This is a genomic window from Lacticaseibacillus thailandensis DSM 22698 = JCM 13996 (genome assembly GCF_001312865.1).
In the GTDB taxonomy this organism is placed as follows: domain Bacteria; phylum Bacillota; class Bacilli; order Lactobacillales; family Lactobacillaceae; genus Lacticaseibacillus; species Lacticaseibacillus thailandensis.
On the sequence record NZ_BBER01000001.1, the window covers coordinates 229745 to 345087 of the forward strand.

Genomic DNA, 115343 nt, shown 5'->3' on the forward strand with positions numbered 1-115343 from the left:
TTACATAAATCTTTGAACGGAATCGGTTAGGTGCGCTGGTGCACAGAGACCCCGCGTTGCTGGAAAGCGGGGAACCACCATTTAGCCTCACATCCGCGAGTGGGACGTTGAAGTCTGTTAGTAGGCGTCCTCGGTTGGGCCCGTTAGCGCCGTGGTTGTTTGTGCAACCAGTTGAGGTAATACTGGTGACGGTGTTACGTACATGAGGTGGAACCGCGAAATTAAATTCGCCCTCTGATGCTACGGCCGTCAGGGGGCTTTTTTTGTGCTCGTGGGTCTAATCATCGCAACTGGGTGGGCGGCAACCACATGAGGTTAGTCGTGTGAGCGGCTAACGTATCAGAGGTGGAACCGCGCGTGGCGCCCTCTGTGACTACCATGGTAGTCACGGAGGGCGCCTTTTAAATTGAAGGGGGAAATGATTATGGAATACATTATTGGAATTATGCCGGCCCTGTTAAAGGGTACCTGGACCACGTTATGGGTCTTTGTTATTACGTTGATTTGTGCTTTACCCTTAGGCTTGGTATTGTCACCAGGGCTCGGGTCACGGTCCAAGAACCCCCTGGCCGTGGTACTACGCTGGGTGCTGAGCGCGTACACCTGGATTTTCCGGGGGACGCCGTTACTGCTCCAAATGATCTTTATCTTTTATGGTTTGCCGACGATTCACATCGTGTTCGACCGTAACTCTGCGGTCCTGGTCACGTTCATCCTGAACTACGCTGCATACTTCGCTGAAATCTTCCGTGGTGGTTACCAAGCCATCGACAAGGGGCAGTTTGAAGCTGCCACGGTGCTGAAGATGTCCCGGTGGCAAACTTTCCGCTACGTCATCATGGGCCAGATCACCAAGATTGTGTTACCAAGTATTGGTAATGAAACCATTAACCTGATCAAGGATAGTTCGTTGGTGTACGTCATCGGGATTGGCGATCTGCTCCGCGCGGGGAACATTGCCGCTAGCCGTGACGTCACGTTGGTACCGTACCTGTTAGTCGGGCTGATTTACCTGGTACTAACGTTTATCTTGACCATCGCCCAGAAGCGGGTTGAGAAGCGCTTTGCCTTTTACCGTTAGGAGGAATGAACATGCTAGAATTAAGTGGAATTATTAAAAAAATTTGGTAGTCGGACCATCCTGAACGGTCTCAACCTGCAGGTGCCTGATAGCCAGACGTTGGCCATCGTGGGTCCTTCCGGGGTTGGTAAAACGACGTTGCTACGCATCATTGCCGGGCTCGAAACGGCGGATGCTGGGACCATCACTTGGGATGGGCAACCAACTACACCCGAACAGTTGCGTGAACAGGGCATCCTTGGGTGGTGTTCCAGGGCTTTGAATTATTTCCACAGTACACCGTGCGGCGCAATATCACGCTTGCCCCCACATTGACCGGGATTGACAAAGCCGCAGCGGACCAGCGGGCGGATAAGCTGATGCAGCAACTGGAACTGACGGAGCAAGCGGACGCTTATCCGTACACGTTGTCTGGTGGACAAAAGCAGCGGGTCGCGATTGCGCGCGCTTTGGCTTTGGATCCCCAGGTACTCCTCTATGATGAACCTACAAGTGCGTTGGACCCCGCGCTACGCGACAACGTGGCGGGTCTGGTCAACCAGCTCAAGGAGGGCGGCATGACCCAGGTCGTGGTGACTCACGACATGGAGTTTGCCCGGAGTGTGGCGGATAACGTCTTTACGATGCCGACGGGAACGGAGGCGTAAATGATGCGCAAATTTTGGAAGGTAGTAATTGCGGGCTTGTTGGCGCTAGTCGCAGTCACCAACTTATCAGCCTGTGCGCGCACGACGGCTAAGAATTCCTGGCCGCGTATTGAAAAAAACTAAGAAGGTCGTTATTGGCTTGGATGATACCTTCGTCCCCATGGGGTTCCGTGAAAAGAATGGTTCCCTGGAGGGCTTCGATATCGATTTAGCGCGAGCCGTCTTCAAGCGCTACGGCATTAAGGCGGACTTCCAGACCATCGACTGGTCCATGAAGGAAACCGAGTTGCGTAACCAAACCATCGACCTGATTTGGAACGGGTACACCGTGACGCCACAACGGAAAAAAACAGGTATTGATGTCGCATTCCTACTTGAAGAACTACCAAGTGTTGGTCACCAAGCGGAGCGATAACATTAAGTCCTTTGCCGACATGGCGGGGAAGACGGTTGGTGCCCAGACGGACTCTAGCGGGGCCGCTGATATTGACGCTGAACCGAAGAAGCTTAAGGATATCGTCAAGGGAAAGCAGCCCGTACTGTATGACACTTACGACAAGGCCTTCATCGATTTGAACGCGGGCCGGATTCAGGGCATCGCGATTGATGGGGTGTACGCCCGGTACTACGTCGCCCACCAACCAAATCCCAAGAAGTACCGCATCGTGAATGGTACGTTCCCCGCCGAGCAGTTCGCCGTGGGGATGCGTAAAGGTGACACGGAACTGGACGCAAAAATTAACGCTGGTTTGAAGGCTTTAAAGAAGAACGGCACGATTGCTAAACTACAACGCAAGTGGTTTGGTACGGCAACCAATTAACGTGTTGGGTAATCACTTACGCCTAATGTCGACTGATGTTGACGTTAGGGCGTAAGTGCGTAATCTATGGGTGTAAGTGTGTCATTAAAGTCATGATTTAAAAACCTTCACAAAGGGGTGCCGTGAGGCTGAGAGATACCCTTCGAACCTGTTTCGTTAGTACGAGCGTAGGGATTGTGAATTGGGGCAAAATTGCCTCCTTTGTGGTGGGTCGGTGTCGCTAGACGTTACGCAAAGGAGGCTTTTGTATGGCAAGGGAACGGGTACGAATTATGGTAGAAGTCGCCGTCATGGCGGCGGTTGCGACCGCGTTGCACGTGATCCCCCACACGACGGGGGTGTCAGCAATTGAGTTGGAGTGGGGAATGATTCCCATTGTGGTGCTCGCGCTACGGCGGGGGATGGGCCCAGCAATGATGGGCGGCCTTATCTGGGGCGTGCTGGACATGATTCTGTTTGGCTTGGCCTCAGGGAGCGTGCTGAACCCCATCCAGGGTGTCGTGGAATACCCGATTGCATTCACGTGCGCGGGGTTAGCGGGCGTGGCATACCGTGCGTTTCAGCAGGGTGGGCCTGGGCGCCGCCGTCTCGCGTTGGTGGCGGCGGTGTGTGTTGGTACCTGCGCCAAGTATTTTTGGCACTTCATTGCCGGCTGGATTTTCTGGGGCAGTTACGCGCCGCACGGACAGGCGGCGTGGTTGTACTCGCTAGTTATTAATGGTGGTTCGGCCGTTGTCACGATGGTGGCTACGTTGATTGCCGTCATTCTGGTGGACCGTTTGGCACCGCAATTGTTACGGAAACCGTAAATTTTCAGGGAACGAAAAAAAAGCGCGTGCCGCGACGGCACACGCTTTTTAAGTCGATAATTGTTTATTGGAATGCGGACACGGCGGTAAAGACCACACCGAGAACCGTGATGAGAATCATGACCCAAACAAAAACCTGGGTGACGTGTTGAAAAGTGGATTTATGTTCCTTTTCGGCCTTGACCTTGCTGACGTTAACCTTGCTCATACGTACACCTCCGTGACGATTACGTTCTTCCTGTCAGCATTGTACATTGTTTTGCCGGCTTGAGCAAATGGACGGTGAATTAAGTGCGAAGTTGGCGGTGGCGGGGTCGCACAAACCAGGTCAGTAACCACAAGGTCACGATTCTTCCGCCTACCCGAGTCACTCCACGTATACAACCAAAGCGCCACCACAGCACAGAAAAATTTTGGTACAATCTGTTGTAGAGGTGAATTACATGCATACAGTCGGTCTCGTTCTGCCCCTCGTTTGGTTAGTGGTGACGCTAGCACTGTGGGTTTTAGCACATCATCGTCGTGGCCTGCAGCCACTACTGCTCCTGATTCCGGTCGTCAACGCCGTGGGGATCATCTTGTTAACCTGGTCACATCCTGATTATCTGTTCGTGTGCGCCTTTGCCGCCTGCATTGTGGCACTCGTGTGGGTAGGGGTGACCGTGTACCGCGAATATGACCTCTTGTTCAAGCGCTACTTTGTGCAATTAGCTGGTATTTTGGGTGTCCTCTCGACCGTTTGGTGGGTGGGCGCCATCATTTGGACCGCATAATAACACGAACAGAGGTTCGATTTTGGGCTACTGCCCCACATAAATGTCAAAAATAGGGGTACAGTCCCCACCACGTCCCACCAGTCCGTTAAGGCCCAGAAGCCAGTGCTTCTGGGCCCTTTGTTTGGCCAAAATTCAGTCTATTTGACAAAAAAAGTTAAATGTGGGGAGAAAATAACACAATTTGTGGTGGGTTGTGGGGGATTGTGGTAACATTGGAAGCATGAAGGGAGGTGTCGTCTATGTTCATGGGTGAATTTCGTCACAACTTGGATGCGAAGGGTCGTTTGATTATCCCAGCGAAGTTTCGTGAACAGTTGGGTGCGGACTTTATTCTCACCCGGGGCATGGACGGCTGTCTCTTCGGTTATCCCCAGTCAGAATGGGCGAAGTTGCAGGAAAAATTACAAACTTTGCCGTTGACCCAAAAGAACGCCCGGACGTTTATCCGGCTCCTGTACTCCGCTGCCACGGAGTGTGAACTGGACAAGCAAGGCCGCATCAACGTGCCCAAGCCATTGATGGCCCACGCCGGCTTGGCCAAAGCCTGCGTGCTGGTGGGGGTAGCCAACCGTATTGAAATTTGGAGTGCGGAACGTTGGGAGCAATTTGCCACGGACGCTGAATCAGACTTTGACGATATTTCGGAAAACTTAATGGACTTCGGGTTATAGCGATGACATATACACATGAAACAGTTTTATTACATGCGGGGGTCCAAGCCCTTGCCGTTAAACCCGATGGTACCTACGTTGATGCCACTTTGGGACGCGCCGGGCACACGCAGTTGATCCTTAGTCACCTGCAGGGTGGGCAGCTTTACTCCTTTGATCAGGACGCTGAGGCCATTGAGGCGGTGCGGCAACAATTACAACCGTTCCCTGCCAACTTACACCTACTACATACGAACTTTCGTCACTTACAGTCGGCGTTAGCAGCTGAGGGTGTGCAGGGGTTCGACGGTATCATCTACGACCTGGGGGTCTCCAGTCCCCAGTTTGATGAGTCAACGCGGGGGTTTTCCTACCGGTTTGACGCGCCGTTGGACATGCGGATGGATCAGTCACAGGCACTGACCGCACGGACCATCGTCAATGAATGGTCATTTGGTGAGCTGGTGCGGATCTTTACCCGTTACGGTGAGGAGCGGTTTGCCAAGCAGATTGCCCGGCAGATTGAACAAGCGCGGGCCAAGCAGCCCATCGAAACCACGTTTGAACTTGTGGACCTCATCAAAGCCGGCATTCCGGCGGCGGCGCGTCGCACGGGCGGGCATCCCGCCAAAAAGGTGTTTCAGGCCATTCGTATCGCGGTTAATGACGAGCTGGGCGCCCTGGAAGAGTCATTGAGCCAAGCCATTGCCACGGTTAATCCAGGTGGGCGCATTGCGGTCATTACGTTCCAGTCCCTGGAAGACCGGCTGGTGAAGACCATGTTTCGGGAACAGACGCAGTTGGCTGATGTGCCACGCGGCCTGCCGGTGATTCCTGAGAGTGCGCAACCCAACTTTCGCCTCGTTGCACGTAAACCGATTTTACCAAGTGATGAAGAAATTAAGCACAACCACCGCGCACACAGCGCCAAACTCCGGGTGCTTGAACGGTTAAAATAGGGGGTAATCATTATGGATAGTACAGCAAGAAATTTTGACGCCACCGCGCCACAGCTCCAGCCAAAACCGCGGCCGCGAGTTCAACCCCAACCGGTTGCCCGTCCGCAGCGGGTACCGTTCAGCATGGTGGAGCGGGCTTTGACCGCTTGCATTGCGGTAGCGGCAGTGGGCTTCGCATTACTTATACTCAGCACCCAATTTAGCGTCGCGGCAACAACGCGTACATATCAGAATTTGCAAAATAAAATTGCGAGTGCCACCGACCGGGTCACCAACTACCAGCAATCGGTGGGTGAACTCACGGCGTCGGGTCGCTTAGCCGCCTTTGCCCAGCAGCACGGGCTGACGGTTAACGACAGTAACATCAAACAGGTTACCAAATGAATAAACAAACAAAACAACGGTTTTCAAAATCGCGCCTCCGGAGGAACCGCCAAGTCTTTGGGTTCTTGATTATGGTGGTTACTCTGGTGTTCTTCTGCGTTTTTGTTTATCGTTTTTGTGTTATTTCCGGGGGCTATGTCGACGCACATAACCTTCGGAAGAGTCGACTAACGCAAGAAACCCGGACCTCCGTGCTGCAGGCCCAACGCGGGAGCATCGTCGACGCTAACGGCAACACCATTGCTACCGCTAGCAAAACTTATTCTATCTACGCTGTCCTGCAGCCCCTATATTCGGGTGACAAGGAAAAACTGGTCAAGGATAAAGAGAAGACGGCCACAATGCTGGCCAAGTACCTACCCATGGCGAAAGACAAGATTTTGGTTTACCTTAATCCCACTAGTAGTAAGACTAAGCAGGTGGAATTTGGTTCGGCGGGTAGTGGCTTGTCACTGGCCATTAAGCAACAGATCAGCCGGTTGAAGCTACCCGGAATTCACTTTACCAGTGAATCATCCCGGCTCTATGAGGATAACGTCTTTGCTTCCCATATTATTGGGCAGACGACCGTAGAGGGTAGCGGGACGAGTGCCAAAATTGTCGGTACGATGGGTTTGGAAAAGTACTTTAACAAACTGCTGGCTGGTAAGAACGGTCACACCTCCAGTCAGGTGGATAATTACGGGTACCAACTGAGTACCAGCAAAGCCAAGACTGTACCGCCAAGAATGGTGGGACCGTCTATACGACGTTGAACAGTAACCTCCAGAATTACCTGGAATCCTTAATGTCAAAGGTCCAGTCGGAATACAAACCGACGGAAATGACTGCCACGTTAATGAACGCCAAAACGGGCGCCATTATTGCGGCTAGTCAGCGGCCAACATTCTCGTTACAGACAGGGGATGGGGTAAGCGACATGTGGCGGAACGCCTGGTGCAGGACGCATACGAACCGGGCTCCGTGATGAAAATCATGACCCTATCAGCCGCCATCAATTCCGGTCATTACAACCCGAACGAGTACTACCAATCTGGGAGCATTAAGGTGGGTGGTACTACGCTGTACGACTGGAATCGTAATGGCTGGGGCACCATTCCTCTGTCACAGGCTTTTACCCGTAGTAGCAACGTGGGTATGGTGAAACTAGAACAGGAAATGGGCGGCGCGACCTGGCATCACTACCTCAAGAAATTTGGTTTTGGCCAGAAGACCGGGGTGACCCTGCCAGACGAAAGTTCCGGGACGTTATCCTTTAGCAACGCCACGACACAAGCTACGACGGCTTACGGTCAGGGAATCGACGTCACGGTGATGCAAATGCTACAAGCAATGTCAGCCGTCGCTAACAACGGGGTGATGTTGCGACCACGAATCATTAGTAAGACAGTTAGTGCTAACGGCACGGTGACTAAGTATGGCAAGCAAACTGAGGGCCGCATTATCAAGACCAGTACGGCGAAGGCCGTGCGCAAAGCCATGGTGAAAGTCGTGCAGTCTAGTATTGGGACCGGGAGCGCCTACAAAATGAACGGTGTTGACGTTGGGGTCAAAACCGGGACGGCACAAATTGCCGGTAGCAATGGTTATTTGACCGGCGCTTCCAACTACATCTTTAGCGTGGCGGGGATGGTCCCATCCAAGAATCCCAAGTACCTACTGTACATCACCTTGAAACAGCCGCAGAACTACACCAAGGCCCCTGAGGAAATGATGGCGGAGATTTTTAAGCCGTTGATTACGCGGGCCTTAGCATTGGATGCGGCCAGTGATGACGCGGCTAATGCGACGACGGACAGCACGACCACTAAGATGGTGAGTGTCACCAACAAGAGCACCACGACCGCGCAAAGTACGTTGAGTAACGCCGGCTACCACGTGGCCACAGTGGGGACTGGGAACAAAGTTGTGCAACAATTGCCAGTTGCGGGGCAGACCACACTCAACGGTAGCCGTGTAATTTTACTGACGAATGGTGCTATGACCATGCCCGATGTCAGTGGTTGGTCGAAATCGGATGTGTTAAAATTGGCCCAGATTACCGGAAAGAAATTTAAGTTGAAGGGTTCCGGTTACGCTAGCGCACAAAGCATCAATGCGGGCGCGTTAATCCCTGATACTGGCGGTACGATTACGTTTACCGCACAATAGAAAACGAGGTTTACCATGCAACTTGCACAGATGTTAATTCCTGCGGTGTCGGCTTTCGCCATCACCGTGATCCTCCTGCCGCTATTCATTGGCTTTATGCGGATGAAACACGAAGGACAGACCATTCGCGATGAGGGGCCAAAGTGGCACGCCAAGAAGAATGGTACGCCCACGATGGGTGGGGTAGTCTTCATTCTGGCCATCGTGGTTTCAGCCATATGGGTAGGTGCCTGGACGCGCCAATTGACCCTCAGCGTGTGGGTGGCGCTATTCATCCTGGTACTGTACGGCGTGCTCGGGTTCGTGGATGACTTCGTGAAGGTCGTCAACCACCGTAACTTAGGGTTGCGCGCATGGCAGAAACTTTTGGGCCAACTGATCGGTGCCGCCGTGTTTCTCATTGTCTTTTTGCACGCTGGTTTCACACCCGTGATTACGGTGCCGTTTGTAGGTCCCGTCAACAGTGTGTTGCTATACACCTGTTTGCGGCGTTCTGGATGGTCGGCTTTAGCAACGCCGTCAACCTGACGGATGGTCTGGACGGTCTGGTGGCCGGCCAGGGGACGGTGGCCTTTGGTACCTACGCCATTATTGCGGCGCATGACCACCGCGTCGACGTGTTGATTATCTGTTTGGTCACGGTGGGGGCGCTGTTGGGCTTCCTGCTGTACAACCACAAACCCGCGAAGATCTTCATGGGTGACGTGGGAAGTCTGGCGCTTGGTGGCATGCTGGCCGTGGTGGCGCTGATGTTACACCGCGAATGGTCGTTGCTGCTGATCGGGATCATCTTTGTTTGTGAAACCGTCAGCGTCATCTTACAGGTGCTGTCCTTTAAGTTAACGGGTAAGCGTATCTTCAAGATGTCGCCGATCCACCACCATTTTGAAATGAGTGGGTGGAGCGAATGGCGCATTGACATTACGTTTTGGATTGTCGGCATCATTGCCAGCTGCCTGTACCTAGGTTGGCATTATAATTTTCAATTAAGCCACACAAAATCATACTCCGCCGCAGTGACGGGGTCTACATAATAGAAGGAAGTTAAGGGCACAATGAAGCAAATTACGGACTATCAAAATAAGAAGGTCATCGTTCTTGGTTTGGGTAAAAGTGGGGTCAACGCCGCCCGGTTATTAAACAAATTGGGCGCGTTGGTCACGGTCAATGACGCGCAGGACTTTGACAATAATCCTGACGCCCAGGAGTTACTAGCAGAGGGTGTGCGGGTTATCACCGGTGGGCACCCAGTATCGCTACTGGATGAAGACTTTAGTTTGATGGTCAAGAACCCTGGCATTCCGTACAGCAACGTAATGGTCAAGCGGGCTCAAGAGTTAAAACTGCCCATCATTACGGAACCAGAATTGGCCTACCAGGTCTCTGAAGGTGAATGGGTCGGTATTACCGGGACCAACGGGAAAACGACGACCACCACGTTGATCGGGTTAATGCTCAACGAGGGTGGGGTCGAAGCCCATGTGGGCGGTAACATTGGGATCCCCCTGTCGCAGGTTGCCCAGGAGGCTGGGCCCGGGAGTAAGATCGTGGCCGAATTGTCTAGTTTCCAGTTGCTGGGCATTGACCACTTGCGCCCACATGTTGCGGTGTTAAACAACATTTATGAAGCCCACCTGGATTACCATGGTAGTCGGGCCAACTACATCGCCGCCAAAATGCGCATTACGATGAATCAGACCCCGGATGACTACTTTGTCGTGAACTGGGATAAGCAAGAATGGCGTGATCTTGCGCAAAATGTCCGTGCACAGGTCGTTCCCTTCTCCCGGACGGGTGTGGCCGGTGCCCGGGCCGTGGTCGATGGGGATGGTTGGCTGTGCTTTGACGGTGAACGCGTCGTCAAGGCGGACACCATCAAGATTCCTGGCGCCCACAATGTGGAGAACGCCCTGGCCGCCATGAGTGTAGCCAAACTGTACGGCGTTGATAACCAGGCGATTGCCCACGTTCTGGCGACGTTTGGTGGGGTCAAGCACCGGATCCAGTTCGTAAAGGAATTGCACGGACGCCGAATTTACAACGACAGCAAGGCTACTAACGTTGAGGCGGCCAGTGTGGCAATCGTGGCTTTCAAGGCACCGGAAGTGCTAATTGCTGGCGGCCTGGACCGGCACCTGTCAATGGATGCATTAATTCCGTTGTTACAAAAGCACGTGCACGCTTTGGTGACCTATGGGGAAACGGCGCCTTTGATGGTGGCAGTAGCCCAAAAGGCGGGTGTGCCGGACATTAAGCGGGTGGACAACCTGGACGAGGCCGTTCCGGCTGCGTACGCGTTGAGCAACCCTGGTGACGTGCTCTTGCTGTCACCAGCAGCAGCCAGTTGGGATCAATTCCACACCTTTGAGGAACGCGGCGACCGCTTTATCGCCGACGTTGATCAGTTAGGCTAAGCACGTACGCGTAATCATTAAGGAGACAAACTTATGCGGATCATTGTTTCAGGAGGAGGCACGGGTGGTCACATCTACCCGGCGCTAGCCTTGATCGACCGGTTAAAGGAACGCGACTTACTTGACGACGTACTCTACGTTGCACGCACCGCGGGCTGGAGAATCGGATCGTGCCAGATCACGGAATCGCCTTTGAAACCATTGAAATTGAGGGCTTTCGGCGCAAGCTCAATTGGGCCGGCTTAAAGTACAATGCGCACACGATTCAGTTGTTCCTCAAGAGTGTGGGCGCGGCCAAAAAGATTTTGCGGCGGTTTAAGCCCGACGTGGTTGTTGGTACTGGCGGTTACGTGTCCGCCGCGACGCTTTACGCGGCGGCGCGCCTGCACATCCCAACCGTTATTCATGAATCCAATTCCGTGGCCGGGGTAACCAATAAGTTCTTGGGTCACTTTGTCGACAAGATTGCCATTAGTTTTCCCGAAGTGGCACGTGATTTTCCACGGGCCAAGGTGGTGATCACCGGGAATCCCCGTGCACAGCAGGTAGCGGGACTGTCTCCCAACGACCGGTTGACCGACTTTGGGTTGGACCCGAAGAAACGGACCGTGCTCATTTTTGGTGGTTCGCGGGGGGCACCGATGTTAAACAAAGCCGTGCTGGCGGCGTTGCCGATCTTTGCCCGGAGTGACTACCAAGTACTGTTTGCTACCGGGCGTACGCACTTCAAACGGGTGCGTGAAGACGCAGGGGACGTGGCCCGCAATATCAGCATCGTGCCGTACATCGACCGTATGGAACGGGTGTTGCCTGACGTGCAGCTCTTGGTTAGTCGCAGTGGTGCGACGACCTTAGCCGAAACCACGGCGCTGGGATTGCCATCGATTTTAATTCCTAGTCCCAACGTGACGCACAACCACCAGTTTCACAACGCGCAAGCATTGGCGGATGCGGGTGCGGCGGTCGTAATCACGGAGCCAGAGTTGGCGCAGGAGTTCACGCACACCATTGACGAGTTAATGGGTGATACTGCGCGGCTTGCCGCCATGGCTAAGGCCGCTCGTGGTCAGGGTGTGCCGGACGCCACGGACCGGTTGATCAAAGTCATGCAAGACGTAATGAGGGGGTAGGTGCGCGATGGCGCGTAACGACGATTCTCACGTACCCGGGACGGGTAATTATAAAAATCCAACACCGCATCCGGGCCCACGTGGCGTCGCCGCCCCGTTACCGCATCTGGAAGGGGTGCGTCGCCACGCTTACGGCGGAACCTGGCGATTTTGTTACCACCACTGATCTTACTGACCCTGGTGACAGGTTACTTGGCGTTGCCGTTTTCCAAAGTAGCAAAGGTGCGGGTTCGTGGTAATCACGCGGTGGCCGCAGTTGTCGTGCAACGGGCTAGTGGGTTGACCGCTAGTAGCCTGATGCCTGCAGTCTGGTTGAACGGGCAACGCGTGAGTCACCTGGTGACTCGGCACGTGACCCGGGTGGCCACAGCCAAGACCCGGGTGACCGGAGCGCGTACGGTGACAATCACCGTGACTGAGCACGCGACGGTCGGGTACGTGCAACGGGGTAACCGCTACCACGCACTGCTGGATGACGGTACGATTTTGGCTCAGGGCCTGTCAGCGCCCAAGAACGGGACCCTGATTTTTAAGGGGTTTGGTTCCGGCCTGCAACGGGTCGTTCGGGTGGTGGCCAAGTTTCCAGCCAACATTCGACGGGATATTTCCGAAATTCAGTCAACCCGTGGTGGGGGGAACCCGTACCAAATCACCATGACCATGAACGACGGCAATACCATCGTGGCTGATAGTCGCACGGTGGGTAAAAAAAATAAAGTATTATCCCACCATTATTAAGCAGGTTAATAAAACGGGGACGGTCGATTTAGAGGTTGGTGCATTCTTCACTCCTAAGGCCACCAAATAGCGTTTAAATGCGTCAATATGGGCTTTAACTGGTGCGCATGGGGGAAACAGTGTGGTACACTCAAAGAAGTAATAACAACTATTAAATTGACGATTACGAATAACGAAAAATCTAAAGGAGGGTCCAGATTAATGGCTAATCAAGACATTTATGTCGGCCTGGATATCGGGACCACCTCAATTAAGGTCATTGCTGCCGAAGTTAATTCTGGACAGATGAGTGTGATTGGCATGGGGAATCAACACTCGAGCGGCTTGTCCCGTGGGGTGATTGTGGATATTGACCAGGCGGCCACGGCCATTAAAGCTGCCGTGCAGCAGGCCGCAGATAAGGCCAGCATCACCATTAACCAGGTGGTTGTGGGGGTACCGGCTAGCCTGTTACAGATTGAGCGGGTCACCGGGATGATTGCGGTTGGTGAAACCAGCAAGGAAATTAACGATGCGGATGTGCGCAACGTGGCCGCTACGGCCATGATGCGTAATCTGCCGCCAGAGCGTGAGGTCATTGCGGTTATTCCTAGTCAGTTCACCGTTGATGGCTTTGATGGTATCCAGGATCCCCGTGGCATGATTGGCGTCCGGGTCGAAATGCAGGGCCTGTTGCTGACCGTACCGAAGACCGTGGTGCACAATATCAAGCGGGCGGTTGCTAAAGCGGGGTTGGCTATTCAACAACTCGTGGTCAACCCGTTGGCGTTGGGCGAGTACATACTTTCTGATGGTGAGCAGGATTTTGGGACCGTGATCGTCGACCTCGGTGGGGGACAAACTACTGCCGCCGTAATTCACGACCACAAGCTAAAGTTCACGTACGCTGACCGTGAGGGTGGCGAAAACATCACGAAGGATATTTCCATCGTGCTTAACACTGATTACACGTCAGCCGAGAAGCTGAAGCGTGACTTTGGTAATGCGGATTCCCTCAGCACGAGTGAGGATGAGACTTTCCCCGTTACGGTAGTGGGCAAACCGAACCCGGCCATGATTTCCGAGAAGTACTTATCAGAAATCATTGAAGCGCGGGTCACGCAAATCTTTAACCGGGTCCATGAGGCGTTGGAAGATGCGCACGCCTTGGACTTGCCAGGGGGAATTGTTATCACCGGTGGGACCGCGGCGCTGCCGGGCATCACGCGTTGGCCAAGGATGTGTTCCAGTGTGAAGTTAAGTTGTACATGCCGTCAGAAGTGGGGTTACGGCACCCGTCCTTTAGTCAGGCGTTAGCCCTGATCAAGGCGGCGGCTGCCATGACAGACATCGACAAATTGGCTAACAGCGCGGTTAGCCAAGCCGATGCCTCTGCCGGTCAGGCGCAGCAAAGTCCCACTGAGCAGCCCCGGTTAGTGCGTCAACCGGCTGCGGGGCAAACGCAGCAGGAACAAACGTCACCGGATGTAGCTGACCAGCAAGAGGAGCAACCAAAGAAGAAGACGGGTAAAAAGATTCGTCACTTCTTTAGCTCGTTCTTTGAATAATCGTAAATATCACCCCTAGTAGGAGGAACGAAGATGGAATTCGCAGCAGATGAACAAATGAGTGCGAACGGCGCCGTGATCAAGGTCATTGGTGTCGGTGGGGCCGGTGGTAACGCCGTGAACCGCATGATTAGTGAGGATGTTAAGGGTGTGCAGTTTATCGCTGCCAACACCGATTTGCAGGCCTTAGGCGCGTCAAACGCTGATACTAAGATTCAATTAGGACCAAAACTGACCCGTGGTTTGGGTGCCGGTGCGGCGCCAGAGATCGGGCAGAAGGCCGCTGAGGAAAGTGAAGAGGCCATTGCCGAAGCGCTGCAGGGTGCCGACATGATTTTTATCACCTGTGGTATGGGTGGTGGTTCCGGTACCGGTGCTGCTCCCGTTGTGGCTAAAATTGCGCAGGAACAAGGGGCATTGACGGTTGGTGTGGTCACTAAACCGTTCACCTTTGAGGGACCCAAGCGTGCCAACAACGCTAAGGATGGCATTAAGGAGCTGAAGCAGCACGTGGACACGTTGGTTATTATTGCCAATGACCGCCTGCTGGAAATCGTTGACAAGAAGACGCCGATGCTGGAAGCCTTCCAAACGGCTGATAACGTGCTGCGTCAGGGCGTGCAGGGTATTTCTGACCTGATTACGAGTCCTGGTTACGTTAACTTGGACTTTGCCGACGTGAAGACCGTGATGGCTAAGCAGGGTAGCGCCTTAATGGGTGTTGGCTCTGCGACCGGCGAGAACCGGACCGAGGAGCCACCAAGAAGGCCATTTCCTCACCACTACTGGAAGTCGGTATCGATGGTGCCAAGCAGGTGCTACTGAACATCACTGGTGGCCCGGACTTGTCTCTGTTTGAAGCCCAAGCCGCTTCTGAAATTGTGACCCAGGCCGCGACCAGCGACGTTAACATCATCTTTGGGACTTCCATTAACGAAGACCTGGGCGACGAAGTGGTCGTCACGGTGATTGCCACGGGTCTGGATGATTTGGACAACGGCAGCACGCCGCGGCGCGGTTCGGTTCGCCAGAGTATCAACCAGGCGGCCAAGAACGACCAGGCGGGCGACGCCAACCAGAGTAAGACCGACGATCCGTTTGGTGACTGGGACCTGCGGCGGGAGCCACGGAGTGCAGCCGCCGATGACCAGCAGGCCAGCTTTGATAACGTACAGAAGAAGGAGTTCGACGTGTTCGAATCCCAACCACACGTGCAGGACAGTGACGATAGTGATGACCAACCACCGTTCTTTAAGCGGCGGCGGATGGATAACTAGTAAGCCACATAAGTGAGGGGTTGACTGATTATGGCAATGGATAAACTTGGGAGTATGTTTGGCAAGTTTTTCGAGATGGACGACGATGCTGATGAGCAAGATTACGCCGATGACGAAATGATGCAGAGTGCGGTGGGGAATAACGCACGCCCGGATGCACCACAGGCCCGTCAGGCTACGCCAGCGGCAAATCATCCCAACACGGCGCGCACGAATAACGTGCTGCCAATCAGTGGCGCGCAAAAGGGCAACTCCAAAATTGAGTTGTACGAACCCCGCGTTTATTCTGACGCAAAGGAAGTTGGGCGCAACCTGCTTGGTGACTCGGCCGTATTGGTCAACTTTTCACGGATGGAGCCGGCGGATGCAAAGCGAATCGTAGATTTTCTCACGGGCCTCGTTTTTGCCATTAACGGTGAGATTAAGCGGGTTGGCAACATGATTTTCTTGGTGACGCCGGCCAACTTTGAAGTGAGTGGCAACCTCGCCGAGAAGATTCATGACGATTTGGACCTGGAATAGACATAGGTGAACACTGATGACGACTGGTATTTATCAACACTTTCGTCCGGAAGAGCGCATCCTGGTTGACCAGCTCCGTGATGCTATCGCGACGGCGCAAGTTGAGTACCGGCCTGTTGTGACCCCCTTTGCGAATCCGCGTACGCGTGCCATTGCGCGTATGTTATTGGGTGACGACGATAGTATGGGGATGTGGTCAGATGGTGCGTTCGATGACGCTGAATGGCAGCGCATCGTTTTTGCGCCGGACTATTTCACCCCCCAACCGGAAGACTTTCAGGTACAACTGCTGGACATCAAGTACCCGACCAAGTTTGCGGAGTTGCACCACAGCACGATTCTGGGCACTTTAGTGCACCAAGGAATTGAGCGCGACGTGTTCGGCGACATTGAAACCGATGGCACGCGTTGGCAGTTTGCGGTTGACGCCAGTATGACCAACTTTTTCGTAGATAATATCGACCATATTGGGCGGGTCGCGGTGCGGCTGTTTCCGGTAACCCGGGATGAGCGGGTCCACGGCTTGAGCGATTGGGAGGAAGAGGTGGCCCTGCTACCCGGGTTGCGGCTCGACGCGTTGGTCAGCCACGTCTACCATGTGTCGCGGCAACGCGCCAAGGAGTTGGTTGAGCATGGCGAGGTGACGTTAAACTGGCAAGCAACGTCGCGTCCGGACGCGGAAATTGCGCCCAACGATATGGTGTCTGTGCGTGGCTTTGGCCGAATCGCGGTTGATGCTGTTACCGGGCAGACCGCCAAGGGTAAACTGCGCTTGGTCACTCGAGTGATTCGTAAACAGCGGGGGCACTAATACGGGTGCCCGCTGATAAGTAGGAGGAATGAGTATGTTAAGCCCAGTTGATATTCATGATAAACAGTTTAACGTTAAAATGCGTGGGTACGATCAGGACGAGGTCAACGATTTTTTTGGATCAGATCATCCAGGATTTTAGCGACCTCATCAAGCGGAACGAATCGCTCAGTGCAGACTTGAAACAAGCCCAAGCGGAGATCGACGAGTTCCAGGGCATGAAGGAAGCACTGAACAAGTCGTTGATCTTGGCCCAGGATGCCGCGGATAACGTCAAGCAGAACGCACAGTCTGATGCCGATGCCATTATTGCGCGGGCACAGAAGAATGCTGACCAGTTGGCCAACGACGCCAAGGCGCACCACGACCAGGTCGTGGGACGAGCTGCCGATGATGCCCGGCGTTACCAGATCGAGGCTGATGATGCCAAGCGTAACGTTCAGGAATTCCGCCAGCACATGAAGATGTTGTTGGAAGCCGAGCTGGAGGCCATTAGTGGTGCTGAATGGAACCGGACGATTGGAGCCAAGATCGACCAGCCCGTTCCGAGCCACACGGAAGGACCCCTTGACAACGAGGGTAAGGCTTCGGTAGAATCATCGTCGAGCGCGTCGGATGATGGTGTGACCGAAATCGTCTTTCCCGATGAACCAATTAAGTAAGTTTAACCATTGACGGACACACGTCGGTGGGATGGTGCCCTGCAGCGACCCGGTATGCTGGTGTGAGACTGGGAGTCGTGCCACCCACAGATATCACGTCCTGAGGTCCTGCCGAGCCAACGGTAGGCGGGGAGTTGCACGATATCGCAACGGTGAGGGTGGTCACTTGGTTTGTACCGGGTGGCGACCGAACTTAGGTGGTACCACGAATATCTCGTCCTAACAGGGACGAGATTTTTTTTATGTAATTAAGGGGGCAGAACATGAAAGTCAAAGATACTTTGAATCTCGGTAAGACCGCGTTCCCAATGCGGGGTAACTTACCCAAGCGTGAACCAGAATTCCAGAAGGATTGGGAAGAAAACCATGTGTACGAGCAGCGCCAAAAGCTGAACCAGGGCCGGCCAGCGTTTGTGCTTCACGATGGGCCTCCCTTTGCCAACGGTGACATCCACATGGGTCACGCGTTGAATAAAATCAGTAAGGATATCATTGTGCGTTACCACTCCATGGCGGGTTACTACTCACCATACGTGCCTGGCTGGGATACGCACGGGTTGCCCATCGAGCAGCAGTTAGCCAAGCAGGGTATCAAGCGCAAGGAAATGAAAATGGCCGATTACCGTGAACTGTGCCGTCAGTTCGCCATGAAGGAAATCGACCGGCAGCGGACCGAGTTTAAGCGTCTCGGGGTATCAGGCGACTGGGACCACCCGTACATCACGCTGCTACCGGAATTTGAAGCAGCAGAAGTACGCGTCTTTGGTAAGATGGCCGAAAAGGGCTACATTTATCACGGTTTGAAGCCTGTGTACTGGTCATGGTCGTCAGAATCAACGTTGGCCGAAGCTGAAGTTGAGTACAAGGACGTGAAGTCCCCGTCCATTTACGTGGCCTTTCAGGTCAAAGATGGCAAGGGCATTCTCGACACCGATACCTACCTGATTATTTGGACCACGACGCCGTGGACCATTCCGTCTAACCGTGGGATCACCGTGAACCCGAAGTTTGAGTACGTGCAGGTAGCTGTTGATGGCAAGAAGTACGTGGTGGCGGCGGAACGCCTCCACGAAGTTGCCGCAGACCTCGGTTGGAGTGATCCGCAGGTACTCAAAACCTTTAAGGGTATCGACATGGACAAGATGGTGGCGCGCCACCCGCTATACGATCGAGACAGTTTGGTGATGAACGCCAACCACGTTACGCTCGATGCGGGTACTGGTTTGGTCCACACCGCTCCGGGTCATGGTGAAGATGACTACAACGTGGGTGTACGTTACGGCCTCCCAGTTGAATCTGTGGTCGACGCCAAGGGGTACATGAACGAGAACGCACCGGGCTTTGAAGGTGTCTTCTATGACGACGCCAACAAGATGGTGACGCAGCAATTAACTGATAAGGGTGCGTTGTTGAAGCTTGACTTCTTCACCCACAGTTACCCACACGACTGGCGGACCAAGAAGCCAGTCATTTACCGGGCTACGACGCAGTGGTTTGCCTCCGTGGCATCCTTCCGGGACGAGATTTTGGGCCAAATCGACAAGGTCAACTTCACGCCAAGTTGGGGCAAGACCCGCTTGTACAACATGATTCGTGACCGTGGTGACTGGGTCATCTCCCGTCAGCGGGCTTGGGGTGTACCGTTGCCAATTTTCTATGCTGAAGACGGCACGCCGATTCTGGAAAAGGAGACCATCGACACGTGGCTGACCTGTTTGGTCGGTACGGTTCGAACGTTTGGTTTGAGCGCGATGCCAAAGACCTGTTACCAGAGGGCTACACGCACCCAGGTAGTCCAAACGGCAAGTTCACTAAGGAAACCGACATCATAGACGTCTGGTTTGACTCCGGTTCGTCATGGGCAGGGTGCCTGCAGGGTCGCGATGACCTGACTTACCCATCCAGTCTGTACCTGGAAGGCTCCGACCAGTATCGTGGCTGGTTCAACAGTAGTTTGATCACCAGTGTGGCTGTTAATGGGGTGGCCCCTTACAAGAACGTGCTGTCACAAGGCTTCACCCTTGATAGTAAGGGCCAAAAGATGAGTAAGTCCCTTGGCAACGTTATCGCACCTGAAAAGGTCGAGAAGCAGTATGGGGCCGAAATTGTCCGTTTATGGGTTGCTAGTGTTGATTCCAGTTCTGACGTGCGCGTCTCCATGGACAACTTTGCCCAAACCAGTGAAGCGTACCGGAAGATTCGTAACACGATGCGCTTCATGCTCGCCAATACTACGGACTTCGATGCTGCTAAGGACACCGTTGCTTGGGACGACCTGAGTGACGTGGACCACTACATGTTGGTTCGGTTGAACCAGGTGATTCGTGAGGCCCATGCCGATTACTTGAAGTATGACTTCAGCAGTGTGGAAAAGGTTATTTCCGCCTATCTGGTCAACGACCTGTCCGCGTTCTACCTCGACTTTGCTAAGGACGTCGTTTACATCGAAGCCGCTGACAGCTTGCAGCGGCGGCAGATGCAGACGGTGATGTACCAAGCACTGGTTGCACTGACGCAGATGTTGACGCCAATTTTGCCACACACAATGGAAGAAATTTGGCCGTTCTTGAACCGCAAAGAGGACTACGCCTTCCTGTCCGATATGCCACAAGCCAAGACGATTGATGGTGAAAAGGACATTCTCCAGCGGTGGCACGCATTCATGGAGTTCCGGAGTGAGGTTGCTAAGGCTTTGGAAGAAGCCCGTGACGCTAAACTCATCGGGAAGTCCATGGAAGCCAAGGTAACGGTTTACCCAACCCAGGAACTGGCGGACTTGCTCGGTAGTTTGGGTGACAGTAACGTGATGCAGATGCTGATTGTATCTGGGTTCAAGCAGGCCGCTGTGGGTACGGCTGCACCAGCTGACGCCTTGGACTTCAAGGATGGCGCGGTGTTGGTTGAACACGCGGACGGGGACGTTTGTGAACGTTGCCGGATGACCCGGACCGATGTGGGCACTGACGATGCTTTCCCCACCCTGTGTGCACGTTGTGCCGCCATTGTGCGGGCTAACTACCCAGAAGCAGTGACTGAAGGTTTGGAATCCAAGCAAGCTAAGTAAGCGTAATTGGAGGGCTGTCCTTTAAGGCGCCCGTATATACAAGTATGGACCAGCAACGATTCCCCCTGGGGATCGCCGCTGGTCCATACTTGTATCCGGGATTAACCCATTGGGGCCACAGCTTAAGTAAGTAGGGTTAAGGAGGTTAACCGCAATGCAAATGATTATCGCGCCTGCCAAGCGGATGCGGACCGACACGGATAACTTTGACGTGACCGGGTGGCCGGAGTACCTAGGGTCAGCGGACCAACTACTGGCGCAGTTGCGCACGCTCGATACCACCGCACTACAGCAATTGTGGCATACCAGTGACCAGTTGACCCAAAGTAGCCGTAGTTGGCTGAACCAAATGGACCTACGACAGCAGGTCACGCCCGCCGTCATGGCTTTTGTCGGCTTGCAGTACCAAAGCCTTGCGGCGGACTTGTTGACGGACGAGGCGTTAGCGTACTTGCGCGACCACCTGCGTATATTGTCCGGCTTGTACGGGATACTGCGGCCCTTTGACGGCATCGTTCCGTACCGGCTGGATATGGGCAGCAGGCTGGCGGTTGGTACGGCCCGTAATTTGTATGCTTTTTGGGGCCGGCGGGTTTACGCAGCGTTGGACTGGTCGGCACCGGTAATCAACTTGGCGTCTATGGAGTACGCCCGCGTCATTACGCCGTACCTCACGGGTGATGATTGCTTTGTGGATGTAGTCTTTGGCCGCCTGGTTGACGGCCACATCAAAACGCGCGCCACCTATGCAAAGATGGCGCGCGGGGCACTAGTGCGATTTGCAGCTTCGCACGCCGTGGACGACGTGGCGGGTCTGACTGATTTCGATGATCCCCATTACCGGTTTGCGCCGGCTCAGTCGAGTAGTCAGCGGTTGGTGTTTCTACGGCGTGACTAGTTAACTTTGAGGTTCCAAGTACAGCTGACGTAGGTCCGCCTGATTCTTTGACGATAGACGCAGCTCCTGACGGGCGTAATCGGACCAGGTACCGAACTCGCTGGTAACGAATTTCTGGACGGTATCAAAGTTATCACCGCCCGCCGCCGCTGCGTTCATTGTGTTGACCAGGGCGGACGCGCCGTGTTGGAGTTTGGCGTTGACAGCAGCACTCGACATGCCTTCGGGGTTGGCCAGTACTAGGTTGGTCAGCTGGTAATCCGCACGCATGACTGGGTGGGTACGCCCAGCAGGCCCTCAATCATCATGGCACCGACGCCAGTGCGATCCTTACCGGCTGCACAGTGGAAGACCAGTGCGTGTCCCGGAGTGGTGTTGGCCAACAGGAGGTCAAACAACTGGCGGTAGGCGTGCAGCGCGTGCCGGTCGACCAGCATTTCAATGTAGGCATCACCCAGGTCCCAGCTTTGTGGCCGTGGGGGCTGCCGGTGCTTCAGCTTATCCCAAAAGCTTTGTTCACCGGACAGCGGGTAGACTGACAGGTGTTGGTAGTTAGTGCCGGCCAGCAATTTGTCGGGGGACATCGAGACTTCTGTATCGCTACGCAGGTCAACTACGGTGGTCACCCCATAATCAGCCAGTTGTTGTTCGCCCACACCGTCTAGGTAACTGAGGGTGCCGGAACGTAATACTTTGTGCCAGGCGACGGTTCGCCCGCCAGTCGTGGGATAGCCACCCAGTTCGCGCAGGTTAATTGCGTTGGGGATGGTCAACACGCGTTCATGCGGCATGCGTGCCGCCTCCTTTCATAAATACTTGCGACCAAAGACGCCCATTCCCATTGTTTAGGGTGGGCGTCTTAGCATGCATGGGAATTTACATGTGCATGCCCATCTTCTTGTAGGACTCCATTCCGCCGAGCCACAGGTCCTTCATGGCGACCCCACGTTCCTTGGCAAAGGCTTGCATGAGCGTGTGGTGGTCCATCAGGTGGTACTGGACGTCTGGATGGGCCGGGTCGACCACTTTGATCTGGGCCATCATCCCGCCGTCCTCATGCTCAATGATGTGGCAGTGATACATAAAGACGCCCGGAACGTTGAACAGGACCTTGATGCGGACGTGTTCGTGAGGGTTGATGCTGACCGTGTCCTTCAGCCCGGTTTCGTTCGGGTAGGGCGCGTGGCCGTTCCGCGAGATGACCTGGAAGGCAGTCCCGTGCATGTGGTACGGGTGGATCATGCCACCCACCATATCGTTGGTACTGGTGATGTCCCAGATTTGGCACTTACCCATGGGCATTTCGTAGTCGATGCGTTGCATGTCAAACTTTTTGCCGTCGATCATGACCTCTTCGTCCATGCCGGACAGCACCACGTTTTTCACGGGTAGGTCTGGATCAACGTGGTATTCCGGTACGTCGAACAAGTGTGCCGGAATAGTGCTGTGGTCTGGGGCAAAGTCGCGGATGCGAAACTGCACGATCGGAACGTCATCGGAGTATAGGGTGACCCGGTCACCAGGGTGGTACTGACCAAAGTCGACCACAATTTCTTGACGTTCGGCACACGTGATCATGAGGTGGGTAAACGTGACCGGTTCTGGTAACAGGCTGTTGTCCCCAGCAATTTGGGTAAACGGTAGGTCGCCACTAAAGTGCAGGCGCCATTCCCGCCGGTTGGAGCCGTTCAGGATGCGTAACCGCACCTTCTGCGTGGTGACGTCAAAGTACGGGTTAATGGTGCCATTGATCATGGCAGTTGGTCCCTGAACGCCATCCGGGTCGTAGTCGGCCCGGTAATCCCACTGGTTATCCTCGTGGAAGCGCCGGTCCTGCAGAATTAACGGAATGTCGTCGACCCCATAGTTCCGCGGCAATGGGAGGCGACTTTCGTGGTCATCCTGAACGATGGCCATTGCGGCTAAACCATGCCACACTTGTTCAGCCGTCGACGGACACGGGTGCGCGTGCAGCCAGTCGGTTGAGGCCGGTTGGTGGATGGTGAAGGTCACGTCGCGTGCTTCACCAGGGTACACGGGCGCGTGGCAGCCACCATCTTCGATGGGTCCGGGAATATCGAGGCCGTGCCAGTGGAAGGTGGTGACTTCGGGCAGGTGGTTGACTAAGTGTAGGTGTACCGTCTCACCATCATGGTAGACGAAGGTTTGCCCTAGTAACGGCGCGTTATACCCCCAGGTTTTGGTCTTGGCACCGGGCAGCAGCTGCACCTCACCGGTTTGGGCGGTGATGGTGTAGTATACGTCCTGCCCCTCGACGCGATCCGGGGTGGCAATAGCGGGAATGGCCAACGGTTGCGGGGATGTGGTCGGCGCTTCGAGGGGAATGTAGCCGCCGTCGTGCGTATTATAGGCAGCTTCATCAAACAAATAATCGGTAATTACTGGTTGTGACATGGTGTTAACCTCCCTTTACTTGCACCCTGATGATAACATATTTCCAATATCCCTTCATTGGATTTAATGCCCGCGTACCGGCATTGTATGCGCTTGTGCGGCGCACCAATAATTTGTTGACCACGTCCCGGACTAACACGGTAGTGGCGGTCTCCAGTGGCCTGCTAGTTGCGGGACAGCACGGCGGGGCTTGCGTTGCGGACCCCCTTTGGCAAACAGCGGCGGAACGTGTATAATTAATACAAGTTATAGGAACAGGAGGCACAGTGATGGAGCCACAAACACGTAAAGAAGTGCGCGAAGCACGTGAACGTGCAACGGCGACTGCCCGTGAGCGTGACCGCAAGCGGATAGCCGTGGAACGTGACTACGCGCGCGAACAGGCAGTGAGTCGGACCGCGGCTAAGAGTCAGCAACGCATCGACCAGGAAGCGTACCACAAGGTGTCGGTTCTGAAAGCCAAATTGAATTGGGCAATCGGGACGGTCGTGGTGATGTTGATCATTGTCGCCTTAGTCCTGTTTCTAGTGTAAGCAGACGTACGCGTGGGTCGTGATCTACGCATGAGGAGGAACTCAGCATGAAAATTGGCGTTATCTGTGCCATGGAAGAAGAAATTCGTGAACTTTTGGCCGTTTTGGAGGATCAGGAAGAAGCCGTGGTTGCCAGTCAGCATTATTACCACGGCCACATTCACGGCCAAGAAGTGACCTTGGTGGAATCGGGCATTGGTAAGGTGCAAGCCGGCATGGTGGCGGCCATCTTGTTGGACCACTACCAACCGGACGTCCTGATCAACACGGGTAGTGCCGGTGGTATTGGTACGGGGCTCAAAGTTGGTGATGTGGTGGTCAGCACCGGGGTGGCGTACCACGACGTCGACTCCACCGCCTTTGGTTACAAGCCGGGACAATTACCGCAGCAACCGCAAATTTTCACGGCGGATGCCGACTTTGTGGCGAAAATCACGGCGGCGGCTCAGGCGACGAACCTGACCACGCACACGGGTTTAATCGTGTCCGGGGACCAGTTTATTAGTAGTACGCCGGCCATTAAACGCATTAAGGGTATTTTTCCGCAGGCGCTTGCTAGCGAAATGGAAGGGGCAGCCGTTGGCCAGGTTGCAACCCAGTTTCACACGCCATTCGTCGTGATTCGGGCGATGAGTGATGTGGGTGATGAAAACGCTAGCGTCAGTTTTGACGAGTTCATTATTGACGCGGGCAAGCGGAGTGCCGCGATGTTGCTGGCGTTCCTTGCTGCTTTATAGGCGGATATGTGCGAGTATGCTTGGCCACGAACCCATTGCGGGTTGGTGGCCTTTATTAGCAATTGACGGTAAAGGAGATTTTCATGAAGCACGTATATTTAGATAATGCGGCCACGACGCCAATGCATCCAGATGTCGTCGCGGCCATGACTGAGCAAATGAACGCGGACTTTGGTAATGCCAGTTCTACCCACTACTTTGGGCGGCAGGCGCATGCGGCGTTGGACCACGCCCGGCAAACGCTAGCAACAGCGCTGCACACCACCACGGATAACATCGTTTTTACAGGTGGAGCGACGGAGAGCAACAATACCGCCATTATCCGTACTGCCTACGCGCGGCGTGAGCAGGGAATGCACATCATTACCAGTGCCATTGAACACTTGTCGGTGTTGAACCCCTTGCGGCGGTTGGAACAGGAAGGGTTTCGGGTCACTTACTTACCAGTAGATGCCAACGGTGAAATTAGCATGAGCGACTTTGATGCCGCCCTCGACGATGAAACCACGCTGGTGACCCTAATGTGGGGGAACAATGAGGTTGGTAGCCGGATGCCGATCGACAAAGTGGGGGCGCGACTGCGCAGCCACCAAGCATGGTTCCACGTGGACGCTACCCAGGCGTTTGGGCTAGCGGATATTAACCCGCAGGCGCTGGGCATCAACATGTTGTCGGCGTCGGCACACAAACTGAACGGGCCTAAAGGTGTGGGTGTGCTGTACCGCGATGATACAGTCCACTTTACCCCGTTTTTGCTGGGTGGTGAACAAGAGACCAAACGGCGGGCTGGAACGGAGAATGTGCCGGGCATCGTGGGGTTCGGTGCGGCGGTGGCCCGGTTAGATAATGCGGCCAAAGCCGCACTTACCACACGCTATGAGGGTTTTACCAAGCAGATTACAACGGCACTTACGGATGAGGACGTAGAGTTCCACGTGAACGGCAACCTCACGCACGACCGGCTACCACACGTTCTCAACCTGTGGTTCCCAGGGGTCTCGACCTACGCGTTACAGACAAACCTGGACCTGGCCGGCTTTGCGGTTTCTGGTGGTTCGGCCTGCACGGCCGGCAGTTTGGAGCCCTCGCACGTACTGACCGCCATGTTTGGCGCCGATTCCCCACGCATTGCGGAATCGATTCGCATTTCTTTTGGTACGGTCACTACCAGTGAGGATATTGCTGCGTTTAGTGCCGCGCTCATCAAGGCTGTGAACCGGCTACGGGCGCGCGCGGCCACCAAGTAAGCGGGCAGTTGCGGAGCAGTGGGAACGCTTGCACCATAACGGATGTGGTAAAATAAGGGTAACAATAACGAATGGAGTGGTGGATATGGCTTTGGCAACGACGGCACAGGTAGTAGGGGATAAGCGGAAGTTCCGGCTGAGTCCGAACGTGAAGCGCTACACCCTGATGGATACTGGTTTCAAGAAGACCAACAAGGGCGGCTTTGAACTGGAGCGGTCGTTGGACCTCAACAGCCCGTTCACCAGTAATACCAAGCTCAAAGTGTTGGTCAATGCTGACCTGGATCAATTATCGATGTCGGTGACCACGGCCAACGGGTTGCGGGCGGTCGACATCTTTAAGTCGGATAAAACGGCAGGAAATGTCGAGCAGTTTAACTACGTGATCAATGACTTGGTGCAGCGGCAGGTACTGGAGCCAGTCACTGACTAATTCATGGTATAGCAAAGGGCCACATGAATAGTGCGGCCCTTTTTGTATAATAATGTGCACTGGTCAGATTAGAATGCCAGACCCACGAGGTAGTGCAACGTGATGGTAATCAAGCCAATGATAATATTACGAATAATGGCACGTCGGGCAAAACCATGCCCAAGTTGTGCTGACAGGTAGCCAGTGATAGCTACCGCAACTACGGTAGCGGCAATGGTAGCTGGCCACTGCCATTGTCCTCGGACCGTGGTCAACGCTAATAAAGGCAAGATTCCCCCCAAAGTGGCAGAAATCATGGAAGCAAAAGCAGCGGCCCAGGGGTTCATGAGCCTCGTTGCATCGAGGTGGTACTTTGCCGTGACAATAGTTGGTAACGGGTCACTAGCCATCAATTCATCAGCAATGGCCGCTGCCGTGGTGGCGGTGACCCCACGGGAAGTATAACTAGTAATGATGACTTGCCGGGCCGTGTTGGGATCCTGCTCGAGCGCAATGGACTCCCTGTCTACGGCTGCGGCCTCGGTGTCCCGCTGAGCGCTCACGCTGGCATATTCACCACCCGCCATGGAAAAGGCTACAGCAATCAGATCGGCAACTGCCGCGATAAAGAGGGCAAAGGCGTTGTTGGTAGCCGCACCCACCGAAAAAAAGCACTCCCACAACGGTTAGGATACCGTCATTGGCTCCTAACACACCTGCGCGGAGGGTGTTGGCCCTGGTGGCAAGAGAGGCATCTTTGTTAACTTGAATTGCTTTCATTATCGGCATCCCCTTAACGCGCAAATATGTGGCCCACTAACGTCGTGATGACCATCGTAACTAGACCTGCCACCACGTTGCGGACGGTGGCTCTCAGGATGTTTGCGTTACCTAGCCTAGCAGCAGTAGCTCCGGTAATCATAAGCGCCGCGACAACGGCGCCAACCGTTGCGGGGATGCGCCAGGTACTGTTGACCAAAGAAATCGTCAGTAGGGGTAGAAGTGATCCCAGTGGAAATGAAATGAACGAAGCCACAGCGGCTCCCATGGCGCTGGTTTGCTCGTGGGGGTCAATGTCATATCGCTCCCGGACCGCCGTGACCACGGGCGCACTCGTAAACATTTCACGGGCGGCCTGAGCTGCCAATTGGCGGCTCAGGCCGCTGGCGGCATACTTATGGGTCACAAAGTCGATTTCTGCCTGTGGGTCAAGTTTAAGCCGGAGTTTCTCGTCCGCCGTTGCCCGTTCTTCAGCGTCGCGCTGAGCGTGCACGCTGACGTACTCACCCATGGCCATCGAAATAGTGCCCGCCAGCATGCCGGCAAACCCGGCCAGGAGAATGTCATGTGTGTCGACGTTGGCGGCCGAGACACCGAGCACAATGGCGGCGACGGATAGAATGCCATCGTTGGCACCCATCACGCCAGCACGAATGAGGTTGATTTGTGCATTCAGACTCAGATTACGTACCCGAATGGTATTTTGTTTCATAATAATCAAATCCCTTCTTGCGGTTATTTCAGAGTGCGGGCACAGGTAAGTTGTTCGCATTCTAATAGTAATGGCTGCAATACGAGATACATACGTGGGTCATAATCCCCAGTTTGGTGACGATGGGTGCATCGCCACCAAGCTACTAATGATGACTCGAAAATATCGTCGTACCGCAGTTACGGCCAGCTATGTACCTAAGTGGTGGTCACTTTCTTTCCGTTATTTGATTGTTAGCGTTAATAACTGTAGGTACACCTAAAAATATGCCACTAACGGCGCAATTTGGCAACTAACGTTAGGTGTCGGGCAAAAAAAACGGTCGCGTCGATAACCAACGTGACCGTTACTATATCAATGCAAAGCTTACACCTGATTATGGTGCACAAAATACACTTTGCATTACGCTTTTTTTCATGTCCTGTTAGCTAGCCACCTTAGTTCGCAAGGTGGCGGTAGCAACATGGGGTGCCCGAATCAACTCGACATCTTCTGGTTGACGGTGCGTCAGCTGGCTGAGGACATACTCAATTTCGGCGTTCTGGATGTTGCGCCGTTCGTTGCGAAGCACCACTTCTTGGTGGTGGGGAGACTCAGTGAAAATCACCGTTGTCTGGCCCAGAGAGTAAACCTGAACGAGCTGAGCGTTGGTGTGCGCCAGTTGTTGTTGCACGAGGTTCGGGAAACTATTGGTAATGTCGACAAGCCGCATGACAATCAACCCTTTCTTTGTCTGGTTACCCTTATTATACAATGATTGGGAGCCGGATGAAAGCGGGTGCAGAAAACGGCCCAAGGTGTTAAAGTTTGGCCGTCCATCCCGGTTATTGTGCGTGCGGTGATTGGTCCCCACATGTGAGCGGTCACAGAACGACTACCGCAAGATGTCAACCTTCAGGTCGTTTCCGATGCCAAACAGCCAACCCATCAACGCAAAAACCACCCTGACGTTGGGGTCAGGTGGTACGTACAAACAGTATTCAGTTCAACCTTACTTTTTCTGCGCGGCATCAGCTGTGGCCGGGGCGGCAGCATGGTGATCTCACCATCGCTGATCCGGGCCTCAAGCTGTTGACTGGTGGGGTGATCCAAGAAGTAATCGGCAACGCGGTCCTCAATCTGCTCCTGAATGACCCGCCGAAGCGGCCGTGCACCCATGGCCGGATTGAAGCCCAGCTCAACCAACTTCTCCTTAACCGGCGTGGTGACGTGGATGTTCAGCCCTGCGTAGCCACGTTGGCGTTGGTATCGGCGATCATCAAGTCGACAATCTTCAGGAGGTCATCTTTCGACAGGGACTTGAACTCAACGATATCGTCAAAGCGGTTGAGGAATTCAGGCTTGAAGTAGTTGCCCAACTGGTTCATTACACTGTGTTCCTTACCAGCAGCTGCGGCCGCAAAGCCAACATTTGCCTCGGCATCCGTGGCGCCGGCATTACTAGTCATGATGATAATCGTGTCCTTGAAGGAAACGGTCCGGCCCTGACTATCAGTCAGGCGGCCATCATCCAGGATCTGCAGGAACATGTTCATGACGTCCGGGTGGGCCTTCTCGATTTCGTCTAGCAAAATCAAGCTGTACGGATGACGACGCACCTTTTCCGTCAACTGACCAGCCTCTTCATAGCCAACATACCCAGGAGGGGACCCGATCAGCTTTGACACACTGTGCTTCTCCATGTATTCCGACATGTCAAAGCGGACCATTGCGTCCTCGCTACCGAACAACTCGTTTGCAAGCTGCTTAGCCAGTTCAGTCTTCCCGACACCGGTAGGACCAACAAAGAGGAAGCTACCAATTGGCCGACCCGTCTTATTAAAGCCGATCCGGTTACGCCGAATAGCCCGCGCAACTTTGTCCACGGCCTGATTCTGACCAATAATTTTGGCCTCCAGGTGTGGTGCCAAGTCCTTTAACTGTTCTTGCTCTTGCTGCTTGAGTTCACCGACGGGGATGTTCGTCTTTTCTTCGACAATTTGTTCCATATCCTTCTCGGTGATCTGCGGCACATCTTCGTCAGCACTAGACTGCTGGTCGGACTTCATTTTGTTCAACTTGTTGACCTGGTCGCGGTAGAAGGCCGCTTTTTCATAATCTTCGGCCTTCAGGGCGTCCTGCTTTTGGGATTCAGCATCGCTAATCTTCTTATCAATAGCGGCAGGGTCGATTGGTGTGATGGTCAGGTTCTTACGGCTACCTGATTCATCCAGCAGATCGATGGCCTTGTCGGGCAGGAACCGGTCCTGAATGTAACGGGCTGACAACTGTGCAGCGGCCTCAATGGCCTTGTCCGTGTACTTGACGTGGTGGTAGCTCTCGTACCGTCCTTGAATGCCCTTCAAAATGGCAATCGTTTCGTCAACGGACGGTTCGTCGACCGTGACCGGCTGTAGCCGACGGGCAAGGGCAGAGTCTTTTTCGATGGTCCGGTACTCACTGTTCGTGGTAGCACCAACTAGTTGGATCTCACCACGGGCCAAAGCCGGCTTCAAGACGTTACCCGCGTCCATACCGCCTTCAGCGTTGCCGGCACCTACAATCTCGTGAATTTCGTCAATAAACAGGATAATTTGTGGATTCTGCTTCATTTCGGTGAGCAGCTGTTGCATCCGCTGTTCGAATTGGCCACGCATGCTTGTACCCTGAACCAGGGATACGACGTCAAGCTGAATCACCTGACGGTCTTGCAGTTTCTGGGGTACATCACCATTAGCAATCTTCAACGCCAGACCTTCAACCACGGCAGTTTTGCCGACCCCAGCTTCACCAATGAGTACGGGGTTGTTCTTGGTTCGACGGTTAAGAATTTCAATCACCCGGGCGATTTCCTTGTCCCGACCAATCACGGGATCAATTTCACCGTTCTTGGCCTGGGCAGTGAGGTTCACGCCGTATTGACCAAGGAGTGAGTTGCCGTTGTTCTGACCGCCACGGGGATTCCGTGGACCTTGTCCGCCAGCCTGATTCTGCGGACCTTGACTGTCGGAAGCACGCTGCTGATTTTCGTTCATAGCACGAAAGATACTTTCGAGGCTGTTAAAACCGAACGGATCACCAGTGGAGTTGGTAGCTTCTGCTTGTGCCTTTAATTCTTGGTAGCAGTTCTGGCAGAGGTTGATCTCACGCTTGGTGCCGTTCACGTTGGTATAAAGGTGAATTGTAGCAGGGTTCTGCTGACAGTTTTCACACAACATGCACAACACGTCCTTTCTTCGGGTTCTTGATCAACGTCAGGTACGTTTGACCTTTATTGACCTTGATGCTAGTGTACAACCAATACTTACTGAATGCAAGCACTCTCGAGGTGAGAGTGCTAAAAAGTGTTGCTCACCACTTTTTTTCTGACCAACTATTCCTATTATATAACGCGAGTCCGGCGTGACAACGATGAGTGCAAACTTTTACTGGTGGGAGCCACGGCGCACGATTTAGGGGTGAAGCACAGCGCCTGGAACCCGAGTGAACATTGTCCCTGAGGTAGGGCGCTAGGGTGGATTCAGCGAAAAACTTATAATTTGGTGCTGGTTAATTGTGGTGTAACCGATTTCGTGATAAAATTGGAAGTACCTGTTGAAAGGAGTATCCATGTAATGGCAGATGATTATGTAGCACTGATGGATCAATTACGGGACGGGAGCCTCGCGGAACTACGAATCAAGCCCGAGCAATTCATGGCATTTCGTACCGCTTGGAACAATTACCCGCAACGTAAACAAATTGTTGGTTCAGCTGAACGTGGTGGCGACATTGTCTACCATGCCGAAAGCGACAAGTAGTAACCGCATCCATTAAAAGTGTTGTGCAGCGTCCGCAAAAATGGTAACCTTTACAGGAATTAACTTTTACTAGCAAAAGGAGAGATTTTTCATGGAAACACGTGATTATAACATTATTGCTGACAGCGGGATTCATGCACGTCCTGCTACCCTGTTGGTTCAGTCCGCAAGTAAGTTCCAGTCGGACGTTAACTTGGCCTACAACGGTAAGTCCGTTAACTTGAAGTCCATCATGGGTGTCATGAGTTTGGGTGTCGGCAAGGGTGCTGACGTTACCATTACCGCAGAAGGTGCCGACGAAGCCGACGCTATTGCTGCGATCGACGAAACCATGAAGAAGGAAGGCCTCGCTTAACATGACCAAAGAACTCAAGGGTATTGCAGCTTCCGACGGTATTGCCGTTGCGAAGGCCTACCTGCTCGTAGAACCTGATCTTTCCTTCGATCAGAAAACCATTACGGACACAGATGCCGAAGTTGCGCGGCTTAAGGACGCCACTAAGGCTTCTCACGACGATTTACAGCTGATTCGTGATAAGGCAAAGGAATCGCTCGGTGAGGAAGAGGCTCAGGTTTTCGATGCTCACATGATGATTCTGGACGACCCTGAGTTCACCGGTGCCATCGAAAGCAAGATTACTGATGAAAAGGTCAACGCTGAACAGGCGTTGGATGACGTCTCCAAGATGTTCATTGCTACCTTTGAAGGCATGACTGACAACCCATACATGCAGGAACGTGCTGCCGACGTGAAGGATGTTTCCAAGCGTCTGATGAGCACCTGTTGGGTGTTGAGTTGCCTAACCCAGCCTTGATCGACGAAGAAGTTGTTATTGTGGCGCACGACTTGACGCCTAGTGACACCGCTCAGTTGAACAAGAAGTTCGTTAAGGGCTTTGTGACTGATATTGGTGGGCGTACCGCTCACTCGGCTATCATGGCGCGGTCGCTGGAAATTCCGGCCGTTGTGGGGACGGATTCCGTGACTAAGAGCGTCAAGGCTGGCGAGACCATCGCGGTTGATGGGTTAAACGGTGACGTCGTGGTTGATCCATCCGCAGAACAGCAGGCCGACTTTGAGAAGCAGGCTAAGCAGTATGCTGCCGACCGTGCAGAATGGGCTAAGCTCAAGACGGCCAAGACCGTTACGGCTGATGGTAAGCACTTCGAATTGGCCGCCAACATTGGTACCCCCAAGGACCTTGAAGGTGTACACGCCAACGGTGCCGAAGCGGTCGGCCTGTACCGGACTGAGTTCCTGTACATGGATTCTTCCGAATTGCCAAGCGAAGACGACCAGTTTGAAGCTTACAAGGAAGTGCTCGAATCCATGAGCCCGAAGCCAGTCGTTGTTCGGACGATGGACATTGGTGGTGACAAGCACTTGCCATACATGCCACTGCCAGAAGAAATGAACCCATTCTTGGGTTACCGTGCGATTCGGATTAGCTTGGACCGTCAGGAAATCTTCCGGACACAGTTGCGGGCATTGCTGCGGGCTTCTGCCTTCGGTAAGCTACGCATCATGTTCCCAATGATTGCGACGATTCAGGAGTTCGAGGCCGCCAAGAAGATCTTCTTGGAAGAAAAGGCTAACCTGGAAAAGGCGGGCACGAAGATTGCTGATGATATCCAGTTGGGTATCATGATAGAAATCCCTGCTGCTGCCGTTCTGGCGGATCAGTTCGCTAAGCACGTGGACTTCTTCTCTATTGGTACGAACGACTTGATTCAGTACTCAATGGCTGCCGACCGTGGTAACGAACACGTTTCCTACCTGTACCAGCCATACAACCCATCCATTCTGCGCTTGGTTAAGCACGTTATTGACTCTGCGCACAAAGAAGGCAAGTGGACTGGCATGTGTGGTGAAGCTGCAGGGGATCCAGTGATGGTGCCATTGCTGCTCGGCATGGGTCTGGACGAGTACTCAATGAGTGCTACTAGCATTCTGAAGGTACGTAGCCTGATGAAGCGGCTCTCAACCGAAGACATGAAGAAGTTGGCTGAGACTGCTATGAACGAAAATATTACCAATGATCAGAACAAGGAATTGGTTGAGAAGTTTGTTAACTAATTCGTTACGTCAACTGATTGTAGTTGCTCGCGGAGACGCGGGCAACTTTTTTTTATGTTTGGCTTAGAGTAACGAGCTGATGTATGCGTCAATCGGTGCACTTGCCCGTGCGGGTACATCAACCACCACGACCACGAGCGCATAATTGGTGTGATAGTAGCGATGGTAGGGATTGCAAAAGGCCAATGTTTACCGTACTCTTACAAGGTAGGCAGTACACTAACCAATTATTACTGCACAGTATACGTTTTGGTTGGGAGGAAAAGTTATGAGCCATATTGCAATCATCATTGCCGGTGGTTCTGGCCGGCGGATGGGTCAGGATATTCCTAAGCAGTTTATTAACGTTTATGATAAGCCGGTTTTGGTGTATACCCTCGAAAGCTTTCAAAATCATCCCGAAGTTGACGCGATTGAGTTGGTTTGTCGCGATGGGTGGCAGAATGTGGCCCTCGCCTACGCCAAGCAGTTTAACATCACGAAGTTGCAATGGGTAGTTACTGGTGGTGGGACTGGCCAGGAATCGATTCGTAATGGTGTTTATAACCTTGAGGGTAAATGTGACGACAACGATACCATCATTATTCATGATGGTATCCGTCCCTTGGTGGATGGTGCGGTTCTTAGCGATGTCATTGTTAAGTGTGGCATTCATGGTAATGCTGTTACTTCGTTACCTTATAATGAACAAATTTTTGTTGTTGATCCTAACGACGCGACTAGTACTACACAATACATTCCGCGCGAAACGTTGCGCCGCGTGTCCACCCCACAAGCGTACCGGTTCGGTAAGTTGGATTGGGCCTACCACAAGGCTTCAAGGAAGAGATTGGCATTTATGGGTCCTCCTATACCAACACCATGATGGTCGAGTTGGGTGAACGGCTTTACTTTGCGGCTGGTTCCGATAAGAACATTAAACTGACCACTAAGGATGACCTCGAGATGTTTAAGGCTTACCTGAAAGCCGATAAGGATAACTGGTTGAAGTAGGTGATTACATGACAACCGATATTCATTTGAATGCGCTCTACCGCGCAGACGTGGAGTATGTGGCTTCTTTGGCTTTGCCGTGGGACCAGATGAGTAACGTCGCAGTTTTGATTACGGGGGCCTCAGGCATGCTGGGTAGTTTTATGGTTGACGTGCTCATGCACCGCAATTTAACCGCAGGGATGCAGTGCAAAGTTTATGCTCTAGGACGTAACTTGGCTCGTGCCCAAAAACGTTTTGGGGCGTACTGGAATTCAGCAGATTTTGAGTTTATTGCGCATGACATTAACACGCCCCTCACGCAACCCTTGGCCAACTTAGGGTACATTTTCCATCTGGCCAGTAATACGCATCCGGTTGCTTACGCGACGGATCCTATTGGGACGATTACCACGAACATCATTGGCACGCACAACCTACTGGAGTTAGCAGCCAGTCAGCATATTCAGCGATTTGTTTTTGCTTCGTCAAATGAAGTTTATGGCGAAAATCGGGGTGACGTGGAAAAGTTTGATGAGGAGTATTGCGGTTACATTGACCCGAACACGTTGCGGGCGGGGTACCCTGAAAGCAAACGGTGTGGGGAAGCCTTGTGCCAGGCGTACCTGTCCCAAAAGGGTGTGGATGTTGTGATTCCACGGTTGACCCGTTCATACGGCCCCACCGTTAAGCCAGAAGACAGCAAGGCCATTTCCCAGTTCATTAATAATGCGCTGAGGGGTGAGGACATTGTCCTGAAAAGTGCCGGACACCAGCAATATTCCTTTACCTACGTTGCGGATGCAATTGCTGGTCTCTTGACCGTGGCCCTCAAAGGTACCAGTGGGAACGCTTATAATATCGCGGACAGTCGGTCAGATATCTCGTTGCGTGAGTTGGCCACAATCATTGCACATGCGGTGGGCCGGACCGTTACTTATGATCTGCCCAACGCCACGGAGCAAAAGGGGTTCAGTAAGGCCACGAAGGCGTTGTTGGACTCAACCAAACTACAGGGCTTGGGTTGGACCGCCAAGTATGATATTGCGGCCGGGATTCATCGGACCCTGAGCATCATGCAGGGGTAACGGGGGGCAAGTTGAATTATTTATCGCGTGATAAAGCCTGCCCACTGGTAGTGTTGTTTTCACGGGATGACGTCAGTTGATGTATATCTAAGCACGACTAAAGGAAATGGTTCCCAAAATGTGGGGACCTTTTTTTTAATACATTGTGTTTACAAATGTAAATCTTAAGCGTACAATTACATTTGTAAACGAACGGAGGTAGCGACATGCACGACTTAACTTTTAACGTAAGCCCGGCTGAATGGTCGGTATTACGGATAATCTGGACCCTCGGCGGGGCGGATACGGGGACCATCGTGGACGCTTTGGTGGAAAAGCGCGGCTGGGCCCCAGCAACCATCAAGACTTTGTTGGGCCGGCTGGTCAAAAAGGGTGCTTTGACCACCACCAAAGACGGCCGGCAGTTTCACTACACGGCCACAATTGGTGAGCAGGAATCGATGGAACACGTGCTGCGCGGCCAGATGGCGGCGATGTGTGCCATGAAGGTTGGGGGCGCGTTAGCCCAGACCTTGGCCGATGTACCCCTGAGCAAAGCTGATATTCAACAGCTGATTACGGTTTTGCAGGGGAAGGCTGCTACCGCTCCGGACACGGTAGCGTGTGATTGCTTGCCCGCCAGCATGCGGGACGGTGCTCAACAACACCAGTGCTAACAACCGATGAAGATTGGGGAATAGACATGAAAAGAATGAACGCGCACGATAATGAAATGAAAATGGATGACACAGACATGGCGGCAATGGCTGATGGTAACATGTCAGGGATGGACATGCACAGTATGAGCGGCATGGACATGGACGAGATGGATATGGACGGAATGCCCGGGATGGATGATCCCGGCATGAAGTACATGGGTAACCTGAAGCAGAAGTTTTGGGTGAGCCTCGGGTTGATGCTCATCGTCGTGGCCCTGGCGCCCTTGATGGGTTTGAGTGTCAACATTGGTGGTTTACACTTACCGATTACCTTTCCTGGTAGTCAGTGGGTATTACTGATCGCGGCCACGGCACTGTTTCTCTATGGGGGCTTGCCGTTTATCCGTGGGGGTATTGCGGAAATTCGGGCCCACCAACCCGGAATGATGGCGTTGATTGGACTCGGCATCACGGTGGCGTACGTGTACTCCGTGTACGCTTTTGTGGCGAATAACCTGTTGACCGGGCACGCACACCTGATGAACTTTTTCTGGGAACTCTCGACCTTAATCGTCATCATGTTGCTAGGACACTGGGTTGAAATGAATGCCGTCATGAAGGCCGGCGACGCGACGGCTAGTTTGGGTCAGATGCTGCCGGACACAGTGCACATGGTGCATGACGGCCAGGTGATGGACATGCCGTTGGCGGACGTGCAAGTGGGTAGCCAGCTGCGGGTGTTAGCGGGTGAGTCCATCCCCGCTGACGGGCAGATCGATGATGGTTCAACCAGTATTAACGAGGCTTTGGTTTCCGGTGAGTCCGCCCCCGTTAGCAAGACGGTCGGCGACCAAGTGACCGGTGGGACCGTGAATGGCGATGGCACCATTACCATGACGGTCACGGCTGTGGGGGACGATGGCTTTATTGGCCAGATTGGCCACATGGTTAGTGATGCCCAGCAGCAAAAGAGTCGCGCCGAAAACATTGCTTCCCGGGTGGCCGGCTGGTTATTCTACATCGCGTTGATTGTCGGGCTCTTGACCGTCGCGGTGTGGTCACCCATTAACGGCTTTGGTCCGGCGCTGATGATGGGCGTGACCGTCCTCATCATTGCCTGCCCACACGCATTGGGGTTAGCTTTGCCCCTGGTCATCGTGCGGGCGACGGGGATGTCGGCTAAACGTGGACTCTTGGTGCGTAACCGGAATGCCTATGAGGCAACCAGCAAGGCCCATTACGTTATGTTCGATAAGACCGGGACGTTGACCACGGGCCACTTTACGGTCAACGCTGTGCAGCCCCTGGTCGATGACATGACCGCCAATGAGCTGTTAGCTGACTTTGCGGCGTTGGAACAAAGTAGCACCCATCCCTTTGCTACGGGGGTTATGAGTGCGGCTAAGGCTCAGGACGTGACGGTGCCGGCAGCGACCGACGTCCAGACTATCCAGGGTGCCGGATTGCAGGGCACAGTCGATGGTCATAAGTTGCTGATCGTGAACGCTAAGTACCTGGATGAACATGACGTGGATTATGCTCACAACCAAGTCCAACAACTTGCTGCTGCGGGCAATACGGTGTCGCTGTTAGTAGTCGACGGCCAGGTTCAGGGAATGATTGCGGCCGGTGACGTGGCTCGCCCTGAAGCAGCCAGCGCCATCAAGGGCTTGAAGGCAGCCGGACTCGTTCCGGTGATGTTGACCGGTGATAACCAACAAACTGCCGACGCCGTTGCCCAAACGCTCGGCATTGACGATGTACACGCTGAACTCATGCCCGCGGACAAGGCCCAACTGATTGCTGATTATCAGCAACGTGGTGGGGTATTGATGGTCGGCGATGGGATCAACGATGCGCCTAGTCTGGCGGGAGCGACGTGGGTATTGCCATCGGTGCGGGTACTGATGTGGCCATTGATGCGGCGGATGTGGTGCTGGTCTCGAGCAAGACCACGGACATCCTCAACTTCGTCCGGCTAGCGCAGGCGACGAACCGTAAGCTGGTGCAAAATATCTGGTGGGCTGCGGGCTACAACATTATCGCCATTCCGCTGGCTGCTGGGGTCTTGGCACCAATTGGTATCACGATGCCGGCCGCACTGGGTGCTGTCGTGATGAGCTTATCGGCTGTGATCGTGGCGGTTAATGCCATGACGTTGCACGCACCACACTTGGAATAACTCGTTGTATACGCAAAAGCTGCGTCCAAATTATTTTGGGCGCAGCTTTTTTTAATTAGGCTTGCTTACCGTTGGTACGGGTAAGGCGCTTAGTTTAGGGTTGCGGGATCGACGACCTTATAACCGGTCTCGAAGTATCCGTTAGCGCTGGCAGCGCGGTTGGTGAAGGCCTGCAGTGGCTTAAATGCAGGCGTGGTCTTCAGGGCAAAGTAGTTGCTACCGCGCAACCAGGAGGTCATCAACATGTAGTTGACCTCAGGGCCTTCCTCACGCATGAGGCACATCATGCCGACGCCGGGGTACTGGTCGCGCTGGTCGATCAGCTTGGCCATGTTAGCTTCAAATACCGCCACGTCATCGCTGGTCAGGCCAAAGTGCATAAAATGTATGTACTCGTTGAGGGCCACCTGACCCGTAAGAATGATGGGCCGGTAACTGACCGGCATGGCGTACTTGCCGGTACCACTCAAGTCGAGTAAGGCGTAATCAGCACCGTGGTTACTTGGTGCTAGTAAAAATTGTTGATCTTGATTGTGTAGCAGGGTACGCAACACTGCTTGCGTACCGAACACAGTTTGGATACGATTAGTCATAGGAACACCTCCACTTAAATTATACCGCGCATTGGCGGGTGGAGGACCGACGGGAGGTAAACAAAATGCAGATTCAGGTATTAGGATATTATGGCGGCTACCCAGCGGATGGCGTGGGCACGAGTGCGTACCTTGTTACCAGTGGTGATTACCACTTGCTGATGGATGCGGGGAGTGGTTCACTGCTGGCGTTGGAGCCGATTTTGGACCCGCTGCAGTTGGATGCGGTGTTATTGACGCACTATCACCATGACCATACAGCCGATGTGGGCACGTTACAGTATTACTGGCAGTTACGGCCTGGCGACAAAAAGGAGCCGGTTCTACCTATTTATGGGCACACTAAGGACCATTGAACTTTGCGGCGCTCACCTTTGGCCAGTTTACGGTGGGACGTGGCTACACGGCGGACAGTACCCTCAACTTGGGACCATTGCGGTTGACGTTCCTGGAGACGCAGCACCCGGTGCCGGCCTTTGCCGTACGCATTGAGGAAACGACGACTGGCAAAGTCGTGGTGAATACCAGCGACACGCGTTACTTTGACGGCCTGGCACCGTTTAGTCAGGGTGCGGACATGTTGTTGGCGGACACGAACTTCTTGGCGGACCAGCCACAGCCGCGGTGGCACTTGACGGCTCCAGAAGCTGGACGGGTGGCGGCTGATGCCCACGTCGGGCAACTGGTGTTGACACACTTGCCACAAACGGTGGATCTGCACGAATTGCGTGACCAGGCGCAAGTCACGGCCGGAAATGTGCCGGTTTTACTAGCCAGTGAGCACCGCACCTTAAGGGTCTAAACGTAGTCGATGGTGGGTGTAGTTGCCAGTATGTGGTTCCGGTAGTTGCGCGGTATACTCGCCGCTTTGCGGCAGTCCCGGGTCAGTGGGCCAACGCTGTGGACTGATAATGTTAAGCGGTCAAGACGAGCGAGTACGGGCAAAAATCATCACCATCGCTGGTCGGCGCCTGCGCTCCGGGCAGCGGTCATCATCGAGTGGTTCAGCGTGCCGCAGTAGCCCGGCGCACGCACAACTTGTTTTTGTTTGGTCATTACTTACTATTTGCATGTGTCTGCATTTAGCGTTAGACTGTACTCTCGAGTGAGATTAATGCTTAAATTTGCGGGGCTGAGCCTGCAGTGAAGGAGTGATTGCAGCATGGAAATGGAACGAATTAACGCCGACACCATCCGCGTCTTCCTGGGTTCCGACGATTTGAAGTCGCGGGGCATCAAGATGTTGGATCTGTTGAGCAATCACGAAGACATTGAGCACTTCTTTTACGGAGTGCTTGAAGAAGTGGATACCAAGCACGAATTTGCGGGCAACGAATCCGTCACCTTCCAGGTAATGCCCAGCAGCGGTGGCCTAGAGATGTTTATTTCGCGCAACCACGATCAGGACAACCAGTCCAACAATAAATCCGCAGCCCGGCCGCATCAGGAAGCCCACGACGACGTGACGTCGGTGGATGAGTTTGCGGCGCTGGCCAAGCGGCATTTGGATCAGGCTCAAATTGATAAGGCGCAAGGCGATGAGGACGACGAGGAGTCACGTTTGTTTACTGACGAGTCGACGCCGGTGGCTGTGGCTTTGCGGCTCCCCGACTTTGAAGCATGGTGGGCCTGGCACGGAGTCTCCGTTTGGACGGCGGGACCAGTGACCTGTACCAGTATCAGGGCCACTATTACCTAGTGTTGACCTTCCACCCCAACGCCATTAGTGAACGTGAGGCTGAGATTCAGTTAGCAATTGCCCATGAGTATGGTGATGCCGCCGACGTTACCGCTGAACAGCTGGCTGAGTACGGTCAGCGGCTGATGGCTACGAGCGCGTTAGAGACTACCCGGTACTACTTTGTGCGGGGACATCAGGCGTAGCCTCGATTAAATATAAAACTTTATTGTATGGAAAAAAATAATCCGTAGCGGGGCGCACCTCGCTGCGGATTTTTGTACGGATAGCGTTGAGCCGATTCACATGATCACCCTGATAATCGCTAAAGCCACGATGCCCACAACCGCCACGGCCAGCAGGGAGCGGGTGACGACTGCTGCAATCACCGCAGGGACGGTGGCAATGGTATAGGGCACGTTGAGGCTGGGCAAATGGCCCAAATGTTGGGTGAATAGGTTACTAATGACGAGGGCGGCCATAATGCTGACGGGCACAAAGCTGAGAAATTCCAACACGATGGCGGGTAGTTGCCATTTTTTTTAACAGGATGAAGGGGATGACCCGGCACAACCAGGTGACCAGGCCGCAGCCAATGACGACTAATAACGAGTACTCAAAAGAAGACATGCTTAACCCCCATTCCTAATAAGCAGGACGTGATGGTGACGACCAGGACGAGCACACTGCTGGGAATAAAAATCAGCCCCAAGTACATCAATACGCAGACGATGGCGACCACGATGCCTTGCAGCAGTAGACCCATGCGCCGGTCACCAATAATTTGCAGGTACAAGAGCCCGATGAACATGGCGACGAGGGCAAAGTCGAGGCCAAACGCGTTGGGATTCGGAATTAAACTCCCAACGAGGTTGCCCACCAGCGACGCCAACGCCCAAATACTGTAGGCAAAGATGTTTGCGGCGTTAAGCCAGGTAAAGCTGAGGCGGTGGTTGGTATAGTTCAGCTTGCTCATGGTGAGGGCGAACGTTTCGTCGGTAATGAGGGTGCCGAGCCACACGTTACGCCACATGCTTTCTTTGCGAAAGTAGGGGGCAACGGTCATGCTGACGAGAATCATGCGGGCGCTGACCATGAGTACGGCGAAGATGATCGATATGTACGCGCTGCTGGCGGCAATCATGCTCACAATGATAAATTGTGCGGTGCCGCTGTATGCCAGCAACGACATGAGCAAGGTGATGAGTGGTCCGTGACCGCCACCCCGGGCGACAATTCCAAAAGCCAGGCCAATACCAATATAGCCAAAGGCGGTAGGATGGTATCACGGATACCGGTACGGAAATCTAGTTGGTTATTCACAGGTGGGCGACCTCCTCATATGCGTTTGGCGTTGGTGACCAAGCAAGATAGTACACAAAAACGTGACCCCCGCCGTTAACTGCATCGACGAACGTCACGCGGTTGAGCTGATTGCTGATGCTACCAGGCTGCTATGCCGGCAAGGACCCGAAGTCCACCAGGTGGGACAATTGTGCCGCCTGTTTACGAATATCGTCAGGAAGCGCCTGTGAAATGGTAAATGTTGTCTGCATGTGGTGCGGATCAAAATCAGCGGGCACGCTGACGATTGAGTAGAACGTATTATCAGTATTATCGGGAATGGTGCTTAGGGTGTATGCCGTTATGGCGGCTTCTTCCTTTGGTAGTTGCTTTAGGAAGTCAGCCAGGACCCGGTAGGAGTAATAAACCGTCTCAGCATAGGTTTCTCCAGAAGCGTATAATTGTGGAATGTTGAGAAACTCAATGGTGTAGCCATGATCAGTTTTGGTATTTTTAGCAACAAAAAAAGTACCGGCGCTTGGTTTCTGGCATATGGTATCACGTCCCTTCGTAGCAAATCTCCCTCAATAAAATTATAGCACGGTGAGAAACGGTAGTCCACACTCAAAAAAAATCTAATTTTTACTAAAACAGGCATTTTTTTTGGTGCACATGCTTGGCAGCAGTAAACGTGCATGCTATAATTATTTCCGTTGTTGCGGTCGTAGTTTAATGGTAAAATCTCAGCTTCCCAAGCTGATGTCGCGAGTTCGATTCTCGTCGACCGCTGTAGTTTGTCGGTATGTTAGAGGAAGTTCGTTAAGGCCTTTCAGTGAGCTCACGGGTGGTGCGATGTGGGTAGGCAGTGCGAACGGCGCGCTAACACGACACTTAAGTATAAATAGCATTTAAGTGGGCGGTCACGCCAACAAGAGTGGTACCGCGGGCGGAGGCTCGTCTCTTTCGTAAGAAGGGGACGGGCCCGTTTTTGAATACATGGAGGAACATAACGGTATGGATTACAAGCAGCAGGTTGTGCAGGCATTAGCGGCGGTGCTCGGTGATGAGTTAACTACTGACACAATTAACAAGTTAGTTGAACAGCCGAAGTCAGACGATTTAGGTGATTACGCCTTCCCGACCTTTGCCCTGGCGAAGGTGCGCCGGATGGCACCACCCAAGATCGCGGCGGATATCGTCGCGGCCATTGACCAGTCGCAGTTTGACCACGTGGTGGCACAAGGGGCCTACGTCAACTTCTTCCTGGACAAAGTGGCCTTTGCTCAAGATACGTTGACGACTATTGCTACCCAAGGCAGCCACTACGGTGATGCGCAGGTGGGTCACGGGAACGTTCCCATTGATATGAGCAGTCCCAACATCGCCAAGCCCATGTCAATGGGCCACCTCCGGTCAACGGTGATTGGGAACTCCCTGGCCAAGATTTTGACCAAGATTGGCTACACCCCCATCAAGATCAACTACCTGGGGGACTGGGGCACCCAGTTTGGCAAGCTGATCGTGGCGTACAAAAAAATGGGGTAGTGAGGCCGACGTGAAGGCCAATCCCATCAAGCACCTGCTTGAATACTACGTGCGCTTTCACAAGGAGGCTGAGACCCAGCCCGAGTTGGATGACGAAGCCCGGGCTTGGTTCAAGAAGCTCGAAGACGGTGACGCCGAAGCGACAAAGCTGTGGCAGTGGTTCCGTGGTGAGTCCCTTAAGGAATTCAAACGGATCTATGACGTCCTGGGGGTCGACTTTGACAGCTTCAATGGTGAGGCGTTCATGAACGACAAGATGGATCCGGTGATCCAGGAACTCGAAGACAAGCACCTGCTGCATGAAAGCCAGGGTGCGGAAATTGTTGACTTGAGCAAGTATGACATGAACCCGGCGCTGATTCGTAAGAGCGATGGTGCCACGTTGTACATGACCCGGGACCTGGCCGCGGCCATTTACCGGCACAACCAGTACGACTTTGCGCAGAGTCTCTACGTAGTGGGGATGGAACAGAAGGAACACTTTGAACAGTTAAAGGCCGTGCTCCTCGAAATGGGCTACGACTGGGCCAATGATATTCACCACATTCCGTTCGGTCTGATTACTGCCAACGGCAAGAAGTTGTCCACGCGTAAAGGAAACGTGATCCTGCTCGACAAGGTACTGCAGGAGGCCGTTGATCTGGCCCAGGACCAGATCGCCGCTAAGCACCCAGACTTGAAACACGCAGATGCAGTGGCTAAAGCCGTGGGCGTGGGCGCGGTCGTCTTCCATGACTTAAAGAGCGAACGTAAAGACAGCTTTGACTTTAACCTGGAAGAAGTCGTGCGGTTTGAAGGCGAGACTGGTCCGTACGTGCAGTACACCAACGCACGGGCGCACAGTATCCTGCGGAAGACGGACGTACAGCCGGATGCACACGTACAATTGACCGACGATCATGCTTGGCCCGTACTGAAGCAACTAGCGGCCTTCCCCGACATCGTGTTGCGCGCCGCTAACGAATACGAGCCGTCCGTCATCGCTAAGTACGCTTTGCGTCTGGCCAAGAGCTTTAACCAGTACTACGCCCACACCAAGGTGTTGGTTGACGACGACGAATTAGCTGGGCGCCTGGCCCTTGTGCAGAGCGTCACGGTGGTTCTTAGCGCAGCTTTGGGTTTGTTGGGTGTGCAGGCGCCAGCAGCTATGTAGCTGGAGAACGCGGAGGCAACCATGAAGAAAGCAGAGCGTCAACGAATCGTGAGTCGCATCATTAGCGCGCAGGTGATCGAGACGCAGCAGCAACTGCTCACGGAGTTGCAGCGAGCGGGGGTCAAGGCAACCCAGGCAACGGTGTCGCGCGATATTCGGGAGATGAATATCGTTAAGGCCAAAGGTGCGGACGGTCGCACCCGGTACGTGATTTATTCGCAGAAGACGGATAGCAGTCTGGATAAGTTGTTGGCGTCAATTCGTGATAACGGATTGAGCATTACCCGCGTGCAGTTTTTAAACGTTATTCACACGGTACCGAGCAACGGGAACCTGCTCGCGGCCCTGATCGACGACATCGAGTTCACCCAAGTGGTGGGCACGGTGGCCGGCCACGATACGATCGTGGTCATCAGCCCCGATGAAGATGGAGCCCGGTGGTTCAACCAACTGTATCAGCGTGCGTTTGGTAACGCTTAGAATTGCGGACTCACAACAAAATAACCACAAAATGACCGCCAGCATGTGCTGGGGGTCATTTTTGTGGCGTCTGTTCAGCTAAAAGGGGACGGTACTCGTGACGGTTTGGGTGCGGGTACTGAGTGGTTTTTGCCACGTGAGTGTGGTGGCGTGCAACATCAACCGGTCCGCGGGCGCGTGCCCGTACAATGGGTCACCCAGGAGGGGATGACCAATGAAATCCATGTGTACGCGAATTTGGTGGGTGCGCCCGGTAGCCAGACGTAGGGTGATCCGATCATAGCGGGTGGTGCGGCTTTGCACGCGGTAGAAGGTGGTGGCCGGTAAGCCGTCCGTCCCCACCATTCGCCGCCGAATGTCGTCCGGCCGGTGGGCGATGGGAGCGTCAATACGGCCCCAATTTTGGGTCATTCCGGGCGTCACGAGCGCGGTGTATGTCCGCCGCAACGTCTTGGTGGCCAGCTCCCGGTTGATGATGGCCTGCGTCAGCGGATCGCGGGCCAGGAGAATTAGACCACTGGTAGCCATGTCGAGACGGTGCGTGATGTAAATGGGCGCGCCATTAAAGTGAGCGGCGACCCTTCCAATGAGGCTATCCGTATCTCCCACCGCACTCGGATGGGTCTTGAGACCGGCTGGTTTGAGCGCAACAATCACGCGCTGGTCGGCGTAGGCAATCTTGATGGGTGCTACCACCGGCGCAATGACCGGAGCGGGTGCGGCAAAGGCGATGGTGATGGTGGCGTCATCTGGGACCGGCTCAGTGAGTGATTGGTAGTGGCCGTTGACCAGGATCTGTTGCTGCCGCCGCCATGAGCCTGAAAGTGTTTGGGTACCGTCCACGCGCGCAGTTGCGCCCGGAGCTGGGGCCGGCCGGAACGTGGTTGATAGTGAAATTAAATTCGGGCATTGGTTTTCTCCTGCTGGTTAGGAATCGTATAAATAATGGCGATCAATGGGGTGCTACGGGCGGTTATGCTACAATTACGGGGATAGGATTGAAGGGAGTTTGTCTGGTGGATATACAGAAGATTGGACGGGTTATCCGTCACGCACTGGAGGTCGCTTTACGGGCCCTGTGGCGCTTTATACATCGTTTCCAACTCATTCGCTGGGCGATACTGATTGTTTTGACCCTCATTTTGGTGATGAGCGCCTATTTTACTTATGAAGCCAAAACGGTCGATATGGCCGACATCAAGAGTTCGTTGCAAACCAAAACGGAGATCTATGACCACAAGAATAACGCGGTTGGGTCGTTGTACTCCCAAAAGGGTACCTATGTGTCCCTGGGTCACATTTCTAAAAACGTCCAGAACGCCGTGATTAGTACCGAGGATCGTAGCTTTTGGACCAACCCCGGCTTTGATATCAAGGGCATCCTCCGTTCAGTGGTCAACCTGGTGATTCACCGTGGGGCCATTACTGGTGGGGGTAGTACCCTGACCCAACAACTGGTCAAGAACACGTTACTAAGTCAAAAGCAGACGTTCCTGCGTAAGGGTCAGGAAATTTTCATGGCCGTGCAGATGAACCGGATCTACAGTAAGAGCGAAATTTTAGCCATGTACTTGAATAACGCCTACTTTGGTAACGGGGTGTGGGGCGTTGAGGACGCGTCCGAACTCTACTTTGGCAAACACGCTAGCGAGCTGACTGTGGGTGAGGGGGCAACGCTGGCCGCCATGCTCCGTAACCCCAGTTATTACAACCCCATTGACCACATGGACAATGCAATCAGTCGGCGGAACCTGGTGTTGAGCCTAGAAGTTGAAGCGGGGCACCTGACGAGCGCGCAGGCGGCGGCCGCCAAGCAGACGACGCTGACACTTAACAACAATTATAACGAAGAATCAACCGATAAGTACCCTTATTATTTTGATGCCGTCATTGAGGAAGCCGAAAGCAAGGGTTTCTCTGAAAACGACCTGCTCAATAAGGGGTACAAAATTTACACTAGTTTGGACACCAATTACCAGGATGCGTTGGACCAAACCTGGAGTAACAGCGCCAATTTTCAGAATGACGCTACTGACGGGACTAAGGTACAGGCATCGTCCGTGGCCATTGATCCGCAAACGGGTGGGGTCCGGGCCATTGAGGGTGGTCGGGGCACGCACGTCTTCTTGGGGTATAATTACGCCACACAGCTCCATCGCTCACCGGGATCGACGTTAAAGCCACTAATGGTGTACACACCAGCGTTGGAGAATGGCTATCACTACGACTCCGAGCTATCGGATAAAAAGCAGTCCTTCGGCAAGAACAAGTATAGCCCGTCCAATTGGAACGGGGTGTACCAAAACACCGTGCCGATGTATTATGCGTTGGCCAACAGTTTGAACGTGCCGGCGGTGTGGTTGCTCAATAAGATCGGGGTGCAAAAAGGGGTGTCCAGCCTGCAACGGTTTGGCATTACCCTTAAGAAAGAGGATCAGAACCTAGCTGCCGCTTTGGGTGGGGTGTCAACTGGTGTCTCACCGCTGACCATGGCGCGAGCGTACGCCGCCTTTGCTAGTGACGGGAAGATGCCGCAGACGCATTTCATCCGCAAAATCGTCGATGCTACGGGGACCACGGTCTATCGGGCTAAAACGCAGAGCAAGCAGGTGATGTCGAGCTCAGTGGCTAAGGAAATGAACAGCATGATGATTGATACCTACAATGACGGGACGGGTGCGAGTGCCAAACCGTACGGCTACACGGTGGCTGGCAAAACGGGGTCGACGGAGACACCAAAATCTTGGAACGTGAACGGTGATAAGGACCAGTGGGCGGTCGGTTACACTCCCGACGTGGTGGTAGCGACCTGGACTGGTTTTGCTTATACCACCAAGACCCATTACCTGCAAAGCGGGGATGGTGGCGATGTTGACAGCATCTTCAAATCAGAAATGACGAACCTGTTACCGGAGACCGCACAAACGCAGTTCAGCGTCACGGCGGCATCAGCCAAGGTGGCGGCCACCAACGCTAACAGCAGTAGTGCCGGTAGCACCAGTGGTAGTAACAGCTCAGTCTGGAGCAGTATTCAGGATGGCTTACAAGATGGGGTCAATACGGTGAAAGACAAGGCCCATGAATGGTATAATGACGTGCAAGGTTTGTTTAACTAACGACCAGGCCCACGGGCGCTGGTACAAAGGAGAAAATTATGGTCAACATTTACGACAACGCTAACGCAATGGCGGAGGCGCTGCAGCAGACGCCCCAGTATCAAGAATTGAAGCAAGCTTTCGACATGCTGAAGCTGGACGCGGTGGGTTATGACTTGTTTAAGCAGTTCCAGAACAAGCAGATGGAATTGTCCCAGAAGCAGGCTGCCGGTCAGGATATTTCTGACGATGACATTCACTCCCTGCAGTCGTTAGGGGACAAGATCAAGGATATCGACGCCATCAAAACTTTGATGACCAAGGAACAGGCCCTCAGCCAGTTAATGGATGAGTTGAACAATACCATTAGCAAGCCCATCGTGGATCTGTACAGTCAGTCCTAATAGACCTAAAGGCCGGGGGCCAATACCCCTGTGATGATAGCGCGCACCAGCAGCCATCCCCGTCAGAGGATGGCTGCTGGTGCGCCCTTTTTGGTTGTCCGGTAGTTTTCGGAGCTAGCCCCAGGCCGTGCTAGCATTTTGGCCCGTGAATCGGTATGATAAAGCTAGTGAATGAAAGCGGGGAATCAACATGGCAAAGCGCTTGTTTGAATACCAAAATGGTGACGAAATGAAGTTACCCGTCCTGATTAAGTCAGCCGACGTGCGGGTAGCTAAAAACGGGAAGAAGTTTATTGCATTCATCCTGCAGGATACGTCTGGCCACTTGCCAGCCAAGTTGTGGGATGCCAGTGATGACGCTATTGCGCAGTTTAAGGCGGGCGAAGTGGTGCAGTTGTCCGGCAAGCGTGAGTTGTACCATGATAATCCGCAAATCAAAATTTACGGAATCCGGTTGGCCACGCAGGAAGAGGGTAACCAACCGCAACAATTTCTGGAGCGGGCGCCCGAAGCACCAGCGACTATGCAGGAAGAGATCAACGACTTTGTCTTTGACATCGTCAACCCGAACTGGAACCGTATCGTGCGGCGGCTGTTGGCGGAGCACAAGGATGCTTTTTTCAGTTATCCGGCAGCCAAGTCTAACCACCATGCCAGTGGTGGCGGGTTGGCTTTCCACACGTTGAGTATTTTGCGTTTGGCCAAGAGTGTTGGTCAGCAGTATTCCGGTATTAACATGCCGCTCCTTTACGCTGGCGCCATCCTGCACGATATGGGCAAGACCATTGAGTTATCGGGTGCCATGTCGACTGAGTACACGGTGGCGGGGAACCTGATTGGGCACATTGTCCTCATTGATGAGGAAATTATCAAAGCTGCTCAGGAACTGAAAATCGATCCGCAGCAGGAGGATATGTTGATGTTGCGGCACGTGGTGTTGGCGCACCACGGCTTGTTGGAGTATGGTTCACCGGTCCGGCCACAGATGGTGGAAGCGGATATCCTCCACCAGTTGGACGAACTGGATGCTTCCATCAACATGATGTTAACGGCGACGCAGCACGCCGATCCGGGAACATTTACCCAGCAATTGTTCGGGATGGATGGCCGGCGGTTCTACCGGCCAGAGTCGTTACAGCACTATTCTGGTGCGGGTAACGGTAGTGCAAATAAGCATGGCTAACTTGTGAAATAGACCTAGCCATTAGCGCCAACTACGGCCAGTACGTAATATATATTGATGCTTGAACCGGTGCCCGTGCTTAGTCGGGGCACCGGCTTTTTTTTATGGTGCCGCTTGATTGCAACACTCACAGTATCAACACGCCAACACACAAAAACGTCCTCCCAATAAACGGTGGGGGGGACGTTCGTTTGTTACAACTTAATCGTACTTAGTTAGCCGTGGTTGCGGAGCTACTGCTGCTACCGTTCAGGTAGGTCGACAGGACGTTCTTCAGGTCGTCATCCTTGATGGTGACGTTGGCCTTCTTCAGCACCTTGGCAATAACCTTGTTCATGACGGTGGAATCACTTTCCCACTTAGTGTAGATTTGGCTCTTCAGCGCACTCTGCACCTTCTTGCTGGAGAAGCTACCCTTACCCGGATTGTTGATCATCCGAATGATGGAGTAGCCGTATTCCGTTTTCACCGGCGTGGTGGTGAACTGACCGTTCTTCGTCAGCTTGAACACAGCAGCCTTAAACGTGGAGTCCAACTGCGTGTCGGTGTTATCAAAGGCACTCAGCTTACCGCCGTTGTTCTTGGTACCAGTATCAATGGAGTTCTTCTTAGCCAATGCCGAGAAGTTGGCGGTGGTGTTCTTTTCGCCCTGGAATTCCTTGACGATCTTGTCAGCCGTTGCCTGGTTCTTGACCAGAATGTGTTGTACCGTCACCTTTGGCTGGTACTTCTTGTACTGAGCCTTCAGTTGCTTGGTGGTTGGCTTCTTCAAGTCCTTGAGTGCCTTCTCGGAGAGCAATGAAGTCTTGATTTGTTCCTTGAAGCTCGATTCGGTGTATCCGTTCGTGCTTAACGTGGAAGCAAAACTGGAACCATACTGCTTCTTCATGGCGTTGTAGCGCTTATTCACGGTCTTGTCGGAAACCTGCTTACCGTACTGCTGATCCAAGGCTTTTTCGACGATCATCTGCTGCAGCACTTGCTGGCCCGCAGAGCTCTTCTTCATCTTGGAGTAGTACTCACTTTGGGTAATCTTCTCACCCTTCATGCTAGCAACGGTTGAACTACCACAGCCGGCAAGCAATAAAGCCATTGCGGCGGTGGTGACACCCACGATCCATTTCTTCATCATGACACATCCTATATCTATTTTTTTTGTTGTGGTCAATCATACGCCCAGTATGAGCACCCGGTGACTAATATAACATATTGCCCCACAATGGGACACAAATTGGGGTGAATTCATGCGTGGAGCGGGGTTTGACCACGACGAATCGGCCCCGTCACTATGCGTGGCGGGGCCGATTGATGATTTATTAAAGTTATTCGAGATGAACTATTAGTTGCTTGATGAACTGCTAGAAGAGGAGGAGGTGCTAAGTACGTCGAGAGGACGTTCTTCAGGTCGTCATCCTTAATAGTAACGTTAGCCTTCTTCAAGACTTTGGCAATGACCTTGTTCATCACCGTGGTGTTGCTTTCCCACGTAGTGTACAATTGGCTCTTCAACTTCTTTTGTACACTTGCGCTCGAGAACTTACCCTTGCCGGGGTTGTTGATCATGCGGATGATGACATAGCCATAACTTGTTTTCACGGGGGTAGTGGTGTAGCTACCGTTCTTAGTTAGTTTGAAGGCCGCCTTCTTGTAAGCCGAGTTCAAACTGGTATCCGTATTGTCAAAGGCAGTTAGTTTACCTTGCTTGCTCTTGGTACTCGTGTCGGTCGAGTACTGTTTCGCAAGTTTACCAAAGTTGGCGGTGGTGTTGTCCTCGGCGGCAAATTCCTTGATGATGCTTTCCGCCTTAGCCTGCTTCTTGACCAAAATCATTTGGGTAGAAACCTTCGGCTCGTACTTCTTGTACTGAGCTTCAATTGTGCCGTGGTCGGTTTCTTCAGGTCCTTCAGGGCGGCGGCGGACAGGAGGGAGATTTTAATTTGCTCCTTGTAACTCGAGGCCGTGTAACCATACGTGCTGAGCGTGGAGGACCAGCTCGAACCGTACTGGGACTTGACGGTCTTGTACTGTTTGTTGACCTTGCTGTCGGAGGCCTTGCTGCCGTACTGCTTGTCTAGGGCCTTTTCGACAATCATCTGTTGTAGTACTTGTTTGCCGGAAGAAGTGGCCTTCATCTTGGAGTAGTATTCACTCTTGGTGATTTTTTTCACCCTTCATGCTTGCAACCGTGGAACTACCACAACCAGCAAGTACTAACACCATGGCAGCGGTGGCGGCGCCGAGGATCCATTTTTTTCATCATGACACATCCTAATCTGTCTAAATTCGCCGGGGTCGGTTTCCCCGTACGTCATGATTCGTAATATAGCATAGGTCAGTCGCCAGAAACGAAAAAGGGCGTCGGTTTCACACAAGCTTCAAACCGACGTCCTAATATTCACAAATTATTCGCTTTCTGGTAATGCCTTTGTAATATGATCAATACTCGTGGTGAGTTTAGCAATTCGCGGTGCTGTCTGAAACTTAAAGTTCGTAATGGCATCATTAATGCCTGCTTCCGCAGCCGGCACCGTGTCCTGAATTGCTTGTTGGAGGGCGCTAGTACGGTGCCGTACCGTCGTGACGGCCTGCATCAAATGTTGGGCGTCATGGCCTACCCGTGTCAGGTTGTGCGCATCACGGTCTGCTGCCGCCGCGGTTTGTCGATGGGTGAGTGCCCAGGCGCCCGCTATTACCGCTCCGGTGATAAAACCGCCAAGAAAAGATTTCATGCTAGGCCTCCAGGTGTGCGCGGATACCCGCTGCGATTGCGTTCAATTGGTCACTGGTGTACTGGTCGGTGTGGTCGCCAAAGTGGATGTTAAAGTCATCGTCGGTGCTGTACCGCGGGATGAAGTGGATGTGACTGTGAAAGACACTTTGGTAAGCTACTTGGCCGTTGTTATTAATGATGTTCATACCCTTAATGTCGGGATTGCTGGCCTTGATTGCACGGGCCAAAGCGGGTACCCGGCTGAAGACGCGCTCCGCCATGTCGGCGTCGTAAGCAAAGATATCCTGAACATGTTGCTTGGGTACCAGTAGCGTGTGTCCCGGGGTTGCCTGTGAAATATCCAGGAAGGCTTTGACTTCGTCGTCTTCATATACCGTTACGCTAGGAATTTCACCAGCAATAATTTTACAAAAAAAATGCAATCGTCCATAATCGATGAATCTCCCTTCACCATCTGGTTTAAAGTACTGTTTTCATTAGGGTTGGTTGTAATTATGCTATCATATATCAGACAGGAATTCGAATGTGAACGGGGGTATAACCATGAGTCTTGAAGTTACAAACGTCAGTGGGGGCTACGGCCGGGTGCCGGTACTCCATGACGTCACCTTTAGCGTCCCGGACGGCCAGGTGGTGGGTTTGATTGGGCTCAATGGTGCGGGTAAGTCCACAACAATTAAGCACATCATTGGGTTGCTACAGCCCCAAACGGGTACCATCACCGTCGACGGGTTGACGTTGGCGAGTGATGCCAACGCCTACCGTGGGAGTATTGCTTACGTGCCGGAGACGCCGGTCCTGTACCCCGAACTAACGCTGCGGGAGCACCTCGAGCTAGCGATGATGGCCTACGGGTTGGATCAGCAGCAAGCGTGGCACAAGTTGGATCGGTTGCTGGCAATGTTCCGCTTGGACAACAAGCTGGACTGGTTCCCCGACAACTTTTCCAAGGGGATGAAGCAGAAAGTCATGATTGCCAGCGCCTTTATGACGGACGCCCAGTTGTTTATCATTGATGAGCCCTTTACCGGTTTGGATCCCGTGGCGGTGCACGACCTCATTACCCTGGTGAACGAGCAAAAGGCGCGGGGTGCGGCCGTTCTGATGTCGACCCACGTGCTGGCGACGGCGCAGGAGTATGCGGACGGTTTTGTGCTACTGCGTGATGGTCAGGTCCGTGCGCAGGGGTCATTGAGCGCGCTACGGGATGAGTTTAACCTGCCTAATGCCAGTTTGGATGACATCTACATGGCGATGACCCAGGAGGTGTAGTCATGCGGGAACTATGGCAAAAACGTTTGCGCCAGCACCTCATGGCTCAGGCACGCTACCTGAAATTGGTCTTCAACGATCAATTTACCATCGTCTTGTTCGTGATTTTTGGCGCTGCGTTGTACGGCTACGCGCAGTTCGTGCGGGGCATGAGTGCGACCACGGCGCACTGGTTGCCGTACGTCGTGTTAGTAGTGTTAGCTGCAGCGGTGCGCGTCGGTCAGGTAGTCACGCTACTCACCGACGCGGACGCCACGTTCTTGCTGCCGCGTGCAGCCGGAATGGGTAATTACCTGCTCGCAGCGATGCGCTACAGTTTAGTTTTACCGGTGGCATTCACCGTGTTACTCGTCGTGGCCGCCTGGCCCATCCTCGCGGCCACATGGCACGTCGGTAGTGCCGCCATCATTTGCTTGGCGGTGACCGCAGCGTTGGTGCAGTATGGCGATTTAATGCTGCAGACAAATGCCTTGTTGATGGACCAACCCGCGCAGGTACCCCACCGGATATCGTTGGTGGTCCTCATGGCGTTGAGCGTGTACGCCACCCAGTTGCCGGTGTACTGGTTCCCAGTCGTTGCTGCGTCCCTCATGGATGTGGTGCTGCGGGTTTGGCTGGAACAACGGTTGCGGCGGGGACAGGTCGCCCTATTAACGGCCGCCCGGCGTGAGAATAGCCGTATGCAGCGTATTTACCGGGTGTATAGTATGTTCACCGACGTCCCAGGGCTGCGGGCAACTATTAAGCGGCGGCGGTGGTTGGACGGTTGGCTAAGGACTGGCAGTCGCCAACAGCGCCGGACGTGGGACTACCTTTACCTACGCGGCTTTATTCGGCGCCCGGAATATGGTAACCTATTTATTCGGTTAACCGTCATTGCCGTGGTACTCATGTGTTTGAGCACGGTGGCCTGGGTCAGCATGCTGATCGGGCTGGTGGCGATGTACTTGACGGCGATTCAAATTGTGCCGTTGGCCACCCAGTATCGGGAGATTGTGTTTGCCCACCTTTACCCGTTATCCGCAACCGCACGGACTGCGGCACTACGACGGTTACTATTCAGCCTGATGTTGGTGCAGACGGTCATTTTTGCGCTGACGGGCCTCATTATGGTCGGGGTCTTGGCCGCAGCTGAGTCGGTTGTGGCCGGTGTCGTGTTGACGGTACTGGTTGCGGGTTGGTACGTACCCCGGTTTGGTCAGCGCCACTTGCAATGGTAGATTAAGGTACTTTAGTTGAAGATGGAGGTCCTATGCGACTGCGTAATAAGAAGTGGGCCAAGCCGTTGATTGCGGCCCACCCAGAAATGATTTCAATCAAACCCAATGGACAGCAGGGCACCTGGCAGCGACACTTTGCGACCGCCCAGCCGCTGTACCTCGAGGTGGGGTCGGGAAAGGGCCAGTTCATTGTGAACATGGCGCAAAAGTATCCTGAACGTAACTTTATCGCCCTAGAGATCCAGGAGGTCGCGGTGGCGTACATTTTGCGCAAACAGGTTGCGCTGCAACTGCCTAACCTGCACCTGATTTTGGGTGACGGGGCCGACTTGACCGAGTACTTTGCCGGGGCTGAGGTAAGTGGCGTCTACCTGAACTTTTCCGATCCGTGGCCCAAGAAACGTAACACCAAACGACGCTTAACGTATCAGCACTTTTTGTCGCAGTACGAACGGATTATGGCGCCGGCGGGTAAGTTGCAATTTAAAACTGATAATCAGGGGCTGTTTGAATATTCCTTGGTCAGCATGAACAATTACGGGATGCAGTTTGACCTGGTGAGTTTGGACCTGCATAGCGACCCGGTGGCCAACGCAGATAACGTAGAGACCGAGTATGAACAACGGTTTAGCGCTGACGGCGGGCGAATTTATGAATTAATCGCGCATTATCCAGGCGCAGACAAAGTGAATGAGTGAGGAGAAACAAAATGTTAATTGCGAGTTATAATCCCGATGCGATGGGCGATACGCTCATCGTGGTCTTGCAGCAGGACCAGGCTGGTGAGCAGCACCACCAGTTTGGCGACATTGTGGCCATTACTGGTGCCGAGGGCGCGGTTGTTGGTTACAACTTTTTTTAACGTCAGCCAGATTCTGGGCCAGCTCGACGGTCGCGGCCAGGTGTTCTTGACGGACGCCCAAGTAGACCAGCTCAATGCAGCTATTACGGCGGCGGGGGCCCCGGGCCAACTGGTTGCCGATCACGCCCCGAAGTTGGTGATTGGTGTTGTGAACGAGCTAACGGCCCATCCCGATTCTGACCACTTGCATGTCGGGCAGGTCGATATTGGGCAGCCGGAGACCGTGCAGATTGTTTGTGGTGCGCCCAACGTGGCCGCCGGTCAGCACGTGGTCGTGGCGCTACCTGGGGCCATGATGCCGACCGGGCAGATTATCTGGCCTGGGGCCCTGCGTGGGTCGATAGCTACGGCATGATTTGCGCGGCCCGTGAGTTGGACGTACCGGGTGCGCCGGATCGCCGCGGCATCCTGGTGATGCCTGACGATCTCGTTGCTGGTACGCCGTTTGACATGGACGTGGCTACCAGGGTCGTTGCCGCCCAGGCTTAAAGGTACCAATAGAGTAGAGTGGCCCCATTTCCGCTTTTGTCGGGAACCGGGGCCGCTACTTTTTACGGTCGTATGGGGGAGCATCGCGGATTGTTATGTAAAATTAAGGCTACAATGATTGCACGTGATGAATTACTCCTGTATTATAAATACTATAATTAACGGACAACGTAGGAGTTGACAATGCAGACAGCAATTGAAACTGTCATCGCACAGTTTGGTTACCTCGGTATTTGCTTACTAATTATGTTGGAAAACGTCTTTCCTCCGATTCCCTCGGAAATCGTGTTGACGTTTGGTGGTTTTGTGACCCACCATACCAGCCTGGTGGTGCCCGGTGTTGTACTGGCGGCTACGGTGGGCTCGGTGGTGGGGGCCATCATTTTGTACTGGGTGGGTCGTATCCTCAGTGCGGAGCGCATCGAGCGGCTAGTTGCTGGCCGGACGGGACGGGTGTTGCACCTGACCGTTGCGGATGTGCGCAAAGTGGAACGCTGGTTTACGCGGCACGGTAATATGGCCGTGTTCTGGGGCCGCTTTGTGCCCATTATTCGCAGTTTGATTTCTATCCCTGCCGGCACGACCAAAATGCCCTTTGCACGGTTTGTGGTGCTGAGTACCATCGGGACCAGTATTTGGAACGTGGTGCTCGTGGTGCTGGGTCGTGCGGCCGGGTCCGCTTGGCAGCGGGTGGCGGCGTACGTGGATACGTATGCCTTGGTTGTGCTGGTGGTGGTGCTCGTGACCGTAGTGGTCTTGAGCGCGTGGTTTTACAAAAAAACGTGTGGTGAAAGGTGTTAAGCATGACAAATAAAGTAAGTACGACCCGTACCGCGGATTTTCAGCTGGTCGGTGATGCTGATGATCAGCAACGGCTGTCACATTACACCCGGTCGCAGTTTACGTTTATCGGGGTGCGGGCACCAGAACGACGGGCGCAGGCGCACGCCATGGTGCGTGATTCGCGCCAGTGGCCAGTGAGCGATGTACTGGCGGGAATCGCTGAGCTTTACGAACGGTCGGAGCGTGAGTATCAGTACGTCGCGGTTGACCTGGCTATTGCAACGTGCAACGTTTTGACATCGATGACGTGCGCACCCTGAGTCACTGGGTGACGGTCCGCCCGGCGCGGGATACCGTTGATTTGTGGCGGCGGTTTTTCGGTTTGTACGTCCAGCACCACTTGGACGAGAAGCCCATCGTCTTTGCTTTGTTCTATAAGCACGATAATGTTTGGATGCGGCGGATTGCGATTTTGCTGCAGTTACCCGAGGATTACACGTTGGATGCGGACATGCTAACGGCGGCCATCATCTATGATCGGGCCACGCCGGACCCGCAGATTCAAAAGGCCATTGGGTGGGCCTTGCGTAGCTATGGTAAATATGACGCGGCGTGGGTACGGGGCTTTCTGCGTAGTCACGGGTTGAGCCAGATTGCCAGCACGGAAGCGCACAAGCACTTGCTGGACCTATAAGTTATGGCAACAAAGGGAGCAGGCACGTTGGTGTCCGCTCCCTTTGTTGTTGATTTGGTTCTAGCCAGCCGCGTTAAAACTCAAGGTTGACGGGTAGTCGCTACCGGTGTAGATGCGTTGGTGCGCCACCACACTAGTGGTCCCGTTCAGTCCCGCCCGGGTATTGGGGTTAGGGAAAATAAGGTTGCTGGCCGCGCTAGTGACGTCCAGCCGGAGCCGGTGCCCCGGTAAGAACTGGTAGGAAGTTTGTAGCGTCGCCAGGGTATATTCATTAATCGCACCCGGTGTCAAGTACTCGGCGTGCCGCGGGTCATGACGAAACTTAGCGTTCATGATGCCGTCCGTAACGTTACGGGCATGACCGTCCGGGCTGACGTCCGTCGCGCGGATGGCCCAGTCGGTGTCCACGGCACTAGAACTCGCAAAGAAGTGCAGGGTCAGGCGACCATTAATGGTTATGGCGTTGGTCAATGGTGGGCTAGTGAAACTGACCACGTCGGAACGGTGCTCCCAGTGAGCGTAGTCGGTTGGAAATTCAAACTCATTGCCCGAAACGTCGACCAACTGTGGTGCTGGGTCGTTAGGATCATAGTCGTAATCGACGTGGGCACTCCCGGGCTGTGCACCAAAACCAGCCGTGGTGGCGTCAAGTGGCCACTGGGTGGCGGGTGCGGACGGCGGAAAGGTGTCAGCAGTGTGCCACTGGTTAGCGTTCATGGTGAAGTATTCGGCAGTTGGTTGGCGGTCAATACCGTTATCGACACCACGGAGAAAGTGGTCAAACCATTGCGTGTGCAGAAGGTCCACGTCATGCCGAATAGCGTTGGCGGGTAAAGCGAGGTCATCAAGATCGTACTGCGCGTTGCCACCGTGGAGCCAGGGCCCTAGCAGGATGTGGCGCTGGCCGGGGGCGTAGTTACGGGTGACGTCCAGGGCTTCGATCGTTCCCATCGCGTCATCATCGAACCAGCCACTTTGGATAAAGGCGGGCACGTGGATGTGGTCAGCGCGTGCATGCCAGTCCGTGTTGGCCATGAACTCGTCATACGTGGGGTGTTGTAGGTAGGCGGTGTATCCGGGAATAGCATGGCCCAGACCCACTTGGGGAATATCGGCAATGGGCCGCGTCCGGAGCAGTTGGTCCCAATCATCTCGGTGCATGAGGTTGGGCTGGAAGCGTTGACCTGATACGGAGAAGAACCAGGCTAGTTGGGCCATGGATGGGGCGCCACCGTGGGCAAAGGTGTCGGTAAAGGCGCCACCAGCTGTGACCATACTGACGATGGCCTGGAGGTGCGGGTTACCCGATGCGGCTGCGGCCCATTGGGTGTAACCGCCATAGGAGCCACCAATCATGCCCACGCGCCCGTTGTTCCACGGCTGCGCGGCAATCCAATTCAGGGTGTCGTTAGCGTCATCACGTTCGTACTGAAACGGGATCCAGGGGCCTTCAGAATCTTCCCGACCGCGGACGTCCTGGACGATGACGGCATAACCACGGTGGGCGAACCGTTGGTAACCGGGGATGAATTGGTTACGGCCATACGGAGTGCGTTCCATAATGGCTGCGACCGGTTGTGTAGTCGCGGGCAGGAGTACCTCCGTGGCCAAACGTGTACCGTCACGCATGGGTACCATTGCGGTGAACCGGCGACCCAGTGTGCCCACGGATCGCATCATGTGGGCGTTTTGCCAGGCAGCAACCACGGTGGCACGGCCCATGCGGGTTGAACCAAAACGCTGGTAACGGCGCGTTGTGTTTGTTGGTATCCCACCACGGTGCCGGCGTCGTCGACAATGATGTCCAGCGCGGGCCGGGCATGGCGGTTGAGCCAGTAGTGTGCGTCACGCCGTTCGTAGGTGGCCTGCCAGGTGGTGGTAAAGGTGGTACCGGTCCTCATGGCTGGCTGCCAGCGGCCAAATTGTGGTAGGCGAGCTAAAGCCTGGGCTGGATCGAAGTGCATGATGGCTCCCAGCTCTGTGGCTAAGGTCGGCGTCAGTGGTTGCGGGCTTGCTGTGGGTCGGTCGTGACGGGTCACTAACACTTGGTCTGACGTTACGCTAAAGTCGATGAGACGCATGCCAGCTTGGTAAAAAGCATATGTATTTGACAAAGTAACTTCCTCCTCACGGGTGGGTTGTATCCACAACATAATAAATTGCTGAGATTTTCTCTCATTATTGAATTAGCATACACCCGTTGGCACGACTTTGCACCCACCGAGCGGGCCTTGATCCTGGTACTTACTTTTCCAAAGTGTTGCGTTTTCCGGGGTGGGCCTTTATACTGATAGGTACTGGAATTCTCGACCTTCAAACCGTGAATTTTAGAATTTGAACGAAATGATGGTGATAATTGTGGATAATGCCAACACACGAGTGGTAGTGGGCATGTCAGGCGGGGTGGATAGCTCCGTGGCCGCACTGTTACTCAAGCAGCAAGGGTACGACGTTGTGGGCGTCTTCATGAAAAACTGGGACGACAGTAACGACGATGGGGTTTGTACCGCCACTGAAGACTACGAAGATGTAGCCAAAGTCGCAGACCAAATCGGTATTCCTTACTATGGCATCAACTTTGAAAAGGAGTACTGGGACCGCGTGTTCACGTACTTCCTGGATGAGTACAAGGCGGGGCGGACCCCGAACCCCGACGTCATGTGCAACAAGGAGATCAAGTTTAAGGCCTTCTTGGACTACGCCGAGGAGTTGGATGCCGATTACATCGCGATGGGCCACTACGCTCAGGTTCGGCGCGACGCCGACGGGACCGTGCATATGTTGCGCGGTGCTGATCAGCACAAGGACCAGACCTACTTCCTGAGTCAGCTCAGCCAGAAGCAGTTGCAGAAGGTCATGTTTCCTATTGGTCACCTGCAGAAGTCCGAGGTGCGCGCCATTGCGCGGCGTAACGGTCTTGCTACCGCAATGAAGAAGGATTCCACCGGGATCTGCTTTATCGGTGAGCGGAACTTCAAGCACTTTTTGAGTGAGTTCCTGCCAGCCAAGGCGGGGCGGATGATGACCGTGGATGGTCAAGACATGGGCGAGCACGCCGGTCTAATGTACTACACCATTGGTCAGCGGTCCGGACTCGGTATTGGTGGTAGCAGCGATAACTCCGAGCCGTGGTTTGTTGTTGGCAAGGACCTCAAGAAGAACATTCTCTACGTCGGCCAGGGCTTTGATAACCCTGCTTGATGGCGACGAGCTCGATGCCTCCGGGTTGAGTTGGGCGACGGGACACCAGCCGGGTACGGAGTTCCACGTGACGGCGAAGTTTCGCTACCGGCAGGCGGACACTGGGGTGACGGTGCACGTTCTGGACGCGGATCACGCTAAAGTTACCTTTGACGAGCCCGTTCGTGCCATTACACCTGGCCAGGCCGTAGTGTTCTACGACGGCGAGGAGTGCCTTGGTGGTGGGACCATCGATGCTGCCTACAGTGAGGCCAAGCAGTTGCAGTACGTTTAATTTTAAAATCTTAATCTGGGTGCGTATACTTCCGTAACGGGGCGTACGCACTTTTTATATGTCGCTATATGTTGTTAATTGGTGGATGAATCCGCAACTAGGGGGTACCTACGGCTTACGTGGTCGACACCATAGGCTACACCCGGCCGCTGTGACCACGCCAACCGGATTAATAAGCACTAATACCAAAGGGAAGCGCATGATGATGCTGTGGTACACTAGAAGGCATATAAAGTTTCAGAAAGAAGGTTAATTGTGACGGTCAAAAAGAGGCTCTTTAATCGTGATGCGGTACTCATTTTACTCGGGAGTTTTTGCTACATGTCTTCATCCATGCTTATTAACCCCTTAATTGTCGGCTTTACCCACAGTCTGGGTGCGAGCGCCCTCGTTGCCGGAATTGTGGCCGCCGTCATGAATCTGTGTTCGTTGTTTTTCCGTCCGTTTGCTGGACAACTCACTGACCGCGTGTCTAAATTTCGGCTCGCTTTTCTGGGTGGTGTGCTGCTATTGATTGCGGGGGTGGGCTACGCAATATCGCCGTCACCATGGCTTGTAGTGGTTTTCCGAATCGTGAACGGGTTCGGCTTTGCGCTCTGCTCCGTCTGTATGGCAACCTGGTTGTCGGGATTGCTGCCGCGAGATCGCATCGGTACGGGGATGGGCTATTACGGGATGATGAACGCACTGGGCATGGCCATTGCGCCTGCGCTCGGGATTTTCGTCTACGGCCGACTAGGTTATCGTTGGGCGTTTTTGTGTGCGACCTGCTTTAGCCTCACCCTCATTGTGCTGATCCAGTTCGTTGCCAACCACGGGGAACCCGTTGCGCACCGCGCGGCGCCAACCAGCGGTCACCTACGAATCGTGCAACCGCGGGTAGTACCCATCGCGTTGCTCATCATGATTTTGTCGTTGCCATACTTTGCCACCCAATCGTACATTGTGGAATACGTGGCCAGTCGCCACCTGCACGTAGCAGTGGGCAGTTTCTTCCTCATTTATGCCGCCATTCTCCTAGTTATGCGGTTGGCATTAAAGGACTACTTTGACCGCGTACCGTTTTATGTATTTTTGGCTGCGGGTATCCTCAGCAACCTCGTGGGGATGCTCGGCCTCACGTTCCTGGTCAACAACTGGATGATGGTGGTCGCCGCCTTTGGTTTGGCTGGTGGCTACGGTCTCATGTACTCAGTTTGCCAAGCCACCGCGCTACTGGTGGCGCCACTGGACCAGCAGGGGTTGGCTAACAGCACGTTTTATATTGGCATGGACTCCGGGATGGTGCTGGGGCCCATCATCGGCGGGGCGCTGTTCGACATGTTGCCGTATAGCTGGTTTTATCCGGCGCTCATGTTGACGTTACCGCTGGCTGCCGTTGTGTACTGGTGCTACCGCCGCAGCTTGGGGCCACATCACGATGCGGCCCAACCCACCGAGTAAGGCGTGTATTGCTTTGGCGATGGCCATGGTTCCGTACTGGTATGATTAGTGCGGGGCCATTTTGGTGTCAACGGGGGTCAGCGTCGTGAGCAATTGGTTGATCATAATTGGTCTGGCGGGACTGTGGAGGCAAGCCACTGTGAGCACGGTGGAAGGGTATGGTGGCGATGAGCCTTGTCACGCCGGGCTTAAAATGATTTATGCACAAAGGTTTCAGAAAGTGGCCCATTTACCAAACTGGCATATTACCGTTGATTCAACCAAAATGCGTGATGATAACGGCCATGGTGAATACCGGTTACGGTACGCCGCTAGCGTAATGTTAGCGGTAATTAGTTGTCCATCAGGCGGACCACAGAAAGCGTTATCCATGTTATCCACAATTAATGAAAATGCCCGTGAAAGGTCACAAATGATGGGGTGTGAAGCCATTTCACGAGCAAACGAAAAAGCAACGTAGCACAACCAATTGGTTGTGCTACGTTGCTGGATAAACAATTATTAACTGTGATGGTGACGCTCAGTTGGGGCCTCAATGAGGGCGGGGACCGCCGCTAAGCCAGATAGGAGCAATCGCCGCGTGGTCACCGCCATGGATTTGCGCGTCCGAATACGTCCACGGCTCAACTCACGCGCCAGCCGGGCCACGTTCGCCTGCCATTTTTGTCCAAACTGTTCAAAACTGGTGGCACCAGTCCGACTTAACGCACCGAACAACCCGTCAACGAATAAGGCAATGTGTTCGCGGTCCAAGCTACCAACAGCCAGCGAGCGTGTGCTGCCAGTAGTGGGCCCAGCTATCGATGTGGGGGCGGCGGAGAAAACGGTCTCCTGTAGTCGTCCAGGTGAAGGGGTTATGCTGATCCATCCACGCGGCGCGGGCCGCGATCACCCGAAAGTCCGATGTGGGGTCCAGCAGGATGCCAATGAAAGTAGTCTGCGGCACCATCTTGGTGATGCGACTACGGATTCGGCCTAAGGGTAGGCGGTCTGGTGCATCTAAGCTAAAGCAGTGCCGGAGGCGTTGGTTGAACTGGTGAGTGAGGTGGCAAAAGGCGTACACGGCGAGGCTACCACCCTTGGAGTGGCCACCCACGTAATAAGCCGCCTGGTTACGCGCCATGGCCCGACCCAAAAACTGTAGGGCGGATTCCTGGGCGGGGATGACCCGCATGAAGGCCAAACTAAAATCCTCCCGCCAATCACGAAAGTCGGATTGGGTACCACGGAAAGCCACGTAATGAGTATTGGGGTCGAGTTCAAAGTCCATGGCGGTACAATGGCCGTGCATACCGGTCAGCATGACACTATCCACACACCGTACGTTGCGAAAACGCTGGCTTTGAGCCATTAACCGTACGAGTTGGATGCTCTTCTGTGGTTCCCATACGTGGTGGGTGAGCCGCTGTAATTGAAACTCGGTGAGCGTACAGAGTGGGTATTGACCAGTGAATTTGGGAAAATTCAAGTAGGCTAATTGGGCCAGAATAACCGCATCAACTTCGGTTAGTGGTTTTTCTGTAAATGTTTGGTTGCCGTACTGCATTACGTAATCGAAGAGATCTGCATCCTGAGTACCTCGCTTACACTTGTCTCTGCTTATAACTATACCTCGTTGGCGGTTAACGGATGTGACTTTTTAGCGAAAATTTATGCGCTTTCATTATCACTTAACTAAAACTCTAGAAAGCCAAGAAAGAATTTACCGGGTTACGTGCGGTCCCGGGCACCCATTTGAGTATAATAGTTAGTATGAACATGCGCCCGGTGTGGTCATGCTGGGCCAAGCAGTGTAGCGGTCGGTTGTCGTTGGAATCCTCATGAATTTTAGGGTCGGGCAATGACGCACCCATGGAGGGCAAGCGCACAAAAATAAGTATGAACGTAAAGGATGGTAATATGACAACAAACCACAAACAGCAGCGCAATAAGGCGGCTGTGATTACCAGTGAAACGGTCAGCTTCATGAATCGGTGGAAGCATGATTTTGCCAATGATGCCCTGGCCGCGCAGCAACAAATTGTGGACCACATTGCCCACACGCACAAGCTGGTGTCGGTCGACGAGGCGCGCGGGCTGGAACGCATGGCGTTGATGAACGCTTGCTTGAACAACGCCCGGTGCTATTCGCAGATCCTAGCCTTTGCCAACACACACCTGGAAGCAATTTTGCACACCAGCACGGGTAACTTGATCAGTGAGTTGATGGGGTGCATTGACCTGCAGTTTGACCAACCACGGTTGCCTCTAATCGTGAAGCAGGCGTTGATCAAGTTGGCGGACCAGTTACTCGCCGAGGAGGCCTAAGTCTGGTTGATCGTGCGTTGATGGCGGTTGCAGTTAAATTCAACTAAATATTAACGGTGGCGATGCGACGGCATGGCCACCGTTTTTTTTGGCCTGGAGCGCAGGTGGGTGGTCACCCGATACGACAATTACCAAGCGATTGTTGGTATTTGGTATCCCTGATTGTGTCGGCAAAACCGACAGTGCTATGATGAAGTTGACGTTGTTAAATAATACGGATTGTAGCGTATACAGTCGCGGGGATGGTGGTAGTGATGCCGGAACACATTTACGGTTTAGTTGTTATTGAAAGCCAAGGGGTCGGGTTTAGCGTGACCAACTTGCAGCAACTTCACAAATTGGACCGCGGGTTTTACCCGGTGGCTATTGGTAGTGATAGTTTTAGCGATAACGTTTTAAGTGTGGAAACCGCCGACGCCTGGAGACAGCTCTCAACACGGTGGTCCGGCTGTTTAAGGATTACGGTGTGGTCGATTATGGTGGGTTCGCCGGTAACGTCTTCTTTGAGGCCAGCAACGCGGAGTTCGTGCGGGACCAGTTATACAACCGGACAGGTGTGTGGTTACAGCAACTCGCCGTATCCGAAGAAACGTATCACCGGGCCAACGCCGTGATGCAGTATTTTCCCCACTTTGACCAGTTAGCCCGGGAGGGAACCCTCCTAATCGATATTGGTGGTGGGACGGTGGAATTGCTGGCCTTCCAGAACGGACAGTTTTGCTTTGCCCGTAACCTGCCACTGGGACCAATCCGCGTGGTGGAGGAACTCAAACAGGTACAACGGACAGAAACTAACTATGTGGCGGTCCTCCGTGATTACATTGATAGCAAGCTGATGAACTTCATTCGGCTGGTGCCTGATCCCCACACCTACCAACACCTGATTATCATGGGTACGGGGCAACACCTGCTGAGTAAGCTCCTTCCCGCTGGCACGGCCAATCAGGAGGTTTTGTCTGCGTTACAACAGGCTTACCAGGTGGTGGTGCCAGCTAGTGACCAGTTGCTGGCCGAGCGTTATGGGTTGAATAGTGCCGAGCTCGACCAAGTGTTACCGACGGTGCTATTGGTTCACGAACTGGTAGCGAACTTGCGAATCCAGCACGTGTGGACCAGTAGTATTGACCTGCTCGATGGCTTAGCGGTTAACGCCGCCATCAACGCCGACAGCCGGGCCATTAAGTTTGACCATACCAGCATCATTCGGGCAAGTGCGACGTGGTTGTCTGATTGGTACCGCGTTGATCAACCCCATCGGGATGCGGTGACCAAGATGGCGTTGCAACTCTTTAACCGGCTCAAGTCCCTGCATGGCTTGGGTAAGCGCGAACGGGTGCTACTGGAAACGGCGGCGCTCCTGGCTGATGTTGGCACTTACATTGATGAACAAGACGTTGGTAGCAACAATGAATACCTGATTCGGGCTACTGACGTCATAGGCCTGTCCATCCACGAACAGCGTATGGTCGCACTGATCACGCATATCTATACGAGCCACAAACCGGGGTGTACTTGTCAATGGACAACGGGTTGCGCCGGGCGGAGCGGGTAGCGGCCGCCAAGTTAGCGTCATTGCTGCGCATGGCGGACGCGTTGGATGCGTCCCGTCGGCAAAAGGTACAGCAACTGCGTGTGTCGTTACGGGGCGGGCGGCTCGGGATCACCGTGACCAGCCAGGATAACGTTGACCTGGAGCGGTGGTCGTTTACCAGCCGGAGTCAGTTTTTCGAGTCCGTTTTTGGTATTCCGGTTGATTTTAAGTGGAGGAACGTACAATGAGTGCAAAGTTGAAACTAGATAACCCCAAATTTTATACCAACCGGGAATTATCGTGGTTAGCGTTTAATGACCGGGTACTGGAGGAAGCGCGTGACGCCAATAACCCCCTGTTTGAGCGGGTGAGTTTTCTGGCCATCACGCAAAGCAACCTGGACGAATTCTTCAACGTTCGGGTTGCCTCGCTCCGCAAAATGGTGTCGGTCAAGTATAACGAACCCGACGCTGCGGGTATGACCCCCAAAGAGCAGCTGAAGGCGATCAGCAAGCAAGCACACGCGATGGTCGCCAAGCAGTACCGGACGCTGACCCGGTCGTTGTTACCATCGTTACGGCACCGGCACATTTTGCTGCACGGGGTGGACGAATTAACGGTTGCTCAGCACGACTTTTTAGCCGATTACTTTCGGCAGGAGGTCTTTCCCATCCTGACGCCGTTGGCGGTGGATGCGTCGCGGCCGTTTCCGTTTCTTTCTGATGGCAGTATGAATATGGCCATCCGTTTGACCCGGCCAGATGCCGATGGCAAGCACCACACCGAATTTGCGACCGTTCAGGTACCGCACGGTGTGCCCCGGGTGATTCACTTACCGGGTGGCGATGAGTTCGTGCTACTGGAAGACGTTATTCGGGCCTTCATTGACGATTTATTTATCGGCGCTACGATCAAGGAAACAGCCATGTTCCGCGTAACGCGGGACATGGGCCTCGACGTGGATGAAGCCGACGCGTCGGACCTGATTAAGGAAGTCCAATCCCAACTGAAAAAGCGGGAGCGGGGCCGCGTGATGCGTCTGGAAGTGGACGCGGGGATGAGTAAGCGGTTGGTGCGGTACTTGACCAAGCAGATGCGGATTGACGATGATGACGTGTATGCCATCAACGGCCCTATTGACCTGACCTTCTTGAAGCAGATCATCAAGCGGGTCCATGCCACCCCGGACGTGGTATACCCTGAACACACGCCCTACTTGAATCCAGTGTTGCAACACCAAAATATTTTTGACGTGATTCGACAGCAGGATGTGTTCGTGCACTTACCGTACGATAGTTTTGCCCCGGTGACGGAGTTTATTCACCAGGCCGCGGTGGATCCGCAAGTGTTGGCAGTCAAGATGACCCTTTACCGTGTTTCCAGCCAGTCACCCATCATTAAATACCTTAAGCAAGCCGCCAATAACGGCAAACAGGTCACGGTATTGGTCGAACTAAAGGCCCGGTTTGATGAAGAGAACAATGTCCACTGGGCCCGTGAACTAGAGGAAGCGGGTTGTCACGTAATCTACGGCTTGGTGGGTCTCAAGACCCACTGCAAGTTGACGCTGATCGTGCGGCGGGACGAAGATGGTATTCGTCGGTACATGCACATGGCGACGGGTAATTACAACGACGTGACTGCCCGGCTGTACACGGATATGGGGTTGTTTACCTGCAACACGGAAATTGGCGTTGATGCCTCCAGTATCTTCAACATGCTCAGCGGTTTTTCGGAACCACCTTTCTTCCACAAGCTGGCCATTAGTCCCGATGGCATCAAGGATTTTCTCAGTGACCAAATTGATGCGGAAATTGCCGAGGCCCAAGCGGGACGGAAGGCCATTATTTGGATGAAGATGAATTCCTTGTCCAACCCCCACATGATCCGGAAGTTGTACGCGGCATCAGCCGCCGGGGTGCAGGTCCACCTGTTGGTTCGGGGTATCTGTGACCTCAAAGTAGGGATCCCCGGCGTGTCCACCAACATCACGGTGCACTCGATCGTGGGCCGGTTCCTGGAACATAGCCGCGTGTATTACTTTTACGCGGCGGGTGCGGAACATGTATACTTGTCCTCAGCGGACCTGATGACGCGGAATTTAAAGCGCCGGGTGGAGATTTTGTTTCCCATCCTGCAGGACAATATTCGGGTCCACTTACTTCAGATTTTTGACCTGATGTGGTCCGATACGGTCAAAACGCGGGTGTTACAACCAGACGATACTTGGCAACGGGTCGACGGGCGTGGGCGCCCGGGGTTGGACGTGCAGGCATACTTTGTCGAACACGCCGAGCAGATGAGTCAAGAACTGTTGCCGGTACCCGCACCCAGGGCCGCAGTCACCAATGATGGTCAGGGGATGCGGTTCACGCCGCTTCAGTCGCCTGATGATCGGAAAACAGGAAGGACAGGTTCACGTGCATGACACACTTTGCAGTTATTGATTTAGGCAGTAATTCGGTGCGGCTGTCGGTCTGGTCGGTTAAAGCGGACGGCCAGCCCGTGGCGGAGACCAAAGCCAAAGAAATGGTCCGTTTGTCGGAGGATATGGGGGACGAGATGACCCTCAAGGAGCCGGCCATTGCGCGAACCATCGCCGCCCTGCAAAAGTTTAAGGCCATTTATAGTCCTCTGGAAGACCTAACCATCAAGGCGTATGCCACCGCCGCTACCCGCCAAGCGAAGAACCAGAAGAAGTTCCTCAAGCGCGTACAGGACGAGGTGGGCCTGCAAATCGAGGTTATTCCGGGTGTGCGTGAGGCCGAACTGGATTACGTGGGGGTGATCAACACCCTCAACGTTCAAAGCGGCCTGATTATGGACACTGGTGGGGCCTCGACGGAGCTTGTGCTGGTGCAAAACCGCCAGCTTGAACACCGCATCAGCATCCCGTTTGGTTCCGTGAACCTGACCGAACACTTTGTGCATCACGACCCGATTACGCCGGGCGACTTGTTTCGGTTGTGGTCGTCCGTGACCAACGTGTTTAATGGCATTTGGTGGTTACGGGAGGCGCAAAACCTACCGATTATCGCCCTGGGCGGCTCGAATCGGACCTTGGCCAAGGTGCAACGCCGCAAGCACCATTTCCGCAACTTTGAAGATATTCATGGGTTCCGTATGCTCAGTCGCAACGTAAACCGTGTCTTTGCGGAAATTGTGGATGCTGACGTGGAGGCACGGAAGGCGATTCCGGGCCTGTCGCGGGACCGGGCAGACATTATCGTGGCCGGGCTGGTGCCCGTGGTGACGATGTTGCGGTTTATTGACGCAGATAAGATCATCTTCTCGCAGAACGGTTTACGTGAAGGCGCCTTGTATGAATACCTGCAGGGGACCCAGCGGGTGGCCGCGGATGAAAACGTCGTGGACGAAACGTTAACCGACTTTACTGTTGACGACTAGTGATTATAAGCCAATCAAACGTGGTATTACGCAAACGAATAGCCGTTGTTAGCGTCACGTCATAACAATTGACGTCACGCTAACAACGGCTTTTTGTGTGGTTGCAGGTCGTTAATTATTGGTGTCGACGCACCCGGCAGTCAGCAACCAAACCAGGAGGATTTCCACTAGGGCAATGATGACTACCGCCAACAGCGCGTGCGTCGTACCGAGGACGGTACCATGTGCCAAGTTGTGGGCGCTACTTTGTCCTGCTGCCACTAAGGCCGAGGCCATGCTCGTACCCACAGCCGCGGTAAATTGCTGAGCCGTGTTGAAGATAGCATTACCATCGGTTTGCGTGGTTGACGCTATCTGTTGGAGCCCGGTCGTCATGAGGTTACCCATACTGATACCGATACCGATCATCACCAGAATGTATAACACCACGATGCGGGAATTAGTCAACCCGGTCGCACTTAGTAGCATGCCGCCAACACCCACGAGGCTGATAATGCTCCCCAGGCGCAGTGGCAGTTTGGGGCCATTGTGGTCCAGTAAGCGGCCGCCAATGGGCGCCATAATGGCGCCAATAGCCGCGCCCGGTAATACCACCAGCCCCGCGAGGAGGGCGGTGTTGCCGTTGACCAGCTGAATGTAGTTGGGTAAAACGAACGATAGGGCCAGCGCAATAATTTGCAGGCAGGCAAAGCTGAGCAGGCTGATGGTGAATAGTGGTTGTTTGAACAGTCCTAACCGGATGAGTGGGTGCTCCAGTTGGTGTGACCGCCAGACAAACACGAGCAGGGCAATCACGCCCACCGCCATGACACCGGCTACGGGCCAACTGGCAAAGGCGACGTTGCCGATGTTGCTGAGACCGTAAATGAGGCCGCAAAACGTGATCACGATTGTCACCACGCTGGGGGCATCAATGTTTGCCGGTTCCGGTGCCTGTTTTTGTTCAATGCAGAACAGGCCGAGAATCAGGGCAAAGATGAGCAGCGGTAGGAGGATGGCAAAGATGTAACGCCAGTTGAGGGTGGACACGATCAGCCCGCCAAACGTGGGACCGATGGCGGGGGCCACGCCGGTAATGAGTGTCCCGACGCCCATCATGGTACCAACTTTGCTACGGGGCACCTGTTCCAAAATGATGTTAAACATCAGTGGCAGGGCCACCCCGGTGCCTAGGCCCTGAATTCCGCGACCTAAAAGGAGGACAGCAAAGCTGGGCGCGATACCATCGAGAATGATCCCGATAATGAACAGCGTGATGGCGACGAGAAACAGGCTCCGGGTCCGGAAGCGCCGTTTGAGGGTGGCGGACAGCGGTACCATTGAGGCGACGACCAGCAGGTAGAGGGTGGTCAACCACTGGACCTCGTTGGTGGTGATATTGAATTCGCGCATCAGGGTCGGAAAGGTGATGTTCATGGCGGTTTCCACGATGACCCCGCAGAAGGACATCAGGCCGGTCGCCACAATGGCCCCGATGACGCGTGGGCGAATTTTATCGGCCACTGTGTTGATCACCTCCGTTAATTTGAATGAAGCGGTCGAGCATCCGCACAATGAGGCGTTGCTCTGCCGGCGTAAATTCGGCGTCAATGGTGGCTTGTTGTTGCGCAATGTAGTTGGCAACATGTTGTTCGAGACGTAAAGCCTTGGCGGTTAGGGTAACCTCTTTTTGACGGGCATCGCGTGCAGCTGGTTACCGGTGAATGAGTGCTGCCCGCTCCATGCGTTGTAGAGCCACGGTGGCGGTGGAGCGCTGAATGTTAAATTCGCGTTCAATGTCACGTTGCAGTACCCGTTTGTGGGTACCAATAAAGTCGATGATCGACATTTGGGTACCAGTGAGGCCAAATTGCTTGGCGTACTGGTCCATTGATTGGTTCATTTGGTTAGTGGCGTGCTTAATGATTTTACCAAGTGTGGGCATAATCAGTGCCTCCTTTTGTTAGCAAGCTAACGAATATTATAGCAAACCAAGCAATTCATGCAAGGATGAATTGCCGTGACTTTGAGTGTGGGGCACGTGTGGGTTAACCCCTAACTGCCACCAGGTTGCAAGGGGATTGCCGTGGGCCAGTATGTGGTGCATTCTTGCCACAGTTGTTATAATGAACTGCGTACCGGGAGCGCAACTAGTGGTCCCGACTTCAACGCGGCGGTGTAACCGTGGCCCGCCCAGATGGGAGTATCAGATGCTAATTCATCATAGTGAGCGTCCACGAAACTTATGGGCACTTCTCCAGCCCCCGAGCGTGGTGCTGGGGCCGACGAGTGCAAATTAAGTCAAAGACGAGGAGTAAGTAAACATGATTGAAGCAATTAATTTGAAGGCCGGAATGGCGTTTGAGAAGGATGGTAAGTTGATCAAGGTGCTATTTACCAACCACCACAAACCTGGCAAGGGTAACACCGTGATGCAGATGAAGTTGTACGACGTGCGTTCCGGGGCGATCGTGCAGACGACCATGCGGCCAACCGAAAAGGTGGAGCAGGCGGTCCTGGATAAGAAGCAGGCGCAGTTCCTGTACAGTCAGGACGACACCGCTTACTTTATGGATACGGAAACTTATGATCAGTACGAACTGCCAATTGCCAGCATCAGTGACGAGATGAAATTCCTGTTGCCAGATACTATGGTGGAGATTGAATTCTACGGTAACGAGGTGATTGGAATCACGTTGCCAAGCACGGTTACTCTGGCCGTTAAGGAAACCAGCCCAGCTATCAAGGGAGCTACGGTCTCTGGTGGTGGCAAGCCGGCTACTTTGGAGACGGGACTAGTAGTGCAGGTGCCGGACTTCATCAAGGAAGGCGACAAGCTGATCATCAATACGGACCGCGGAGGCACTTACGCCAAGCGGGCCGATTAACCACCAACGTGAATTGACGGACACCCCACGCGGATGATGTTGTTTGTGTGGGGTGTTTTTGACGTTGTCGACGGTGCGAGCGGATGGTGCACTCTGGCAGTGCGTACCACGTAAAAATTGGTCTACAAACCGTTAACGGCATGGTGAATATGATAATATGACACTAGACCAAGCAGTGGCTTGGTACTATCATACCGGGCATAATCCCGATAATTAGGAGAGTGTTTTTGCATGGATGATTCTGCGCAACCAAGTCCTCAACGGGATGAGCAAGACGTGGATAAACCACCTTTATGGCAACTTGATGCCGACCAGATACGGGCGCGTTACGGCACGGACACCACCAATGGTTTGACCGACGCCCAAGTCCAGAAATTGCGCCAGCGTTATGGCTTCAACGAGCTGACCGCGAAAAAGCAGTCGCGGTTGCTGCGCTTTTTGCGTCAGTTTAATGACAGTATCAATTACATTTTAGCTGGTGCGGCCGTGCTGACGTTATTGATGCAGCACTGGTCGGACTCGTTTGTTATCTTCTTAGTGATTTTGGCAAACGCGTTTATTGGTTACTTCCAGGAAGTTTCCGCGGATAACGCGCTGGCGAAGATCCAAGAGTTGCTGGTTTCCCAGAACTTTGTGTTCCGTAACGGGGTGAAGTTGGAATTACCGTCACGTGAACTGGTCCCTGGTGATTTGGTGCAGTTGGAAGCGGGCGACGCGGTGCCGGCGGATATGCGGTTGATTGCCGCCGATAACTTAGCAGCGCAAGAGTCGATTCTGACCGGTGAGACTAACTCGGTGGCGAAAACCGAAGAGCCCATCACGGCGGCTGAATTACCATTGGCGGAGCGGACCAACATGGTTTACGCGTCGACCGACATCACGCAGGGCTCCGGCCTGGGCGTGGTGGTGGCGACGGCCGCTGATTCGGAAATCGGCCACATTCAAACTAGTGTTAAAGCAATTAAATCGAAACCCACCCGCTGGTCCAGAATCTGAACCGGCTGGGGTTAGGGCTATCGCTGGCTATCGTGGCGGTAGCGATCATCCTCTTTATCGGGGGGATGATGACCCACATCTACAGCCTCCCGACTTTGACTATTGCCGTGATTACCATGGTCGTGGGTTCCATGCCGGAAGGACTGCCAGCTAGCACCTCGGTGGTGCTGGCGATGGGAACGCGGCAGTTGACACGGAAGAACGCCATTGTAAAGACGTTACCCGCTGTGGAAACCCTAGGTGCTGTGGATATCGTCAATACGGATAAAACCGGGACGCTGACTAAAAATGAAATGACGGTAACGGATGTTGCCATCCCGGGTCAGGACTTCACGGTTTCCGGCGTGGGTTACGACGCGGATGGCACGTTATTGGACGCCGCGGGACAGCCGGTGGATTGGCGGCAGAATGATCGCCTAAGCTGGTTGGTGCGCATCGCTGGTGAAACTTCAGACGCCCAGTTCCACGAGGAGGACGGTCAGTGGCAGTTGACCGGGGAACCAACGGACGGGGCGCTGACCGCTCTATACCACAAGCTTGACGGGCGTGCGCCGGATGTTGATGAAATTGATTCGTTACCGTTTGACTCACAATTCCGCTATTCTGCCCGACTGGCCGATGTTGACGGGCAGCGGGTGCTGATGGTCAAAGGTGCACCGCAAACCCTTGCTCGGTTGATTCGGGAGCACGGGGGTCAGGTACAAGGTGATGCTTTGGCCGCGACCATCACGCGGTTTGCCCAGCAAGGTAAACGCGTGGTCGGACTCGCGCGTCAGTTTGTCGCTCCTGACGTGACAACCATTGATCAGAGCCAAATTGGCCAGGACATGGAGCTGATTGGGTTGGTGGGCATCATTGATCCGCCCCGGCCTGAAGTTGCGGCTTCCGTGCAGCAGCTCCGGTATGCGGGTATCAAGGTGAAGATGATTACCGGGGATGACCCGGAAACCGCCGCAGCCATTGCCCAGCAGTTGAACTTGGGTGAGGACGTCAAGGCAATTACCGGACCCGAGCTAGACAAAATGAGTGATGCGGAGCTAGACCGCGAAATCGGTCAGTACACCGTCTTTGCCCGCGCAACGCCAGCGGAAAAGTTACGAATCGTGCAATCGCAGCAGCGTAATGGCCACGTGGTCGCGATGACGGGTGACGGGGTCAACGACGCACCCGCCTTGAAGCAGGCGGACATTGGGGTTGCCATGGGAATCAAGGGTACCGACGTCGCCAAAGGGGCGGCGGACATGGTGCTCGCCAATGACGACTTTACGACCATCCAAACCGCCGTCAAGGAAGGCCGACACGTGTTCGACAACATCCGTAAAACGATTCGGTACCTGCTACCCACGAGTTTTGCCGAAGGTTTTGTCGTGGTACTCAGCATGTTGCTGGGGCAAGAGTTACCGTTGTATCCCACGCAATTGTTGTGGATCAACATGGTTTCCGCGTTGACCATTCAGTTTGCGTTTATTTTTGAACCGCCAGATGAAGGAATCATGTCCCGCGGGCCGCGTAACGTCCGTGAGGGGATCATTACCAAGTCAGGGGCGGTCGAAATTGCCTTCGTGGCACTGATGATTTCTGGTTTGGGAATTTATATTTACGACCTGCTGACGAGCATTGGTTTCAGTCACGTGGTCGGCAGTACCGTTACGCTCCAGGTGATTATTTTTGGTAAGGTATTCTACCTGTTTAACTTGCGGACGGAGCACCCGGTTTTCTCACGCTACCTCTTCCAAAACAAGATGGCGTTCTGGATTATCGGCGTCCTAATGTTGTTACAGTGTGGGATTATCTACCTGCCGTTCATGCAGGATGTGTTCCGCACCACGACGGTGGGCTTCGCCGTGGGTTGGGGCATCCCCATTGTGGCTGGTCTGATCGTGATGACGGTTATGGAAGTGTGGAAGTTTGTCCGCACGACCTACCAACACCACGTAGGCCGCGTTCACGACAAAATGGAAATCAAAGATTAATCCAGCCGTATTGACTTGGCCACCCCTGTGCTCGATGGGGTGGCCTTTGTTGTGCACCTCACCGCTAAGCTCAAACCCGCTGGTAGTGGCTTGCGGCAGGGCGGGGACAATGGGATAATTAGGGTTAATGAAAACGGAGGGTGTAAAAGGTGACAAAACTGTATTTTGTGCGACACGGAAAGACGGAGTGGAATCTGGAGGGACGTTACCAAGGCGCATTTGGTGATTCACCACTATTGCCAGAAAGTTACGTTCAGGTTCACGCGTTGGCCAAGTACCTGAACGATCAGCACATTCACTTTGACCACGCCTACGTGAGTCCACTCAAGCGCACCCGGACCACCGCGATTGAACTAATGACCCATTTGGATCAGACCGACATTCCGCTGACCATTTTACCCGCCCTGCGCGAATTCAATTTGGGCCTAATGGAAGGTCAGAGCTTTGAATCCGTTGCCGCGCGCTTTCCCCGCGAGCTCAAAGCGTTTCGGCACGCACCAGCCGACTACGATCCGTCCGCCCTGCACGGGGAGACCTTTGACCAACTCCTCGAACGGATGACCCCACCCATCCAGGAAATCGTTGCTAACGATTACATGGGCAACTCTAACTACCTTTTTATCGGGCATGGCGCCTCATTAGCGGCGCTTATTCAACACCTGGTGGGTACCCTGGTCGCTGATTTACGCAAGGATGGCGGGTTGACCAACAGTAGTTTGACCACCGTGCAAGCGGATGGCCCCGCGCTGCCGTACCACATGGTGCACTGGAACGACACGCACTTCCTGCCGGGCAAGCGGACCGCCACCGATACCATTTAGTCACAGCAATTTTGAAGGAGGCATGGCACATTGACCCAGACCGATGACGCAATTACCCAGTTTAATCACGGACACCAAGAAGAGGGAATTCAAGCCGCCGTTCATGATATTGACGCACACCCACACGATCCGCAGCGCTACTCCGTGTTGGCGACGATGCTGATCACGGTGCGGGCTTACGATCAGGCGACAACGTTGATTACCCGGGCACTGGGACTCTTCCCGGATAATCCGGAATTGCGGTATTCGTGGGGCTTGTTGGCCTACGCACAACAGGACTTGCAGGATGCGTTAGCCCGGCTGCTGCCGTTGACTGACGTGCATGCCGACGTGCCGATGTCGCTGCGGGGTGACGCCGCCTACATGGTGGCTCTGTGCTATAACGATCTCGGTCAGTCGGCCCGGGCACTGGCATTTGCCATGACGGCCCACGACGTGAACCCGCGTGCTCATGACGCGGTAATCCTGATGGCCAACATTTTGTTGGCCCTGGGCGAGTTTAACAGCGCGGTGGATACGTTGGCGCCGTTGATTAATGCGCATGACCCGCAGATTGATTTTGCGTACGGGATGGCACTGTCGGCAGCGGGCCGCGATGGCAGTAAGTACTTGGATGCAGCGCGTAAAGCGGATCCGGCTTTATTTGCTGATCAAAGGGGTAAGGTCAAAGATATTGCCCGGTTCCTGCAATTGCGGCATGCGGATGACGAAACGGAGGGGCATCAGGATGCCTGATATGGATACGGTCACCGGAACGGTGCGCAACGTAATTTTTGCGAGCCATGACAGTTTGTTCAAAATCGTGGCGGTGGACATCTCCGCCACGACTTTAGTGTGGACTGAACCGGAGATTGTCGTGAAAGGCAACCTGGGCGACCTCCAAGAAGGCACCGAGTACGAATTCAGCGGGCACCTGGTGGCCCACCCGAAGTACGGACAACAGTTTGACGCCGTGTCGTACCAAAGCCAGCGCCCCACTAGTCACGACGGCCTAGTTGATTATTTGGCCAGCGACCGCTTTCCGGGCATTGGTCCCAAAACTGCGGCTAAGATCGTGGATGCGTTAGGCATTGGGGCGGTGGATACCATCGTGAAGGACCCCGATGTGTTACAGAAGGTGGGCTTAAGCGCCAAAAAGGCGGACATGCTCGCTAGTTCTTTGCGTGAGAACCTGGGGCTTGAACAGGTAATCATTGGTCTTGGTGAAGTGGGACTGACGGGTGCCTTAGCCAATAAGGTGTACGGTCGCTACCAGGAGGACGCCCTCGACGTGGTCCGGGCTAATCCTTACCAACTAATCGTTGACATTGAGGGCATTGGTTTTCGGGTGGCTGACGGAATCGCCCGGCAGCTTGACATTCCCGCGGACGATCCGCAGCGATTGGGCGGCGCGCTAATGGATGCCTTGTTCCAAATAACCGACCGTGACGGTGATACATATGCGGAGCCCGCCCGCCTGTTAGACGGGGCTAAGTCACGACTAGCTGGTGGTGGCCTCGGCGGTGTGAGCGACGAGCAACTAACGGCGGCGCTGCGTGATTTGGCTGATGACCGGCGTATTAGTATCACTGATGGGCGCATCTTTCCTAAGCGACTCTTTGACGCCGAGTGGCAAATTGCCAACCATCTCTTTGCGCTCAAAAGTGCTGCGGAAGGGTATGATGACGATGACATCACGACAACGTTAAACCAGGTGGAGCACGATTTGGACATTGAGTATGATGCGACCCAACGCACTGCAGTGTGGATGCATTGCAAAATCACGTTTTCCTGCTAACTGGGGGCCCGGGGACGGGCAAAACCACCGTGGTGAACGGGATCGTGCGCGCTTATGCCCAACTCAACGCCATCCGGTTGGATCCGAACAGCTATGATAGTGATACGGCCTATCCCATTATGTTGGTGGCACCTACCGGTCGGGCGGCAAAGCGCATGTCCGAAACGACGGGGTTGCCGGCCAGCACGATTCACCGGTTACTAGGTTTAGCTATCGACACCACTGATTACGAGCCCCCGGAGTTACCGGATGGCCTGTTGATCGTGGATGAGATGTCGATGGTGGACACCTACTTGTTCCGCATTCTACTGGATGCAGTGCACCCGGGCATTACGTTGATTCTCGTTGGTGATAAGGACCAACTGCCATCCGTCGGGCCGGGGCAGGTTTTTGCGGACCTGTTAGCGAGCCACACGTTACCCCAAGCGGAATTAACACACATTCACCGGCAAGACGCGCGGTCGTCGATTACCACGTTGGCGCATGACATTAATAACGGCCAGCTGCCGGACGACTTTACCGCCAAGCAGGCTGACCGTAGTTTCATTAGTTGTGGTCCCGGGCAGATTCAGGCAGCAGTACGCCAGGTGGTGACCGCCGCCAAGGCTAAGTTTGACGCCATGCAGGTACAGGTCTTGGCACCCATGTACCGGGGCGTGGCTGGTGTGGATGCGTTGAATCCGCTGGTCCAAGATATCTTTAATCCCAAAGCAAGTGAACGTACTAAGGAAATTGATGCGGGCGACCACCAATACCGGATTGGCGACAAGGTGCTCCAACTAGTCAATAATCCCGAAAAAAAACGTGTACAATGGTGAAATCGGGTTGGTCACCGGTATTGTGTCAGCCACCAAGGATGATGGGGCACACCTGATCGTCGATTTTGATGGTAACGAAATCGATTATGCCAGTAATGAACTTAAAAGCATCACCCTAGCGTATGCGACCAGCATCCATAAGGCGCAAGGGAGTGAGTTTGATATGGTGATCTTGCCCCTAACGATGGCGAGCCGGCGCATGCTCAAGCGTAACTTAGTGTATACTGCCATCACGCGGGCCAAGAAGTTTCTGATCATGATTGGTGACCAGGAGCTTTCCGGACGGCGGTGACCACGATGGCGGACAACCGGCACACCGGGTTGGTGGACCGGCTGCGTAAAGTCTTCAAGTTGGCGCCCACCGAGCCGGACGCCACTGACGGCGAAACTGCTGCTACCACCACCAGTAATGCTAGGGTAAATGACGCGCAATCGTTAGCGGTAGCGTCAACCGCGACGGGCCAGGTATTGCACGAAGCTGTGGCACCCCCAATTGCAGCTAATGGTTCTGACCAAGCGGCGGGCCCCACGATTTTAACGCCGGCATTGGTTGCCCGCGACGCGGTGGACCCCATGATTGGTATGGAGGGCATTACCCCGCAAACAGCGTAGTATGGATCCACGGTTAAATTAAGGAGAAGCATGATGACAGATATTCGCGAACAACTATCAATGCGTCCAGTTACACCGGAATATTTAGACCAGTTTAATGATTTGCTGGGGTATGTGTTCCAGGTCACCGCCAAAGAAGTGAGCGAGTCTGGTTACGAAGAGGGCGAACTCGAGCGGGCCAAACGACCAGTGCTGGAGGAAGCGGACGTTTTTGGCTGGTTCCACGGTGACAACCTGGTCAGTCAATTGGCCATCTACCCGTGCAAAGTCAACATTCACGGGCGGCAGTACGATATGGCCGGGCTTACTGGCGTGGTACGTACCAGAGTACGCCGGGCATGGCTTAATGCACGACCTGATTAGTACGGCGTTGGAACACATGCGGTCCCGGCACCAATGGATCTCCTACCTGTACCCGTACAGCATTCCGTTTTACCGCAAAAAGGGGTGGGAAATCATGTCTGACCACCTGACTTTTGACGTACGCGATATCCAGTTGCCTAAGCAACAGAATCTGCCTGGTCACGTTGAGCGAATGGATATTGATGCCGAGGATGTGATTCGGACCTATGACCGCTTTGCCTTGTTGAACCATGGTGCCATGATTCGTAACCAGCTGAACTGGGACGAGTATTGGCGCTGGGAAAACGAGGAGGAACGCACGGCGGCCGTGTTCTACGATGAGGACGACGAACCGCAGGGGTTCTTGCTGTACTGGATTGCTAACGAGGTCTTCCATATTAAGGAAATGGTGTACATCACGCAGGAGGCGCGGATCGCACTGTGGAACTTCGTGTCGGCCCATTTCTCCATGGTGGAACACGTGCGCGGCAACATCTATAAGAACGAACCGCTGCACTTCTTACTGGATGATGGCGACATTAAACAGACCATTAAGCCGTACTTTATGGCGCGCATCGTGGACGTTGAACAATTTCTCCGCGCCTACCCGTTCGCGGAAGTAGGCCAGCCATTTCACCTGATCGTCAGTGATCCCATGGCGCCCTGGAATGTCGGGACGTTCGGAGTGAGTTGGGATGCCAACGGTCAAGTAAGGTGGAGCGTGATGCCCATCCCGGTTTGCCAGTGCGGTTGGACATCCAAACGCTGACAACGATGCTGATGAGTTACCGGCGACCGTCTTACCTGCGCCGCATTGAACGACTGGATGCGGACACCAGTGCCGTTAAGAATCTTGAGCAGGTCATTCCCATGGAAGAGCCGTACTTTTCAGATTACTTTTAGATTGGCGGCGCTTAGTCGGACGACGTTGCAAATCAACCAGTGGCTAGTTATAATTTACAGCGTTAACGTTGAAAGGAGTTGTGGCGCTACGTGGCCTTTTTTTCAAATGATTTTCAATCCCGCAGCCGGCGGGGGTAATTCTGTGGCTACGTGGCACATCGTTAAGGATGAGTTGAATCGGCGTGGGGTCGATTTCCGGGTTCGGACATCCAAACATCCTGGGCACACGGTGGAGTTGGCGCACCAAATTGCCAAGTTCAATGACCGGGATGATACGGTGCTGTTAGTGATTGGTGGCGACGGAACGTTGAACCAAGCGGTAACGGGAATTCGTGAAGCTGGCAACACGACCATGCCGGTGGCGTACGTACCGGCAGGGAGCGGTAACGACTTTGCCCGGGCCAACCGCATCAGCAAGGATCCCCTGACGGTACTGGATGCTATTCTCGACACACAGGCACCGGTGCGGGTCGATATTGGTGAATTCCACGAACGGACACGCGACCAACACGGTTACTTTGTGAACAACGTGGGCGTTGGGTTTGACGCGGCCGTTGTGGATGCGGCGAACCAAAGTCGGTTAAAAGGGTTCCTGAACCGGGTACACCTGGGGACCTTGGCCTACATTCTGAGTATTTTCGGAGTGTTGTTTAACCGCCATGCCTTTGAAGCGCGGGTGCACGTCGGGGATGAACACGACATAATACCTAACGCATACATCTGCACCACGACTAATCACCCCTACTTTGGTGGTGGGTTTCCCATCATGCCGGGGGCGTCGGTCATCGATGGTCAGCTGGACTTGATCGTCGTGGAAGAACGGCACTGGTGGATCTTCATTTTCCTCTGTGCACAAATTTTGTTGCGGAAGAAGTTGGACTTTGAGGGAATTCATCATTACCGGGCGGCCAAACTGTACGTGGAGACCAGTTCACTCGAATTTGGTCAGATGGACGGTGAGGAGCTGGGCACGCGGCCGTTTGAACTGGAATTTAACGTGACGGACCAGTTGTTTTGGATGGGTGATCTCAATCCGCAATAGGGTTGCCGGTATTGTTTAGTTAATTTCAGTTTCTTCGGTGTCATTATGGCCAGCTAGACCCATCTGTAGCAGGTTTGTCACCAGTGTTCAGCACGAGTGTGGTCAAATTTATGGTGGCGCCAACTTGTCAGATTTGGCGACAGGTGCTAATATTTCAGTGTGCGCTGGTGTACAAGTGTGCATAAGCGGTGTTCATTGTGGCCAGTGCCAGGTGTAAGAATGAGGTGCTCATCGCCATGGTGGGCACGTAAGCAACCACAGAACGTCAAAAAAAAGGGCTGACCGTAGCTATTGCCTAGGGTTAGCCCTTTAATTTTTAATTCAAAACAGTAAACGGGTCGGCAACCATGAATGATTGCGACGTCTTGGTTATGCATGCTGTCAGCACAAGGCGCGACAGCATGTGTTTATAGCGTAATCAACATTGGTAAGATCAGTGGACGCCGTTCCGTCCGTTCGAACAGGTACTCACCAAGGTTCTTCACGATGGCGTCCTTCAGCATTGCTTCACTGACTTTTTCATTATCGTTAAACGTGTTCTTGATGGTGTGGAAGACCCGCTTTTGGGCGTGGTTGATCAGTTCGCCAGATTCACGCATGTAGACGAACCCACGCGACAAAAGGTCGGGACCCGCCAAGACCGTGTGCTTCTGCATATTGATAGTGGCAACGACCACGACCAAACCTTCTTCAGAAAGGATCCGGCGGTCACGAATGACGGCATTACCAATGTCGCCCACACCGCTACCATCAACGTAAACGTCGCTAGCTGGGAAGTGACCAGCACGACGCGCATGATCCTTGGTCAGGGCCAGCACGTCACCATTACCCATGATGAAGGTATGATCCGCCGGCACGCCACAAAGTTGGGCAAGCTCGGTGTGGATCTTCTGCATCCGGTATTCACCATGACATGGCATGAAGAACTTAGGCTTCATCAACCGCAGCATCAGTTTCTGTTCTTCCTGGCCACCATGACCGGAAGTGTGGATGTTATTGACCTTCCCGTGAATGACGTCGGCACCAGCTGCTTCCAGCTCGTTAATGACTTCGTTCACGCTGGTTGTGTTCCCAGGAATAGGGTTACTGGAGAAGACGACGGTGTCGCCAGGTTGAATGCTGATCTGCCGGTGCGTCCCGTTAGCAATCCGCGACAGGGCGGCCATGGGTTCACCTTGCGAACCGGTACACAGAATCAACACCTTGTTGGCGGGCAACCGCTTCAACTCGTGGGCATCGATGAGGTCTTCATCCGGAATGTTCAGGTAGCCCAATTCACGGCCGTTAACAATCGCATTTTCCATTGACCGGCCAAAGACAGCAATCTTGCGGCCGCGCGCAATGGCAGCGTCCGCGGCCTGCGCGATTCGGGAGATGTTTGAGGCAAAGGTGGCAAAGATAATACGGCCATCAATGCGGTCAAAGATATGGCGGATAGAGTGGCCTACAAACCGTTCCGACTTCGTAAAGTTAGGAATTTCGGCGTTCGTGCTGTCAGACATCAACAGCAAGACACCTTCTTCACCCAGCTTAGCCATCCGTTGCAAGTTGGGTGCCGGCTGATTGCCAACCGGGGTCAAGTCAAACTTGTAGTCACCAGTTTGAATGACGATTCCGTTAGGCGTGTGTACCGCGATCCCGAGGGTGTCGGGAATACTATGAGTCGTCCGGAAGAAGGAGACGGAGAGCTTGTCAAACTTTAGCTCAGTGTCTTCGTCAATTTCCGTGAGGCTGGTGGAGCGTAGCAAGCCGTGTTCCTCCAACTTGCCCCGAATGAGGGCAGCAGCTAAGGGACCAGCGTACACATCCACGTTGGGTACCTGCTTTAGAAAGTAGGGTAAGCCGCCAATGTGGTCTTCGTGGCCGTGGGTGATGACCAACGCCTTGATCTTGTCCGCATTCTGCTTCAGGTACGAGTAGTCAGAAATGACGTAATCGATCCCGAGCAAGTCATCTTCAGGAAACTTGATGCCGGCATCAATGACGATAATTTCATCACCGTACTGCACACCGTACATGTTTTTACCAATTTCACCCAGCCCACCTACAGCAAAGGCGGCGGTTTCATTGGGTTTAATATTTAATTTCATATGCTAAAACTCCGTTAACTTGTAGTTATCGGACTGCTGCTCGTACTCTAAGAACTTGCCTTCAAGTGGCTGGATCAGTTCGATGTTGTAATCCGTGTTTTCTTCGAGCAGTTTACGTGCCGCGCGTTCGCTGTCGGCCTCCAGGTAAAGTGCTACCGTGTTTTCACGCATTGGGTTTTCCAACCGGGATGGCTGGTACAGAACTTTATAAATCATAAGTGCTCCTTTCATGTACACAAAGAAAGCCCCATTAGGGACTATTCAATCATATGCCCGCATTTTGCTAGGTCACCCTAGCTAGTTGTTATCATTCTACCATACGGTGGCGGGATTGGCGAACTTCCGCGCCAAATCGGTTGTGGGTCCATCTTAATCTGGTGGTTATGTGTTACGGCGACGGTTGAATGTGCCATAATAAAAGTAGTAGTAATGCAGTTTTCATATAGGGGGTGGACTGATTGCCAACAGTGTCTACGTTGGGCCTAGTAATCATTGTGGCCGTGCTCATCATCGCCGGAGGCTGGTGGTGGGCTCGGCGACGGCGCTTGCGGATTCAGCACGAACACGCGCAGTGGATGCGGGCCATCAATTTAGGAGTAGGTAAAGCGCTACACGATGCTGGTCTGGCCGTGGGGCTGAAGGTTACGGGTCAGCCCGTCGAAGAAGTTTGGCACCGGCAGGTCATGCTGGCCCACTTTACCCTGCCGGTGGGGTCCGGTGTGACTGTAGCTCAGGTGCAGGCCGCGTTTAGCGGTGCACACCTGGCGCAGTTAGCGTTGACCGATTGTTTTGTACAGGCAGAGGACCAACAACTGAACTTTGACGTTGCCTACCTGGTCAACGACGCGACTAAGGCGTACGTGGCTGACCTGGCCCGGGTTGAGTAACACAGCATTGCCCCATTAGCGGTAAAAGTAGATGTTAAAAATTAACGGCTTCGGCTGAGTACGGACGTATCATGATGCGTCTGTACCAGCTGGAGCCGTTAATTTGTTGGGGCTACTTGCTAATCGACGATGACCGCTTCGGGGTCAATGTCGAACGGGTGGTCCTTACTGATGTGGTCGTAGAACAACGTACCGTTGAGGTGGTCAATTTCGTGCTGGCACACGATGGCCGGGTAGTGCTTTAGGCGCACCTTCTTGTTCTCACCGTCAACGTTTTGGTACTTGATGGTGATACGGTCGTGGCGCATCACCAAACCGTCGTGTTCATCATCAACGGATAGGCAACCTTCGCCTTCACGCAGACCGGCTTGCTGGACGGATTCGCTGACAATGTGTGGGTTGACCAACACCTCTTTGAACATAATGGAACCGTCGTTGTCCGGTACCAGTACGGCGGCCATGGACAGACTCTTGTTTACTTGCGGTGCGGCCAGGCCAACGCCGGGACGAAGGTGGTACTTCTTGTTTTCTTCTTCATCTTGACTGATGATGAGGTACTCCATCAAGTCATGTGCCAATTGCTTATTTTCGTCCGAAAGGGGGAATTCCACCTGCTGGGCGCGTGCGCGGAGCACCGGGTTGGGGTCGCGAACGATATCTTTCATTAGAAACACAGCTATCTGCCTCCTAGAATAATCTATGGTTAAGGTTACCACATAACGGCGGTGAACGGGTGGCGGTCAGCTGCTTTTACCGCGTTCGCAGCAAAATACCGTTCGGGCGCGCATTGACTCGTTGTCTTGGGACGGTTACAATTAATGAGTAGGAAAAAGGTTCAGTGCGCGTTTTTGACGCGCGCATGTGTACGCATAAGGGGGTGAGCATAATGTCATCAAGTCTTGATCAGCCTAGTCATTCGGCGAACAACGAAGATCCCGGAAGACGTGGCGTTATGCCGCCGCTGAGAGTTAGATTCAGGTAACTGACGTTAGGCCGCAATGGCCGGGCTGACGGCAGCGGCTGTTTGCCGTGTCTTCCTAGTAATTAGGAGGCATGAGCGTGATGCAAAAATTTAATATTACTGGTCTGACCCGTCATGAGGCGACCAGTGCGCGTCTAGCTGGCCTGCGTCCGGAGACTGGTGGGTACGTCAGGTATGGTTGTTACCAATGCTGGCTCTCGTTTGGGGGCTACTAGTATTGGGTACAAGTGTTCTGGGTATCCTGAACTGGGGCGTCGGTGCAGGCCTAGCGGGGACGGTAGGCGTAGTCGCTCGTCAGGCTTGGCGGTGGCTACAGTTTCGGCAGGTAGTTCAGCACGTCCACACGGTAGTTGTTCTTCGGGATGGCTTACCACGGGTGCTACCAGTGCAGCGCGTTGTTACTGGTGATGTAATTATGACGCAGACAGGGGACCGTCTCCCGTTTGCGGTCGTTCGTGATGGTGTAGTTAGTGGTGCCGGTAGCAAAGTTGCTGGTGGACTGGTGGTCGCTAGCGATACGGTGGTATCGCAGGCAGTGGTGGCCGCTAATGTCTGGACTCAGGGTGTATTGGTAGCCGTGATGGCCGCCATCCGGAGCGTACGACAATTGGCCTTAACTAAGGGCGTCATGCTGAGCCGTTGGTTGGTTCAGCAAGTACGGACTGCAGTACAAATTCTTGGCCGGTTTGGCTGGTTAGTGATCCAGCGGTTAACGGGTCGGATGATTCTTTTTAGACGAGAATCAGCCTTCCGGTACAATCAGGCCTCAGTCCAACGTTCCTGGCTGGCTGTTTAGTTGAATGAGTTAGTTGATTAGCCGCGTTATTCATGACGCGGCTATTATGTTGGGTTCCGTTACACCGTGTCTTTCCAACTTTGTAACAAGAACTTAATGCGTGCCTGTATGTGCGGGTACAAGCGTCGTTTGCCGGTGCCGTTCAAACAGTCAGGGTGGAGCTACTGCCCGTGGGCGGACCAATTGGGTATAATTAACGGTAAGCAATGGGGAGGGGTGTAGTTATGCAAACAGTGGTTGTTTATGGCAATAGTCCGACTACGACGGCGACCATCGCCGCGCTCATGCATTTGGATGATGGGTTGGTAGTGACGGTGCCGGACGATAGTAACGGGGCGTTGTTTAATGACCTCGTGGCTTTAGGAGGCATGGGGCATAACACACTGGCTAAGGCTACACCCAAAGTCGTGGCGGAGGCAGACCTGTTGGTGTTTACCGACACGCTACCCGCTGATGCGGATGCTGACGATGCGAATGCGCTCACGGCGGCTAACATCAAAATGGTGCGGGAGGCGCTCAATGGGGCCATGGCCAACGGTTTCACCGGTACCTTGTTGGTGGCCACCACGCGCGACGAGTTACTGACCTACTTTGCCCAACGCTTCTCGGGTGTCGCCAGTGATCACGTGTTGGGGGTCGGCACCGCGGCGCACAGCCTGTTTACGGCCAACCGCATTGCACAAGAACTTAATGTTCCGGTTCATAACGTGGCCGTGGACGTGGTCGGCACCGCGACAGATTACCAGGTCTTGTGGAGTCGGGCGGCCGTTTCGACCGTGCCGTTACTCAGCATGGTGCAAAATGATGCCGCCAAGGTGAGTGCCGAAATCATTCAAACCGTTAACCGTGAATTGCAGCAATTTGCCGCTGGCATCGGTGCGGCGGTGACCGCGGATGTGGTTGCGCGGATTGCGGCGGTATTGTTGAGTACGCAGACCGACATCGTGCCGTTGACGTTGATCGATGGCACGGGGGCTGGCCTGACGGTAGTAGCGCGTCCGGCCGTGGTGGGTCGCCAGCACGTACAGGTATTGCCGCGCGTTGCCGGTGCCCAAGCTGAGGAGGAAGCCTCAAGGAGATTACGGACCGCGTCCTCGCGGCCATTCATGACATTGAACATCAAAGTAACGGGAGCAAATAGATGAAGGCAAATTATGGTTACCCGCTGGAACTTGATTGGACCACGGATGAAAAAAATTGCGGTGACTACATTTCTGCAAATGGTTGAAGATGCCTATGAGCACGGCGTGAACCGGGACAACCTGTTAGCCGCCTATAATGCGTTTAAAAAGGTGGTCCCGGATAAAGCGGGCGAACGGCAGATCGACCGCGAATTTGAAGAGGTCTCAGACTATTCCACTTATCGAGCGATACAAGCGGCACGGCAGGGGGCTGGCAAGACGGTCCGGCTACGTGTGGATCACCGACGATCGAAGTAGTCCAGCCGCCTGCTTGGTGTTATGCGTATGCCCGGCGGCGTGAATGTTATAAATGATTTCAGAAAGATAGAAATGTTTTGACCGATGTGCTAAAATGATTAGCTGTATGCTGTGGCCGTTAAGTGGCTGAGCAAGCAGGCCACAACGGTCGAAAAGCGAAAGGAAGTTAACATGAAAACACGTGATGATATTCGGAATGTTGCCATCATTGCCCACGTCGACCACGGTAAGACGACGTTGGTTAACGAAATGCTGAAGCAATCCGATACCTTACCAGAACACACCCAGATTGGGGACCGCGCGATGGATACTAACCCCATCGAAAAGGAACGTGGTATCACCATTCTGAGTAAGAACACCGCCGTTAAGTACGGTGATACAACCATTAACATTGTGGACACTCCAGGACACGCCGACTTCGGTGGTGAAGTGGAACGTATCATGAAGATGGTTGATGGGGTACTGCTGGTTGTTGATGCCTTTGAAGGCACGATGCCGCAGACCCGGTTCGTGCTGAAGAAAGCATTGGAGCAGCACCTGACCCCTGTGGTTGTCATCAACAAGATCGACCGCCCAGGTGCCCGTCCTGCCGAAGTGCTGGATGAAGTACTGGAACTGTTCATCGACTTGGGTGCCGATGAAGACCAGCTGGAATTCCCAGTGGTTTACACTTCCGCCATTAACGGGACTTCCAGTATGGACCCAGATGTTTCTACCCAGAAGCACACCATGAAGCCTGTCTTTGATACCATCATTAAGACGATTCCAGCGCCAGAAGACACCTCCGACCAGCCACTGCAGTTCCAAGTTTCGATGTTGGACTACAACGACTACGTTGGTCGTATCGGGATCGGCCGGGTCTTCCGGGGTACCATCAAGTTGGGTGACCAGGTTGCCCTGATCAAGAAGGATGGTTCTACGAAGAACTTCCGCGTCACGAAGATGTTTGGGTTCTTCGGTTTGAAGCGGATCGAGATCAAGGAAGCCAAAGCTGGTGACTTGATTGCCGTTTCCGGAATGGAAGATATCTTTGTTGGTGAAACCGTCACGGATCCGGAACATCCAGAAGCACTACCAATCTTGCGGATCGACGAACCAACTTTGCAGATGATTTTTGCCGCTAACGACAGTCCGTTTGCTGGTCGCGAGGGTGACCAGGTCACGGCTCGCAAGATCGAGGACCGTTTGAACCAGCAGTTGCAGACTGATGTCTCGCTGCGGGTGGAACCAACCGACACTGCTGGCCAGTGGGTCGTTTCTGGCCGTGGTGAATTGCACTTGTCTATCTTGGTTGAACAGATGCGGCGCGAAGGTTTTGAACTGCAGCTGGGGCGGCCACAGGTTATCTACCGCGAAATCAAGGGTGAACTGTGCGAACCGTTCGAATCCGTCCAGATTGACACGCCAGACCAATACACTGGTGCCATCATTGACGCGATGGCTCAGCGTAAGGGCGAAATGAAGGACATGGAAAACGAAGGTAATGGTCAGACCCGCATGGTCTTCCTGGTACCTTCACGTGGCTTGATCGGTTACTCGACTGAGTTCCTGTCCAGCACTGGTGGTTACGGGATCATGAACCACTCCTTTGAAAAGTACGCACCGGTCATCAAGAACTGGAACCCAGGTCGTCAAAACGGGGCCCTGGTTTCCATCAATGCCGGGACCGCGACAACGTACTCACTACAGTCCGTTGAAGACCGCGGTCAGTTGTTCATTCCTGCTGGTACCGAAGTTTACGAAGGTATGATCGTGGGTCAAAACTCCCGTGATAACGACATTGCCGTTAACGTCACAAAGGGTAAGAACCTGACCAACACCCGTGCCGCTGGTAAGGACCACGCCGCTGCCATCAAGACGCCAAAGGATCTGTCCCTGGAACAGTCCATTGAATTCTTGAATGACGACGAATATTGTGAAGTTACGCCAAAGAGCGTGCGTTTGCGTAAGAAGATTTTGAACACGAGCGAACGCCAAAAGGCTGACAAGCGGCGTAAGGCTGCTTCCAGCAAGTAACCAAATGAGCATTGATAGAGCCACCCGCCAACGGGTGGCTCTTTTTTTGCGTGCGGGGTGAACGGTGCACGCTGATTTTGTAGCGATTCCATAACGTTCACTGTGTGGTGACGTTACCTTACCCCTGGGTTCCGCGCGGGGGTACATATGCTATAATTGTGTGTATTATTATGGTTTAAAAAGGAGACCGAAATTGGGTCCAAAACGTGCTTACATAGATTTATACGTGCTGGTACCTTACGTGGTACTGTGCCTATTCAGTATCGTCATGGTGTATTCCGCCAGTGGTGACTATATTCACATGCAAATGGGCCTGAGCACAACGGCGTACATGTGGAAGCAAATGGTATTCGTGGCGGTCGGCTTTGTGCTGTGTGGACTTACGTTCATGCTGAAGCTCAAACTGCTCCGCAAACCTGGCTTGCTGGGTGGCGGGATGCTCGTGACCATTGGTTTGTTGGTGTACTTACTGATCAAGGGTAAGGTCAACCCGTCTTCAGCCATCAACGGGGCAAGTTCCTGGATCCCCGTGGGGCCCATTAACATCCAGCCGTCCGAAATTGCCAAGTTACTGTTGGTACTCTACTTAGCGCACATGTTTACTCGCCGTGAACGTGACCTCAATCCTGGGTCATTGATGGGTTCTGCCAAGGTGCTACGCGCGCCCTTACTGATGGTGATGGTCATCTTGGCGTTGGTGCTACTCCAACCGGATACTGGTGGGGCGGCGATTCTCATGACGATTATCTTTGTCATGGTGTTTGCGAGCGGTTTGCGTTGGCAGATGGGCCTGGGCTTTATTGCCTTGGGTTTTGGCGTTCTGGGGGGCGGTTATTACTTGCTCATCACACGGATGCACGGTTTCCTGGCGACGCATTATCAGGGGCGCCGGCTATTGGCCGTCTTGCACCCCTTTGCCATGCAGAGAGTTGAAGGCAAACAGTTAGTTAATTCCATGTACGCCATCAATCATGGTGGCCTGTTCGGCGTGGGCTTGGGCAACGGTACCATCAAGCTCGGGTACCTACCTGAACCGTACACCGACTTTATTTTGTCGGTCATTACTGAAGAACTAGGAATTTTGGGTGGAATTATCGTAGTGGGGATGATTTTCTTCATTGTTTGGCGGACAATGTTAGTGGGTATCAGGGCGCGTTCCACGTACAAAGCGTTATTGATGTACGGAATTGCGACGATGCTGTTCGTTCAAACCACCTTCAATGTTGGTGGTGTGGTCGGCGTGTTGCCCATTACTGGGGTGACACTACCGTTTATTAGTTATGGCGGTTCTAGTTTATTGATTTTGTCTGTTGCTATCGGAATCGTGCTCAACGTGAGTGCGACGGAAAAACGTGACCGGTTAGCGGGCGTCACCGCTAGCGGCCAGTTAGATGTGCGTTAGTAACAATGGTGGGCGTTGCCTTTGGACAGCACGCACCAGTTCATGATTAAGGAGGCACGATGATGCAAAAGGTGTTGGTAGCCAACCGTGGGGAAATTGCGATTCGCATTTTCCGTGCGTGTCAAGAACTCGGTTTACGCACGGTCGGTATATACGCCGCTGAGGACAGCTTATCTTTGCACCGGTTCAAGGCCGACGAGAGTTATCAAGTCGGCAAGGGGCGCGAAGCGGTGGCTGCTTACCTAGACATGGATGATATTATTCGGATTGCCAAGCAGTCCGGTGCGGATGCGATTCACCCCGGCTACGGCTTACTGAGTGAAAACGCGGAATTTGCCCGCAAGGTGCGGGCGGCCGGGTTGACTTTCGTGGGCCCACAGACCGAGTTGTTGGAAACGTTTGGCGACAAGGTGGCGGCAAAGGCGGCCGCCGTGGCGCACGGGCTGACGGTCATCCCGGGGACGCCTGAGCTACCCGCGACTTTGACGAGATTGAGGCCTTCGCCGAGAAACACGGTTCCCGCTCATGCTCAAATCCGCCAGTGGTGGCGGTGGCCGGGGGATGCGCATCGTGCATTCGGACGCCGAGTTACGCAAGGTATACCCAGTCGCGGCTTCGGAAGCGCTGACCAGCTTTGGTGATGACCGGATGTACGTGGAGCGTTACCTGCAACACGCCAAGCACGTGGAGGTGCAGGTAGTTGGCGATAGCACGGACACCTCGTTCACTTGTTTGAACGTGATTGTTCTGTCCAGCGGCGGAACCAGAAGGTGGTCGAAATTGCCCCCGCAGTCGGATTGCCACAAGCCCTGCGCGACCGGATATGCACGGCAGCGGCTCACTTTATGGCCGCAATGCACTACGAAAATGCCGGGACGATCGAGTTTCTCGTTGAGGGGGACAAGTTTTACTTCATTGAAGTTAACCCACGGGTTCAGGTCGAGCACACCGTTACCGAGGCGATTACGGGGCTCGACATTGTGCAGGCGCAGTTGCAGGTAGCTGCTGGTGCCGACCTGTTCGCTGATATCGGTTGGCCCCACCAGAAGGATTTGACCTTCCGGGGAGCGGCCATCCAGTGCCGGATCACGACTGAAGATGCGCAGAACGATTTCCTGCCGGATACCGGGACGATTTTGACGTACCGTTCACCGGGTGGTTTTGGTGTGCGGTTGGACGGCGGTAATGCTTACGCGGGTGCCGAGATCACGCCGTACTTTGATTCATTACTGGTGAAGGTCAGCGTGTCCGGATTTAACTTCCAACAAGCGTGTGCCAAGATGCACCGCGTCCTGCACGAATTTAAGATTATTGGCGTCAAGACCAACCTGCCGTTTTTGGAGCAGGTGATCACACACCCAACGTTTACGAGTGGCCAAGCAACGACCACCTTCATTGACGAGACGCCAGCGCTGTTTGATTTTGAGGCGCCAAAGCATATTTCTAACCAGGTTTTGAATTACGTCGGCAAGATTACCGTCAACGGGTTCCCTGGCCAGGAGCACAAGGCCCAGCAAAGCTTTCCTAAGCTGCAGTACCGGGCTCACGTGGAGGCGTCAAAGCGACGCAACCAGACCTTGTGGCTATGTTGCACGACCAGGGGGCCGGTGCGGTCGCCAAGTGGGTACAGCAACAGCCACAATTACTGCTCACGGACACCTCGTTCCGTGATGCGCACCAGTCGCTTTTTGCCACGCGGATGCGCACGGCTGACATGCTGCGCGTCGCCCCTGATTACGGGCGCGCCTTCCCGAACCTCTTCTCCGCTGAAATGTGGGGTGGGGCGACGTTTGACGTGGCCTACCGCTTCCTGGCTGAGGACCCCTGGGCCCGTCTGGCCGCTTTGCGTAAAGCCATGCCGAACACGCTCTTACAGATGCTGTTCCGGGGTAGTAACGCGGTTGGTTACAAGAACTACCCGGACAACGTGATCAAGAGCTTCATTGCTGAAGCGGCCCGCACGGGGATCGACTTGTTCCGCATCTTTGACAGTTTCAACTGGTTACCACAGTTGCAGCCCAGCATCGAGGCCGTCAAGGAAACGGGCAAGATTGCGGAGGCCACGATTTGTTATACCGGGGATATTCTCGGTTCTGCGCACCCGCATTACGACCTGAAATACTACGTTGATTTAGCCAAAGAGTTAGCGAACACTGGGGCTGACATTATCGCCGTGAAGGACATGGCAGCCTTGCTGAAGCCAGAAGCCGCCCGTGTCTTGATCAGTGCTTTGAAAGATGCGGTGGACCTGCCAATTCATCTGCACACGCACGACACGACCGGTAACGGGGGTGGCAACTTATGTTGCCGCCGCTAAGGCCGGTGTCGATGTCGTTGACGTGGCCCAATCGGCAGTGGCTGGTACTACCAGCCAGCCAAGCATGGAGAGCTTGTACTACGCGCTGGCCGGCAACGAACGGCAGCCTGATTTGAACATTCAGCATGCAGAATTGATTGACGATTACTTCCGGGACGTGCGGCCCTACTACAACAACTTCGCCAACCGCGTTACTGGTCCGTTGACCCGGGTCTATCAGGTAGAAATGCCTGGTGGGCAGTACTCTAACCTGCAGCAGCAGGCGAAGAGCATGGGCATTGACGATTTCAATACCGTCATGGATATGTACGAACAGGTTAACGACATGTTTGGTGACCTGATCAAAGTAACACCGAGTTCCAAAGTAGTGGGTGACATGGCCCTGTTCATGTTGCAGCAACACCTCACGCCGGACGACGTGATGGAGCGCGGCGACCACATCGACTTCCCAGAGTCCGTGGTGGCGTTCTTCCGTGGCGAATTGGGGCAACCGCCGTTTGGGTTCCCCAAGAAGTTGCAGCAAATTATTCTGCACGGTGCCAAGCCGTTGACACAACGGCCAGGTGAGGTCGAACCTCCAGCTGACTTTGACAAGGTGGCCAAGCAGTTGCAGGATGAGGGTGTTGCGCACCCGAATCAACAACAGATTCTGAGTGCGATTTTGTACCCAGAGGTTTATGCCGACTACCGGAAACGTCAGGCTGAGTTTGGTCCGGTCACGGCGCTGGACACCCCGGTATTCTTCCAGGGGTTACACGTCGGTCAGCAGACGGCGGTGACCGTTGCGCCGGGGCGGACGTACGTGGTTCGGCTGGACACGATCGGTGACCCCGACGCCGCTGGGTTGCGGATGTTGTACTTCACCGTTAACGGTCAAAAGCGTCAGATCACGGTTCGTGACGAGGCGGTCGGACATTCAGCTGGTAGCGTTCAGTTTGCGGACCCGGTCGATAAGCACCAAGTTGCGGCCCCCATGGGTGGTCGGGTACTGGAAGTCAAAGTCCAGTCCGGTGACCAGGTGGCCGAGGGGGATGAACTGTTTGTCTCCGAAGCCATGAAGATGGAGACCGTGGTGCACGCGCAGGTTGCGGGTACGGTCAGTCACGTGTACGTCAATAGTGGCGACACGGTGGCATCCGGCCAGTTACTGGCTAGGATTCAAGCACAATAATTTTGTAATTAAAGGAATGAGAAGATGCTCACAGTAAAGGACCGACTAGGAATAGCAGTATGGTTATATTCCATGCGGCAGGTGCGGCAGTTACGCCGCTACGGCACGGTGATGTACACCACCAAAAAAACTGAAGTATGCGGTTCTATACGTGGATCGTGATCAGGCGGACGCCACGGTCGATAAGTTAAAGCATTTACGGTTCGTCAAGGACGCCGAAGTTTCCCATCGGCCGGAGCTAGACCTGACCTTTAGTGGTTCCTTGGGTGATCCGGAGGCGCGGCGCTACGCCGATGAGTTCCCGCCGGATGAACATGGTTACGAAGAGGAGACGCAGCATGAGGGTCGTTAGTGGTGAATTTCGTGGTCGCCGGCTCAACATGGTGCCAGGGGACACCACCCGGCCCACCGCCGATAAGGTGAAGGAGTCCATTTTTAACATGGTTGGCCCTTATTTTGAGGGTGGCCAGGCGTTGGACTTGTATGCGGGCACTGGTGGTTTGGGCATCGAAGCCGTTTCGCGCGGCATGGACCACGCAACTTTGGTGGATTCGGCCTACCAAGCAGTTAAGACCATCAAGCAAAACGTGCAGTTACTCAAAGCGGCGGACCGGTTTACGGTCATCAAACGCTCGGTACAGGCGGCCTGTACAGCCCTGGCCGCGGAGCACCAGCAGTTTGACCTCGTGTTGATGGATCCACCGTACACCCAGCAACGGGTGTTGACTGAACTGGCTAACTTCGTCCAGCTCGACCTACTCAAACCTGGTGCCACCGTGGTGGTTGAAACGGGCATGGACGTACAGTATCCGGACGCGATTACTGGTTACCGAATTCGCCGGTTGCAAACCTACAAAGTTGCCCAGGTGTTGGTACTGGAAAGGAATGAGGACGCATGACTGAACGTATCGCCATTTTTCCCGGCAGCTTTGACCCGTTCACGAACGGGCACTTGGACACGGTGCGCCGGGCTAGCGCCATCTTTGACCGGGTCGTGGTCGCCGTGATGACCAACACGAGTAAGCAACCGCTGTTTAGCGCGTCCGAAAAGACGGCGTTGATCGCGGGTGCGCTTGTGGGGCTGCCTAATGTGTCGGTGGTGGCGCAGTCGGCGGCTTTGACCGTTGACTTTGCGCGCCACCTACACGCGCAGTTCATTGTCCGTGGTTTGCGTAACGTGCAGGATTTCAGCTATGAGAACGATATCGCGGCAGTCAATGCGCGGTTAGCGCCTGACATTCAGACGGTGCTGTTGCCGGCCAAGCCGGAATATGCAGCGATTTCGTCGTCGATTATTAAGGAAGTCGCCGCGTTTGGCGGTGATGTCAGTACCATGGTGCCCGCAAACGTGGCGCGCGCCTTGCAGCAGAAGCTAGGAGGGACCATTCAGTGAGCAAACAGCGTCAACAACGACGCCGGTTGGTCATAGCGGTAGCGGTAGTCATCACGTTAGTGGTGGCTACCTTTCTGTTTATGCCCACCGGCAAGTACGTCGAGGTACCCGGTTCGGCCAGTGTGACCAGTAAGTTTGTCCACGTTGCCGGTAAGCGGGACCGTCAGCGGGGCAGTTACCGTTTGATGACGGTCTCCGTGATCGGTCCAGCTAGTCCCGCGGTGCTGCTGTGGGCTCACTGGCAACCCTTTGCGGAGGTGGATAGCAAAGCCGAGCTGATGGGTTCTGCCACTACGTCCGAGTATACTGCCCTGCAGCGTTACTATATCAAGAGTGCCGCCAACGATGCCGTGGTGGCAGCTATGCGGGCGGCCCACCGCCCCGTTAGCATCCATGGCCAGGGTATTTACGTCATGTCGCTACTAAGCAATTCACCCTTGCGGGGGCATATCCACGTTGGTGATATCATCACACGCGTCGATGGTCAGCGGTATGCCCGCGCACAAGGCTATACCCGCGCCATTCAACGGCACCGGGTGGGCCAACGGGTACGCATCACCTATACCCACCGTGGGCGCACGCGGCACGTGACGGTCAAATTGGTGCGGTTACGGCAAACACACCGTCCGGGAATTGGCATCACGTTGACTGACCACACGCGGGTGGTCAGCCAGCCACGGGTACGGATCAACGCTGGTCAAATCGGTGGTCCGAGTGCGGGCCTGATCTTTGCTTTGGAGACTTATCAGCAGGTAACCGGGCAGAACTTACGTCACGGACGAATCATTGCTGGCACCGGGACAATCAGTACGAACGGCCGGGTCGGGGCGATTGGTGGTATCGATAAGAAGGTGTACGCGGCGGCCAAGGCGGGAGCGCGCGTCTTCTTTGCTCCGAACATCCCCGCCACCAAGACCCTACGGCGTGAGGACCCTGATTACGTGAACAATTACGTCGAGGCGCAGCGAGCGGCCAAGAAGATTGGAACGCACATGCGGATCGTGCCGGTGCGGAGTTTGCAACAAGCCATTCGGTACTTACGCATGCATCCATAGCACGGGCTAGATGTTGGTCCGTGCTGAGTGCCTAAACGTAATCATTGGTGCCATTATTGAATATTTTAAATCCGAAAATGGCCGTACGTCTGCTGGAAATCAGCGGCAGGTGCGGCCGTTTTGATTGTGGTCTGCCCACAGTCAGTTTTGACGGTGCTCAATAATTTTTTTGTTCACTGGCGTAGTCGTGGATACCCGCTTGGCGAAATGTCATTGCAAAGGGGGTGAACAGCATGGACAAAGTTTGGTCACTAGTCCGCGATTACTGGCAGTACGTTGCGATGGGGGTGCTGGCCGCCCTGGTTCTTGGTACTTGGGGCTGGGCACAATGGCGACAATCAAGCCAGATCACTGACCCAGTCGTGGCTTCCACTAACTTAATGACCACTAGCAGTCATAGTGCCAGTGTCGTCACGACCGTCGCCAGTGCCAGTACCGGTGCCGCTGGGTACGTATATGTTGCGGGGGCGGTGCGTCATCCTGGTTTGTATCATGTCCGTAGCACTACGCGGTGGGCTGACGTGGTACAGGCCGCTGGGGGCTTGACTGACGACGCTGATGCTAGTCAAGTGAACCTTGCCCGCTTTGCCCGTGACCAGGAGAACCTGACCATCCCCGTGCAGGGGGCCTTGGTGGTCAGTAGCAGCAGTGCCACTGATGTGAGTAATGCCGCGGCAACTGGAGCCAGTGGTGTAGCTAGCGGCGCAGCGGATACCGACCAGATCGATTTGAATACGGCGACGCTGGCGCAACTGCAAACTATCTCTGGCGTTGGCCCGAAGCGCGCGCAGGACATTATTGATTACCGTTCCGAGCACGGCGGCTTTCAATCCGTGGACCAGCTCAAAGATATTAGTGGCATCGGCGACAAAATATTTGCTGACTTGCAGCCACACGTCACGGTGGGGAGTACGCCATGAGCCAACGGGTACTAATCATCCTGGTGCCGTTATTAGCCTGCCAGTTATTATTGCTAGGGCCAGTGTGGTTAGGAGCCAGTTTACTGACGGTGGCGGTATGGCGTGGCCGGTTGTTGGGGTGGCGGTGGTTGTTATTAGGCTGTGTTTTGGGGCTCGTGAGTGCCGCCATTGAGGTAGCCCGGACACAGCATCCATCAGTACCGGTCGGGGCCGTGGTGGTCCAGCCGACAAGTTGGCAACCAGGCAGCGACCATTATTACAGTTTTAGCGGTCGAACCACTAACGGCGTGTATGTTTCTGGTGGTGGGACGGTCGATGAAGTTGGCGCGCGCCAAATTGATAATGCGCGTACCCCCATGACCGTCCAGTGGCACGGTGACCCCACACGCATTAGTGGCCCCCGCAACCTGTACGAGTTTGACTACCGGGCGTTTGCGTGGGCGCAATACCACCAGGCATACCGGTTGCCCAGTCAAAAGTTGCGGGTAATGGTGCGTCCCCGCCAGAGTGTGAGTGATTGGCTGTTTGGTGTGCGGATGGCGTTGCTCATGCGGATGGACCAGTTACCAGACAAAATGAACACTTACGCACGAGCACTGATCTTGGGGCTGATGGACGGTGATATGAACGATATGCGTGACGTATTTAGTCGGCTGGGAATCATCCACCTGTTTTCGGTATCGGGTCTACACATCTTTGCTCTGGTGGGGATGCTGTACTGGTTGACCGACCGCTGCCGCATTCCCCATGAATGGGTCGATTGGGGCTTGTTACTGCTATTGCCGACTTTGCTAGTGATCATCCCGCCCGGAGCGGGAATCGTACGCTCTGTGTGGATGCGGTTTACACAGGTGGTCAACGAACGGTGGTCCTGGCACTTGAGCACGCTCGATATTTTCTGTCTGGTGCTGGGCGGGAATTTGTTGTGGCAGCCACGCGTGCTCACGACGTTGGGCGGTCAGTTGACGTACTTGCTCACTTTTTTTTCCTGGTGGTGCAGCCCGTGGCGGGGCGGTGGCGCAGCGCTGCCACCATGGCGGCAGTCAGCATGCCCCCGTTGGTCGTGGCCTTATACGGGGTGCACTTGCTGACCTTTGCTTACAACTGCCTACTCATGCCCATCTTTGAACGGATCTTAATGCCACTCCTCATTGTGGCCTGTCTCTGGCCGCAGTGCCCGCTGTGGCCGACGTGTAACCAGGTCCTAGGCTGGTTTGAAGCGGGACTAGGTTGGTTGGGTACGTTGCCGGGCTACTGGCAGTTTGGGGCGTTACCCTGGGTAGCGGGCATAATACTGCTGGTGCTAGTGTTGCGGGCCGTGGTGGTAGGGCGTTGGCGGTTGGTGCTGGTGACCACCGCGGCGATGTACGCCAGCGTGAACCTTCATCCGTATTGGCGCGTCACCATGATCGATGTAGGTCAGGGGGATTCAATCTTGATTGAGGCACCCTGGAAGCGAGCAACCGTTCTGATTGACACCGGTGGCCGCGCCTTTGGGACCACGAGCAGTCCCCCGGCGAAGCGCGTGACGCTCAACTATCTTGCCGCCCGCGGACTGACGCACATCGACATGTTGGTCTTGACCCATCCGGATGCGGATCACGTGGGGGATGCAGCGGTCATCACGCATGGCATCCGGGTGCGGCGCATGGTGACGACACCGATGTCGGCGGGGGATGAGTTGATTACCGGCGCCAGATCAACGGTCGGCCCGCCGTTGCCACGGTGATGGCCGGCAACGCGTTGACGGTGGGGCCACTGCACTTGCGGGTAGTGGCGCCCGACCACGATGCGGGGGAGACCAACGGTAACTCCGTGGTGCTGTATGGTAAAATTGGTGATAGTAATTGGCTACTGACCGGGGACGCGGATCAGGCGGTTGAAACTGAGCAGCTATTGCCGCAAAACTTAGCGGTCGACTTTTTAAAGGTGGGCCATCACGGTTCAAAGTCGGCGTCCAACCCGCAGTTCATTGCTGCGCTGCACCTGCAATATGCGTTGGCGTCCGCTGGGGTCAACAATCGCTACGGGCACCCCAACGCAGAAACGGTGAATACGTTCAAGACGTTGGGAATTCCGTTACTGGTGACCAAGGACGCGGGCATGATCTGGGTGGACGCAACGGTCCGGGGGCACCGGGTGCATACCTTTCTCCACTAGACAAATCGTTGTGCGGACGTGCTGTGCGTCCGGCCAAGATGTGAGGTTTAATTAAATGGATGTTAATCAACTTAAACAAAGTATTCAGGCCGGGCAAATTGCGCCGGTTTATCTGGTGACCGGGACGGAGTCGGCGCTAAACCAGCAAGCATTGGCGGTGCTACGGGATATTATTCCCGCTGATCAACAAACAATGAACTACGCCCGCTTTGATCTCCACGAAACGGAGTTGGACGCCGTCATGAATGAAGTGGACGAATTACCATTCTTTGGTGATTATCGGGAAATTGTGCTCGACAATCCGGATTTTTTTTGACCGGTAGTGGCAGTGTGGCCAAGCAAGAAAGTGCCATTAACGACCTGGTGGACTACCTCCAGCAGCCGGCACCGACGACGGTGCTAGTATTGCTGGCCAACTACCCCAAGCTGGATGCCCGGAAGCGGGTAGTCAAAGCGCTCAAGAAAGCCGCCACGATGGTCGCGACCAAGCCGCTAAGTGAGGCCGAAGCGCGACGGGCAATTCGGGCCGAACTGTCCAAGCAACGGGTGGATATCGACCATGAAGGGCTAGACGCGCTGATTGCCCGTACCCAGTCGGATTATTCAGCGATGGTGGCGGCGCTCCCTAAACTCAGCATGTACGCCCACAATACAGGCAAGGTCGATGCGCAGGCAGTCACGCAGTTGGTGCCGCGGCAATTGACGGACAGTGTCTTTGATATGGTCAACTCCGTGATGCAACGCAATGTGGCCGCGGCATTACGCCAGTACCGGGAACTGTTGCAGCAGCAGGAGGAGCCCCTGCGGTTGATCAGCCTACTAGAATCGCAATTTCGGCTCCTGATTCAAGTACAGATCTTTAGTACTCGTGCTATACGCAGGGCGCCGCCGCGGATGCGTTAAAGGTCCATCCGTACCGGGTGAAGTTGGCCTGGCGGTCAGTGCGGCAGTTGGCGCACGACGATTTGACTACGGCATACGACATGCTGGTTCGGACTGAAGTGGCCATGAAGCGGGGTACCGTGGACAAGGAGTTGGGTTTTGAGCTGTTTGTGTTACAGTTTGCCGGCCGGGGCAAACGTTATGCACGGCAATTTTGATTAGTTGGTGATAACAAAAAAAGCACCCCTTCACGAGTAAGGGGTGCTTTTTGACAGTAAGTATTTAATTACTTGTTGTTAATAGCTGCAAGACGGGACTTGTCACGCGCTGCTTTGTTAGCGTGGATGAGGCCCTTGCTCTTAGCCATGTCGATGGCCCGGGTAGCAGCCTGGAACAGTTCCTGACTGTTGTCGGCGCCGGTAGCCTTAGCCGTCTTAAACTTCTTAATAGTAGTACGAAGAGCGTTACGCTGAGCAGCGTTGCGCTGACGTGCACTTTCTTGAGTAATGACGCGCTTCTTTGCGGACTTAATCTGTGGCATTTAATTCACCTCCGGGGTGGAATATTTGGTTAGTTGCAAACTCCTAGTTTCAACAGGAATAAATTATACCCAAAAGCCGTCAAGGTTGCAACGTTTACACGTGAATTCGGCAAAAACTTGCAAATTAGGGTGGGCTCCGGTACACTTAACAACTGTATTGCGAACCCTGACTTGGTTTGGCGACTCACCGGCGTCTTACTCAGTTAGTGGCAATAACACTAAGAAAAGGTGGAAATAACAATGGCTATTTCACAAACACGCAAGAACGAAATTATCAAGCAGTATGCACGTCATGATGGTGACACTGGTTCACCAGAAGTGCAGATCGCCGTATTGACGGCTGACATCCTGGCACTCAACGAGCACCTGGCTGTGCACAAGAAGGACCACCACTCATACGTTGGTCTGTTGAAGAAGATTGGTCAACGCCGTAACCTGTTGGGCTACCTGCGGAACAAGGACGTTGTCCGGTACCGTGAGCTGATCAAGAGCTTGGGTCTGCGTCACTAAAAGCAAAATTTATGGGAAGACCGCGACGTTACGTTGTCGTGGCCTTTTTTTTGTGTGGAGCGTCAGTGCTGCATGCGTGCTCTCCGTCACTGCTGGATGCTTACAGCTAGCGACTAAATCTACTATTACTCTACGCTACTGTACGATTGTACGTTACTTAAATTAAATTCAGTAAGTTCGCATCAGCGCCGCTTCCCAGCGACCATAATACCTTGCTGTTATCACAATTGGGTTTGCACGCGCCGTAACTCCCACTGTTGAGCACATTGTCTGCTTTGCCGGGGCGGTGGCATTATTTATTTACAGGCAGATGTGGTAGACTTGCAATAAGTGCTTTTGTGTACGGATTGGTTGCTCAGTCTGCAACCTAGAAAAATCTCTGAGGTGAACTAATGACTAAGATTAACGTAGTCGCACTCGGGGGTGTACGTGAGAATGGTAAGAACATGTACGCCGTCGAAGTTGACGACCAGATTTTTGTATGTGATTTTGGGTTGAAATACCCGGACAACGACTTGCTGGGGATTGATATTGTGATTCCTGATTTGTCGTACCTAGAAGATAATATTGACAAAGTTGCCGGAATCTTTCTGACGCACGGTCACGCCGATGCGGTAGGGGCTTTGCCTTACTTCCTGGCTGAACACCAAGTACCAGTGTTTGGTAGTGAGCTGACCATTGCGATTGCCAAGATTTTCATGAACCAGCACCCGCGGGCCAAAAAGTTTAAGGACTACCACGTGATTGACGACAAGTCCGTCATCGACTTTGGTAACGTTTCGGTCAGCTTCTTCAAAACCACGCACTCCATTCCGGGTTCGTTGGGCATTGACATCGATACCCTGAAGGTCAAATCGTGTATACTGGGGACTTTAAGTTTGATCAAAGCGCGACCCCAATGTACCAGACGAACTATCAGCGTCTGGCCCAAATTGGTAGCAAGCGGGTTCTTGCGCTGCTATCTGATTCCGCTAACGCTGAATCGCCTTACCAAATTGCCAGTGAACGCGAGATTGCTGACACAATTGAAGAAAACTTTAAGTACCATGAAGGACGTATCGTGGTGGCGGCCGTTGCTAGCAACATTATGCGTATCCAGCAGGTGCTGGATGCGGCGGCGGCCACGAATCGCCGGGTTGTTTTAACCGGCCGCGACGTGCAGAAGATCGTGCAGACTGCCATCAAGATGGACTATTTGCACCTGCCTAAAGATGACATTTTAGCCACGACTAAGGAACTCAAGGAGTTGAAGCCGGAAGAAACGGTCATCCTGGAAACGGGTAAGATGGGTGAACCATTAAAGTCCCTGGACCGGATGGCTACTTCCCGCCACCGTTTGGTGCACATCAAGTCTGGCGACTTAGTATACATCGTCACGACGCCGTCCCACGCAATGGAAACAGCCGTAGCGCGGACCAAAGACGCCATTTACCGCGCTGATGGTGAGGTCAAGACCGTGACGGACAAGTTCCACGTTTCGGGTCACGGTACCCGCACGGACTTACAGTTGATGCAAAATCTTTTGCACGCGGAGAACTTGATTCCGGTGCAAGGCGAGTACCGCAACTTGTCCGCACACGCGGAGGCGCTGCACGAAATTGGCGTCCCGTTTGAGAACATCTTCATTCCTAAGGTTGGTGACATCATCAGCTACGCCAAGGGGAAGATGAACATTTCCGGAACCGTGCCAGCTGGTAACACCATGATTGATGGTATTGGCGTGGGCGATATTGGTAACATCGTGTTGCGCGACCGGAAGATGCTGTCAGAAGACGGGATCCTCATTGCGGTCGTGACGATTGACCGGCGTAAGAAGCGCGTAGTGGCCCGGCCCAAGATTCAAAGTCGTGGTTTTGTGTACATCAAGACCAGCAAGGATTTACTAGCTGAATGTGGTCAGATTGTGAAGGATACCATCCAGCATAATCTTGATGAGAAAAAGTTTGATTGGGGCGACCTGAAACAGGACGTCCGCGACAAGCTCTCTCGCTACCTCTTTGACCAAACCAAGCGCCGTCCGGTCATTTTACCGGTCATTATGGAAGTTAACCAAAATAGCGCCAAGCGGCAGTAAACCAACGCGAAAGGGTGAACGAAATGGGCGACCTTGTAAATTTTCCGCAGTCGGCCAAGCAACTTCGCGAATTGGGCCTACAAGCTTTTCGCAACGGCAACTTTACTCAGGCGGTGCAGCATCTCGACCAGTTATGCCATCAATTTCCGGATAGTGTCACCCCCGGGGATGTGCGTACGTTAGCGGGGGCTTACCTACAACTGGATGAGTTGGACGAGGCGGCCGATACGGTGCGCGATGCCAGCGATGATCTGGTACAGGATGCTAATGGTCGGTACCTGTTGTTGCAAATTGCTACGCGACAGCCCGATTTTCCGCTAGGTGCCTATGTGATCAATGCCACCACGGATCCGACCGAGCATGAGGATAATTTGATGACTATGACTCAAACCATGGCGGATTATGACGAGACTCACGCGCACGAGGTTGCGGTCACTAAGCGGCACCTACGCCATTTGGGCGGGATGACGGTTTTGGAACAAGAGCGTTTCATCACCACGGAGTTGGCGCGTCTACCTTTTAACGACGTGGTGGACCCGTTGTCTGCTGCCTTGGTTGATCGTGATGTCCATCCGGCAGTGCGGAGTTCGTTGGTCACGTGGGCGCGGGTCGCGGTGCCGACCACGCCATTCCCAGTCTGGGTGTATGACCGGTTGGTGACGATTACGCCGGCCGAGTTGGATATGCCGTTGAGGATGCCACGAGTCAGGCCGTCTTAGGAGCTATCGTGGACCAGCTGCCTGAGCAAGAGGACATGCTGGAGTCGGTTCTACCCACGTTTTACGTTTTGCTGGGCTTCTTGTATCCGGCGGTGCCAGAAATCATTACTGATACGGATGAGTTTGCCCGCGCAGCGCTAAATCCGCAGCGTGAGTCAGCGTACAGCGGCCTTATTGAGTGGTTGCTGGCGGCGGCACAACAATTGAATGACGCGGGGACTAGTTTGGACCAGTAATTTAGGTAATAGTGCGAATAAAACGTAATTTATGGTTTACATGAACCTGAAAACTCGATATAATCACTTTCGGAAATTAAATTCCAGTGAAACGGGTTTGCGTTTCCCGCTATATGTAGTACACTTAAACGTAAAGAATTCACGGGATAGGCGTTCTGTCCTGGTTTCTTACAAATAATTCAGGAGGTTCGTTTTTTTCATGGCTGAAAAAGAACATTATGAACGTACCAAGCCCCACGTAAACATTGGGACTATTGGTCACGTTGACCACGGTAAGACCACTTTAACCGCTGCTATCACTAAGGTGCTTAGCGAAAAGGGTCTGGCAAAGGCGCAAGATTACGCAAGTATCGACGCTGCGCCAGAAGAAAAGGAACGTGGGATTACCATCAACACTGCCCACGTTGAATACGAAACGGAAAAGCGTCACTACGCCCACATCGATGCACCAGGGCACGCTGACTACGTTAAGAACATGATCACTGGTGCCGCCCAGATGGACGGTGCGATTCTGGTTGTTGCCGCAACTGACGGCCCAATGCCACAGACGCGTGAACACATTCTGCTTGCTCGTCAGGTGGGTGTTGAACACATCGTTGTCTTCTTGAACAAGACTGACCTGGTTGACGACCCAGAATTGATTGACCTGGTTGAAATGGAAGTTCGGGAACTCTTGTCCGAATACGATTTCCCTGGGGATGACATTCCTGTTATCCGTGGTTCTGCCCTCAAGGCTCTTGAAGGTGACCCAGAACAGGAAAAGGTTATCATGGAACTCATGGACACGGTTGACGAATACATCCCAACCCCTGTTCGTGAAAACGACAAGCCTTTCTTGATGCCTGTTGAAGACGTCTTCACTATCACTGGTCGTGGTACTGTTGCTTCTGGTCGTATCGACGTGGTACGGTTAAGATCGGTGACGAAGTCGAAATCGTTGGTTTGAAGGAAGACATTCTGAAGTCCACCGTTACGGGTCTGGAAATGTTCCGTAAGACGCTGGACCTTGGTGAAGCCGGCGATAACGTTGGTGTGCTGCTTCGTGGTATTAACCGCGATCAGGTTGAACGTGGCCAGGTTTTGGCTCAGCCAGGTTCGATCCAGGTGCACAACAAGTTCAAGGGTGAAGTTTACATCCTGACAAAGGATGAAGGTGGCCGTCACACGCCATTCTTCTCTAACTACCGTCCTCAGTTCTACTTCCACACGACTGACGTTACCGGTGTCATCGAATTGCCAGATGGCGTTGAGATGGTTATGCCTGGTGACCGTGTCACTTTCGAAGTTGACCTGATCGCACCTGTTGCCATTGAACTTGGTACTAAGTTCACCGTTCGTGAAGGTGGCCGTACCGTTGGTGCCGGTGTTGTTACGGAAATCTTGGACTAATTAGCACGTTAATTAGGACGAAGAAAAGATGCCTACGGGTGTCTTTTTTTTATTATTACGGATTATTAGTGAAAATTGTTTTACAACTATACCCGTTTCAGGTATGATAATACGGTATGTATAGCGGTATTCAGAACAAATGGATACTGAAAATACCAAAGTCGGAGGATTAGCATGACCGCAAAATGGACTAAGCAAGGCGCCGTAACTGGCGAATTGACTTTTGATATCGCACAGGACGAAATTAAGCAGGGGCTGGACAAGGCCTTCATCAAGGTACGTAAGAGTTTGACCGTACCTGGTTTCCGCAAGGGCAAGGTACCGCGCGTCATCTTTGATCAGATGTACGGTGAGGGTGCCCTTTACGAAGACGCACTGAACATCTTACTGCCAGATGCTTACGAGCACGCTGTGGACGAAGCTGGCATCGACCCAGTGGACCAACCACAGTTGTCCGTTGAAAGCATGGACGAAGGCAAGCCTTGGTCAATTAAGGCTACCGTTACGGTAAAGCCCGAAGTTAAGTTAGGCGACTACAAGGGCATCAAGGTGCCTAAGCAGAACAAGCGCGTCTACGTGGCTGACGTGAACAAGGAACTGGAAAAGAAGCGTGAGCAGCAGGCTGAGCTGGTCGTAACTGACAAGGCCGCCAAGAAGGGTGACACCGTTGTCATTGACTACGTCGGCACTGTAGACGGCAAGGAATTTGATGGCGCTCCGCCAAGAACCACAGCCTTGAATTGGGCTCGGGTGCCTTTATTCCCGGCTTTGAAGACCAGTTGGTTGGTCACAAGACCGGCGATGAAGTAACGGTGAAGGTCACGTTCCCGAAGGAATACCAAGCATCTGATTTGGCCGGTAAGGACGCTGAATTTGCCGTTACGGTACACGAAGTTAAGGTTAAGGAAATGCCTGAACTGGACGACGACTTTGCCAAGGATGTTGACGACAGTGTCGAGACCCTGGACGAGTTGAAGGACAAGATCAAGGCTGACCTGAAGAAGCAGAAGGAAGACGCAGCTGACTCCGCAATTGAAGAAGCTGCCATCAAGGGTGCTGTGGACAACGCCACCGTTGAAGAAATTCCTGACGCCATGATGAAGTCGGACGTTGACAACCAGATGCAGCAGTTCCTGGGCAACATGCAGCGTCAGGGCATCAACTGACATGTACTACCAGTTGACGGGTACGTCTGAAGATGATCTGCGTAAGCAGTTCAGCAAGGATGCTGAGACTCGGGTCAAGACCAACCTGGTATTGGAAGCCATCGTAGCTGCTGAAGGTATTAAGGCTACTGACGACGAAATCGATGCTGAAGTAGCTGATTTGGCTAACGATTACGGCATGGAAAAGGACGCGGTACGTCGTGCCCTGACTGATGACATGTTGACGCACGACATTGCCGTCAAGAAGGCCATCAAGTTGATTAAGGATAACGCGGTTGAGGAAAAGGTAGCGAAGAAGGACGACGACAAGAAGTCTGACGACGCTGACACCGATTCCGACAAGTAATTTTGCCCCATCAGCACCAATAATTCGCTCCCCCTGGGGAGTAAACAGGGATGACCAGGTTTTAATCCGGGTCATCCCTTCGTTTTTCTGGTATGATGGGTGCAAGAAGGGGTTGAATGCTAAATGTTTGATAACGTTGAGACCAACGGACCTGTGACCTGCTCGTTTTGCGGCAAGTCGCAGGACGAGGTAAAGAAAATTGTCGCCGGCCCCGGCGTCTATATTTGTAACGAATGCATTGATTTGTGTAAGCAAATTATTGATGACGAATTTCGTGACGAATCCATGCAGAACCTGACGGAAGTACCCAAGCCGTTGGAAATTTTGCAGGTGTTGAACAACTACGTGATTGGTCAAGATGCAGCCAAGCGCGCGCTGGCCGTGGCGGTGTACAACCACTATAAGCGGATCAACCAGAACGCGGTGGCTTCAGACGACGAGACTGAGTTGCAGAAGAGTAACATCGCGCTCATTGGTCCGACCGGTAGTGGGAAGACGTTCCTGGCGCAAAGCCTCGCACGGATCCTGAAAGTACCGTTTGCCATTGCGGATGCCACCACCCTGACTGAGGCTGGTTACGTCGGTGAAGACGTGGAAAACATTCTGCTCAAGTTGTTGCAGAATGCCGACTTTGACGTTGAACGGGCGCAAAAGGGTATCATCTACATTGATGAAATCGACAAGATCGCCAAGAAGAGCGAGAACGTTTCGATTACGCGTGATGTGTCTGGTGAAGGGGTGCAGCAGGCGTTGCTGAAGATCCTTGAAGGGACCATCGCCAGTGTGCCGCCACAAGGTGGACGGAAGCACCCGCAGCAGGAACTGATTCAAATTGATACCACCAACATTTTATTCATCGTTGGGGGAGCCTTTGATGGCATCGAGAGCATCGTGAAGAACCGGTTGGGCGAGAAGACCATCGGCTTTGGCACGGACTCGAAGAACGTCCAAGTTGATAAGAATGAAAGCCTCATGCAGCAGATCATTCCGGAAGACCTGATGAGTTTTGGGATCATCCCTGAATTTATCGGTCGGATTCCGATCCTCGCGGCGCTGGAAAAATTGACGGAAAATGATTTGGTCCGTATTTTGACTGAGCCGAAGAACGCATTGGTCAAGCAATACACCAAGTTGATGGCCCTAGATGGCATCGACTTGGAGTTCACGCCGGCCGCACTGCGCGCTATTGCGCACGAAGCCATTGAGCGTGATACCGGGGCCCGGGGGTTACGGTCGATCATGGAGTCCGTCATGCAGGACATCATGTTTGATCTACCAAGTCGTGATGACGTGCAGAAGGCTGTGATCAACAAAGCGGCCGTAACGGGTAAGGGCAAGCCTGAACTTGTTTTACGCGGTAAGGAAGCTTCATAACATGAATCATTATTCACGGGTGGTATGATCCGTGGATAGGAGACGTACGCCGCACCGGTTTTCGGGGCGGGGGGGGTGTCTCCTTTTTACATAGCGGAGTAATCACAAGGAGGCGTCGTGATGCAGGAAGCAGACGATTTACGGTTGTTGGTGGCACCGGATAAGTGGTTCAGCGTGCGGGCTGCCGTGTTGTTGGTCCACGGTACGGACGTGTTGGTACGCGTAATGTCGTTGCCGCAGGGTCAGACTGGCATTTTACTTCCGGGTGGTGCGGTCAAGTTTAACGAGTCGGCGGTGGACGCGGGGGCGCGGGAAATGCACGAAGAATTAAAACTGGACGACCTCGATTTACGCATGGTCGGGGTGACCGAAAACTTTTGGCCACTGAATCAGGAAGTGCAAGCACACCAGCTGATGATGATTATGATGGCGACGTTGTCCGCCGACCAGTACGCCCACGTTCAAAGTTTGGACATGGAACAAGTGGATCTGCCAGCCCACACGCGGTTAGCGTGGTTACCGTTAGCGCAAGTACGTGCCAGCATCCGGCCCACTGCAGTCGGTGCACTGCTGGGTACGGATGATCAAGTACATTATGGGGTTGATCGCCGGGACGCGTGAGTGCGTGACGCCTTGGTTAAATTTAGCCGACTAATTGTGTGTGCGCCGGGTGCGTATGCTACACTAATAGCAGTCAAAGAGAGTGAGGTGCCACATGCAAGTAAACGATGTGGAGTTAACCATCAGTGCGTTGTCGCCCGCACAGTATCCTGACACCCAGCTAGGCGAAATCGCCTTTGTGGGGCGTAGCAATGTCGGCAAAAGTTCGTTGATCAACACGCTGTTGCAGCGGAACAAGATGGCCCGGACGTCGAGCACGCCGGGGAAAACGCAGACGCTGAATTTTTACCTAGTTAACCAGGCCCTATACTTTGTGGATGTGCCCGGATTTGGGTACGCCAAAGTCAGCAAGAAGGCCCGGGCCCAGTTTGCAGCCATGATCGAGGAATACCTGCAGACGCGCCAACAGCTCGGTGGGGTCGTTCAGTTAGTCGATGCGCGGCACGAACCGACCGAGCTAGATATTTCGATGTACGATTATTTGCGGTACTACGAAGTGCCCGTATTAGTCGCGGGTACGAAGATCGACAAGGTCAAAAAGAGTCAGTGGAATAAGAGTGAGTCCAGTCACCGCAAGGGATTGGGCATGCAACCGGGCGATGAATGGGTGCCGTTTTCGGCACTAAACAAAATTGGTCAGGACACCGTCTGGCAGTGGATCGCAGAGCACGCAACGGGGGAAAATCATCGTGGACTTTAATGAATATCAGCAGTTAGCAAACCGGACGCTTGAGGGTAACGAACACGTTCTGACCAACTTGTCGTTAGGGTTAGCCAGCGGGACGGGTTCAGTCATTGAGTTGATCAAAAAGTACACCTTCCAGGGGGCGGACTTGGATAACGCGCAGTTGGAACACGAACTGGGTGACGTACTGTGGTATCTGAGCCAGGTGGCGCTATGGGCCAACATTGATTTTGACGATGTTGCCCAGCGGAACATTGACGAGCTCAAGAAGCGGTACCCTAACGCTAGTCGCCACGAATAAGGCGTTTATGCATTTTATACATGCATATTGACGGTAAATATACAACTCGATATACAAAAAGTGGGGCAGTCGCCATTGGTGGCTGCCCCACTTTTTATGCTTAGCTTAAACCTTTTTGTCCTGATTCTGCTTTGCGTGCCGGTCGATCTGCTCGTACGCGCGTTTGCGTGCGGCCTCCTCGGCCTTCTTTTTGCTATCAATGACGTCATGGCCGAGGTCGACGTCGGGCAAACTGGCGAATTTGTCGAACAGTTTATCCATATCGTTCTGGCGGTTGACCTTTAAACCCATTAATGCCGCCTCCTTTCAGTTCCTGGCCGTATTATACCATGCTCACTCAGACAAAAGAATTGAATTAATTTGCAAAAAAAATGTGCTTAAATATTGCATAAATATCTATTTCCATGTATAGTAGTCCACATAGAAACGGAGGAACGAGCGATGAAGAAGTTAACGCACGTGCTTTTAGCACTATTAATCAGCATTATCACCGTGGTGGGTCTGACTGGGGGTCACACCGTACACGCCGCTACGGATGACAGCCTGCAAAAGATCCAACAGAAGGGTTACATAGTGATGGGAACTAGTCCCGATTACCCACCATACGAGTTCTTGTCCAAGAACAAGGTTGTGGGGATGGACGTCCAGGTGGGTAAAAAGATTGCTCACGACTTAGGGGTCAAGCTCAAGATCAAGAAGATGGACTTTGACCAACTGCTGGTCGCCCTGGAAACCGGGAAGGTCGACATGGTCATTTCCGGGATGTCGCCAACGTCCACGCGCGCTAAGCACGTCGATTTCTCCAAGGTCTACTATAAAGGCGGTCAGAACATTATTGTCAACAAGGCTGACGCTAAGTTGTACGCCAAGGGGAAGTCGTCCCTGGCCGGTAAGAAGATCGGGGCCCAAACTGGTAGTTTGCAGCAACAGTTGGCCAAAAAGCAGATCAAGAACAGTAAGGTGACCGGTTTAGCCAAGACGACCGACCTGCTGCTAGACCTGAAGAGCCACAAGGTCGACGCAGTTGTTTTGGAAAAGCCAGTTGCTGATGCCTATGCTGAAAACGATAAGTCGCTCACTTCAATTGATGGTCATTTTAATTTGGGTAGTGATATGCAGGGGACGGCCATTGGTTTTGCCAAGGGTTCGACCGCGTTGGTCAACAAGGTGAATAAGAGTATTGACCAAATGGATAAGCATGACCTGACGGAAGGGTACCTAAAGACCGCTGCCAAGTACATGAAGACCAACACGAAGAACACGTCGATGCTGGCCTACTGGAAGGTGTTTGGTAAAGGGGTTTGGTACACCATCTTCATCTCTGCCATCTCCGTTATCTTTGGGGTCATTGGTGGGATTATCTTTGCCCTGATGCGTTTGTCCAAGAGTAAGGTCCTGCACGGGATCGCGGTTGCCTACATCGAGTTTATCCGGGGCACCCCATTGATGATTCAAGTCATGTTTGTTTACTTCGGGATTGGGATGGTTGTCAGCATCCCCGCCCTGGTTTCTGGGATTATCGCCGTGGCCATCAATTCCTCCGCGTACGTGGCCGAAATCTTCCGGAGTGGGATCAACAGTATTCCGGTAGGGCAGACGGAAGCCGCGCGGTCACTCGGCTTGTCCCAGCGTGAGACCATGCAGAGTGTGGTTCTGCCGCAAGCCTTGAAGAACATCTGGCCGGCGTTAGGTAACGAGTTTGTTTCCCTGATCAAGGAAAGTTCTATTGTTTCCATCATCGGGGTTTCCGACTTGATCTACCAGTTAAAGGTTGTGCAGACGGATACGTACAAAGGGGTGGCACCAATTGCTGTCGCCATGGTCTTGTACTTCATCATGACGTTTACGTTGTCCAAGGTTCTGAACCACTTTGAAGGGAAGATGAAACATGAAGGATAGCAAAGCATTAATTGAGATTAAGGATCTCAAGAAGTCGTTTGGCGACAACGAAGTGTTGACTGGTATCAGCGAAACCGTCCACCAAGGCGACGTGATCGTTGTCATCGGGGCATCTGGTGGTGGTAAGAGTACCTTCCTCCGTAGCTTGAACTGCCTGAACGCGCCAACATCCGGTGAAATCGAGTTTGAAGGGACCAACCTTGTGGGCCTGTCCGAGAAGGAACTGGACAAGGTCCGTGAAAAAAATGGGGATGGTGTTCCAGCAGTTTAACCTCTTTCCCAACATGACGGTATTGGACAACATTACTTTGGCCCCGAAAAAGGTGAAGGGGATGGATGAGGCTGAAGCACAAAAGTTAGCCAAGCAGTTGCTTGATCAAGTTGGCTTGGGTGATAAAGCGAACGCTTATCCGGCCAGCCTGTCTGGTGGGCAGCAGCAGCGGGTGGCCATTGCCCGGGCGCTGGCAATGAAGCCAGACGTGATGCTGTTTGACGAGCCAACCAGTGCATTGGATCCCGAAATGGTTGGTGAAGTTCTGAAGGTTATGCAGGACTTGGCCAAGTCGGGGATGACCATGATCGTGGTCACCCACGAAATGGGCTTTGCCCGTGAGGTGGCCGATCAGGTTTGGTTCATGGATGGTGGCCAGATTGTTGAGAAGGGCAAACCGGAAGACATCTTCAATCACCCCAAGGAAGCCCGGACCCAGGACTTCTTGAGCAAGGTATTAGCACAGTAATGACCAACACACTTATGTCTGGCTTGGAGCCGGACGTAAGTGTGTTTTTGTATGTGGACGGCGGCGGGGGTGACCAGACTTGGCGGTAATTCCGCAGCGCCGCAGTCATTCCCTGTACTCCGAACTTGCACCACCAACTATGATCCGGTCACTGCAACTTGCGCCGAGCCCCAAATGTCGTTAGAATATAACACTAGCGAACAAATGTTTTGGCAGAGAGGAGGCACACCGATGGCATCAGCCACATTGAGGCTAAATTAGCGTTACTGCCCGACTTACCGGGTAGTTACCAGATGAAGGACATTAACGGCAAAATTATTTACGTTGGTAAGGCCAAAAACCTTAAGAACCGTGTGCGTTCCTACTTCAAGAGTAGCCACGAGGGTAAGACGGCTAAGTTAGTCTCCGAAATTGCGGATTTTGACTTTATTGTTACTAGCACCGACAAGGAAGCCTTTCTGCTGGAAATTACGTTGATCCAAAAGTACCAGCCCTACTACAACATCAAGCTGAAGAAGGGCACAGGCTATCCGTACAT

Annotated in this window: 91 protein-coding genes, 1 tRNA gene, 33 pseudogenes and 1 riboswitch (1 of these 126 cut by a window edge); of the genes and pseudogenes, 98 read left to right on the plus strand and 27 right to left on the minus strand. The window is 53.7% G+C overall.

Annotated features, from left to right (window positions below):
- Positions 1-424: 424 nt before the first annotated feature.
- The 4 genes and pseudogenes from JCM13996_RS01170 to thiT all read left to right on the plus strand — a co-directional run bounded on the left by JCM13996_RS01170 (position 425) and on the right by thiT (position 3358).
- Positions 425-1081: an amino acid ABC transporter permease gene (locus JCM13996_RS01170; protein ID WP_054749287.1), complete on the plus strand. Its 657-nt coding sequence runs from the start codon at positions 425-427 to the stop codon at positions 1079-1081.
- A gap of 11 nt (positions 1082-1092) precedes the next feature.
- Positions 1093-1728, plus strand: a pseudogene (locus JCM13996_RS01175) (amino acid ABC transporter ATP-binding protein).
- 3 nt (positions 1729-1731) lie between these two features.
- A pseudogene (locus JCM13996_RS01180) lies at positions 1732-2549 on the plus strand (amino acid ABC transporter substrate-binding protein).
- 103 nt (positions 2550-2652) lie between these two features.
- A riboswitch (TPP riboswitch) is annotated at positions 2653-2740 on the plus strand.
- A gap of 57 nt (positions 2741-2797) precedes the next feature.
- Positions 2798-3358, plus strand: a complete 561-nt coding sequence (thiT, locus tag JCM13996_RS01185; protein ID WP_054749288.1) for an energy-coupled thiamine transporter ThiT — start codon at positions 2798-2800, stop codon at positions 3356-3358.
- A 64-nt stretch (positions 3359-3422) separates the two neighbouring features.
- Here thiT and JCM13996_RS10270 read toward each other — a convergent pair whose 3' ends face one another.
- A complete protein-coding gene (locus JCM13996_RS10270; protein ID WP_082383742.1) occupies positions 3423-3566 on the minus strand; it encodes a DUF4044 domain-containing protein in 144 nt (47 codons plus the stop codon).
- A 235-nt stretch (positions 3567-3801) separates the two neighbouring features.
- On the opposite strand from JCM13996_RS10270, the gene JCM13996_RS01190 reads away from it, so the two are divergent.
- The 19 genes and pseudogenes from JCM13996_RS01190 to yaaA all read left to right on the plus strand — a co-directional run bounded on the left by JCM13996_RS01190 (position 3802) and on the right by yaaA (position 21341).
- Positions 3802-4131 carry a hypothetical protein gene (locus JCM13996_RS01190; RefSeq protein WP_054749289.1) on the plus strand — a complete coding sequence of 110 codons (330 nt, stop codon included), beginning with the start codon at positions 3802-3804 and terminating at the stop codon, positions 4129-4131.
- 242 nt (positions 4132-4373) lie between these two features.
- Positions 4374-4805: a division/cell wall cluster transcriptional repressor MraZ gene (gene mraZ / locus JCM13996_RS01195; RefSeq protein ID WP_054749290.1), complete on the plus strand. Its 432-nt coding sequence runs from the start codon at positions 4374-4376 to the stop codon at positions 4803-4805.
- Between the two features lie 2 nt (positions 4806-4807).
- On the plus strand, positions 4808-5743 hold the full coding sequence (gene rsmH / locus JCM13996_RS01200) for a 16S rRNA (cytosine(1402)-N(4))-methyltransferase RsmH (RefSeq protein WP_054749291.1): 936 nt from the start codon (positions 4808-4810) through the stop codon (positions 5741-5743).
- A 12-nt stretch (positions 5744-5755) separates the two neighbouring features.
- Positions 5756-6127 carry a cell division protein FtsL gene (ftsL2, locus tag JCM13996_RS01205; RefSeq protein ID WP_054749292.1) on the plus strand — a complete coding sequence of 124 codons (372 nt, stop codon included), beginning with the start codon at positions 5756-5758 and terminating at the stop codon, positions 6125-6127.
- Positions 6124-8278: pseudogene (locus tag JCM13996_RS12690) on the plus strand (penicillin-binding protein). The gene ftsL2 and the pseudogene JCM13996_RS12690 overlap by 4 nt, the downstream one beginning before the upstream one ends.
- Positions 8279-8293: 15 nt before the next feature.
- Positions 8294-9312, plus strand: a pseudogene (gene mraY / locus JCM13996_RS01215) (phospho-N-acetylmuramoyl-pentapeptide-transferase).
- A 21-nt stretch (positions 9313-9333) separates the two neighbouring features.
- A complete protein-coding gene (murD, locus tag JCM13996_RS01220) occupies positions 9334-10692 on the plus strand; it encodes a UDP-N-acetylmuramoyl-L-alanine--D-glutamate ligase (RefSeq protein ID WP_054749293.1) in 1359 nt (452 codons plus the stop codon).
- A 33-nt stretch (positions 10693-10725) separates the two neighbouring features.
- A pseudogene (gene murG, locus JCM13996_RS01225) lies at positions 10726-11822 on the plus strand (undecaprenyldiphospho-muramoylpentapeptide beta-N-acetylglucosaminyltransferase).
- 150 nt (positions 11823-11972) lie between these two features.
- On the plus strand, positions 11973-12560 hold the full coding sequence (locus tag JCM13996_RS01230) for a cell division protein FtsQ/DivIB (RefSeq protein ID WP_054749294.1): 588 nt from the start codon (positions 11973-11975) through the stop codon (positions 12558-12560).
- Positions 12561-12761: 201 nt separating this feature from the next.
- Positions 12762-14107, plus strand: a pseudogene (gene ftsA, locus JCM13996_RS01235) (cell division protein FtsA).
- Between the two features lie 33 nt (positions 14108-14140).
- On the plus strand, positions 14141-14932 hold the full coding sequence (ftsZ, locus tag JCM13996_RS13065; RefSeq protein WP_439646448.1) for a cell division protein FtsZ: 792 nt from the start codon (positions 14141-14143) through the stop codon (positions 14930-14932).
- A pseudogene (locus JCM13996_RS13070) lies at positions 14905-15033 on the plus strand (cell division protein FtsZ); the annotation flags it as partial. The gene ftsZ and the pseudogene JCM13996_RS13070, both read left to right, overlap by 28 nt.
- Positions 15034-15174: 141 nt before the next feature.
- Positions 15175-15384, plus strand: a pseudogene (locus tag JCM13996_RS13075) (cell division protein FtsZ); the annotation flags it as partial.
- Between the two features lie 30 nt (positions 15385-15414).
- Positions 15415-15906, plus strand: coding sequence for a cell division protein SepF (locus JCM13996_RS01245; RefSeq protein ID WP_054749295.1), 492 nt, complete (start codon positions 15415-15417; stop codon positions 15904-15906).
- 16 nt (positions 15907-15922) lie between these two features.
- On the plus strand, positions 15923-16717 hold the full coding sequence (locus JCM13996_RS01250; RefSeq protein WP_054749296.1) for a YlmH family RNA-binding protein: 795 nt from the start codon (positions 15923-15925) through the stop codon (positions 16715-16717).
- A gap of 34 nt (positions 16718-16751) precedes the next feature.
- Entirely contained in the window at positions 16752-16859 is a 108-nt protein-coding gene (locus JCM13996_RS12695; protein WP_162205151.1) for a DivIVA domain-containing protein, read from the plus strand.
- Positions 16834-17379: a DivIVA domain-containing protein gene (locus JCM13996_RS01255; RefSeq protein ID WP_054749297.1), complete on the plus strand. Its 546-nt coding sequence runs from the start codon at positions 16834-16836 to the stop codon at positions 17377-17379. The genes JCM13996_RS12695 and JCM13996_RS01255 overlap by 26 nt, the downstream gene beginning before the upstream one ends.
- Before the next feature lie 263 nt (positions 17380-17642).
- A pseudogene (gene ileS / locus JCM13996_RS01260) lies at positions 17643-20443 on the plus strand (isoleucine--tRNA ligase).
- A 154-nt stretch (positions 20444-20597) separates the two neighbouring features.
- Positions 20598-21341 (plus strand): peroxide stress protein YaaA, encoded by a 744-nt coding sequence (gene yaaA / locus JCM13996_RS01265; RefSeq protein ID WP_054749298.1) that lies wholly within the window; start codon positions 20598-20600, stop codon positions 21339-21341.
- Here the strand turns inward: yaaA and JCM13996_RS01275 are convergent.
- A pseudogene (locus tag JCM13996_RS01275) lies at positions 21342-22132 on the minus strand (tyrosine-protein phosphatase).
- Between the two features lie 85 nt (positions 22133-22217).
- Positions 22218-23756 carry a multicopper oxidase family protein gene (locus tag JCM13996_RS01280; protein ID WP_054749301.1) on the minus strand — a complete coding sequence of 513 codons (1539 nt, stop codon included), beginning with the start codon at positions 23754-23756 and terminating at the stop codon, positions 22218-22220.
- 269 nt (positions 23757-24025) lie between these two features.
- On the opposite strand from JCM13996_RS01280, the gene JCM13996_RS01285 reads away from it, so the two are divergent.
- The 4 genes from JCM13996_RS01285 (at position 24026) to JCM13996_RS01300 (ending at position 26706) form a co-directional block, all read left to right on the plus strand.
- A complete protein-coding gene (locus JCM13996_RS01285) occupies positions 24026-24289 on the plus strand; it encodes a hypothetical protein (RefSeq protein ID WP_054749302.1) in 264 nt (87 codons plus the stop codon).
- A 47-nt stretch (positions 24290-24336) separates the two neighbouring features.
- Positions 24337-25026: a 5'-methylthioadenosine/adenosylhomocysteine nucleosidase gene (locus tag JCM13996_RS01290; protein WP_054749303.1), complete on the plus strand. Its 690-nt coding sequence runs from the start codon at positions 24337-24339 to the stop codon at positions 25024-25026.
- Between the two features lie 83 nt (positions 25027-25109).
- Entirely contained in the window at positions 25110-26273 is a 1164-nt protein-coding gene (locus JCM13996_RS01295; RefSeq protein WP_054749304.1) for a cysteine desulfurase family protein, read from the plus strand.
- Positions 26274-26358: 85 nt separating this feature from the next.
- The gene (locus tag JCM13996_RS01300) at positions 26359-26706 is read left to right on the plus strand and encodes a DUF1831 domain-containing protein (protein ID WP_054749305.1); all 348 of its coding nucleotides are present in this window, start codon (positions 26359-26361) and stop codon (positions 26704-26706) included.
- A gap of 68 nt (positions 26707-26774) precedes the next feature.
- On the opposite strand, the pseudogene JCM13996_RS01305 reads toward JCM13996_RS01300, so the two are convergent.
- The 4 genes and pseudogenes from JCM13996_RS01305 to JCM13996_RS01320 form a co-directional block, all read right to left on the minus strand.
- A pseudogene (locus tag JCM13996_RS01305) lies at positions 26775-27465 on the minus strand (VIT1/CCC1 transporter family protein).
- Positions 27466-27478: 13 nt separating this feature from the next.
- Complete coding sequence (locus JCM13996_RS01310) at positions 27479-28177, minus strand: VIT1/CCC1 transporter family protein (protein ID WP_054749306.1); 699 nt, start codon at positions 28175-28177, stop codon at positions 27479-27481.
- A gap of 424 nt (positions 28178-28601) precedes the next feature.
- On the minus strand, positions 28602-28889 hold the full coding sequence (locus tag JCM13996_RS01315; RefSeq protein ID WP_054749658.1) for a DUF1827 family protein: 288 nt from the start codon (positions 28887-28889) through the stop codon (positions 28602-28604).
- Positions 28890-29104: 215 nt separating this feature from the next.
- Positions 29105-31374 (minus strand): annotated as a pseudogene (locus tag JCM13996_RS01320) (ATP-dependent Clp protease ATP-binding subunit).
- 396 nt (positions 31375-31770) lie between these two features.
- On the opposite strand from JCM13996_RS01320, the gene ykzS reads away from it, so the two are divergent.
- The 8 genes and pseudogenes from ykzS to JCM13996_RS11375 all read left to right on the plus strand — a co-directional run bounded on the left by ykzS (position 31771) and on the right by JCM13996_RS11375 (position 38913).
- Positions 31771-31956, plus strand: coding sequence for a protein YkzS (ykzS, locus tag JCM13996_RS01325; RefSeq protein ID WP_054749307.1), 186 nt, complete (start codon positions 31771-31773; stop codon positions 31954-31956).
- A 91-nt stretch (positions 31957-32047) separates the two neighbouring features.
- Positions 32048-32311, plus strand: coding sequence for a phosphocarrier protein HPr (locus JCM13996_RS01330; RefSeq protein WP_054648891.1), 264 nt, complete (start codon positions 32048-32050; stop codon positions 32309-32311).
- A 1-nt stretch (position 32312) separates the two neighbouring features.
- A pseudogene (gene ptsP / locus JCM13996_RS01335) lies at positions 32313-34033 on the plus strand (phosphoenolpyruvate--protein phosphotransferase).
- A gap of 268 nt (positions 34034-34301) precedes the next feature.
- A pseudogene (locus JCM13996_RS01340) lies at positions 34302-35026 on the plus strand (IspD/TarI family cytidylyltransferase).
- 8 nt (positions 35027-35034) lie between these two features.
- On the plus strand, positions 35035-36093 hold the full coding sequence (locus tag JCM13996_RS01345) for an NAD-dependent epimerase/dehydratase family protein (protein WP_054749308.1): 1059 nt from the start codon (positions 35035-35037) through the stop codon (positions 36091-36093).
- A 206-nt stretch (positions 36094-36299) separates the two neighbouring features.
- A complete protein-coding gene (locus JCM13996_RS01350; protein WP_054749309.1) occupies positions 36300-36749 on the plus strand; it encodes a CopY/TcrY family copper transport repressor in 450 nt (149 codons plus the stop codon).
- Between the two features lie 26 nt (positions 36750-36775).
- Entirely contained in the window at positions 36776-38713 is a 1938-nt protein-coding gene (locus JCM13996_RS01355) for a heavy metal translocating P-type ATPase (RefSeq protein WP_225353399.1), read from the plus strand.
- Positions 38641-38913: a hypothetical protein gene (locus JCM13996_RS11375; protein ID WP_225353400.1), complete on the plus strand. Its 273-nt coding sequence runs from the start codon at positions 38641-38643 to the stop codon at positions 38911-38913. The genes JCM13996_RS01355 and JCM13996_RS11375 overlap by 73 nt, the downstream gene beginning before the upstream one ends.
- A gap of 89 nt (positions 38914-39002) precedes the next feature.
- Here JCM13996_RS11375 and JCM13996_RS01360 read toward each other — a convergent pair whose 3' ends face one another.
- Entirely contained in the window at positions 39003-39506 is a 504-nt protein-coding gene (locus tag JCM13996_RS01360; RefSeq protein WP_054749310.1) for a hypothetical protein, read from the minus strand.
- Positions 39507-39571: 65 nt separating this feature from the next.
- On the opposite strand from JCM13996_RS01360, the pseudogene JCM13996_RS01365 reads away from it, so the two are divergent.
- Together JCM13996_RS01365 and JCM13996_RS01370 are read left to right on the plus strand one after the other, a co-directional pair.
- A pseudogene (locus tag JCM13996_RS01365) lies at positions 39572-40308 on the plus strand (MBL fold metallo-hydrolase).
- A gap of 366 nt (positions 40309-40674) precedes the next feature.
- Positions 40675-41390, plus strand: a pseudogene (locus JCM13996_RS01370) (adaptor protein MecA).
- A gap of 96 nt (positions 41391-41486) precedes the next feature.
- Here the strand turns inward: JCM13996_RS01370 and JCM13996_RS01375 are convergent.
- The 3 genes and pseudogenes from JCM13996_RS01375 to JCM13996_RS12700 all read right to left on the minus strand — a co-directional run bounded on the left by JCM13996_RS01375 (position 41487) and on the right by JCM13996_RS12700 (position 43022).
- A pseudogene (locus tag JCM13996_RS01375) lies at positions 41487-41814 on the minus strand (AzlD domain-containing protein).
- Positions 41801-42507 (minus strand): annotated as a pseudogene (locus tag JCM13996_RS01380) (AzlC family ABC transporter permease). The pseudogenes JCM13996_RS01375 and JCM13996_RS01380 overlap by 14 nt, the downstream one beginning before the upstream one ends.
- 131 nt (positions 42508-42638) lie before the next feature.
- A complete protein-coding gene (locus JCM13996_RS12700) occupies positions 42639-43022 on the minus strand; it encodes a hypothetical protein (RefSeq protein WP_082383745.1) in 384 nt (127 codons plus the stop codon).
- A 164-nt stretch (positions 43023-43186) separates the two neighbouring features.
- Between JCM13996_RS12700 and JCM13996_RS01385 the strand changes: the two genes are divergently transcribed.
- From JCM13996_RS01385 to JCM13996_RS01395, 3 genes and pseudogenes are all read left to right on the plus strand, one after another.
- Positions 43187-43257 (plus strand) — tRNA-Gly (locus JCM13996_RS01385).
- Between the two features lie 225 nt (positions 43258-43482).
- Positions 43483-45166 (plus strand): annotated as a pseudogene (gene argS / locus JCM13996_RS01390) (arginine--tRNA ligase).
- A 21-nt stretch (positions 45167-45187) separates the two neighbouring features.
- Positions 45188-45646 (plus strand): arginine repressor, encoded by a 459-nt coding sequence (locus JCM13996_RS01395; RefSeq protein ID WP_054749311.1) that lies wholly within the window; start codon positions 45188-45190, stop codon positions 45644-45646.
- A gap of 78 nt (positions 45647-45724) precedes the next feature.
- Here JCM13996_RS01395 and JCM13996_RS01400 read toward each other — a convergent pair whose 3' ends face one another.
- Positions 45725-46489: an RluA family pseudouridine synthase gene (locus tag JCM13996_RS01400; RefSeq protein ID WP_054749312.1), complete on the minus strand. Its 765-nt coding sequence runs from the start codon at positions 46487-46489 to the stop codon at positions 45725-45727.
- A 173-nt stretch (positions 46490-46662) separates the two neighbouring features.
- Between JCM13996_RS01400 and JCM13996_RS01405 the strand changes: the two genes are divergently transcribed.
- The 3 genes from JCM13996_RS01405 to JCM13996_RS01415 all read left to right on the plus strand — a co-directional run bounded on the left by JCM13996_RS01405 (position 46663) and on the right by JCM13996_RS01415 (position 50328).
- A complete protein-coding gene (locus JCM13996_RS01405) occupies positions 46663-48762 on the plus strand; it encodes a PBP1A family penicillin-binding protein (protein WP_439646451.1) in 2100 nt (699 codons plus the stop codon).
- Between the two features lie 38 nt (positions 48763-48800).
- Positions 48801-49145: a YlbF family regulator gene (locus tag JCM13996_RS01410; RefSeq protein WP_054749313.1), complete on the plus strand. Its 345-nt coding sequence runs from the start codon at positions 48801-48803 to the stop codon at positions 49143-49145.
- 190 nt (positions 49146-49335) lie between these two features.
- A complete protein-coding gene (locus tag JCM13996_RS01415; RefSeq protein WP_054749314.1) occupies positions 49336-50328 on the plus strand; it encodes a 3'-5' exoribonuclease YhaM family protein in 993 nt (330 codons plus the stop codon).
- A 211-nt stretch (positions 50329-50539) separates the two neighbouring features.
- Here the strand turns inward: JCM13996_RS01415 and JCM13996_RS01420 are convergent, their stop codons facing one another.
- The 4 genes and pseudogenes from JCM13996_RS01420 to JCM13996_RS01435 all read right to left on the minus strand — a co-directional run bounded on the left by JCM13996_RS01420 (position 50540) and on the right by JCM13996_RS01435 (position 53489).
- Positions 50540-51457 (minus strand): peptidylprolyl isomerase, encoded by a 918-nt coding sequence (locus JCM13996_RS01420; RefSeq protein WP_054749315.1) that lies wholly within the window; start codon positions 51455-51457, stop codon positions 50540-50542.
- A gap of 210 nt (positions 51458-51667) precedes the next feature.
- Positions 51668-52548 (minus strand): annotated as a pseudogene (locus JCM13996_RS01425) (peptidylprolyl isomerase).
- A gap of 182 nt (positions 52549-52730) precedes the next feature.
- On the minus strand, positions 52731-53057 hold the full coding sequence (locus JCM13996_RS01430; RefSeq protein WP_054749316.1) for a hypothetical protein: 327 nt from the start codon (positions 53055-53057) through the stop codon (positions 52731-52733).
- A 1-nt stretch (position 53058) separates the two neighbouring features.
- A pseudogene (locus JCM13996_RS01435) lies at positions 53059-53489 on the minus strand (HIT family protein).
- Positions 53490-53602: 113 nt separating this feature from the next.
- Here JCM13996_RS01435 and JCM13996_RS01440 point away from each other — a divergent pair.
- The 7 genes and pseudogenes from JCM13996_RS01440 to JCM13996_RS12165 all read left to right on the plus strand — a co-directional run bounded on the left by JCM13996_RS01440 (position 53603) and on the right by JCM13996_RS12165 (position 58379).
- Entirely contained in the window at positions 53603-54331 is a 729-nt protein-coding gene (locus JCM13996_RS01440) for an ABC transporter ATP-binding protein (RefSeq protein WP_054749317.1), read from the plus strand.
- 2 nt (positions 54332-54333) lie between these two features.
- Positions 54334-55551 carry an ABC transporter permease gene (locus tag JCM13996_RS01445; protein ID WP_054749318.1) on the plus strand — a complete coding sequence of 406 codons (1218 nt, stop codon included), beginning with the start codon at positions 54334-54336 and terminating at the stop codon, positions 55549-55551.
- Positions 55552-55583: 32 nt separating this feature from the next.
- Complete coding sequence (gene trmB / locus JCM13996_RS01450; RefSeq protein ID WP_054749319.1) at positions 55584-56249, plus strand: tRNA (guanosine(46)-N7)-methyltransferase TrmB; 666 nt, start codon at positions 55584-55586, stop codon at positions 56247-56249.
- Positions 56250-56260: 11 nt separating this feature from the next.
- Positions 56261-56902, plus strand: a pseudogene (gene ytpR, locus JCM13996_RS01455) (YtpR family tRNA-binding protein).
- Positions 56903-57085: 183 nt separating this feature from the next.
- Positions 57086-57703, plus strand: a complete 618-nt coding sequence (locus tag JCM13996_RS01460) for a DedA family protein (protein ID WP_054749320.1) — start codon at positions 57086-57088, stop codon at positions 57701-57703.
- A 2-nt stretch (positions 57704-57705) separates the two neighbouring features.
- Positions 57706-58005, plus strand: a complete 300-nt coding sequence (locus tag JCM13996_RS12160; RefSeq protein ID WP_054749321.1) for a DNA alkylation repair protein — start codon at positions 57706-57708, stop codon at positions 58003-58005.
- A complete protein-coding gene (locus JCM13996_RS12165; RefSeq protein ID WP_082383748.1) occupies positions 57969-58379 on the plus strand; it encodes a DNA alkylation repair protein in 411 nt (136 codons plus the stop codon). Before JCM13996_RS12160 ends, JCM13996_RS12165 begins: the two co-directional genes overlap by 37 nt.
- 60 nt (positions 58380-58439) lie before the next feature.
- Here the strand turns inward: JCM13996_RS12165 and JCM13996_RS01475 are convergent, their stop codons facing one another.
- Positions 58440-60047, minus strand: coding sequence for a CocE/NonD family hydrolase (locus JCM13996_RS01475; protein ID WP_162205152.1), 1608 nt, complete (start codon positions 60045-60047; stop codon positions 58440-58442).
- 8 nt (positions 60048-60055) lie between these two features.
- Entirely contained in the window at positions 60056-60493 is a 438-nt protein-coding gene (locus JCM13996_RS01480; RefSeq protein ID WP_054749324.1) for a hypothetical protein, read from the minus strand.
- 229 nt (positions 60494-60722) lie between these two features.
- Between JCM13996_RS01480 and mnmA the strand changes: the two are divergent.
- The 3 genes and pseudogenes from mnmA (at position 60723) to JCM13996_RS01495 (ending at position 63757) form a co-directional block, all read left to right on the plus strand.
- Positions 60723-61854: pseudogene (gene mnmA, locus JCM13996_RS01485) on the plus strand (tRNA 2-thiouridine(34) synthase MnmA).
- A 255-nt stretch (positions 61855-62109) separates the two neighbouring features.
- Complete coding sequence (locus JCM13996_RS01490) at positions 62110-63297, plus strand: MFS transporter (protein ID WP_054749325.1); 1188 nt, start codon at positions 62110-62112, stop codon at positions 63295-63297.
- 139 nt (positions 63298-63436) lie between these two features.
- Complete coding sequence (locus JCM13996_RS01495; protein ID WP_054749326.1) at positions 63437-63757, plus strand: hypothetical protein; 321 nt, start codon at positions 63437-63439, stop codon at positions 63755-63757.
- A 41-nt stretch (positions 63758-63798) separates the two neighbouring features.
- Here JCM13996_RS01495 and JCM13996_RS01500 read toward each other — a convergent pair whose 3' ends face one another.
- Positions 63799-64050, minus strand: a complete 252-nt coding sequence (locus tag JCM13996_RS01500) for a hypothetical protein (RefSeq protein ID WP_054749327.1) — start codon at positions 64048-64050, stop codon at positions 63799-63801.
- 1 nt (position 64051) lies between these two features.
- Positions 64052-64843, minus strand: coding sequence for an Mbeg1-like protein (locus JCM13996_RS01505; RefSeq protein WP_054749328.1), 792 nt, complete (start codon positions 64841-64843; stop codon positions 64052-64054).
- Positions 64844-65196: 353 nt separating this feature from the next.
- Here JCM13996_RS01505 and JCM13996_RS01510 point away from each other — a divergent pair, with 353 nt between their 5' ends.
- The 5 genes from JCM13996_RS01510 to JCM13996_RS01530 all read left to right on the plus strand — a co-directional run bounded on the left by JCM13996_RS01510 (position 65197) and on the right by JCM13996_RS01530 (position 70543).
- Positions 65197-65604, plus strand: coding sequence for a hypothetical protein (locus tag JCM13996_RS01510; protein ID WP_156321804.1), 408 nt, complete (start codon positions 65197-65199; stop codon positions 65602-65604).
- Positions 65605-66022: 418 nt separating this feature from the next.
- Positions 66023-67156 (plus strand): Ppx/GppA phosphatase family protein, encoded by a 1134-nt coding sequence (locus tag JCM13996_RS01515; RefSeq protein WP_082383750.1) that lies wholly within the window; start codon positions 66023-66025, stop codon positions 67154-67156.
- Positions 67123-67383, plus strand: coding sequence for a hypothetical protein (locus JCM13996_RS01520; protein ID WP_054749331.1), 261 nt, complete (start codon positions 67123-67125; stop codon positions 67381-67383). Before JCM13996_RS01515 ends, JCM13996_RS01520 begins: the two co-directional genes overlap by 34 nt.
- On the plus strand, positions 67380-69563 hold the full coding sequence (locus JCM13996_RS01525; RefSeq protein ID WP_054749332.1) for an RNA degradosome polyphosphate kinase: 2184 nt from the start codon (positions 67380-67382) through the stop codon (positions 69561-69563). Before JCM13996_RS01520 ends, JCM13996_RS01525 begins: the two co-directional genes overlap by 4 nt.
- Positions 69560-70543, plus strand: coding sequence for a Ppx/GppA family phosphatase (locus JCM13996_RS01530; protein WP_054749333.1), 984 nt, complete (start codon positions 69560-69562; stop codon positions 70541-70543). The genes JCM13996_RS01525 and JCM13996_RS01530 overlap by 4 nt, the downstream gene beginning before the upstream one ends.
- A gap of 111 nt (positions 70544-70654) precedes the next feature.
- Here JCM13996_RS01530 and JCM13996_RS01535 read toward each other — a convergent pair whose 3' ends face one another.
- Together JCM13996_RS01535 and JCM13996_RS11385 are read right to left on the minus strand one after the other, a co-directional pair.
- Entirely contained in the window at positions 70655-72055 is a 1401-nt protein-coding gene (locus JCM13996_RS01535) for an MFS transporter (RefSeq protein WP_054749661.1), read from the minus strand.
- Positions 72056-72236: 181 nt separating this feature from the next.
- Positions 72237-72467, minus strand: a complete 231-nt coding sequence (locus JCM13996_RS11385; RefSeq protein ID WP_225353401.1) for a MarR family winged helix-turn-helix transcriptional regulator — start codon at positions 72465-72467, stop codon at positions 72237-72239.
- A gap of 379 nt (positions 72468-72846) precedes the next feature.
- Between JCM13996_RS11385 and efp the strand changes: the two genes are divergently transcribed.
- The 7 genes and pseudogenes from efp (at position 72847) to JCM13996_RS01575 (ending at position 82694) form a co-directional block, all read left to right on the plus strand.
- Positions 72847-73410, plus strand: a complete 564-nt coding sequence (efp, locus tag JCM13996_RS01545) for an elongation factor P (RefSeq protein ID WP_054749334.1) — start codon at positions 72847-72849, stop codon at positions 73408-73410.
- 231 nt (positions 73411-73641) lie between these two features.
- Positions 73642-76379, plus strand: a pseudogene (locus JCM13996_RS01550) (HAD-IC family P-type ATPase).
- 149 nt (positions 76380-76528) lie between these two features.
- Positions 76529-77200 (plus strand): histidine phosphatase family protein, encoded by a 672-nt coding sequence (locus JCM13996_RS01555; protein ID WP_054749335.1) that lies wholly within the window; start codon positions 76529-76531, stop codon positions 77198-77200.
- A 30-nt stretch (positions 77201-77230) separates the two neighbouring features.
- Complete coding sequence (locus JCM13996_RS01560; RefSeq protein ID WP_054749336.1) at positions 77231-77935, plus strand: tetratricopeptide repeat protein; 705 nt, start codon at positions 77231-77233, stop codon at positions 77933-77935.
- Positions 77928-80407, plus strand: a pseudogene (gene recD2 / locus JCM13996_RS01565) (SF1B family DNA helicase RecD2). The gene JCM13996_RS01560 and the pseudogene recD2 overlap by 8 nt, the downstream one beginning before the upstream one ends.
- Before the next feature lie 30 nt (positions 80408-80437).
- Positions 80438-81652: pseudogene (locus JCM13996_RS01570) on the plus strand (GNAT family N-acetyltransferase).
- A 106-nt stretch (positions 81653-81758) separates the two neighbouring features.
- A complete protein-coding gene (locus tag JCM13996_RS01575; protein WP_054749337.1) occupies positions 81759-82694 on the plus strand; it encodes a diacylglycerol/lipid kinase family protein in 936 nt (311 codons plus the stop codon).
- A 407-nt stretch (positions 82695-83101) separates the two neighbouring features.
- On the opposite strand, the gene rnjA is transcribed toward JCM13996_RS01575, so the two are convergent.
- Both rnjA and JCM13996_RS01585 read right to left on the minus strand, forming a co-directional pair.
- Entirely contained in the window at positions 83102-84784 is a 1683-nt protein-coding gene (rnjA, locus tag JCM13996_RS01580) for a ribonuclease J1 (RefSeq protein ID WP_054749338.1), read from the minus strand.
- A 3-nt stretch (positions 84785-84787) separates the two neighbouring features.
- Positions 84788-85000, minus strand: a complete 213-nt coding sequence (locus JCM13996_RS01585) for a DNA-directed RNA polymerase subunit epsilon (RefSeq protein WP_054749339.1) — start codon at positions 84998-85000, stop codon at positions 84788-84790.
- A gap of 242 nt (positions 85001-85242) precedes the next feature.
- On the opposite strand from JCM13996_RS01585, the gene JCM13996_RS01590 reads away from it, so the two are divergent.
- Positions 85243-85671 carry a hypothetical protein gene (locus tag JCM13996_RS01590; protein WP_054749340.1) on the plus strand — a complete coding sequence of 143 codons (429 nt, stop codon included), beginning with the start codon at positions 85243-85245 and terminating at the stop codon, positions 85669-85671.
- Positions 85672-85790: 119 nt separating this feature from the next.
- Here JCM13996_RS01590 and def read toward each other — a convergent pair whose 3' ends face one another.
- Positions 85791-86345: a peptide deformylase gene (gene def, locus JCM13996_RS01595; protein ID WP_054749341.1), complete on the minus strand. Its 555-nt coding sequence runs from the start codon at positions 86343-86345 to the stop codon at positions 85791-85793.
- A gap of 388 nt (positions 86346-86733) precedes the next feature.
- Here def and JCM13996_RS12170 point away from each other — a divergent pair, with 388 nt between their 5' ends.
- The 19 genes and pseudogenes from JCM13996_RS12170 (at position 86734) to JCM13996_RS01680 (ending at position 102422) form a co-directional block, all read left to right on the plus strand.
- Positions 86734-86868 carry a hypothetical protein gene (locus JCM13996_RS12170; RefSeq protein WP_263848833.1) on the plus strand — a complete coding sequence of 45 codons (135 nt, stop codon included), beginning with the start codon at positions 86734-86736 and terminating at the stop codon, positions 86866-86868.
- A 2-nt stretch (positions 86869-86870) separates the two neighbouring features.
- Positions 86871-87449 (plus strand): hypothetical protein, encoded by a 579-nt coding sequence (locus JCM13996_RS01600; protein WP_054749342.1) that lies wholly within the window; start codon positions 86871-86873, stop codon positions 87447-87449.
- A 224-nt stretch (positions 87450-87673) separates the two neighbouring features.
- Positions 87674-88594 (plus strand): Rossmann-fold NAD(P)-binding domain-containing protein, encoded by a 921-nt coding sequence (locus JCM13996_RS01605; RefSeq protein ID WP_054749343.1) that lies wholly within the window; start codon positions 87674-87676, stop codon positions 88592-88594.
- Positions 88591-88888, plus strand: a pseudogene (locus JCM13996_RS01610) (UPF0223 family protein). Before JCM13996_RS01605 ends, JCM13996_RS01610 begins: the two are co-directional and overlap by 4 nt.
- A 171-nt stretch (positions 88889-89059) precedes the next feature.
- Positions 89060-90904 carry a translational GTPase TypA gene (gene typA, locus JCM13996_RS01615; protein ID WP_054749663.1) on the plus strand — a complete coding sequence of 615 codons (1845 nt, stop codon included), beginning with the start codon at positions 89060-89062 and terminating at the stop codon, positions 90902-90904.
- A gap of 193 nt (positions 90905-91097) precedes the next feature.
- Positions 91098-92306, plus strand: a complete 1209-nt coding sequence (locus JCM13996_RS01620) for an FtsW/RodA/SpoVE family cell cycle protein (RefSeq protein ID WP_225353402.1) — start codon at positions 91098-91100, stop codon at positions 92304-92306.
- A 62-nt stretch (positions 92307-92368) separates the two neighbouring features.
- A pseudogene (locus JCM13996_RS01625) lies at positions 92369-95794 on the plus strand (pyruvate carboxylase).
- Between the two features lie 72 nt (positions 95795-95866).
- Complete coding sequence (locus tag JCM13996_RS12175) at positions 95867-95956, plus strand: DUF2129 domain-containing protein (protein ID WP_263848852.1); 90 nt, start codon at positions 95867-95869, stop codon at positions 95954-95956.
- Positions 95946-96146: a DUF2129 domain-containing protein gene (locus JCM13996_RS12180; protein WP_054749345.1), complete on the plus strand. Its 201-nt coding sequence runs from the start codon at positions 95946-95948 to the stop codon at positions 96144-96146. Before JCM13996_RS12175 ends, JCM13996_RS12180 begins: the two co-directional genes overlap by 11 nt.
- Positions 96133-96693, plus strand: a complete 561-nt coding sequence (rsmD, locus tag JCM13996_RS01635) for a 16S rRNA (guanine(966)-N(2))-methyltransferase RsmD (protein ID WP_054749346.1) — start codon at positions 96133-96135, stop codon at positions 96691-96693. The genes JCM13996_RS12180 and rsmD overlap by 14 nt, the downstream gene beginning before the upstream one ends.
- Complete coding sequence (gene coaD / locus JCM13996_RS01640) at positions 96690-97187, plus strand: pantetheine-phosphate adenylyltransferase (protein ID WP_054749347.1); 498 nt, start codon at positions 96690-96692, stop codon at positions 97185-97187. The genes rsmD and coaD overlap by 4 nt, the downstream gene beginning before the upstream one ends.
- On the plus strand, positions 97184-98242 hold the full coding sequence (locus JCM13996_RS01645) for a SepM family pheromone-processing serine protease (protein WP_054749348.1): 1059 nt from the start codon (positions 97184-97186) through the stop codon (positions 98240-98242). Before coaD ends, JCM13996_RS01645 begins: the two co-directional genes overlap by 4 nt.
- Before the next feature lie 233 nt (positions 98243-98475).
- On the plus strand, positions 98476-99162 hold the full coding sequence (locus JCM13996_RS01650; RefSeq protein WP_054749349.1) for a helix-hairpin-helix domain-containing protein: 687 nt from the start codon (positions 98476-98478) through the stop codon (positions 99160-99162).
- Positions 99159-100253 carry a ComEC/Rec2 family competence protein gene (locus tag JCM13996_RS12185; protein WP_054749350.1) on the plus strand — a complete coding sequence of 365 codons (1095 nt, stop codon included), beginning with the start codon at positions 99159-99161 and terminating at the stop codon, positions 100251-100253. Before JCM13996_RS01650 ends, JCM13996_RS12185 begins: the two co-directional genes overlap by 4 nt.
- Positions 100211-100891, plus strand: a complete 681-nt coding sequence (locus JCM13996_RS12190; protein ID WP_054749351.1) for a ComEC/Rec2 family competence protein — start codon at positions 100211-100213, stop codon at positions 100889-100891. The genes JCM13996_RS12185 and JCM13996_RS12190 overlap by 43 nt, the downstream gene beginning before the upstream one ends.
- A complete protein-coding gene (locus JCM13996_RS01665) occupies positions 100888-101322 on the plus strand; it encodes a ComEC/Rec2 family competence protein (RefSeq protein WP_156321806.1) in 435 nt (144 codons plus the stop codon). The genes JCM13996_RS12190 and JCM13996_RS01665 overlap by 4 nt, the downstream gene beginning before the upstream one ends.
- 55 nt (positions 101323-101377) lie before the next feature.
- On the plus strand, positions 101378-101638 hold the full coding sequence (locus JCM13996_RS12195; protein WP_054749353.1) for a DNA polymerase III subunit delta: 261 nt from the start codon (positions 101378-101380) through the stop codon (positions 101636-101638).
- On the plus strand, positions 101635-102225 hold the full coding sequence (gene holA, locus JCM13996_RS01675) for a DNA polymerase III subunit delta (protein WP_054749354.1): 591 nt from the start codon (positions 101635-101637) through the stop codon (positions 102223-102225). The genes JCM13996_RS12195 and holA overlap by 4 nt, the downstream gene beginning before the upstream one ends.
- Positions 102226-102248: 23 nt before the next feature.
- Positions 102249-102422: a hypothetical protein gene (locus tag JCM13996_RS01680; RefSeq protein WP_156321807.1), complete on the plus strand. Its 174-nt coding sequence runs from the start codon at positions 102249-102251 to the stop codon at positions 102420-102422.
- 68 nt (positions 102423-102490) lie between these two features.
- Here JCM13996_RS01680 and rpsT read toward each other — a convergent pair whose 3' ends face one another.
- Complete coding sequence (gene rpsT / locus JCM13996_RS01685) at positions 102491-102745, minus strand: 30S ribosomal protein S20 (RefSeq protein ID WP_054749356.1); 255 nt, start codon at positions 102743-102745, stop codon at positions 102491-102493.
- A gap of 240 nt (positions 102746-102985) precedes the next feature.
- Here rpsT and rpsO point away from each other — a divergent pair, with 240 nt between their 5' ends.
- From rpsO to JCM13996_RS01735, 10 genes and pseudogenes are all read left to right on the plus strand, one after another.
- Positions 102986-103255: a 30S ribosomal protein S15 gene (gene rpsO / locus JCM13996_RS01690; RefSeq protein WP_054749357.1), complete on the plus strand. Its 270-nt coding sequence runs from the start codon at positions 102986-102988 to the stop codon at positions 103253-103255.
- 392 nt (positions 103256-103647) lie between these two features.
- A pseudogene (locus JCM13996_RS01695) lies at positions 103648-105329 on the plus strand (ribonuclease J).
- Between the two features lie 23 nt (positions 105330-105352).
- On the plus strand, positions 105353-106048 hold the full coding sequence (locus JCM13996_RS01700) for a tetratricopeptide repeat protein (RefSeq protein WP_054749358.1): 696 nt from the start codon (positions 105353-105355) through the stop codon (positions 106046-106048).
- An 8-nt stretch (positions 106049-106056) separates the two neighbouring features.
- A complete protein-coding gene (locus tag JCM13996_RS01705) occupies positions 106057-106284 on the plus strand; it encodes a hypothetical protein (protein ID WP_054749359.1) in 228 nt (75 codons plus the stop codon).
- A 199-nt stretch (positions 106285-106483) separates the two neighbouring features.
- Positions 106484-107673 (plus strand): annotated as a pseudogene (gene tuf, locus JCM13996_RS01710) (elongation factor Tu).
- 174 nt (positions 107674-107847) lie between these two features.
- Positions 107848-109185: pseudogene (gene tig / locus JCM13996_RS01715) on the plus strand (trigger factor).
- 123 nt (positions 109186-109308) lie between these two features.
- Positions 109309-110559: an ATP-dependent Clp protease ATP-binding subunit ClpX gene (clpX, locus tag JCM13996_RS01720; protein WP_054749360.1), complete on the plus strand. Its 1251-nt coding sequence runs from the start codon at positions 109309-109311 to the stop codon at positions 110557-110559.
- Positions 110560-110679: 120 nt separating this feature from the next.
- Positions 110680-111180, plus strand: coding sequence for an NUDIX domain-containing protein (locus JCM13996_RS01725; RefSeq protein WP_054749361.1), 501 nt, complete (start codon positions 110680-110682; stop codon positions 111178-111180).
- 94 nt (positions 111181-111274) lie between these two features.
- Entirely contained in the window at positions 111275-111880 is a 606-nt protein-coding gene (yihA, locus tag JCM13996_RS01730; protein ID WP_054749362.1) for a ribosome biogenesis GTP-binding protein YihA/YsxC, read from the plus strand.
- Positions 111870-112166, plus strand: a complete 297-nt coding sequence (locus JCM13996_RS01735) for a nucleoside triphosphate pyrophosphohydrolase family protein (RefSeq protein WP_054749363.1) — start codon at positions 111870-111872, stop codon at positions 112164-112166. The genes yihA and JCM13996_RS01735 overlap by 11 nt, the downstream gene beginning before the upstream one ends.
- Positions 112167-112271: 105 nt before the next feature.
- Here the strand turns inward: JCM13996_RS01735 and JCM13996_RS01740 are convergent, their stop codons facing one another.
- Positions 112272-112457, minus strand: a complete 186-nt coding sequence (locus tag JCM13996_RS01740) for an SPJ_0845 family protein (RefSeq protein WP_054749364.1) — start codon at positions 112455-112457, stop codon at positions 112272-112274.
- Positions 112458-112607: 150 nt separating this feature from the next.
- Here JCM13996_RS01740 and JCM13996_RS01745 point away from each other — a divergent pair, with 150 nt between their 5' ends.
- The 3 genes and pseudogenes from JCM13996_RS01745 to uvrC form a co-directional block, all read left to right on the plus strand.
- Positions 112608-114065, plus strand: coding sequence for an ABC transporter substrate-binding protein/permease (locus tag JCM13996_RS01745; RefSeq protein WP_054749365.1), 1458 nt, complete (start codon positions 112608-112610; stop codon positions 114063-114065).
- Positions 114055-114805, plus strand: a pseudogene (locus JCM13996_RS01750) (amino acid ABC transporter ATP-binding protein). The gene JCM13996_RS01745 and the pseudogene JCM13996_RS01750 overlap by 11 nt, the downstream one beginning before the upstream one ends.
- Before the next feature lie 293 nt (positions 114806-115098).
- Positions 115099-115343: pseudogene (uvrC, locus tag JCM13996_RS01755) on the plus strand (excinuclease ABC subunit UvrC); it runs 1473 nt beyond the window's last position.

Coding starts and splice junctions, on each gene's coding strand:
- JCM13996_RS01170 (WP_054749287.1), top strand. CDS start 425: ATGGAATACATTATTGGAATTATGCCGGCCCTGTTAAAGGGTACCTGG.
- thiT (WP_054749288.1), top strand. CDS start 2,798: ATGGCAAGGGAACGGGTACGAATTATGGTAGAAGTCGCCGTCATGGCG.
- JCM13996_RS10270 (WP_082383742.1), bottom strand. CDS start 3,566: ATGAGCAAGGTTAACGTCAGCAAGGTCAAGGCCGAAAAGGAACATAAA.
- JCM13996_RS01190 (WP_054749289.1), top strand. CDS start 3,802: ATGCATACAGTCGGTCTCGTTCTGCCCCTCGTTTGGTTAGTGGTGACG.
- mraZ (WP_054749290.1), top strand. CDS start 4,374: ATGTTCATGGGTGAATTTCGTCACAACTTGGATGCGAAGGGTCGTTTG.
- rsmH (WP_054749291.1), top strand. CDS start 4,808: ATGACATATACACATGAAACAGTTTTATTACATGCGGGGGTCCAAGCC.
- ftsL2 (WP_054749292.1), top strand. CDS start 5,756: ATGGATAGTACAGCAAGAAATTTTGACGCCACCGCGCCACAGCTCCAG.
- murD (WP_054749293.1), top strand. CDS start 9,334: ATGAAGCAAATTACGGACTATCAAAATAAGAAGGTCATCGTTCTTGGT.
- ftsZ (WP_439646448.1), top strand. CDS start 14,141: ATGGAATTCGCAGCAGATGAACAAATGAGTGCGAACGGCGCCGTGATC.
- JCM13996_RS01245 (WP_054749295.1), top strand. CDS start 15,415: ATGGCAATGGATAAACTTGGGAGTATGTTTGGCAAGTTTTTCGAGATG.
- JCM13996_RS01250 (WP_054749296.1), top strand. CDS start 15,923: ATGACGACTGGTATTTATCAACACTTTCGTCCGGAAGAGCGCATCCTG.
- JCM13996_RS12695 (WP_162205151.1), top strand. CDS start 16,752: ATGTTAAGCCCAGTTGATATTCATGATAAACAGTTTAACGTTAAAATG.
- yaaA (WP_054749298.1), top strand. CDS start 20,598: ATGCAAATGATTATCGCGCCTGCCAAGCGGATGCGGACCGACACGGAT.
- JCM13996_RS01280 (WP_054749301.1), bottom strand. CDS start 23,756: ATGTCACAACCAGTAATTACCGATTATTTGTTTGATGAAGCTGCCTAT.
- JCM13996_RS01285 (WP_054749302.1), top strand. CDS start 24,026: ATGGAGCCACAAACACGTAAAGAAGTGCGCGAAGCACGTGAACGTGCA.
- JCM13996_RS01290 (WP_054749303.1), top strand. CDS start 24,337: ATGAAAATTGGCGTTATCTGTGCCATGGAAGAAGAAATTCGTGAACTT.
- JCM13996_RS01295 (WP_054749304.1), top strand. CDS start 25,110: ATGAAGCACGTATATTTAGATAATGCGGCCACGACGCCAATGCATCCA.
- JCM13996_RS01300 (WP_054749305.1), top strand. CDS start 26,359: ATGGCTTTGGCAACGACGGCACAGGTAGTAGGGGATAAGCGGAAGTTC.
- JCM13996_RS01310 (WP_054749306.1), bottom strand. CDS start 28,177: ATGAAACAAAATACCATTCGGGTACGTAATCTGAGTCTGAATGCACAA.
- JCM13996_RS01315 (WP_054749658.1), bottom strand. CDS start 28,889: ATGCGGCTTGTCGACATTACCAATAGTTTCCCGAACCTCGTGCAACAA.
- ykzS (WP_054749307.1), top strand. CDS start 31,771: ATGGCAGATGATTATGTAGCACTGATGGATCAATTACGGGACGGGAGC.
- JCM13996_RS01330 (WP_054648891.1), top strand. CDS start 32,048: ATGGAAACACGTGATTATAACATTATTGCTGACAGCGGGATTCATGCA.
- JCM13996_RS01345 (WP_054749308.1), top strand. CDS start 35,035: ATGACAACCGATATTCATTTGAATGCGCTCTACCGCGCAGACGTGGAG.
- JCM13996_RS01350 (WP_054749309.1), top strand. CDS start 36,300: ATGCACGACTTAACTTTTAACGTAAGCCCGGCTGAATGGTCGGTATTA.
- JCM13996_RS01355 (WP_225353399.1), top strand. CDS start 36,776: ATGAAAAGAATGAACGCGCACGATAATGAAATGAAAATGGATGACACA.
- JCM13996_RS01360 (WP_054749310.1), bottom strand. CDS start 39,506: ATGACTAATCGTATCCAAACTGTGTTCGGTACGCAAGCAGTGTTGCGT.
- JCM13996_RS01395 (WP_054749311.1), top strand. CDS start 45,188: ATGAAGAAAGCAGAGCGTCAACGAATCGTGAGTCGCATCATTAGCGCG.
- JCM13996_RS01410 (WP_054749313.1), top strand. CDS start 48,801: ATGGTCAACATTTACGACAACGCTAACGCAATGGCGGAGGCGCTGCAG.
- JCM13996_RS01415 (WP_054749314.1), top strand. CDS start 49,336: ATGGCAAAGCGCTTGTTTGAATACCAAAATGGTGACGAAATGAAGTTA.
- JCM13996_RS01420 (WP_054749315.1), bottom strand. CDS start 51,457: ATGAAGAAATGGATCGTGGGTGTCACCACCGCCGCAATGGCTTTATTG.
- JCM13996_RS01430 (WP_054749316.1), bottom strand. CDS start 53,057: ATGAAATCTTTTCTTGGCGGTTTTATCACCGGAGCGGTAATAGCGGGC.
- JCM13996_RS01440 (WP_054749317.1), top strand. CDS start 53,603: ATGAGTCTTGAAGTTACAAACGTCAGTGGGGGCTACGGCCGGGTGCCG.
- JCM13996_RS01445 (WP_054749318.1), top strand. CDS start 54,334: ATGCGGGAACTATGGCAAAAACGTTTGCGCCAGCACCTCATGGCTCAG.
- trmB (WP_054749319.1), top strand. CDS start 55,584: ATGCGACTGCGTAATAAGAAGTGGGCCAAGCCGTTGATTGCGGCCCAC.
- JCM13996_RS01460 (WP_054749320.1), top strand. CDS start 57,086: ATGCAGACAGCAATTGAAACTGTCATCGCACAGTTTGGTTACCTCGGT.
- JCM13996_RS12160 (WP_054749321.1), top strand. CDS start 57,706: ATGACAAATAAAGTAAGTACGACCCGTACCGCGGATTTTCAGCTGGTC.
- JCM13996_RS01505 (WP_054749328.1), bottom strand. CDS start 64,843: ATGCAGTACGGCAACCAAACATTTACAGAAAAACCACTAACCGAAGTT.
- JCM13996_RS01510 (WP_156321804.1), top strand. CDS start 65,197: ATGACAACAAACCACAAACAGCAGCGCAATAAGGCGGCTGTGATTACC.
- JCM13996_RS01520 (WP_054749331.1), top strand. CDS start 67,123: ATGGACAACGGGTTGCGCCGGGCGGAGCGGGTAGCGGCCGCCAAGTTA.
- JCM13996_RS01525 (WP_054749332.1), top strand. CDS start 67,380: ATGAGTGCAAAGTTGAAACTAGATAACCCCAAATTTTATACCAACCGG.
- JCM13996_RS01530 (WP_054749333.1), top strand. CDS start 69,560: ATGACACACTTTGCAGTTATTGATTTAGGCAGTAATTCGGTGCGGCTG.
- JCM13996_RS11385 (WP_225353401.1), bottom strand. CDS start 72,467: ATGCCCACACTTGGTAAAATCATTAAGCACGCCACTAACCAAATGAAC.
- efp (WP_054749334.1), top strand. CDS start 72,847: ATGATTGAAGCAATTAATTTGAAGGCCGGAATGGCGTTTGAGAAGGAT.
- JCM13996_RS01575 (WP_054749337.1), top strand. CDS start 81,759: ATGATTTTCAATCCCGCAGCCGGCGGGGGTAATTCTGTGGCTACGTGG.
- rnjA (WP_054749338.1), bottom strand. CDS start 84,784: ATGAAATTAAATATTAAACCCAATGAAACCGCCGCCTTTGCTGTAGGT.
- JCM13996_RS01585 (WP_054749339.1), bottom strand. CDS start 85,000: ATGATTTATAAAGTTCTGTACCAGCCATCCCGGTTGGAAAACCCAATG.
- JCM13996_RS12170 (WP_263848833.1), top strand. CDS start 86,734: ATGCAAAAATTTAATATTACTGGTCTGACCCGTCATGAGGCGACCAGT.
- JCM13996_RS01605 (WP_054749343.1), top strand. CDS start 87,674: ATGCAAACAGTGGTTGTTTATGGCAATAGTCCGACTACGACGGCGACC.
- typA (WP_054749663.1), top strand. CDS start 89,060: ATGAAAACACGTGATGATATTCGGAATGTTGCCATCATTGCCCACGTC.
- JCM13996_RS12175 (WP_263848852.1), top strand. CDS start 95,867: ATGCGGCAGGTGCGGCAGTTACGCCGCTACGGCACGGTGATGTACACC.
- rsmD (WP_054749346.1), top strand. CDS start 96,133: ATGAGGGTCGTTAGTGGTGAATTTCGTGGTCGCCGGCTCAACATGGTG.
- coaD (WP_054749347.1), top strand. CDS start 96,690: ATGACTGAACGTATCGCCATTTTTCCCGGCAGCTTTGACCCGTTCACG.
- JCM13996_RS01650 (WP_054749349.1), top strand. CDS start 98,476: ATGGACAAAGTTTGGTCACTAGTCCGCGATTACTGGCAGTACGTTGCG.
- JCM13996_RS12185 (WP_054749350.1), top strand. CDS start 99,159: ATGAGCCAACGGGTACTAATCATCCTGGTGCCGTTATTAGCCTGCCAG.
- JCM13996_RS12190 (WP_054749351.1), top strand. CDS start 100,211: ATGCCCCCGTTGGTCGTGGCCTTATACGGGGTGCACTTGCTGACCTTT.
- JCM13996_RS12195 (WP_054749353.1), top strand. CDS start 101,378: ATGGATGTTAATCAACTTAAACAAAGTATTCAGGCCGGGCAAATTGCG.
- rpsT (WP_054749356.1), bottom strand. CDS start 102,745: ATGCCACAGATTAAGTCCGCAAAGAAGCGCGTCATTACTCAAGAAAGT.
- rpsO (WP_054749357.1), top strand. CDS start 102,986: ATGGCTATTTCACAAACACGCAAGAACGAAATTATCAAGCAGTATGCA.
- JCM13996_RS01700 (WP_054749358.1), top strand. CDS start 105,353: ATGGGCGACCTTGTAAATTTTCCGCAGTCGGCCAAGCAACTTCGCGAA.
- clpX (WP_054749360.1), top strand. CDS start 109,309: ATGTTTGATAACGTTGAGACCAACGGACCTGTGACCTGCTCGTTTTGC.
- JCM13996_RS01725 (WP_054749361.1), top strand. CDS start 110,680: ATGCAGGAAGCAGACGATTTACGGTTGTTGGTGGCACCGGATAAGTGG.
- yihA (WP_054749362.1), top strand. CDS start 111,275: ATGCAAGTAAACGATGTGGAGTTAACCATCAGTGCGTTGTCGCCCGCA.
- JCM13996_RS01740 (WP_054749364.1), bottom strand. CDS start 112,457: ATGGGTTTAAAGGTCAACCGCCAGAACGATATGGATAAACTGTTCGAC.
- JCM13996_RS01745 (WP_054749365.1), top strand. CDS start 112,608: ATGAAGAAGTTAACGCACGTGCTTTTAGCACTATTAATCAGCATTATC.